Source organism: Streptomyces sp. NPDC087215, from assembly GCF_044744885.1.
In the GTDB taxonomy this organism is placed as follows: domain Bacteria; phylum Actinomycetota; class Actinomycetes; order Streptomycetales; family Streptomycetaceae; genus Streptomyces.
Map to the genome: position 1 here is coordinate 395,843 of NZ_JBIUZD010000002.1, position 110,421 is coordinate 506,263.

The window sequence follows — 110,421 nt, forward strand, 5'->3', positions numbered from 1 at the left end:
TCGCCGCCCCGCCGCAGCAGACGCAGGTGCCCGTCGGGGACGTCCGGCGAGCACCATTCGACCCCGCAGAGGTCCCGTACGGAGAAGGACCGGTCGCCCGCCTTCCACTTCTCGGAGGACGCCCCCGTCCACGACCAGCGGAACGCGACCTCCGCGTTCCCGTCGAAGCTCGCCCTGCCGTCGTACGCCTTGAAGGACAGCGGGCCCCGCGGCGCCGCCACCAGGAACCGGTCGGTGGACGCCACTCCCTCGTCGTACGCGCCGAACGGGTCCAGGGCGCCCGGCGCCGCCGCCTCGACCCGGGCGAGGAGCTCGTCCCGGCAGCGCCCGGCGAGCGCCTCCCGGTCCGCCGGAAGCACCAGGCGGTACGGGTCGCACGCCTCCTTCAGCTGCCCCGCGGCGGCCTCCATCAGCGGATCGGCCCCCGGCCTCGGGACAGCGTGGAGCACGACGGTGCCCCGCTTCCCGGGCGCGAGCGTCACGGACGCCAGCGCCTCGTGCGGTACGCGTCGTTCGCCCAGCGCCTGGAAGAGCTTCGGCGTGCGGATCCCCCGTTCGAAGCGGATGACGAGGGCGTCGCTCTCGAACTCCCAGGTGGCATGAATTCCGGCCAGCACATCACCCATACGCCTCATCGTAAGCGGCGCGTGCCCCTGCGTCGCCCCCTGTGATAGGTCCCGAAATTACGTGATCTACGCGCGTCAGCGGCCTTCCGCACCGGATGAACCCCCGTGGCAAGCGCTGTCGGCACGTGCGCGTACCGGACACGGGGGCATCGGCTCATCCTCCGTGCGCCCGGCCGTCGCCCTCGTCCTGATCGCGCCAGCGGGGGGCGAGGGCAGGGGCGAGCTGGTCGAGGTACTCCCCGGTGAGGGTGCGGATGGCCGCCAGGCTCTGGTCCGGGCCCCGTCCCCACAGCCGGCCGGTCACCCGCATCACCCCGCTGAACGCGGCCACCGCGATCCGGGGGCGGGGGTCCGCGTCCACGTCCACGTCCTCGCGTTCGGCGATGATCCGGGCGATGGTCTCCTCCATCTCCGTGGAGCGGCGCAGATGGACGGCGAGCAGCGCGGGCGTCGACTCGATCATCTGGAAGGTGCGCAGGTACAGCTCGACGGGGACGACCTCGACGATCGCGTCCCCGATGGTGTCCCAGGCGCCGAGCACCGCGTTGCGCATCGCGTCGAGGGGGGCTTCGCCGGGCGGCCGGTGCCGCAGGGTGTGGACGAAACGCTCCTCCACCATGTGCTGCACGGCGAAGGCGACGTCCTCCTTGGAGGCGAAGTACCGGAAGAAGGTCCGCTGGGAGACCTCGACGGCGTCGGCGATCTCGTCGACGGTGGTCCGCTCGTACCCGTGGGTGGTGAACCGTTCGAGAGCCTCCCGGATCAGCGCGTCACGCGTGCGTTGTTTCTTGCGCTCGCGCAGGCCGGGCAATGTCACGTCAGGTCCTCTCTTTTCAGGCATTTCGTCCTGCTCAGCGTACCTGTGAGCTACGTGACAGTTACCGACGCGTGAATCGCTTTGTCAATTGTCAGTGGCTGTCATTATCCTCGCCGCATGACTAGTCAGACCACCGTGGAAAAGGCCCCGCAGGGTCAGGGGGGCGTCCCGGAACCCGTACCGGGACCGGCGAAGGGACTGCGAGGCCACCCATGGCTGACGCTCTTCGGCGTTGCCGTCGGCGTGATGATGGTCGCCCTCGACGGCACCATCGTCGCCATCGCCAACCCGGCCATCAAGACCGACCTCGGCGCCTCCCTCGCCCAGGTCCAGTGGATCACCAACGGCTATCTGCTGGCGCTCGCCGTCGCCCTGGTCACCGCCGGAAAGCTCGGTGACCGCTTCGGCCACCGCCAGACCTTCCTCATAGGCATCGCGGGCTTCGCCGTCGCCTCCGGCGCCATCGGCCTCTCCGACTCCATCGGGGCCGTGATCGCCTTCCGCGTGCTCCAGGGCCTCTTCGGCGCCCTGCTGATGCCCGCCGCGCTCGGCCTGCTGCGCGCCACCTTCCCCGCCGAGAAGCTGAACATGGCGATCGGCATCTGGGGCATGGTCATCGGCGCCTCCACGGCGGGCGGCCCGATCGTCGGCGGACTGCTCGTCGAGCACGTCAGCTGGCAGTCGGTCTTCTTCATCAACGTGCCGGTCGGTGTCCTCGCCCTCGTCCTCGGCCTGGTCATCCTCAAGGACCACCGCGCGGAGAACGCGCCGCGCTCCTTCGACGTCCTCGGCATCCTGCTGCTCTCCGGCGCCATGGCCTCCCTCGTCTGGAGCCTCATCAAGGCCGGCGAGTCCTGGGGCTGGTCGAGCGCCATGACCTGGGGCTGTCTGCTCGGCGCGATGGTGCTCTTCGGGCTCTTCGCGCTCTGGGAGACCAAGGTCAAGGAGCCGCTGATCCCGCTGGCCATGTTCCGTTCCGTGCCGCTCTCGGCCGGTGTGGTGCTGATGGTCCTGATGGCCTTCGCCTTCATGGGCGGCCTGTTCTTCGTGACCTTCTACCTCCAGGGCGTGAAGGGGCTCAGCCCGGTCGACAGCGGTCTGCACCTGCTGCCGCTGACCGCGATGATGATCGTCTCCTCGCCGCTGGCCGGTGCGCTGATCACCAAGTTCGGCCCGCGCGTGCCGCTGGTCGGCGGCATGGTCTGCACGGCCGTCGCCATGTTCGGCATGATCACCCTCTCCTCGGGCACCGGCACCTTCACCATGTCCCTCTGGTTCGCCCTCCTCGGTCTGGGCCTGGCCCCGGTCATGGTCGGCGCCACCGAGGTCATCGTCGGCAACGCGCCGCTGGAGCTCTCCGGTGTCGCGGGCGGTCTCCAGCAGGCCGCGATGCAGGTCGGCGGCGCGCTCGGTACGGCGGTGCTCGGCGCCGTCATGTCCTCCAAGGTCGCCGACTCCTTCGAGGGCAACTGGGCGGCGGCGGGCATCCCGGCCCCGGCCGCCCCGGGGCTGGAGCAGGCCGCCGAGTTCGGCATGGCCCCGGCGGAGCTGGCCCAGGCGCCGGGCATGACCCCGGACATGTTCGAGCAGATCAGCAAGGTCATCCACGACACCTTCCTCGACGGCATGGGCCTCGCCTTCACCGTCGCCGGTGGCGTGGCCGTCGTCGCGGCGCTGGTCGCCACGCTCACCAAGCGCGGCGAGAACGCGGAGGCGGGCGGCATGGGCGGTCACATCTGACGCCCGTCCCCGACGCTCGTCAGGGTTCCCGTAGGGGGCCGTCACCCGTTCGCGTGAACGGGGGCGGCCCCTCTTCCGTCGGCGGCCGACCTCCGCCATGCTCTTGATTACAGAGAGTGACGAAACGGGGGTTGATCTGTATGTTCTGTACGGACACGAGGGTGCGTACGAAGACGGCGCTGACCGCCGCGGCGGTGCTGGGGGCCCTGGCCGCTCTGCTCGCGGCACCGGCGAGCGCGGCATCCGCGAGGACCGCGTCCACGGGATCCGCACCGGCGGGCACCACATCGGCGAGCGGCGCACCGGCCGGCACCGCACCCGCCGGGAGTACGGCCGCCGGGGGCACGGTGCTCGGAGCCTGCGGGCCCGGCCGGCTCTGTCTCTGGCCCAAGCCGGACTTCAAGGGCCGGGTGCGGAGCCATGAGCTGGCCACGACCGACATCGACAGCTGTGTCGCGCTGCCACCGGGCGTCTCGGCCCAGTCCCTGGCCAACCGCACGGGGAGGCCGGTCACCACGTACCAGTCCGCCGAGTGCGCGGAGGAGGGCGAGTTCGAGACCTATCCCGGGCACGGGACCTGGGTGCCGCACACGCCCTACGAGGTCAGGGCGTTCAAGCTCTGGGAGCGGTAGGCGAGGGAAGGCCCGGCGCGGGCGCCCCGTCCTTCACGGGCGCCCCGTCCGGGACCGAGAGCCGGGCCACCTCGGCGCGCAGCTCGCGCACCTCCAGGGTGAGGGCCTCCAGAAGTTCCGTCTGCCGCCGCTCCACCGCGTCGTCGCGTTCGAAGCGGGAGATGAACCAGGCCGCGATATTGGCGGTGACCACACCGAGCAGCGCGATGCCGGAGAGCATCAGACCCACCGCGAGGATCCGGCCGAGGCCGGTGGTCGGGGCGTGGTCGCCGTAGCCGACCGTGGTCATCGTGGTGAAGGACCACCAGACCGCGTCCCCCAGGGTCTTGATGTTGCCGTTCGGGGCGTCCCGTTCGACGTGCAGCACGGCGAGCGAGCCGAACATCATCAGTCCGACGACCGCGCCCGCCACATAGGTGGTGAGCGTTATCTGCGGGGCCATCCGGGCCCGTCGGCCCACCAGGAGGAGCGTGGAGACGACCCGCAGCAGCCGCAGCGGCTGCACCATCGGCAGCAGGACCGCCAGCAGATCGAGGGGGTGGGAGCGGACGAAGGCCCAGCGGGCCGGGGCGAGGGCGAGCCGGACCAGATAGTCCAGGGCGAAAGCCCCCCAGACCACCCACTCGACATGGGTGCACAGCCGGTGCACCCAGGGCTCGGCGCCGGGAGCCACGATCGGCACGGCGTACGCCACGCCGAACGCCACGGCCAGCACCAGCAGCGGCATCTGCGTGCGCTCTTCCCAGCGTTCCCTCATGCGGGAATCGTAGAGAACGCCGAAGGGCGGCGGGACCACGATCCCACCACCCCTCACCAGGCACCGGACACCCCGGCCCCACCGTCCCTCGCCAGGTACGGGGTGGCCTCGGGCCCACCGCCCTTCACCAGGTACGGGGTGGCCTCGGACCCACCGCCCTTCACCAGGTACGGGGTGGCCTCAACCAGGCACCGGGTGGCCTCGGGCCCGCTCTCCTTCGCCAGACGCCAGACGCCAGACGCCAGACGCCAGACGCCAGACGCCAGACGCCAGACGCGAGGCGCGAGGCGCGAGGCGCCAGACGCCAGACGCGAGGCGCGAGGCGCCAGGCGCCAGATGTCAGACGTGAGGCCGCCAGACATCGGGTGTCCGGTCCCTGCGCCCCGCAGCCGGGCGCCAGGCGTCTCGGGCCTCGCGCCCCGCATGAGGTGTCGCGACACGCGACCCCGAGTACCTCGTCAGGCATCGGGACCCATGGCGCCTTCACCCCGCGACTCACCCCGCGACCCGCGACCCGCGACCCTCGCCCCTCGACAGGAGTGAGGGGCGGTGGCCCGGCCCGGAGGACCGGGGCCACCGCCCCTCTCACTGGGAGATCCCTGCCACAGGTCAGGCGTCGCCCCCGGCGGCGCCCGGGGCGGCGGCGGTCACGTCGAGCAGCTGGTAGCGGTCGACGGCCTGCTTCAGGGCCGACCGTTCGACCTTGCCCTCGCGGGCCAGCTCGGTGAGGACCGCGAGCACGATCGACGGGGCGTCGATGTGGAAGTAGCGGCGGGCCGCGCCACGGGTGTCGGCGAAGCCGAAACCGTCCGCGCCGAGCGAGCCGTACGTGCCCGGCACCCAGCGGGAGATCTGGTCCGGCACCGCACGCATCCAGTCCGAGACCGCCACGAACGGGCCCTCGGCCCCCTGGAGCTTCCGCGTCACGTACGGCACGCGCTGCTCCTCGTCGGGGTGGAGCAGATTGTGCTCCTCGACGGCCACGGCCTCGCGCCGCAGCTCCGTCCAGGAGGTCGCGGACCAGACGTCGGCCCGGACGTTCCACTCCTCGGCCAGCATCCGCTGCGCCTCGATCGCCCACGGCACGGCGACGCCGGAGGCCATGATCTGCGCCGGGACGGCCCCCGCCTCGGCGGGCTTCAGCCGGTGGATGCCCTGGAGGATGCCCTCGACGTCCACGCCGTCCGGCTCGGCCGGGTGCTGGATCGGCTCGTTGTAGACGGTCAGGTAGTAGAAGACGTCCTCGGCCTCGGGGCCGTACATGCGGCGCAGACCGTCCTTGACGATGTGCGCGATCTCGAAGCCGTACGCCGGGTCGTAGGCGATGCAGGCGGGGTTGGTCGAGGCGAGGAGGTGGGAGTGGCCGTCCGCGTGCTGAAGGCCCTCGCCGGTGAGCGTCGTCCGGCCCGCGGTGGCGCCGAGCACGAAGCCGCGCGCCAACTGGTCGGCCATCTGCCAGAACTGGTCGCCGGTCCGCTGGAAACCGAACATCGAGTAGAAGACGTACACCGGGATCAGCGGCTCGCCATGGGTGGCGTACGCGGAACCGGCGGCGATCAGCGAGGCGGTACAGCCCGCCTCCGAGATGCCGTCGTGCAGCATCTGACCGGTCGGGGACTCCTTGTAGGCGAGGAGGAGTTCACGGTCCACGGCCTCGTACTGCTGCCCCAGCGGGTTGTAGATCTTGGCGCTCGGGAAGAAGGCGTCCATGCCGAAGGTGCGGTACTCGTCGGGGGCGATCAGCACGAAGCGCTTGCCGATCTCCTTGTCCCGCATGAGGTCCTTCAGGATGCGGACGAAGGCCATCGTGGTGGCGATCGACTGCTGCCCGGAGCCCTTCCTGGCCGCCGCGTAGGTCTTGTCCTCGGGGAGGGCCAGCGGCTTCGCCCGCACGACACGGGTCGGCACGTACCCGCCGAGCGCCTTGCGGCGGTCGTGCATGTACTGGATCTCCTCGGAGTTCCGGCCCGGGTGGTAGTACGGCGGCAGGCCGTCCTCCAACTGCCGGTCGGTCACCGGGATGTGCAGCCGGTCGCGGAAGCGCTTGAGGTCGTCGACCGTCAGCTTCTTCATCTGGTGGGTCGCGTTGCGGCCCTCGAAGTTCGGGCCGAGCGTCCAGCCCTTGACGGTCTGCGCGAGGATCACGGTCGGCTGGCCCGCGTGGGCCTTCGCCGCCGCGTACGCCGCGTAGATCTTCTTGTGGTCGTGGCCGCCGCGGCCCAGGTGCAGCACCTGCTGGTCGCTCATGCCCTCGACCATCGCCCGCAGCCGGTGGTCGCCGCCGAAGAAGTGGTCCCGGATGTAGCCGCCGGTCTCCGTGGCGTACGTCTGGAACTGCCCGTCCGGGGTGGTGTTCAGCTTGTTGACCAGGATGCCGTCGCGGTCCTGCGCGAGCAGCGGGTCCCAGGAGCGGTCCCAGATCAGCTTGATGACGTTCCAGCCGTTGCCCCGGAAGATCGACTCCAGCTCCTGGATGATCTTTCCGTTGCCGCGCACCGGCCCGTCGAGCCGCTGGAGGTTGCAGTTGACGACGAAGGTCAGGTTGTCCAGGCCCTCGCGGGCGGCGATGGAGAGCTGGCCGAGCGACTCGACCTCGTCCATCTCGCCGTCGCCGAGGAACGCCCAGACCCGGGACTTGGAGGTGTCGGCGATGCCGCGCGCCTCCATGTACCGGTTCATCCGCGCCTGGTAGATCGCGCCGAGCGGGCCGAGGCCCATCGACACGGTCGGGAACTCCCAGAAGTCCGGCATCAGCCGGGGGTGCGGGTACGAGGAGAGCCCGTTCGGGTACTTCGACTTCTCCTGGCGGAAGCCGTCCAGCTGGGTGTCGGTCAGCCGGTCCAGGAGGTAGGCGCGGGCGTAGATGCCGGGGGAGGCGTGCCCCTGGAAGAAGATCTGGTCGCCGCCGTCGCCCTCGTCCTTGCCGCGGAAGAAGTGGTTGAAGCCGACGTCGTACAGCGAGGCGGAGGAGGCGAAGGTGGCGATGTGGCCGCCGACGCCGACACCGGGACGCTGGGCGCGCGAGACCATCACGGCCGCGTTCCACCGGGTGGCGTTGAGGACCCTGCGCTCGATCTCCTCGTTGCCGGGGAAGTACGGCTCGTCCTTGGTCGCGATCGTGTTGACGTAGTCCGAGCTGCGCATCTCGGGCACGGCCACGCGCTTCTCGCGGGCCCGCTCGATCAGCCGGAGCATGAGGTAGCGGGCCCGCTCGCGGCCCCGCTCGTCGACGGCGGCATCAAGGGAGTCGAGCCATTCCTGGGTCTCTTCCGGGTCGAAATCCGGGACCTGGCTGGGAAGGCCGCCAATGATGATCGGGTTGCGATCGGATCCGGGAGCCACGCTCTTCCTTCGCTGTTCGATGGTGCCCACGGGGCCACGGAAAGTGGTCGGGATGTTCATCGTGTACCCCGCCGGCGCCGGACGTCACACCTACCCGGGGGTAACCCCCAGGGGTGTCCTCGTGTCTGGGTGTGCTCAAATCGTAACCTTACGCCCAACTCGCACATGCGTTTAGTCCGGGCGTTCGGCAGACTGAAACCTCAGAAGTCCACAAACCGGGATGATCCGTGTGTCCCTGGTCACGGAGCGGAGCCCCTCGGCGCCGGAAGTTGCGGCGAGACGGCCCCAAACGTCACCGTTTCGGCGGTCTCCGCGGCCGGGTACTTGCGCGATCCGCCCCGGCACGTGTGGACTACGGCCAGCGCCGCGCGCCCACGCGTGGCCCAAGCATTTCCCGAATGAGCAGGAGGCAAGCCGTGAGCGCGACCGCGGACCACGCGGAGGAGCGGACCAACCCGGCCGGAAGGCTGGGGTTCGAGCCCGGACAGGTGGTCCAGGAGATCGGCTACGACGACGACGTCGACCATGATCTCCGTGAAGGTATCGAGTCCATCATCGGGGTCGAGCTCGTGGACGAGGAGTACGACGACGTCGCCGACGCCGTCGTGCTCTGGTTCCGTGACGAGGACGGCGACCTCACCGACGCCCTGGTGGACGCCATCGGTCTTCTGGAGGACGGCGGCACCATCTGGCTGCTGACGCCGAAGACCGGCCGCGACGGCTACATCGAGCCGAGCGACATCAACGATGCCGCGCAGACAGCTGGTCTCTCCCAGACCAAGAGCATCAGCGTCGCCAAGGACTGGACGGGCACCCGCCTGACCGCCCCCAAGCGCTGAGCAGAATGCTGCGAGAAGCCCCCGCCGACCCGTCGGCGGGGGCTTTCGTGCACAGGCCGTAGGGTGGGGTTCACCGGTTCGGCCCAAGGTCAGGGCCCCGTCGAAGGGACGCGTACGCGATGGCGATCGAGGTCGGCAGCCAGGCCCCGGACTTCGAGCTGAGGGACAACCACGGGCGGACCGTGCGGCTCGCGGACCTGCGCGGCGAGAAGAACGTGGTGCTGGTCTTCTACCCCTTCGCGTTCACCAGCGTCTGCGCGGGCGAGCTGGGCGAGCTGAGGGACAGCCTCCCGGTGTTCGTCAACGACGACACCCAGCTCCTCGCGGTCTCCAACGACTCCGTCCACACCCTGCGCGTCTTCGCGGAGCAGGAGTCCCTGGAGTACCCGCTGCTCTCCGACTTCTGGCCGCACGGCGAGGCGTCCCGGGCGTACGGGGTGTTCGACGAGGAGAAGGGCTGCGCGGTCCGCGGCACCTTCGTCATCGACAAGGCGGGGACGGTCCGCTGGAGGGTCGTCAACGCCCTGCCGGACGCCCGTGACCTCGGCGGCTACGTGAAGGCGCTCGACGCCCTCTGAGCCGCCCTCGGGGGCCTTCCGGGGCCGACACCCTCGGATTCGCGGGCGAATCGACTGTTTCGGCAGGGAACCCGTCACTAGGATCCAGACGTTGATCCGATGCCAACGCACGACCAGGGGTGTTGCCCCTGGAAACCTATGGAGGGACTCGTGGGAGTCAGCCTCAGCAAGGGCGGCAACGTCTCGCTGACCAAGGAGGCCCCTGGCCTCACCGCCGTGACCGTCGGTCTGGGCTGGGACGTCCGCACCACCACCGGTACGGACTTCGACCTCGACGCCAGCGCCATTCTGGTGAGCGAGGCGGGGAAGGTCCGCAACGACCAGGACTTCGTGTTCTTCAACAACCTGAAGAGCGCCGACGGGTCCGTCGAGCACACCGGCGACAACACGACCGGTGAGGGCGAGGGCGACGACGAGCAGGTCAAGGTCAGCCTGGCCACCGTGCCGGCCGACGTCGCCAAGATCGTCTTCCCGGTCTCGATCTACGACGCCGAGAACCGCCAGCAGTCCTTCGGCCAGGTGCGCAACGCGTTCATCCGCGTGGTGAACCAGGCCGGCGGCGCCGAGATCGCCCGGTACGACCTCTCCGAGGACGCCTCGACGGAGACCGCCATGGTCTTCGGCGAGCTGTACCGCCACGGCGCGGAGTGGAAGTTCCGCGCCGTCGGCCAGGGGTATGCATCGGGTCTGCGCGGCATCGCGCAGGACTTCGGCGTCAACGTCTGAGCCGAACCGTCGAACCGTCCGGCGCCGCACCTCCCGTGCGGCGCCGGACGTGCCTCATCGTCACCGGGGAGGAAACGCATCATGGGCGTCACGCTCGCCAAGGGAGGCAACGTCTCCCTCTCCAAGGCCGCACCCCACCTCACCCAGGTCCTCGTGGGGCTCGGCTGGGACGCGCGCTCCACCACCGGAGCCCCCTTCGACCTCGACGCCAGCGCCCTGCTGTGCCGGGGCGGCCGGGTGCTCGGGGACGACTACTTCGTCTTCTACAACCAGCTGCGCAGCCCCGAGGGCTCCGTCGAACACACCGGCGACAACCTCACCGGCGAGGGTGACGGCGACGACGAGTCCCTGATCGTCGACCTGGCCCGGGTGCCGGCCCACTGCGACAAGATCGTCTTTCCGGTGTCGATCCATGACGCCGACAACCGGGGCCAGAGCTTCGGCCAGGTCGGCAACGCGTTCATCCGGGTGGTGAACCGCGCCGACGGCCAGGAGCTCGCCCGGTACGACCTCTCCGAGGACGCCTCGACGGAGACCGCGATGATCTTCGGCGAGCTCTACCGCCATCAGGGCGAGTGGAAGTTCCGCGCGGTGGGCCAGGGGTACGCGTCCGGCCTCCGGGGCATCGCTCTAGACTTCGGGGTCAACGTTTCGTAAAGGCATGTTCATTTCACAATGGGGTAGCCAGTGATTCTGAAAACCTTCGGCTGGTCGTTCGCGATCACTGTGCTCGGCCTGGTGGTCGCCGTGTGGTACGGAGGCTGGCAGGCCTTCGGGGTCGTCGCGATCCTCTGTGTCCTGGAGATCTCGCTCTCCTTCGACAACGCGGTGGTCAACGCCGGGATCGTGCAGAAGATGAATGTCTTCTGGCAGAAGATCTTCCTCACCATCGGCGTGCTCATCGCCGTCTTCGGTATGCGGCTGGTCTTCCCCGTCGTGATCGTGGCGATCAGCGCGAAGATCGGCCCGATCGAGGCCGTCGACCTCGCGCTGAACGACGCCGACAAGTACCAGGAACTGGTGACCGACGCGCACCCGTCGATCGCCGCCTTCGGTGGCATGTTCCTGCTGATGATCTTCCTCGACTTCATCTTCGAGGACCGTGACATCAAGTGGCTCGCCTGGCTGGAGCGCCCGCTGGCCAAGCTCGGCAAGGTCGACATGCTGTCGGTCTGCATCGCCCTCATCGTCCTGCTGGTCAGCGCGATGACCTTCGCGACCCAGGCCCACCAGCACGGTGGCACCCACATCGACAAGGCGCAGACGGTACTGATCTCCGGCATCGCCGGCCTCATCACGTACCTCGTCGTCGGCGGTCTCTCCGGCTTCTTCGAGAACAAGCTGGAGGAGGACGAGGAGCGCGAGCACGAGGCCGAGGAAGCGGCCAGGCGCAGCGGCAAGAAGGTCGCCCCCGTCAAGCTCGCCGGCAAGGCCGCCTTCTTCATGTTCCTCTACCTGGAGGTCCTCGACGCCTCCTTCTCCTTCGACGGTGTCATCGGCGCCTTCGCCATCACCAACGACATCGTCCTGATGGCGCTCGGCCTCGGCGTCGGCGCGATGTACGTGCGTTCGCTGACGGTCTACCTGGTCCGCCAGGGCACCCTCGACGACTACGTCTACCTGGAGCACGGCGCGCACTACGCGATCGGCGCCCTGGCGGTGATCCTCATGATCAGCATCCGGTACGAGATCCCCGAGGTCGTCACCGGTCTCATCGGCGTCGCCCTGATCGCCTGGTCCTTCTGGTCCTCCGTCCGCCGCAACAAGCGGCTCGCGGCGGCCGGGGGCGGCTCGGGGTCGTCCGAGGACAAGACCGAGGTGCCGTCCGGGGTGTGACGCCCCCGCCGACGAGGAACGCTTCTCTGCGGGGCGGCCGGTGGACCCGGCCGCCCCGCGGGCATGTGCGGGTGGACACGAGCAGTGGGGGTGAAGGCGGGATGGCCTTCTGGGACAACCTGTTTCCGGGGAGGGCGGCGCACTTCGACTCGGGCAGCGCCGCGTCGAACTCGATCGACCTGACGAAACGGCGCCCGACCGTCTCGTTGACCAAGCAGGGAGCGGCCACCGGCAACCTCCGGGTGAACCTCTCCTGGCGGATGCGGACCTCCGACCTGGAAGGGCGGCAGCGCCGCAGCACCGCGCAGCTGCTGCGCAACCCTTCGCAGCTGTTCAAGCCCGAGGTCGTCCAGGCGCACACCCAGGGCATGGTCAACGTCGACCTGGACCTGGGCTGCCTCTACGAGCTGTCCGACGGCAGCAAGGGCGTGGTGCAGCCCCTCGGCGGCTTCTTCGGCGACCTGAACGAGGCCCCGTACGTCAAGCTCAGCGGCGACGACCGCTTCGGCGGCTCCTCCGGGGAGACGATCTACGTCAATCTGGACCACAAGGACGAGATCAAGCGCCTGCTGTTCTTCGCGTACATCTACGACCAGACGCCCGCCTTCGACCGGACGCACGCCAAGATCACGCTCTACCCGAGCAACGGCCCCCGGATCGAGATCGAGCTCGACGAGCGGGCCCCGCAGGCCCGCTCCTGCGCGGTCTTCTCCGTGGAGAACACCAAGGGCCAGCTGATCGTCCGCCGCGAGGTGCGCTTCGTCTACGGCTTCCAGGCCGAACTGGACCGGCTGTACGGCTGGGGCCTGCAGTGGGGCCGCGGCTACAAGACCAAGACGTAGCCGCCGCCCCCGGCCTCAGGGCCGGACGAACTGGGGGCCCATGGGCGGCATCCGGAAGTCCGGCGAGGGCGCCGGTTCCGGGGCGGCGCCGACGGGCTGCGGATAGCCGTACGCGGGCGCCGGGTGGCCGTGGTCCGGCGCCCGGTCGGGCATCGGCGGGGCCGCGGGCCGCGGCGGCACGGGGGAGTGGACCAGGGTCAGGTCGAGGTCGGGCACGGCGGCGCCCGGGGCGTCCCCGGCCGGCCGGGTCTCCCGCGCGTCCTGGACGTCCGGCTCGTCCCCGGCGTCCTGCGCGTCCTCGTCCACCGAGATGCCGAAGTCGGTCGCCAGGCCCACCAGGCCGGTCGGGTAGCCCTGGCCGACCGCGCGGAACTTCCAGCCGTCCCCGCGCCGGTACAGCTCGCCGCAGATGACGGCCGTCTCCTCGCCGGTCTCCGCCGTCACGGGGAACAGGGCCAGCGGCGTCCGCCCGGCCCCCGGCGCCGCGTCGTACAGCAGGATGCGCAGGTCGGAGACGGAGCGGAAGGTACCGCCGTCCGAGGAGGCGGCGATCACCACCCGGTCGACCGAACCCTCCAGACCGCCGAGGTCCGCCTCCACGGTGTCCGTGAGACCCTCGGAGTCACGCTTCTTCGGAAGTCGCCGCACCAGCCCCGAGGGGTGGCGCGGCTGGTTGTAGAAGACGAAGTCGGCGTCGGACCGTACCCGCCCGGAAAGCCCGAGCAGCAGGGCCGACGCGTCCACGTCGGGGACCCCGGGGCCCGGGGTCCAGCGGAGCACGGCCCGTACGGCCGCGGTGTCGAGAGGGACGTTGGAGCCCTTCAGCATCGCGTGCGTCATGACCGCAATCCTGCCCTCCCGTCGCCCCCGCGGACAACGCGGGGGCACCATGGATGCCCCGGCCCGGCGGAGGGAGGCGGTCGGGTTACCTGGATTTCATCAGGGGAGGGAACTAACGACACCCGCACCTACGTACTATTACCGGCCACATGTCGTCAGGGTCGAGAAAGGCAGACGGGGACCCATATGCGTCATTTCAGTCACATCCCGTCCACGACGAGGGCCAGGCTGTTCCACCGGGAGCCCGCCGTCTTCACGGCCGACTCGCCCGCCCGCACCCTCGCCGTGGCCCTCGGAGCCACCCTCTACAGCCCGGCCACCCGCCCCCTGCTCGCCGACGACATCCGCAAACAGGCCGCCCGCGGAGTGGTCTCCATGGTCCTCTGCCTGGAGGACTCCATCAGCGACGCCGACGTCGAGGCGGGCGAGACCAACCTCGTCCGCCAGTTCGCCGACCTCGCCGCCGGGACCGCCACCGACGACGGCACCGGCACGGACCTCCCCCTGCTCTTCATCCGCGTCCGCGAACCGCACCAGATCACCGGACTCGTCGACCGCCTCGGCGACACCGTCCGCCTGCTGTCCGGATTCGTACTCCCCAAGTTCACCGAAAGCCGCGGCGGACCCTTCCTCGACGCCCTCGCCCTCGCCGAGCGCACCTGCGGACGACGCCTCTTCGCCATGCCCGTCCTGGAGTCCCCCGAACTCCTCCACCTGGAGACCCGGGCCGAGACCCTCGCCGGGATCGCCGCGATCACCGAGAAGCACCGCGACCGCGTCCTCGCCCTCCGCCTCGGCGTCACCGACTTCTGCTCCGCCTACGGACTGCGCCGCTCGCCCGACATGACCGCCTACGACGTCAAGATCGTCGCCAACGTCATCGCCGACGTCGTCAACGTCCTCAGCCGCTCCGACGGCACCGGCTTCACCGTCACCGGACCCGTCTGGGAGTACTTCCGCCCCGGCGAGCGCATGTTCAAGCCGCAGCTGCGCCGCAGCCCCTTCCTGGAGGGCCGCGCCGAGGACCTGCGCACCGCCCTCATCGAGCACGACCTCGACGGACTCCTCAGAGAGATCGAACTCGACCGCGCCAACGGCCTCCTCGGCAAGACCTGCATCCACCCCACCCACGTGGTGCCCGTGCACGCCCTCTCCGTGGTCAGCCACGAGGAGTGGAGCGACGCCCAGGACATCCTCAGGCCCGAACGGGGCGGCGGCGGAGTCCTCCGCTCCGCCTACACCAACAAGATGAACGAAGTGAAGCCGCACCGCGCCTGGGCCGAGCGCATCCTGCTGCGCGCCGAGGTCTTCGGCGTCGCCAACGAGGACATCGGCTTCGTGGAACTGCTCACCGCCGGACTGGCCGGCTGACGAAGGGACGTCGACGACGTGGTGTGGACCGGAACGTGGGTCGCGGAGCGACTGGGCGTCGAACTGACCGGCGACGAAGAACTGCCCGGCCTGCTGGGCCTCGCACTGCGCCGCAACCCCAAGCGCGCGCACCTGCTGGTCTCCAGCGTGCTCGGCAAGCACGTGCCGCAGCGCCCCTCCGTCGTCCACGGCGCGGGCCTCGCACTCGGACGGCGCGTCCTGGCCCTCCTCGGCGCCGAGGAGGCCGCCCGCGCCGTCGTCCTCGGCTACGCCGAGACCGCCACCGCCCTCGGCCACTCCGTCGCCGACGGGATCGGCCACGCCCCCTACCTCCACTCCACCCGCCGCCCCGTCGCCGGGGTCGCCGGTGCGGGAGGCTTCGAGGAGTCCCACTCCCACGCCACCTCCCACCTACTGCTCCCCGAAGACCCCGGCCTCCTCACCGGCGACGGACCCCTCGTCCTCGTCGACGACGAGTTCTCCACCGGGAACACCGTCCTCAACACCGTCCGCGCCCTCCACGAGCGCCACCCCCGCGAGCGGTACGTCGTCGTCGCCCTCGTCGACATGCGCTCCGCCGCCGACCTCGGCCGCCTCGACGCCTTCGCCGAGGAGATCGGCGCCCGCGTCGACCTGGTCGCAGGCGCCGCCGGAACCGTACGCCTCCCCGAAGGGGTCCTGGAGAAGGGCCAGGCACTCGTCGCGGCGCACGAGACCGCCCCCGCGGCCGTACCCCCGCCGCCCGAGCCCCGCCCCGCCCCGCTCCGGGTCGACCTCCGCTGGCCCCGCGGACTGCCCGACGGCGGACGCCACGGCTTCACCCCCGCGCACCGCGCCCGTCTGGAAGCCGCGCTCCCCGGCCTCGCCGCCCGCCTCGCCCCCGCCCTCCACGGCGCCCGCCGCGTCCTCGTCCTCGGCTTCGAGGAGCTGATGTACGCGCCGCTGCGCCTCGCCACCGCCCTGGAGGACGCCGGACACGACGTCCACTACTCCACCACCACCCGCTCACCCGTCCTCGCCGTCGACGACCCCGGCTACGCGATACGCACCCGGCTCGTCTTCCCCGCCCACGACGACCCCGCCGACGGCCCCGGCGAGCGGTACGCGTACAACGTGGCGGGCGCGGGCTTCGACGCCGTCGTCGCCGTCGTCGACTCCACCGCCGACACCCCCGGGCTGCACGCCCCGGACGGCCTCCTCGCCCAGCTCGCCGCGCACATCCCCCGCGTCGTCCTCGCCGTCGTGCCCTCGCACACCCCCAGGACCCCCGGTCCCGAAGCTCCCGAAAGGAGCTCCATGCTGCCCGAGCCCCTCCGCGGCCCCGCCTTCTCCTCGTACGCCCCCGAAGAGGTCGGCTGGCTGCTCCAGGACCTCTCGGACGTCGCACTGGAGGCGCCCACCGAGGAACGCGAGGAAGCCGTCCAGAACGGCGGCGCCCACTACGCCGAATCGCTGCCCGTCGAGTACCAGCCGAGCGCCGCCTACCAGGAGCTCTTCCACAGCGCCCTGGAAGCCTCCGCCGCCCGCCTCGCCCACGCCGTCGGCGTCATCACCGAGACCGTCCTCGCCGAGCGCCCCGGCCGCCGCCCCGTCCTCGTCTCGCTCGCCCGCGCGGGCACCCCCGTCGGCATCCTCATGCGCCGCTGGGCACAGGCCCGCCACGGCCTCGAACTGCCCCACTACGCCGTCTCCATCGTGCGCGGCCGGGGCATCGACGCCAACGCCCTGCGCTGGCTCGCCGCCCACCACGACCCCGCCGACGTCGTGTTCGTCGACGGCTGGACCGGCAAGGGCGCCATCGCCCGCGAACTCGCCGAAGCGATAAGGAAGTTCGAGGCCGCCGAGGGCATCACCGGCTTCGACCCGGAGATGACCGTCCTCGCCGACCCCGGCTCCTGCGTCCGCACCTACGGCACCCGCGAGGACTTCCTCATCCCCTCCGCCTGCCTCAACTCCACGGTGTCCGGCCTGATCTCCCGCACGGTCCTGCGCGCCGACCTCGTCGGACCCGACGACTTCCACGGCGCCAAGCACTACCGGGAACTCGCGGACGCCGACCTCTCCGGAGCCTTCCTCGACGCGGTCACCGCCCGCTTCGACGAAGCCGCCGCCACCGTCGGCCACGAGGTGGAGGAACTCCTCTCCGCCGACCGCACCCCCAGCTGGGAGGGCTGGGCCGCCGTCGAGCGGATCAGCGAGGAGTACGGCATCCACGACGTCAACCTCGTCAAGCCCGGCGTCGGCGAGACCACCCGCGTACTGCTCCGCCGCGTCCCCTGGAAGATCCTCGCCCGGCGCGGCGCCGACGCCGACCTCGCGCACGTCCGGCTCCTCGCCGCTCAGCGCGGCGTACCCGTCGAGGAGGTCGACGGCCTCCCGTACAGCTGCGTCGGCCTCATCCACCCCCACTACACCCGAGGGGCCACCGGAGCCGACGGCCGGACGGTGGTGTCCCGATGAGCAGCGCCACCACCCTGGTCGCCAGCGACCTCGACCGCACCCTCATCTACTCGTCCGCCGCACTCGCCCTCGGAATGCCCGACGCACAGGCACCCCGGCTGCTCTGCGTCGAGGTCCACGAGTCCAGGCCGCTCTCCTACATGACGGAGGAGGCGGCCGGTCTCCTCGCCCGCCTCACCGGCGAAGCCGTCTTCGTCCCCACCACCACCCGGACCCGCAAGCAGTACCTGCGCATCCAGCTCCCCGGCACCGCACCCAGGTACGCGATCTGCGCCAACGGCGGACACATCCTCGTCGACGGCGTCTCCGACCCCGACTGGCACGCCTCCGTACTGCGCCGCCTCGCCGAGGAGTGCGCGCCGCTCTCCGAGATCCGCGCCTACCTCACCGCCACCACCGACCTGTCCTGGGTCCGCAAGCACCGGGTCGCCGAGGACCTCTTCGCCTACCTCGTCGTCGAACGCGAACGCCTCCCCGCCGACTGGCTGGCCCGCTTCGGGACCTGGGCGGGGGAACGCGGCTGGACGGTCTCCCTCCAGGGCCGCAAGGTGTACGCGGTGCCGAAGCCGCTCACCAAGGGCGCGGCCGTCCGGGAGGTCGCCCGCCGCACCGGCGCCACGCTCACCCTCGCGGCCGGCGACTCCCTCCTCGACGCCGACCTGCTGCTCGCCGCCGACCGCGCCTGGCGGCCCGGCCACGGCGAACTGGCCGACAGCGACTGGACCGTCCCCCACCTCGACGTCCTCACCGAACGCGGGGTCGCGGCGGGGGAGGAGATCCTGCGCCGCTTCCGCGCCGCCGCCGCGTCCCGGGACTAACCGCAGCAGCCACCGCCGCAGCAGCCGCCCCCACCACCGCCTCCGCCGCCGCCCGGAGCGGGGGCGGCCGAGCCGCCGACCGCCACGGCGGAGAGCAGCTTCACGGTGTCGTCGTGCCCGGCGGGGCAGGCGGCGGGGGCGGCGGACTCGGCCATCGGCCGACTGAGCTCGAAGGTGTCACCACAAGTACGGCAACGGAATTCGTAACGGGGCATGGGAACAGGCTAGAGGCTCGACAGGACCCGGCACAGGAGGACCCCGTCAGGGTCTGCGGGGCCCGGCCCGCGCGGAGCCCGGCGGGGGTGGGGCGTCGGGTGGGTGCGGCCCGGCCGGGCCCTGGCCGGTTCCGGGGCGGTGCGGGGGCGGACGGGTCAGTGGGCCGCCCCGCGCTCCTCCCGGATCCGGCCGACGACCCGCGTCACGGTGGCCCGTACGTCCTCCAGCTCGGTCAGGAAGTGCCAGTAGTCCGGGTGGCGCCCCTCCAGGGTCCCCACCGCCCGGTCGATCCGCGCCACGGCCTCGTCCAGCGGCCCGGCGTGCCGGGGATCGGGCGTGCTCCGGCCCTCCATCGCCAGCCGCTGGGCGTCCCGCACCGCGAACCTGGCCCGGTCGGTCTCCGCCTTCGGGTCCACCGCGACGGCGTCCAGCCGCCGCAGCCGCTCCCCGGCCGCGGACACGGCCTCGTCGGTCGAGTCGAGCAGCGCCCGGACGGTCGAGAGCAGCGAGGTGGCGTCCGGCCAGCGCTGCTCGGCCCGCGCCCGCCCGGCCTCCGCGAGCCGCTCCCCGGCCTGCCCGAGCGAGACGGCGGCCTGGTCGGGCACCTGCTGGAGGTCCTGCCAGCAGGCCGCGGAGAACCGCCGCCGCAGCTCGGAGAGGACCGGTGCGACCCCTTCGGCGCGGGTGGCGAGCGCCTCGGCACGGGTACGGAGGGAGACCAGCCGCCGGTCGATCTCGGCGGCCCGCTCGGGCAGCCGCCCGGCCTCGGCCCGTACCGCCTCGGCGTCCCGGAGCACCCGGTCCGCGCGCTGGAGGGTCTCGGCGACGCCGTGCCGCCCGGCACCCTCGTTGAGCAGCGTCAGCTCGGGCCCGAGGGCCGCGAGCCGGGCCGCGAGGTCATCCGCCCGCAGACCGGCTTCCCGTACGGAGTCCAGGGCGCCGCTCGCGCCCCGCAGGGCCCCCCGGGCGCGCTCCACCGCGGGCGCGAGCCGCGCGAGCTGGGTCTCGGCACGGTCCAGGAGCGGGCCGAGACCCTGCTCGAACCGGTCGAGCTCGGCCTTGGCGCGGTCCAGCTCCTCCTTGGCGCGGGTCAGTTCGGCACGGGCGCGGGAGGCGGTCGCCGCGTCCAGCTCGTCACGGTCCAGGTCATGGGCGTCGACCGCGCCGATGTAGGTGTGGCTGACCTCGTCGATCCGGCGCCCGAGCGCCTCGAAGCCCTCGACGGCGCGGCGGGCCTCGGGGGAGCTGTCCACCGCGGTGATCGTCTCCAGGGAGATCCGCAGGCCGCGCTGGGCGGTGTCGAGCTCGTAGAAGGCCGCGGCGGCGGCGTCCTTGGCGGCCTGGGCCTCGGCGCGCTGGCTCTCGCCGCGTCCGCCGAACCAGCGGCGGGTGCCGCCGCCCGCGAAGGCGCCCGGCAGCAGGACGCCGACGAGCAGGGGCAGGGCGAGGGCCAGCCGGAGACCGGAGGGGCCCGGCGGCGGGCCGCTCTCGGAACGGGTGCCTGCCCGGCGGGGCGCGTCACGATGCCGGACGCCGCCCGCCCCCCTCGCGTCGCTCGCCGCCACGTACCTCTCCCGTGCTGTGTCCGCCGTGCCCGGTCCGGTTCATTGTCCCACCCGGCACGGACGAACACACGGGCCGGTCAGTCCGCGGTGCGGACGGTCACGTCGCCGTTGTCGCTCCGGGCGCTCACGGAGTGCCCGGAGGCGTCCCGGCGGGGGACGTCGATCCGGACCCGGCCGTTGCCGCTGGCGCCCGTCACCTCGTACTCGGCGGTGGGCAGGGCGACGGTGATGTCGCCGTTGTCGGTGACGGCCTCGACCCGGCGGGGCACGGCCCCGAGGGTGATCCGGACGGAGCCGTTGTCGGAGCGGGCGACGATGTCGGGGGCGGTGGCGCCGGGCCCGACGGTGATGTCGCCGTTGTCGCTGCTGAGGTCGAGGGCGGCGGTGGCCCGGCTCACCCGGACGTGGCCGTTGTCGGAACGGATCTTCAGCGGGGTGCCGAAGCCCTCGGCGGTGACGCCGCCGTTGTCGTCCTGGACGGTGACGGCGACACCGCGCGGCACCTCGATCCGGTGGACACCGCCGCAGCTGGAGGCGACGGCGTCGCAGTCGACGCGCAGGGTCAGCCGTCCGTCGGCCAGCTTCCACTCGGGCTTCGGCCCGGACCCCATGAACACCCACCCGTCGATCTGCCGCTCGACCCGGACGTCGTCGATGTCGGCGGGGGTGATGATCAGCTCGGAGTCGTCGGAGTCGACGGTGAGCGCGGTGCCCTCGAAGGCGAAGGTCTTCCGCTCGACGGGAGCGCCCTCGACATCGGGCGACCCGCACCCGCCGAGCCCGAGCACCCCGAGCAGAACGACCCCGGACACGAACAGCACGCGCCCCCCACGACCAGCGACCATGACCCCGAACCCCCAAGAACGCGAACAGTCCCCGAAACGTACGCCCCCCACCCCACCCCCCACGATCCGGCGACCCACCGGACCGGGGGTGGGGGTAACCCCCGGTCGGGGGCGCGGGGCCCGGTGGCGCGCGGCCCGGGGCACGCGCGAGGACCGGGGCCGGGGGCACGGGGACGAGGGGAGTGGGCACGGGCGCGCGTGGCGCCCCCACCCCCGGGAACGGGTTTGCGGCACCCACCCCCGTGCCATGTAGGCTGATGCTTCTTCCACGGGTGCGTAGCTCAGGGGTAGAGCGCTGCTCTTACAAAGCAGATGTCGGCGGTTCGAAACCGTCCGCGCCCACCAGGACGAGGGCCCTCAGTCGATCGCGGCTGGGGGTCCTCGGCGTTCGGCCGGTGCTCGCCGGGCTGGGTCCGGAGCGTGGCGGTGAGGGTGGGCGGGCTCCCTGCGGGCGTCCGAGGAGGCGTCAGGGAGCGGGTTCCCCGCGATGCGTTCGGCGGCCTTCCGGTCGGGGGTGTCCTTGCCGCACAGGGTTCGGTGGCGGGCGAGGTGTCTCGGGTCTATCCGGTGGTCGGGGTGGCGGCGCAGGACGCCGACCTCGCTGTCGTCCATGGTGAGGCGGACGGTGTCGTCGGTGTCCACGTACAGGCCGAGCAGGTCGAACTGCGTGTGGTGGTTCGGGCACAGGACGAGCAGGTTGGACAGGACGTCGGGGCCGTGGTGGGGGCGGCCGAGGCCCCGGATGTGGGCGGCCTCGCTGTAGTCGCCCCGGGGGGTCGGCAGTCGCAGGCCGCACGCCTGGCAACGGTTCTCGTGCAGGCTCTTCACCTTGAGCGTGAGCGCGGAGTCGCGTATCACGCGCGAGTGGGTGGACTCGCGCCGTGCGGCGGGGCCCGCGGCCCCGTCGCCGTCCGCCGGGTCCGTCGTGCCGCTCGCCGTCGTGTAGTCCGCCAGGCCGAGCCGCGTCAGCAGGGCTTGCTGGTCGATGCCGGTGAAGTGGTGTTCGCGCAGGACGGCGATGGCCTTCAGGCGGGCGGAGGCGTCGCCCAGGAGACGCGCGGCCTCCTGGCTCAGGCCCGCCTCGGGATCGAGCTTCTCCAGCATGGCCACCCCGGGGGCGGTGTCCTGCCCGGCGGGCAGGCCCCGGACGTCCCAGATGTCGCTGGTGCCCAGATGCCAGAACGGGTACTGGGGAGTGACGGACGATCCGGGTGTCCGGAACTCCTCCAGCAGTCCCCCCACCTCCTCGCGGAACTCCCGCCAGGGCGCCAGCCGGGGCTTCCCCGCGGAGACCCTGGAGATCGCCCAGGCCAGGGCCAGCGGCTTGTGCCTGCTCGGTACGCCGTTCTTGGTGTGGACCCGGAGACCGCGCAGGCCGTCCAGGAGCCCGGCGAGCGTCTCCTCGGCCGGTGACCGTTCGGGACCGGAACGCATCTGGCCTCCCCCTTCCGTCGTACTGCCCCACCGCCGTCGATCCTGCCAGGCCGGTGGCGGTGCCGGGGTGCGAGGGCGGTGACACGGGGGTGCCCTTCGGCCTTCGTGGCCGAAGGGCACCCTCGTCGTGCGGGCCGGGGCGGTGGTCCTACTTGATGACCTCGACCTTCTTGTCGCCCGCGGTCTTCGCCGTCGTGACCCACTTGACCGTGCCGGTCTCGCGGTCGGACGCGACCGCGGGCTTGACCGTGCCCGTCTGGCGGTCGGACGCCTGGGGCGTGCTCGTCGAGTGGAGCGCCAGGGCCGCGAAGGCGGCGGCCAGGACGCCGAGGGCGATGCCGACCTTGGTCGTGGTCGAGTGAGCGATGTGGGCCTGCGCCACGGGAAGCCTCCCTGAAGTGCCTTTGTCTGAAGGTGGGATGAACGTACCTTGTGGTGGGCTGTGGGGGAATGGGCGAAGAGTTGACGGCCGGGCCGCACGGCCGGTGTACTCCCCGCATGACTGACGTGGGGGACGCGCCCGGATCCGAGGTGCGGAGCGGTGAGATGACGCCGCAGCGCTACATAGAGGGTCGGCTGTCGCAGTACCAGGGCTGGTACGACGTCAAGGCGACCCGTATGAAGGCGATGCATCTGCGGATGCGGACCGTCTCCGTCGTCGGGGGGTCGCTCGTGCCCGTCTTCGTCAATCTGGACGTGGCCTTCGCCCGGGTCACCGCCACCGTCCTGAGCGTGGTCGTCGTCGCCGCGGTGTCCCTGGAGAGCGTCTTCCGGTACCGGGAGCAGTGGAAGAACTACCGCTCCACCGAACAGCTCCTCGGGCATGAGCGCGTCTACTTCGAGACCAAGGTGGGGCCGTACTTCAACCTGCCCCGGCGCGAGGCGTTCTCGACGCTCGTCGCCCGGGTCGAGAAGGCCATCGCCAACGAGAACTCCGCCACCCTGAACGTCATGACGCTCGGCGGGCAGGTCAACTCCGACGTGCAGCAGGGCGTACCCGCCGCCCGTACGCCCGTCGATCCCGACGACGACAAGGGGTCCCGGAGTTCTTCCGGGACCCCCTGACCCGACGGAGGACGTCAGGTGCGGTGCGTCAGCACCACTTGTAGTCGACCCGCGTCGAGTTGTACGAGCAGACGTCGATCCGCGCGCCGTTCGACTTCCGCAGCGTCGCCGTGTCGCGGTCGTTGTTCCAGACGTACGCACCGCGGTTCTGGTAGACGTGCGCGGCGGTGTTCGTGCCCCGGCCCGTGTGGAGCGTCACGGTCTTGCCCTTGCCGAGGACGAAGTTGCCGAAGGCGTACTTGTGGTTCGACGCGTCCGTGAGCGTCCAGCCCCGGAGGTTGACCGCCGCCGAGGTCGTGTTCCGTATCTGTACGTACTCGGCGTTGAGGCTGCCGTTCGACCGGTTGTCGGTGCCCGGACTGTCGTAGTAGACCTTGTACAGGTGGACCGAACCGGCGGCCTGTGCCTGCGTGGGCAGCAGCAGGATGCCGGAGGCGGCGGCCGCGGTCACGGCCGCGAACGTGCGTGCGCGAAGCATGGATGTCCCTCGGTTTCTGCCCGGCTCCCGCCTGTGGGGCCCGGCGAGCACACAGGATACGCACGCTCTTCACCCCGCCCGCACAACTTTCCGGCCTTCGCCGTGACTTCCCTCCCCCTCGACGGGCAGGACCGGGCCGTCGGCGGCGGCACCGCCGCCCCCTCCGGACCGGACTCCTCGACAGCGGCGAACCTCCGCCGCCCCTCCGGGCCTCATCCGTCGAAGTCGTACTCCAGCACGTACGCCGACGAGTCCAGCGTCATCTCGTTCAGCTCCACCGCCACCCCGGGGCCCGTGAACGCCGTCCGGCCGATCAGGATCACCGGCGTCCCCGATCCGAGACCCAGCCGGTCCGACTCCTCCCCCGTCGGCATCCGGCAGCGGATCTCCTCCCGGAACCGCACCGGCCGCTGCCCCAGTTCCGCGAGCCGCGCGTACAGGCCGCCCGGCCCGGTGTCCGGCTCCGCGACCGGCGTCCCGCGCACCAGCTCGGCGGAGAGGTAGGAGACCGAGAGCAGCACCGGCTCGGCGTCCAGGACGAACCGGCGGCTGCGGACGCACACCGGCGCCCCCGGCGGCAGCCCCAGCGTCGCCGCGATCCGCCCGCCCGCCCGCGCCTCGGTCACCTCGACCTGGTCGACCACCAGGTCCCGCTCGTCCCCCACGTCCGCCGTCCAGATGGAACGCCCGTTCCCCCAGAGCCCCTCGGACAGACGGGGGATGCCCCGGCGGCGCAGCGGGCGGAAGGAGCGGACGAACACCCCGGCACCCCTGCGCGCCTCGGTCAGGCCCTCGTCGCGCAGCACGGAGAGCGCCTGGCGGGCCGTCATCCGGGCCACGTCGTACGTCGTCATGAGGTCGTTCTCGCCAGGGAGCCGGTCGCCCGGGGCGAACGCGCCCGAGTGGATCGCGGTTCTCAACTCATCGGCGATACGACGGTACTTGGGGCGACGGGCACTGTCCTGGTCGGTCACGGGTGGGCCACTCCCTTCCTTTCCGCGACACCCTACGGCGCACCCCGCCGCCGACGTCCACGCACACCTGCGTCCCCGCCCTTCGATCCATCCAACGGGGGACATCTCTAGAGATACGTTGACAGGGCGGGCCGGTGGGGCTTCTCTGGTTCTCCCCAAGTGTCGGGAGCGTCTTCAGGAGCGCTTCCGGCACGCTTCAGGAATCGGGAAGGAGGGGATGCGTGCAGCCACTGCCCGAGGTCGGTGACCTCGTACGCGACACCGCCACGGGGCGGGTCGGTTTCTATCTGGAGAGCGTCGCCGGACGCTTTCTGATCCGCGCCGTACACGGCGGCACCCAGTGGGAGGCCGAGCCCTCCGACGTACAGCCCGCCACCCCCCTGCGCGAGCTGCGGGCCCGCGCCGCCGAGATCAACGCACGGACCAGACGGGAGGTCGGCGGGCTGGGGTGACCCGGCGAGGGGGAGGGGCAGGGGGAGGGGGCGGAGAGAGGGGGACAGAGAGAGGGGCAGGGGGAGGAACAGGGGGAGGAACAGGGGGAGGGGAGAACGGGGCGGAGAAGGATGGAGTACGGGGCACGGGTGGACGTGCGGGCACGGATACGGGGTGCCCGGCCGGCGCCCGCGCCCCGGCGTCTGTCAGTGGCACGCGTCACACTGGAGGCATGTGCCGCAGCATCAAGACTCTCCGCCCGCCCGTCCTGCCCGAGGAGGCGACCGAGGACGACATCCGGGCCGCCGCCCTCCAGTACGTCCGCAAGGTCTCCGGCTTCCGGGCGCCCGCCGCCCACAACCGCGAGGTCTTCGAGCGGGCCGTGGACGAGATCGCGCAGGCCACCGCGAGACTCCTCGACGGTCTGGAGGTGCGCGGCGCGCACCCCGGGGCCGCCGCCGTCAGGAAGCGGGTGCCGCAGTCGTGACCGGACGCCGCAGGACACAGGCGGCGAGCCCGCCCGCGAGGAAGAGCGCGAGGGTGGACACCCCCGCGCTGAACCAGGTCGCGCCCAGCCACTGACCGCCGAGCCAGCCGAGCCCCACGCTGTACGAGGCCCAGGTCACGCCCGCGAGCGCCGACCACGGCAGGAACTCCTCCACGCGCCGCTTCGCCGCGCCCGCGCCCAGGGAGACCACGGAGCGTCCCGCAGGGGCGAACCGGGCGAGGACCACGAGCAGGCCGCCGCCCCTGGCCAGGGCGGTGCCGAGGCGTTCCTGCGCCAGGGACAGGCGCTTCGACCGGGCGAGGGCCCGGTCGATCCTGGGCCCGCCCCGGAGCGCCAGCCGGTACGCCAGGAAGTCGCCGAGCACCGATGCGCCTGCCGCGCAGAGGAGCAGGGGGAGGAGCGAGGGGACGTCGGGGGTGGCCGCCGTGGCCGTCGCCGCCGCCGTGGCGGCGGTGATCACCAGGAAACCGCTCGGCAGCACGGGCAGGAAGACGTCGAGCAGGATCGACGCCGCCACCACCGGGTATATCCATGGACCGGCGGTGAGCGACCGCAGCGATCCCAGGCTGTCGAGCAGATTCACAGGGCCAGAGCCTACGCGGAGGCGGTGGGCCGCCTTCCGGGTGGGTGCGGTGCGCCGGGGGTGGCGGACCGGCGGACCGGGGCACGCATCGGGACGGCGTGCGCTCCGCCCGGCCGTGCGCGCCGGGACGTCGTGCGCGCGGCCCCGGTCGGAGCCGCGCGATGCTGTGCGGGTTTGACGGAAAACGCTCGGAGCGAGCGGCTGGTTCCCGGGGGCGCGGGGTTCGGAAAGGGCCGGAAGACGCGCTGTGGATTCCGGCCCTTTCCGCTAGCGGGTGTCAGGCCGTGACCGGTGTGCCCTGTTCCTCGCGGTCGGCGTTCGTGCCGCGATCCGTCGTGTCCGGGCCGACCCGGTCACCGAAGAGCCCGTCGAGAGCCAGCGCTCCGGGCCCGGTGAACACCAAGAGGAGGAAGGCCCAGCAGAACACCGCCGCGATCTCCCCGCCGTTCTGGAGCGGGAAGAGGGACTCCGGCTGGTGGACGGTGAAGTACGCGTACGCCATCGAGCCCGAGGCGAGGAACGCGGCGCTCCGGGTACCGAGACCGGCCAGGACCAGACCACCGGCGCCCAGCTGTATGACGGCGGCGTACCAGCCGGGCCAGGTGCCTGCGGGGACCGTGCCGCCGCCCGCCGAGCCGCCGAGGACGCCGAAGAGGGCGGCGGCGCCGTGGCAGGCGAAGAGCAGACCGACGACGATCCGGAAGACGCCGAGCGCGTACGGCTGCGCCCGGTTCAGACGGTGTGCCGGACCGGCCGGTTCGTGCGGGGCGGTCCGGGTGCTCCGGGCGGGCGGAGTGCTCCCGCCCTTCGTGGCACTCGGGCCGCTCCGGCCGCTCGGGTGGGTCGAGCCGTTCGGGTTGTTCGGGTTGTTCGGGTCGTTCATGGGGGGACTCCTTCGGCCTGGCCCTGTCCGTGGGGTGGACGGGGCGTGGGGACGGAAACCGATGAGGCCCCGCAAGGTTAGGCACCCCTCACTAGTGCTTGCAAGTTCAACATTCGGCCGACGGGAGGTGTGCGGTGCTGTTCGCTTCCCGTCGGCCGAAGGTGACGCCGTCTCAGGTGCGGTCCGGTCAGCAGCCGTTCAGGACGGTCTGGAGCGCGCTCTTCTCGGCGGCGTCCACGCTGAGGTTCCAGTAGTGCTTCACGTCCACCCACGCGCGGACGTACGTGCAGCGGTAGGCGGTCCGCGAGGGCAGCCACTTCGCCGGGTCCAGGTCGCCCTTGGCCTGGTTGACGTTGTCGGTGACGGCGATGAGCTGCGGTCGGGTCAGGTCGTTCGCGAAGGACTGGCGCTGCGCGGTCGTCCACGACGCGGCGCCCGAGCGCCATGCCTCGGCGAGCGGGACCATGTGGTCGATGTCGAGGTCCGACGCGGCGGTCCAGGTGGCGCCGTCGTACTCCGAGTACCAACTGCCGCTGACTGAGGCGCAGGCGGCGTCCGTGACGACGTTCACGCCGTCCCGCTTGAGGACGGTCTCGCGGGTGTTGCAGGTGCCGGACTGGGTGATCCAGTGCGGGAAGAGGCTCCGGCTGTAACCCGAGGTGGAACCTTCCGCCTGCACGGTGAGGGCGGCCAGGTAGGTACGGGCGGTGGCGGCGCTGACCGGGGTCGGCATGGCCGCCTGGGCGGTCGGGGCGGTGGCCAGGGCGCCGGTCAGGGCGAGGGCGGCGGAGGTGGCGAGAACGGCGAGTCGACGCGCGTAGACGGCGTGGAGGGGCATGGGAACTCCCTTGAGTCGGGGGGACCTCGGCTGTCGCCGTCCCCCGGGTGGGGTGCCGGGCGGTGGGCCCGGTCATCGTGGCGGCGCCAGGTTTCCGTGAGGGGTGCGCCAGGTAACAGAGTGGCGACATGGACACATCACATCAAGGGGTGTGACGAGTCCTGACGGAGTGACAGATTCCGCCCGGTGTAAAGGAGGTGGGGAGGCGGGGGCGCCGGGGCGCGCGGCGGAGGGAGTCCGGGGCCGCTGTTCCGCGCGGTGCGGGGGGCGCTTTCGCGCGTGGAGGGGCGGGGTCGTCCCGCGCCCGGGAGGGGGCTGTGCCGGGAGGGGCGCGGGGTGTCCCCGCGCCGGGAGGGGGTCGCGTCAGGAGGGGCGCGGGGTGGGGGCCCCGGCCCCGGGGTGATGCGCGGTACGGGGCGGGGCCGCCCGCCGGGAAGGACCGGGGGCGGCCGGAGCCGTATGCCCGGCAGGGGTTGGGGGTGCGCGTCCTCTGCCGGGGAGTGCGCTCCCGTGCTCGGGAGGGCGAGCTACGGCTGCCGAGGGCCCCGGGCTCGGAGGCCGGGTGCGGTGCGTCGACGGGTCCCGCGCGCGCGAAGGCGCGGGGTGCGTGGGGTGGGGCGGTCCCGGAGGGGCGGGGTGCGCGCAGGACGAGACCCCGGGCCGTTTCCCGGCCCGGGGTCTCGTCGGGGTCGGCACTCGCCGTCCGCCTCGTTCAAGGCCCGGTGTCCGGCGAAGGTGGTACGCCCCCGAGGGCGAGGGCGAGGGCGACTCGGGCGGTCCAGGACCAGGGCTCCACGGGCGGATCCCAGTTCACCTCGACCTCGGTGCCGTGGGAGTCGCGCGCGAGGTCCTTCACCATTGCTCCGGCTGCGGCCCGTGCGTCCTGCGGATCGGTGCTGACCGGCACGTCCAGGCGCCCGCAGAGCATTCCGCCTTCCACGGTGAGCACGGTGATGCGCCAGCCCTCCGGCGTCGCCAGCAGGACGATCCCCTTCGGTACGCCCCAGTCGGGCCGCTTCCTCTCCCTCTTGCGCCTCACCATGCCATTGTCCGATGCCGTCGGGTTCGGGCCAGGCCGGGCCGGGCCGGAAGTCGAGCCCGAACCGCGGTCCGGAGCCGGGCCCTCGGTGGACGCGGGCGCCCGGCCCGAGTCCGTACTGCCGGAGGGCCTGGCCGGGGCGGCGGCCGTTACGGCAGGAACGTCAGGGTGATCGCGCCGTCCGCCGTCGGGTCCACCCGCAGCCGGGTGAGGTCCTCGACGTGCGCGTCCGGTCCGAAGGCCGCCGCGCGCGGGCCCACGCCCACGACCCGCATCCCGGCCGCGCGGCCCGCCGCGATCCCCGCCTCGGAGTCCTCGAAGACGACGCAGTCCTCCGGGGCGAAGCCCAGTTCGGCCGCGCCCTTGAGGAAGCCCTCGGGGTCCGGCTTGCTCGCCCCGACGTGCTCGGCGGTGACCCGGTCGACCGGTATGGGCAGCGCCGCCGTGCCCATCCGCGCCTGCATGAGCGCCTCGTCCGCCGAGGTCACCAGGGCGTGCGGCAGCTCCGCGAGCGCGGCCATGAAGGCGGCGGCACCGGCGATCGGCACGACGCCGTCCATGTCGGCCGTCTCCTCGGCGAGCATGGCCCGGTTGTCGGCGTGGTTCTCCGCCATCGGGCGGTCGGGGAGGAGGAGCGCCATCGTGGCGTACCCCTGGCGGCCGTGCACCACCTTGAGCACGGCGTCCGCGTCGAGGCCCTGCCGGTCCGCCCAGCGCCGCCAGCAGCGCTCGACGACGGCGTCCGAGTTGACGAGGGTGCCGTCCATGTCCAGGAGCAGGGCGCGGGCGGTGAGCGGTGCCGGGGTGATGGCGGGCATCGGGTCTCCAGAAGGGGTGTGCGGAGAACGAAGTGGTCCCGCCCACCGGTCAGGGATTGCGGGCGGGGCCACTTTGTTCTTGCACGATACAAAACGGGAGGCCGTCTTGGCCAACCAGTCCGGTCTCCGGCCCTCCGGCCGCACCCGAGCGGGGCCCGGCGGGAAGGCCCCGCCGGAGGCACCCCGGGGCCGCCCATGACCGGCCCCGGGCCGGAGCGCCGCCCTCCCGGAGCCCCTCCGGAAGCCCCGCCCCGCCCGATCCCGCCCCGCCCGATCCCGGACCTCCCGGACCTCCCGGACCTCCCGGACCTCCCGGCCTCCCGGCCTCCCGGACGCTCAGATGTAGGGGGTGTGCCGTTCGAGCACCGCCCGGGTGTGGGGGCCGTACACGCCGGGGGTGTCGCCCTGGATGTACATGTACGACTGGTACTCCTCCACCGCCTCCCGGAGCTCGTCGTCGTACCGTCCGTCGACGCGCCCGCGGTAGACCATCACGGCGATCAGCCGTCGCTGCAGCTCCCGTACCTCCGGCCCGCTCGAACCGGAGCTCAGGGTCGGGGCCTCCTCGTCCGGTGTGCCGGTGGGCGTCGGCGTCCCCGTGGGCCCTGCCGTCGTCGGCGGGGCGACCGGTGCCTGCGAGGTGGGGGAGGCCGGAGGCGCCCCCGTGCCCGTCGTGGTCGGTGTGGCGCTGGGTGCCGTGGTGGTGCCGCTCGCCGTCGGGGTGGGCGTGGCGGACGGGGAGGCGGAGGTCGGCCGTGCCGTCGGGGCGGTCGTGGAGGGCTCCGGGGTCGTCGAGGAGGGGGCGGGCGCCTCGGAGACGGCGACGTTCAGGGACGCGCTCGTGGTCACCTCGGGGACGGCGGCCCGGTCGTCGGTCCCGTCGTCGCCGAGCACGGCCGCGGCGAGGGCGGCGGTGCCCGCCACGGCGACGGCGGCCACCGCCGCGATCAGCACCCCCCGCTTGCGGCCCCGCCGCTCCACGGGCGCGCGGGACACGTCGCCGACGCCGCGCAGCAGCAGCGGCATGGTCTCGGCCGGGTCGCCCCCGCCCCGCCCGCCGCGCCCACCCCGCTCGTCGAGCCCACGGCTCCCGTCAAGCCCTCCGCGTCCGTCCAGCCCGCCCCGCCCGTCAGGCCCTCCGCTCCCGCCCTGGCCTCCGTGCCCGCCGCCCCCGCCGGGGGCACGCCCGTACGGCGCCGTGGGCGCGCCACCGCCGACGCGGACGGTCGTCAGCTGGGTCGTCGGCGGGTCCTCGGCGGGGAAGGAACCGGTCCCGTACGCGCCTCCCGGACCGTCCGCCGCGGCACCACGGACCGCACCGGCGGCAGCGCCCCCGGTCCGGCCCGGAGCCGCGCCCGCCGGACCGCCCGCGCCACGGGCCCCGTCGGAGGCGGCGCCCCCGCCTCCCGCCCCGTACGCCCCGTCCGTCTCCTCGGGGGAGTCCGGGGACTCCAGGACCACGTACGGCCTGATCCGGAGCGGGTCGAAGTCCTCGGCCGCCGCCATCTCCGCCCGTGCGCAGGCGCAGCCAGGTCTCTGTACACCGCACTCAGGACAGACATGTCCGGTCATGATGGGTCCCCTCCCGATACGACTGCGAGCGATTATGCAGCCCGACCCCTCCCGGCGGGCGAACAGCCGTGCCCTTCCGCAGGCCATAACCGGACATTCGGACCAGGATGAAGGGGTCGTGTGCCGTGAGGTCCGAGGAGAACGCCGGAGGAGACGCCCATGGCCCAGGAAGTACGCCCGTCCCCGCCCGACGGCGGAGCCGCCCCCGTGCCGGGCGAGGGGCAGAGCCACCGCAAGGTGCTCGTCGCGGTCGGCGCGCTGCTGCTCGGCCTGCTGCTCGCCGCCCTCGACCAGACGATCGTGTCCACCGCCCTGCCGACCATCGTCAGCGAGCTGGGCGGTCTGGAGCACCTGTCCTGGGTGGTCACCGCCTATCTGCTCGCCTCCACGGCGGCCACCCCGCTCTGGGGCAAGCTCGGTGACCAGTACGGCCGCAAGAAGCTCTTCCAGGCGGCGATCGTCATCTTCCTGATCGGCTCGGCCCTCTGCGGCATCGCCCAGAACATGTCGCAGCTCATCGGCTTCCGGGCCCTCCAGGGGCTGGGCGGCGGCGGCCTCATCGTGCTGTCCATGGCGATCGTCGGCGACCTCGTCTCCCCCCGGGAGCGGGGCAAGTACCAGGGCCTCTTCGGCGCGGTCTTCGGCGCCACCAGCGTCCTCGGCCCCCTCCTCGGCGGCCTCTTCACCCAGCACCTGTCCTGGCGCTGGGTCTTCTACATCAACCTGCCGATCGGGGTCGTCGCCCTCTTCGTGATCGCGGCCGTGCTCCACATCCCGGTGCGCTCCACCCGGCACACCATCGACTACCTCGGCACCTTCCTCATCGCCTCCGTCGCCACCTGCCTGGTCCTCGTCGCCTCCCTCGGCGGCACCACCTGGCCCTGGGGCTCGGTACAGATCATCGGCACCGCCGTCCTCGGAGCCGTACTCCTGGTGTGGTTCCTGTACGTCGAGACGCGGGCGGCCGAGCCCGTGCTGCCGCTCAGGCTGTTCCGCGTCCGCACCTTCAGCCTGGTCTCGGTCATCAGCTTCGTCATCGGCTTCGCGATGTTCGGCGCCATGACCTATCTGCCGACCTTCCTCCAGGTCGTCCAGGGCGTCACCCCGACCATGTCCGGCGTCCACATGCTGCCGATGGTCGCCGGTCTGCTGATCACCTCGACGGGCTCGGGCCAGATCGTCTCCCGCACCGGCCGCTGGAAGGTCTTCCCCATCGCGGGCACCTTCCTGACCGCCGTGGGACTGCTGCTCCTGCACCGGATGACGGAGTTCAGCTCCACCTGGGAGATGAGCGTCTACTTCTTCGTCTTCGGCGCCGGACTCGGTCTCGTCATGCAGGTCCTCGTCCTGGTCGTGCAGAACGCCGTCGCCTACGAGGACCTCGGCGTCGCCACCTCGGGAGCCACCTTCTTCCGCTCCATCGGAGCCTCCTTCGGCGTCGCCGTCTTCGGCACGATCTTCACCAACCGGCTCACCTCGAAACTGCAGGACGTCTTCGCCCGCGCGGGCGCCGCGCCCCCCGGCACCGGCGCCGGACAGGTCGCCGCCGACCCGCGCGCCGTGGACCGGCTGCCGCCCGCGCTGCGCTCCGAGGTCCTGCACGCGTACGCCACCTCGATCACCGACGTCTTCCTGTACGCGGCGCCCGTCGTCCTGGTGGCCTTCGTCTTCTCCTGGTTCCTCAAGGAGGACAAGCTGCGGGGCTCCGTCACCGCGCCCGACACCAGCCAGACGATCGCCACCAACCCGGTCGAACGCTCCTCGTACGACGAATGCGCCCGCGCCCTGTCGGTCCTCGGCTCCCGCGCGGGCCGCAAGGCGATCTACGAGAGGATCACCGCCCGCGCGGGGCTCGACCTGCTGCCCGCCGCGAGCTGGCTGCTGCTGCGCATCCGCCGTCACGGCACCGTCGAGCCCGCCCGGCTCGCGGATGTCGTGCCCGTCCCGCTGAAGGCGATCACGGACGCCGCCCGGCAGATCGAGGAACGGGGTCTGGCCGGCCGGGAAGGGCTCCAGCTCGTCCTCACCGAGGAGGGCGTGGGGGTGGCGACCAGGCTCGCCGCCGCGCGCGAGGAGTCGCTCGCGGAACTGCTCGGCGACTGGTGGGGCCCGGACCGGCCGACCGACCTGATACGGCTCGTGGAGGAGCTGACGGAGGAACTCTCCGGCTCCGACGCGGAACGCCCCCACACCGACGAACCGCCCCGCGGCCACCGGGCGTGAGGGGCGGCGGCGCCTGTACGGGCCCCGGGCCCCTGTCCGCACGGGCTCCGGGCTCCGGGCTCAGAGGTCCTTCCCGTACCAGATCTCCATGTACGGTCCCGTGGCGTACGCGGGGATCTCCGCGTACCCGTGGCGGACGTAGGCGGCCCGCGCCTCCACCAGGTCGAGGCGGGTGGTGAGGACCGTCCGGCGGGCACCGAGCGCCCGTGCCTCCGCGTCGAGCGCGGCGAACAGGGCCCCGGCCCCGCCGAGCCCCCGGAAGGCGGGCCGCAGGAAGATCCGGGTCAGCTCGGCCCGTTCGCCGTCGAGGAGGAGCAGCCCGCCGCAGCCGGCCGGTTTCCCCTCGTACCGGGCCACCAGGAACTGCCCGGTCGGCGGGGTCAGCAGCTCCGCCCCGTCGTCCGCGAGCCCCTCGTCGATCTCCGCCTCGGTCGCGGGCCGCTTCCAGTACCGCCCGGCGACCTCCCCGTAGTAGTCACGGCGAAGCGCCGAGGCGTCCGGGGCGTGGACGTGCTCGGGGGTGAAAGTCCAGGTCATGCGCGCCATTGTGGGGTGCGCACGCCTCGGCGCGCAGCTGGGTTTCGGTGCGGCTCAGCCCTTCGGCCGCGCCTGCTGGACGACCTCGAAGGACCACAGGGTGGAGCCGGTGGCGGCGGGCTTCGGCCGCTCGCCGCCACCCTCGCCGCCGCCGTGGGCGCCCCGCATGGAACCGTTCATCCAGTTCTGGAAGTCCTCCTCGCTGCGCCAGCGGGTGTAGACCAGGTACTGGTCGGTTCCTTCGAGGGGCCGCAGCAGCTCGAACCACTCGAACCCGTCGGACCCCTCCACGGCCCCGCCCCGAGCGGCGAACCGCTGCTCCAGCACCTCACGCTGTTCGACGGGCACGGTCAGGACGTTGATCTTCACGATGCTCATGAGGGGCAGGATATGTCCCGGGTCGCCCGCCCTCCGCGCGGGCGGGGCGGACCGGGGCCCGGGGGTCAGTCGGTGACGCGGGCCAGCAGCAGGCCGTCGTAGCCCTTGGTGCCGACGGTCTGGACGGCCGTGGCGACCAGGCGCGGTTCGCGGGCGACGAGTTCGAAGAGTTCCCGGGTGCCGGTGATCGCCGGGTCCTGCGGGTCGGGCGCGGTGATCCGCCCGCCGCGTACGACGTTGTCGACGATGATCAGGGTGCCGGGCCGGGACAGCTTCAGGGCCCATTCCACGTAGCGCGGGTTGTTGACCTTGTCGGCGTCGATGAAGACCAGGTCGAAGGGGCCCGTGTCCTCCGCCGCCAGGAGCGGCAGGGCGTCGAGGGCGGCGCCGGTGCGCACCTCGACGAGCGCGTCGAGTCCGGCGCGGGCGATGTTGGCGCGGGCGACGTCCGCGTGCGCCGGGTCGTACTCCAGGGTGACGAGCCGTCCGTCGGCGGGCAGCGCGCGGGCCAGCCAGATCGTGCTGTAGCCGCCGAGGGTGCCGATCTCCAGGATCCTGCGGGCGCCCTGGGTGAGGGCGAGCAGCTGGAGCAGTTTGCCCTGGTTGGGGGCGACGGCGATCTCCGGCAGGCCCGCCGCGACGGAGTCCGCGAGCGTGGCGGTGAGGACGTCGTCGGCGGGGGCGATCGTGTCGGCGAAGTACTGGTCGACCTCGGTCCACCGGGGGTCCGTCCCGGGGGCCGTCTGGGGCTGAGGGTTCGTCATGCGGTCGAACGTACACCTGGGTCCGGGGGCGGCGGGCCGGGCGTCGTTCCCTCCGCTCCGTACGCGTCCTCGTACGGGTGCGGAGGCGACGGCGTCCGGCCCGGTCCTCCTCCTGTCGTCCGTGTCCGTGCCCCGGGGCCGGTCAGGCCCGGGTGCGGACCCGGAGTTCCTTGACGCCGTTGAGCCAGGCGGCGCGCAGTCGGCGCGGTTCCCCGGCGAGCGTGAGGTCGGGCAGGGCGTCCGCGAGCGCGTTGAAGATCAGCTCGATCTCCTTGACGGCGAGGGACTTGCCGAGGCAGAAGTGGGGCCCGCCGCCGCCGAAGCCGAGGTGCGGGTTGGGGTCGCGGGTGATGTCGAAGCGTTCGGGGTCGGTGAAGACCTCGGGGTCGTTGTTGGCGGAGGAGTAGAAGAGGCCGACGCGGTCGCCCTCGGCGATCTTCTGGCCGCCGATCTCGGTGTCCTGGGTCGCGGTCCGCTGGAAGGAGACGACGGGGGTGGCCCAGCGGACGATCTCCTCGGCGGTGGTCGAGGGGCGTTCCCGTTTGAAGAGTTCCCACTGGTCGGGGTGGGTGAGGAAGGCGTGCATCCCGTGGCTGATGGCGTTGCGGGTGGTCTCGTTGCCCGCGACGGCGAGCAGCAGGACGAAGAAGCCGAACTCGTCGGAGGAGAGGTTGCCCTCGCCCTCGGCGGCGACCAGCTGGCTGACGATGTCGGCGGCGGGGCACTCCTTGCGGGCGGCGGCCATGTTCATCGAGTAGCCGATGAGTTCCATGGCGGCTTCGGCGCCGATCTCCTCGGTGATGGCGTACTCGGGGTCGTCGTAGGCGACCATCTTGTTCGACCAGTCGAAGATCCGGGAGCGGTCCTCCTGGGGGACGCCGATGAGTTCGGCGATGGCCTGGAGGGGCAGTTCGACGGCGACCCGGGTGACGAAGTCGAAGGTGCCGTCGGCGTCCGCGCTGTCCCGGGCCTCCTCGACGATGGTGCGGGCCCGGTCGCGCAGCGTGGTCTCCAGGCCCCGGATGGCGCGGGGGGTGAAGCCGCGCTGGACGATCTGGCGGACCCGGGTGTGCTCGGGCGGGTCCATGTTGAGCATGATCAGCTTCTGGACCTCGATCTGGTCCCGGGTGATGTGCTCGTTGAAGCGGATGACGGCCGTGTTCTCGTTCGAGGAGAACAGCTCCGGGTGGGTGGAGACGTACTTGACGTCCGCGTGGCGCGTGACGGCCCAGTACCCGCTGTCCGCGTAGCCGGTGCTGCCGGGCGTCTGGGCGCACCACCAGACGGGCGCGGTCTGCCGCAGCAGGGTGAACTCGGGGAGGGGGACGCGGTCGCGGAGCACATCGGGGTCGGTGGCGTCGAACCCTTCGGGGAGGTGGGGACAGGGCATCGGCAACACTCCACGTCTGAGGGGATCCGGGGATCCGAAGAGATCTGATGGGCCGTCAGGAGTTGTCGGGAATTTAATGACGGGCTCCGCCAAGAGGCAAGGGCCGGAACGGGAACTGTTGCCTCCCGGACCCTTGCGTACCCACGGTGGCAGTCATAAGACTGCAAGCAGAACTAGAACGCGTACTAGTTCCCCCGTGATGCCGACCGACGGGATGCCGGGACGCCCCGTACGGTCGAGGAGAGGACGAGCTCATGGCCGCTGAACCCGTCATCGTCGAAGCCGTACGCACCCCCATCGGCAAGCGCGGAGGCGCGCTCGCCAACCTCCACCCCGCCTACCTCCTGGGTGAGACCTACCGGGAACTGCTCGGCCGCACCGGCATCCCCGCCGACTGCGTCGAACAGATCGTCGGCGGTACCGTCACCCACGCGGGGGAGCAGTCCATGAACCCCGCCCGTACCGCCTGGCTCACCATGGGCCTGCCGTACGAGACCGCCGCCACCACCGTCGACTGTCAGTGCGGCTCCTCCCAGCAGGCCAGCCACATGGTCGCCAACATGGTCGCGGCGGGCGTCATCGACATCGGGATCAGCTGCGGTGTCGAGGCGATGTCACGGGTGCCGCTCGGGTCCGGTTCCAAGCACGGCCCCGGCAAACCCTTCCCCGACGAGTGGAACGTCGACCTCCCCAACCAGTTCGAGGCCGCCGAGCGGATCGCCCGCAGGCGGGGTCTCGGCCGCGAACGCGTCGACTCCCTCGGTCTGCTCTCCCAGGAGCGGGCCGCGCTGGCCTGGGCCGAGGAGCGCTTCAAGCGGGAGACCTTCGCCGTCCAGGTCCCCACCACCGAGGAGGAGCAGACGGCCGGCCAGGGCATGTGGCGGCTCGTCGACCGCGACGAGGGGCTGCGCGACACCACCATGGAGGGCCTGGCACGGCTCAAGCCCGTCATGCCGACCGCCGTGCACACGGCGGGCAACGCCTCGCAGATCTCCGACGGCGCTGCCGCGATCCTGTGGGCGTCCAAGCGGATGGCCCGCGCCCTCAAGCTCCGGCCGCGCGCCCGGATCGTCGCCCAGGCGCTGGTCGGCGCGGACCCGCACTACCACCTCGACGGGCCGGTCGACGCGACCCGCGCGGTCCTCGGCAAGGCCGGGATGTCCCTCCGGGACATCGACCTGGTCGAGATCAACGAGGCCTTCGCCTCCGTGGTGCTCTCCTGGGCGCAGGTCTTCGACCAGGACCTGGAGAAGGTCAACGTCAACGGCGGGGCCATCGCCCTCGGCCACCCGGTCGGCGCCACCGGCGCCCGGCTGATCACCACGGCCCTCCACGAGCTGGAGCGCACCGACAAGGAATTCGCCCTGATCACGATGTGCGCGGGCGGCGCGGTGGCGACCGGCACGATCATCCAGCGACTCTGAGACCGGGCGCCCGCGCCCCCGGTCCCCGGCCCGGTCCACCCCCGGTCCCCGGTCCACCCCTGGTCCCCGGCCCGCTGCCCTGCCCGGTCCGCCCCGGCATCCCCGGTCCCCGGCCCTCGGCCCGGTCCACCCCCGGCATCCCGGTTCGTCCCCGGTGCCCCGGGTCCACCGGCCGTCCTTCCCCGGTCCACCCGCAGCGCCCCGGTCCGTCCCCGGCGCCCCGGGTCCACCACCCGCCCCCTGCCCGGCGGCCCGGATCCGTCCCCGCGCGCCCCCGGAAAACGCCGCAGGCCCCGGTCTCCCTGACGGGAGCGGGGCCTTGCGTGAGCGTGGCTGACGGCGGTGGTGTCTCAGTACCAGCCGTTGGACTGCCAGAACGCCCAGGCGGCGTTCGGGGAGCCGTAGCGCTCGTTCATGTAGTTGAGGCCCCACTTGATCTGGGTGGCGGGGTTGGTCTTCCAGTCGGAGCCGGCCGAGGACATCTTCGAGGCCGGAAGGGCCTGGACCAGGCCGTAGGCGCCGCTGGAGGAGTTGGTCGCCTTGTGGTTCCAGCCGGACTCGTGGGACACGATCTTGCTGAAGGCGGAGTACTGCGAAGCGGGGACGATCTGGCGTGCGAGGTCCTGCGGGCTGGCGGCCGAAGCCGTGCTCGTCGTGCCGAGGACCGCACCGGACGCGGCCAGCAGCACGGCTGCGGAGGCGGCGAAGGTCTGCTTGCGGGCGGCGGCACGAGTGAGGAGCGAGCTGAACAACGTAGTGACCTAACGTCGGGGACAAGGGTCGCGCCGGGCGGTTTCGGCAAGCCGGAACCAGAACCCGGGAGACCCGGGGATCTGGGGGAACCGGCTGTCCGTGGTGCTGCGATGAGCACCGGCTGCCTGGCGACGTCCACCAGAGAAGCAGGGCGGGAAGCCCGGCGCAATGACCCCCTGTACGAGGGAGGTTCGGACCCGGGGGCCGTCCACGAAGCACGATAGTACGAGGGTTTCCGCAGGTCATGACCCGATGTGGGCGGTTTGTGCGAGTGCCGTACGGCTACTATCCCGGCTCGTACGTGACCTAAGTCCTGTGGGGCGCCTCACCCCGGGACGGCTCCCCGGGGGCCTCGAATGTGACCTGGGCCTCGAAGTTCGCCCGCCGCGTCGCCCGCCGCAGGGCCTTGAGGAGCGTCCCGCCGACGGTGAGTGTCAGGACCACGGTGAGCACCGCCCGGCCCAGGTCCCAGCCCAGCGACGTCGCCGTCACATAGGCGAGGAACCGCACCAGGTTCTCGCCGAGCGGCGCACCCGGCTGGAACGAGACCCCGCTGCTCAGGCCCTGGAGCAGCACCCAGCCCTGCAGATTCATGACCGTGCCGTACGCGAACGCCGCCAGGAACCCGTACGCCGAGAGCATCAGCAGCTCGCCCCGCCCCCGCAGCCGCTCCGGGCCCGGCAGCAGCCCCGCGCCCATCGTGAACCAGCCCATCGACAGCATCTGGAACGGCATCCAGGGCCCCACCCCGCCCGTGAGCAGCGCCGACGCGAACATCGTCACCGCGCCCAGGACGAAGCCGAAGCCCGGCCCCAGGACCCGGCCGCTCAGCACCATCAGGAAGAACATCGGCTCCAGGCCCGCCGTGCCCGCGCCCAGCGGACGCAGCGCCGCGCCCACGGCGGCGAGCACCCCCAGCATCGCCACCGCCTTCGCGTCCATCCCGCAGTCCGCGATCGTCGCCACCACCACGGCCACCAGCAGCGGGAGCAGCGCGGCGAACAGCCACGGCGCGTCCCCCGCGTGCGAGGTGACGGCCGAGCCGGGGTCCGCGAAGAGCGGCCAGCAGAACGCGCCGAGGCCGATCAGGGAGACCAGGACGAGCGCCGCCACCGAGCGGGGCCCGAGCCGGATGGGGCGGGCGCTCACGGGGTCTCCTCCGGGGCCGGTCCGTCCCCCGAGAGGGAAGGAGAGGGGGAAAGGGAGGAGGCGGGGGAAGGCGCGGTGCGGGACCCGGCCGCCCGGTCCAGCGCCCGCTCCACCTGCTCGACCGTGAGCCAGTGCTGCGGGGCGAGGACCTTCCCCACCTGCGGCGAGAACGCGGGCGAGGAGACGACGACCTCCGCCGTCGGCCCGTCCGCCACCACCTCGCCGTCCGCGACGATCACCACCCGGTGCGCCAGTTCCGCCGCCAGCTCCACGTCATGGGTGGCGAGCACGATCGCGTGCCCCTCCGCCGCGAGCGAGCGGAGCAGGGCGACCAGCCGTGCCTTGGCCGCGTAGTCCAGGCCCCGGGTCGGCTCGTCGAGCAGCAGCAGCGGCGGGCGGCCGGTCAGGACCACGGCGAGCGCGAGCGCGAGGCGCTGCCCCTCGGACAGGTCCCGGGGGTGTGCGTCGTCGGCCACCCCCGGCAGCAGCTCGGACACCAGACGGCGGCAGGTGCCGGGCGGCGCGCCCGCGTCCGTGTCCGCCGCCGCGCACTCGGCGGCCACCGTGTCGGCGTACAGCAGGTCGCGCGGCTCCTGCGGGACCAGGCCGACCTCGCGGATCAGCTCGCGCGGGTCGGTGGTGTGCGGGACGCGGCCCGCGACGAGGACGGTCCCGGAGGTCGGGGCGATCATGCCGACGAGGGCCGAGAGGAGGGTGGACTTCCCGGCGCCGTTACGGCCCATGAGGGCGACGGTCTCACCGGCCTCGACCCGGAGGCCGATACGGCGCAGGGCCTCGACCCGGCCCCGGCGGACGCCCAGTCCGCTGACGTCCACGAGGGGGGCGGCGGCTGCGGGCGCGGCGGTCCGGCGCCGCCGGAACAGGGCGAGGCCCCCGCCCCGCGCCTTCCCGGAAGCGGGGCGGAGGGCCGCCCCGGCGGCTTCGGAGGTCCCGGCCGCTCCGGAGGTCCCGGGCACCCCACCGGGCGCCCCGGACGCTCCAGGCCCCTCTCCCGCGGGATCCCCGTACGGGAGGGGCCGCTCCAGTCCCGCCAGGCGCTCCTTCAGCGGACCGCTGCGGCGCCGGGCGTCCCGTACGGTCAGCGGCAGTGGTTCCCAGCCCGCGAGGCGGCCGAGCGCCACCACCGGGGGGTGCACCGGGGAGACCGCCATGATCTCCGCGGGCGGGCCCATGAGGGCCTCCGGCAGCAGGATCACCCGGTCCGCGTACTGCACCACCCGCTCAAGGCGGTGCTCGGCGAGCAGGACCGTGGTCCCCAGGTCGTGCACCAGGCGCTGGAGCACCGCGAGGACCTCCTCCGCCGCCGAGGGGTCGAGCGCGGACGTCGGCTCGTCGAGGACCAGGACCTTCGGGTGCGGGGTGAGGACGGAGCCGATGGCCACCCGCTGCCGCTGCCCGCCGGAGAGCGTGGCGATCGGCCGGTCGCGCAGCTCGGCCAGGCCCAGCAGGTCGAGGGTCTCCTCGACGCGCCGCCGCATCACGCCGGGCGCCAGGCCCAGGGACTCCATGCCGTACGCCAGCTCGTCCTCGACGGTGTCGGTGACGAAGTGCGCGGACGGGTCCTGGCCGACCGTGCCGACCACGTCGGCCAGCTCGCGCGGGGGGTGGACGCGGGTGTCGCGGCCGTCGACGGTGACCCGGCCGGTGAGGGTGCCGCCGGTGAAGTGCGGGACGAGCCCGGAGACCGCGCCGAGCAGGGTGGACTTGCCGACCCCGGAGGGGCCGACGAGCAGCACCAGCTCGCCCTCGGGGACGGTGAGGTCCAGGTTCCGCAGGACGGGCCCCGCGTGGTCCTCGTAGGTCACCGAGACGTTCTCGAAGCGGATCACGCGTTCTCCTTGGGAACGGGGGCCACGAACGCGGGCAGCAGGCCCACCAGGACCGAGAGCGCGGGCCACAGCGGCAGCTGCGGCGCGGTCAGGGGCACGACCCCCGGGCGCAGGGCCTCGGGCGCGTAGGCGCCCGCCCGGATCATCAGGACCGCGACCGCCGCCCCCGAGCCCGCGACCAGCCAGGCGCGGGCGTCCCACCGGTCCGGCCGGTACCGGGTGCGGACCGTCCGGCGCCCGCCGAGCCGCAGCCCGGCCATCGCCGCGAGCAGCCCCGCGGCGAGCAGCGGCAGGCCGTACCGGGCGCCCTCGGCGGCGAGCAGCCCGTACGTACCGGCGCAGACGCCGAGCAGCCCGCCCAGGGTGAGCAGGTTGGTGGTGCGCCGTACGGACGCCGGGACGTGCGCGGTCCTTCCGTATCCCCGCGCGTCCATCGACGCGGCGACCGCGACCGAGCGTTCCAGGGCGCCTTCGAGGACCGGCAGGCCGATCTGGAGCACCGCCCGGACCCCGCCGGTGGGGCGTCCGCGCAGCCGCCGGGCGGTCCGCAGCCGGGCCACGTCCGCGACCATGTTCGGCGCGAAGGTCATCGCCACGACGACGGCGACCCCGGCCTCGTACAGGGCGCCCGGCAGCGACTTCAGCAGCCGCGCCGGGTTGGCCAGCGCGTTCGCCGCGCCCACGCAGATCAGCAGGGTCGCCAGTTTGGCGCCGTCGTACAGCGCGAAGAGGAGTTGCTCGGCGGTCACCCGGCCGCCGATCCGGATGCCCTGCGCCCAGTCGGGCAGCGGCACCTCGGGCAGGGTGAACAGCGGGTGGCTGCCGGGCACGGGGGAGCCGAGCAGCAGCGAGAAGACGACCCGCAGGGCGACGACGAACAGGCCGAGCTTGACGAAGGCGCCGTACGAGCGGGCCCAGGGCGCGTCGGTGCGGCGGGCCGCGACGACGTATCCGGCGACGCCGACGATCAGCCCCAGCAGCAGCGGATTGGTGGTGCGGGAGGCGGCGACGGCGAGCCCGAGCGCCCACAGCCACCAGGCCCCGGCGTGCAGGGCGTTGCCCCGGTCGGCCTCGGGGGCGCGCAGCACGGAGGGCGGCCGGGTGCGGGGGCCGTCCTCGGGTGCCGGACGCGTCCGGGCGCGGCCCGCCCCTGCCGGGTTCGTCATGCCGGGATCATCCGCGGTGGCGGGCCTTCCAGATCGCCGCGCCGCCGAGGGCGAGGACGGCCGCGCCTCCGGCGAGCACGCCGAGGGACGGGCCGCCGCCCTCGCCGCCGGAGGAGGCGGCCGGAGCGGCGGTCGCGGTGGCGCCCGGCGTGGCGGACGGGTCGCCCGCCTGTTCGGCGACCTGTTCGCCGCAGCCGCGCGCGGGGTAGCCCGCGATCCCGCAGAGCATGGCGGCGCTGTCGTAGCGGAGGGGGGCGGCGACGGCGGCCAGCGCCTCCGCGGCCGTGGCGTCCCGGCGGACCTCGGCGCAGCCGGTCGTGACCGGCTGCGGGGGCGGGGTCTCGCCGGGCGGGGCGTCCCGGGGGCCGCCGGAGTCGACGACGACCACGACGCGCTTGGCGCCGTCCCCGGCCGCCTTCGCTCCGCAGATCCCGGCGAAGTCGGGGGCGGCGGAGGGCCGCGAGGTGTCGTCGGTGCCGCTGCTGACCGCGAAGCGGAAGCCGATGACGTCGCCGTCGGCGGGGCGGGCGGTGGCGGGGCCCTGGGTGGCGTACGCCCAGGGCTTGCCGCCGTCGCTCTGCCAGAACGACCAGTAGCGGTATCCGGCGGCCTGCGCGGGCGCCGCCGCGACCCCGGCGAGGGTGAGCAGGGCTCCGGCGGTGGCGCCCGCGAGCCGGACGCCCCTTCTCCGGGAGACGGTCACTTCTTGCGGCCGCTGACGAGGAAGCCGATGCCGACGCCGACGACCGTGCCGATGCCGATGATCCACCAGACGTCGAAGCCGGAGTTCTCGTCGTCGCTGGTGGAGGAGGCGGAGGTGTCGGGGGTCTTGGGCGCGGGCCCGGTGGCGTTGAGCTGCTCGACGAGGTCGGTGGTGCCGAACTCGCGGGGGTCGGTGTCGGTGGCGCGGGCGGCGAGGACCAGCTGCGCGTACGCGGCCGGGCCGCCTTCCTTCGCCCAGCCGGCGGAGTTCTTCTCCAGCCATTCCAGGGCGGGCTCGGCCTCCTTGGCGGCGCCGGACGCGGCGAGCGCGACGACGGCGTCGGCGGTGTTGCCGATGTCGGGCCGCTCGGTGGTGTCGGTGGCGCCGGGCATCGGCGGCAGGGTCAGGTGGCCGGTCTTCGCGAGGGCCTTCGCCAGGTAGGAGGCGCCGTTGAGGGCGGCCCGCTCGGCGGTCGGCTTGGTCAGGTCGGTGCAGGTGGGGGGCTGCTCGGGGGAGGCCTTGGTGGCGACGGGGCTCTTGCCGAGTCCGGCGAGGGTGGCGGCCGCGGTGGCGTCGGCGTTCGCGAGCAGCTCGCCGTTCTTGCCGGGCTGGTACGCGAAGGCGCCCGCGCCGTCCTTGTCGGAGCAGGGCAGCGCGAAGGTGAGGAGCGCGTCGTAGGGGGTGCGGCCCTCGGCGGAGGTGTACGAGCCGGGCTTGACGCCGGTCGCGGCGAGGGCGCCGATGACGATCGAGGTGGAGTTGGCGTCGCTGGGGCCGCCCGCTCCGTAGCCCCAGCCGCCGTCCTCGTTCTGGACGGTCCTGAGCCAGCCGGTGCCCGCCTTGACGGCCTCGTCGAGCTTCTTCGGGTCGGCGGCCTGGCGACGGACGGCGTCGAGCGCCTGCACGGCGACGGCGGTGGCGTTGGTGTCCCGCATCGTCTTGGCGTCGCAGGGCTTGCCGGTGTCGGGGCGGTAGGAGGCGAACGAGCCGTCGGCGCACTGCTGGCCGAGCAGCCAGTCCACGGCCCGGTCGGCGGGCTGGTAGCCGGTGGCGCGCTGGGCGAGGAAGGCGAGGGACTGGCGCCAGACACCGTCGTACGTGGGGTCCTTGGTGCCGTACAGACCGGGCGAGGGGGTGGCGGCGGAGGCCGAGGGGGAGGGGGCGGCGGTGGCCGCTCCCGCGGCTGCGGTGCCGAGCAGCACGGCGGCGGTGAGCGCGGCGGCGCCGTTGCGGACGGTGATCATGGGGCCCTCTCCTGCGGCCGGGCACCGGCACGCCTCGGGGGCACCTGGCTCCGGCTCCGTATTCCTCGACGGTGCCGCGGTCACGTCCCGTGCGGGGCATTCCGACTCGCTGTCCGGGGGACAGCTCTACGGCTGCGGGGTCAGTGCCGGATTCGCACCGGCTTCCCCCCGTACGGGCATGATGACGACCGGGTCAGTCTACCGGCCCGTAGGGAGGGTGCCCGGGGGCGCGGGGCGGCCCGCGCGGTGTGCGAGGTGGCTCACACGGCCAGGTAGGTGACCGGGTCGGTGCCGGGGACGGCTTCGGCGCGGCCCTGTTTGACGAGTCTGCGCAGATGGGCCTCGGCCTCGCTGACGGCGATGTTGCGGGAGGCGTGGGGGATGCGGTCCCAGGGGCGGTTCCACTCCATGCGCTCGGCGAGCTGCCAGGGGGTGAGGGGGACGGCGAGGAGCGCGAGGAGTCCGGCGAGCCGTTCCTCGTGGTGGTCGAGGAGGGCGCGGACGCGTCCGGCGGCGTCGGTGAAGGCGTGCTGGTGGGCGGGGAGGACCTCGGCGACGCCGAGGCGGCCGACGCGTTCGAGGGAGTCGAGGTAGTCGCCGAGGGGGTCGGTGGCGGCGGTGGCGCTGTCGGGGTCCTCGTACAGGCCGATGTGCGGGGAGATCCCGGGCAGCAGGTGGTCGCCGGAGAAGAGGCGGCCGTGGCCGGGGAGCCCGGCGGGGTGCTCCTCCTCCAGGTGGAGGCAGACGTGGCCGGGGGTGTGGCCGGGGGTCCAGACGGCGCGGAGCCTGCGTCCGGCGAGGCCGAGGAGTTCGCCGGGGACGATCTCGCGGTCGGGGAGGGCGGCGCGCAGCCCGGGGAGGGTGGTGGCGCGGCCGGAGTCGCGGGCGGCGCGCAGCGGGGCGAGGTGGTCCTCGGGGGCGCCGACGGCGGCGAGCTTGCGGGCGAGGTAGTCGAGCCAGGTGCCGGGCCGGGACTCGCGGGTGCGGCGGACGACGGCGGTGTCGGCGGCGTGCATGGCGATCCAGGCGCCGGACTCCTCGCGGACCCGGCCGGAGAGTCCGTGGTGGTCGGGGTGGTGGTGGGTGATGACGACGCCGTGGACGTCGGCGGGGGCGATGCCGAGGGCGGCGAGTCCGCCGGCGAGTTCGGTCCAGGAGGCGGGGTCGTCCCAGCCGGTGTCGACGAGGACCGGGCCCCGGTCGGTGTCGAGGACGTGGACGAGGGTGTGGCCGAGGGGGTTGTCGGGGATGGGCACCCGGAGGGACCAGACGCCTCCGCCGTGCTCGGTCACCTGGGGCGTGGATTCCTGCATGGGTCCTCGTCTCTCCACGGCGGTGCGGGGGTGCGGGGGGTGCTCGACCGTTGCCCATCATAACTAGAACTGGTATCAGTTCTGAGACATCGTCAGGAATCATCAGGGAATCCCCTCCGGGGTTCACCTCCTCGTGAAGGCGGCGGTCATGACCGAGCTTGTGGAGCACGGAAAGCTGTTCATCGGCGGAGAGTTGACCGATCCGCTCGGCGAGGAGGTCATCGAGGTCGTCTCGCCGCACACCGAGCAGGTCATCGGGCGGGTCCCGCACGCCTCCCGGGGCGATGTGGACCGGGCCGTCGCCGCCGCCCGGAAGGCCTTCGACGAGGGGCCCTGGCCCCGGACGACGCTGGCGGAGCGGATCGAGGTCGTCAGCCGGATCAAGGACGCCTTCGCCGTCCGGTACGAGGAGATCGCCCGGTCCATCAGCGCGCAGAACGGCTCCCCGTACTCGTGGTCCGTGCTCGCCCAGGCGCTGGGCGCGATGATGGTCTGGGACTCGGCGATCGCCGTCGCCCGTGACTTCGTGTTCGAGGAGCGGCGCGGCGGTGTGCTCGGGCCGCTGCTCGTGCGGCGGGAGCCGGTGGGCGTGGTCGCGGCGGTCGTCCCGTGGAACGTGCCGCAGTTCACCGCCGCCGCCAAGCTGGGGCCCGCGCTGCTCGCGGGCTGCGCGGTGGTCCTCAAGCCGTCGCCGGAGACGCCGCTCGACTCGTACCTCCTGGCCGACATCGCGGCGGAGGCGGGACTGCCCGAGGGGGTGCTCAGCATCCTGCCCGCCGACCGGGAGGTGAGCGAGTACCTGGTGGGGCACCCGGGCGTCGACAAGGTGTCCTTCACGGGCTCGGTCGCGGCGGGCCGCCGGGTCATGGAGGTCGCCTCCCGCAACCTCACCCGGGTCACCCTGGAGCTGGGCGGGAAGTCGGCCGCGGTGATCCTGCCGGACGCCGATCTGGACGCGGCGGTCGCCGGGATCGTGCCCGCCGCCTGGATGAACAACGGGCAGGCGTGCGTGGCCCAGACCCGTATCCTCGCCCCCCGCTCCCGGTACGGGGAGGTCGCGGAGGCGCTCGCGGCGGCGGCGGGGGCGCTGGTGGTCGGCGACCCGCTCGACCCGGCGACCCAGGTGGGGCCGCTGGTGGCCGAGCGCCAGCGGAGGCGCTCGCTCGACTACATCCGGATCGGCCAGGAGGAGGGCGCCAAGGTCCTGGCGGGCGGCGGCCGTCCGGCGGGTCTGGAGCGCGGCTGGTACGTGGAGCCGACCCTGTTCGGGGACGTCGACAACTCCATGCGGATCGCCCGCGAGGAGATCTTCGGGCCGGTGATCTGCCTCCTGCCGTACGGGGACGAGGCCGAGGCGCTGCGGCTGGCGAACGACTCCGACTTCGGGCTGAGCGGCAGCGTCTGGACCGGGGACGTGGAGCACGGCATCGACTTCGCGCGGGGCGTGCGCACCGGCACGTTCAACGTGAACACCTTCAGCCTGGACATGCTGGGCCCGTTCGGCGGATACAAGAACTCCGGCGTGGGGCGGGAGTTCGGCCCCGAGGGATTCGGCGAGTACCTGGAGCACAAGATGGTCCACCTGCCGGCGGGCTACGAGGGCGGCGCGTGATGGGCGACCGCTGGCACGTGGAGGTGGACCGGGGCGTCTGCATCGGCTCCGCCATGTGCGTGAACCACGCCCCGGACGGCTTCCGCCTCGACACGGCCCGCCAGTCCCACCCGCTCACCCCGGAGTCGGACGCGGGCGAACGCCTCCTCGCGGCGGCGGAGGGCTGCCCGGTGGAAGCGATCCTGATCACTCTGAGCGGCACGGGGGAGCCGGTGTTCCCACCGGAGGAGTAGGGGTCCGCAGGGCCCGTGGCACACTTCGTCCTTTGCTCACGGGGGTGCACAGAGCCCCGTGGCCTGGGAGGGGACAGTTGTGCGCAAGGAAGGGCGGGCCGTTCTCGCGGCCCTGGCAGTCGTGCTCGGAGCCGTGGGGTGCGGCGCGGAAGGGACCGCCGCGCCGGTGCCGTTGGCGACCGTGGTGCCCCGGCCGCCGGGGACCGGGCCGCTCACGAAGGAGGTGGTGCGGGCGGACCTCGACGGCTCGGCGGCGAACGCCCGCGTCCCGGCGAACTCACGGGGGAGCCTCACCAAGGACGTGGACGATCCGGCCAGTCCGCTGTCGTGCGTCGTCCGCTTCATGGGCTTCCACGAGGAGTCCGCGCCGGTGGACGTCCCCCGGTACGAACGGGTGCTGAGCGAACTGGGCGAGCGCGGCTGGAAGCAGCGGGGAGAGCGGCAGGAGCGCAAGGCCGTGGACGGCTCGGACAGCCAGTTCACCGTGGTCCTCGAACAGCGGGGCTGGAGGCTGAAGACGGAGTACCGCAACATCGGGGACGGGGGCACGGTCAGCCTGGCGGCCTTCGACGAAGCCTGTCTGAAGCGGACCGGGGGCGGCGGGGAAGTCCGGCAGGGCTGACCGGCTGCCACGAAGGCCCCGGCCCCCGCGCGTGGGCTGCGGGGCCCCGCCCCGCCGGAAGCCCGGGGGCCCGGCGACGGCCCACGAGCGGCCCCGGTGCGGGCGGCGCCGCCGCTCCGACGGCCCAGGGGCGGCCCGGCGACGGCCCAGCCACGGCCCAGGGGCGGCCCGGCGACGGCCCGGAGGTGACTCACGTACGGCCAGAAGGTGATCCAGTGGCGGCCCGGAGGCGGCCCGGCGACGGTCCGGAAGCGCGCCGTGCGGCCCGAGCGGGCGCCCCGGTGCGCCCCCGCCGCCCCGGACTCACCGCCCCCGGACCGCCCCCGGGGCCGGGTCCTCCGGGGCCGTCAGGGCGATCAGGCGGCAGACCGTCTCGATGTCGATCTTCACCTGGGCGATCGAGGCGCGGCCCGACAGCCAGGTGATCAGGGCCGAGTGCCAGGTGTGCTCGATCACCCGGACGGCCGACAACTGGGCCGGTGTGGGGTGTTCCGTGCCCATCGCGTCCAGGATGATCGCCGTCGTCAGCCGCGAGACCGTGTCGACCTCCGGGCTCACGCTCCGGTCCGCGAAGGTCAGGGCCCGCACCATCGCGTCGGCGAGCTGCGGTTCGCGCTGGAGCGCCCGGAAGGCCCGCATCAGGGTCTCCGCGACCCGAGTCGCCGGGTCCGCCCCGGCCGGGGGCCGCTTCCGCAGGGTGGTGTGCATGTGCTGGAGCTGGTCCTGCATGGTGGCGACCAGCAGATGGATCTTGGAGGGGAAGTAGCGGTACAGCGTCCCCAGGGCCACCCCGGCGGCCTCGGCGACCTCCCGCATCTGCACGGCGTCGAAGCCGCCCCGCGCCGCGAGCTGCGCGCTGGCGTCGAGGATGCGGCGGCGGCGCGCCTCCTGGCGCTCCGTGAGGGGCGGTGACGCGGGTCTGTGGCCCGCCCTGTGGTCTGCGGTCATGAGGTCCCGTTCCGTGCGGTGGGGAGCGACAGTATGGCGCTGCGGGGGCCGTGGCGCGAATCACCTGTTCCGGCTCTCACCACGGGGCTACCTGCCGGTAGATTCTGTCCTCCTCGAAGGATCGGGAAGTGGGGCGACGACCGGCCCGACGCCCGCACGGACGACTCCGGCGCTCGCGCGAACGGCCAAGTCTGTAACTTGTTCTAGATTAGCGCGAGCGGTTACGCTCCGGCGAAACGTACGCTCGAAGGGGGTCGCGCATGACCGCTGAGGCCATGGAGGCACGCCCCCGACAGGGCGTCACGGCCGCCGGTGACGAACCGCTGCGGATCGCTCTCCTCACGTACAAGGGGAACCCCTTCTGCGGAGGACAGGGCGTCTACGTCCGCCACCTCTCCCGCGAACTCGCCCGCCTCGGCCACAGCGTCGAGGTCATCGGCTCCCAGCCGTACCCCGTCCTCGACGAGGGCGTCCCCCTCACCGAGGTCGCCAGCCTCGACCTCTACCGCTCGCCGGACCCCTTCCGGACCCCGGGGCGCGAGGAGTACCGGGACTGGATCGACGGCCTCGAAGTCGCCACCATGTGGACCGGGGGCTTCCCCGAGCCGCTCACCTTCTCGCTGCGGGCCCGCCGCCTGCTCGCCGCCCGGCGCGGCGACTTCGACGTCGTCCACGACAACCAGACCCTCGGCTACGGGCTCCTCGGCGGCCCCCGCGCCCTCGGCGCCCCGCTGGTCACCACGATCCACCACCCCATCACCGTCGACCGGCGGCTCGACCTCGCCGCCGCCGCCGACTGGAAGCGCCGCGCCTCCGTCCGCCGCTGGTACGGCTTCACCCGGATGCAGAAGCGCGTCGCCCGCAGGCTGCCCTCGGTGCTGACCGTCTCCGGCACCTCCCGGCAGGAGATCGTCGAACACCTCGGCGTCCGCGAGGACCGCGTCCGGGTCGTGCACATCGGCGCCGACACCGACCTCTGGTCGCCCGGTCCGGCCGTCGCCGAGGTCCCCGGCCGGATCGTCACCACCTCCAGCGCCGACGTCCCCCTCAAGGGCCTGGTCCATCTGATCGAGGCGCTCGCCAAGCTCCGCACCGAGCACCCCGACGCGCACCTCGTCGTCGTCGGCAAGCGCGCCGAGGACGGCCCGGTCGCCACCGCGATCGAGCGGTACGGGCTCGACGGCGCCGTGGAGTTCGTCAAGGGCATCAGCGACGCCGAGATGGTCGACCTCTACCGCTCCGCCCAGGTCGCCTGCGTGCCCTCCCTGTACGAGGGCTTCTCGCTGCCCGCCGCCGAGGGCATGGCCACCGGCACCCCGCTGGTCGCCACCACCGGCGGCGCGATCCCCGAGGTCGCGGGCCCGGACGGCGAGAGCTGCCTCGCGGTGCCGCCCGGCGACGCGGGCGCCCTCGCCGCCGCCCTCGGCCGGGTCCTCGGAGACCCGGAGCTGCGCGCCCGGCTCGGCGCGGCGGGCCGGGACCGGGTCCTGGAGCGCTTCACCTGGGCCCGCGCGGCACGCGGCACCGCCGAGCTGTACCGGGAGGCGATCGACGCGCGGCGCGCCCGGACGCGCGGAGGCGCCCGGTGACGCCCCACCCCACCCGCCGGGCACGTACCGCCGGGCCCGTGCCCCGTACCGCCCGGCCCGGAGCGCGGACCGCCGGACACCCCGCGCCCGCCCGCCCCGACCGGTCGGGGAAGACCGCCCCGAGGACCGCCCGCCCCCACCGACTTCCCCACCGCGAAAGCAGGACCTCGTGCTGACCGTCGACTTCACCCGCTTCCCGCTCGCCCCCGGCGACCGCGTGCTCGACCTGGGCTGCGGGGCGGGACGGCACGCCTTCGAGTGCTACCGGCGCGGCGCCCGGGTCGTGGCCCTGGACCGGAACCCCGAGGAGATCCGCGAGGTCGCCAAGTGGTTCGCCGCCATGAAGGAGGCGGGGGAGGCGCCCGCCGGGGCGACCGCCACCGCGATGGAGGGCGACGCCCTCAACCTGCCGTTCCCCGACGGGTCCTTCGACGTCGTGATCATCTCCGAGGTCATGGAGCACATCCCGGACGACAAGGGCGTGCTCGCCGAGATGGTCCGCGTCCTCAAGCCGGGCGGCCGGATCGCGGTCACCGTGCCCCGCTACGGCCCGGAGAAGGTCTGCTGGACGCTCTCCGACGCGTACCACGAGGTCGAGGGCGGCCACATCCGCATCTACAAGGCCGACGAACTCCTCGGCAAGATCCGCCAGGCCGGTCTGAAGCCGTACGGCACCCACCACGCGCACGCGCTGCACTCCCCGTACTGGTGGCTGAAGTGCGCCTTCGGCGTCGACAACGACAAGGCCCTGCCGGTCCGCGCCTACCACAAGCTCCTGGTCTGGGACATCATGAAGAAGCCCGCCGTGACCCGGGTCGCCGAGCAGCTGCTCAACCCGGTCGTCGGCAAGAGCTTCGTGGCGTACGCGACCAAGCCCCACCTGCCCGAGGCCGACACCCAGTGACCTCTCCCGAGCGGATCGCGGAGCACCTCGTGCTGCCCGGGGTGCTCACCGCCGAGCAGGCCGCGCAGACCGTCGCCGGGATACTCGCCGTACAGCGCGAGGACGGCGCCATCCCCTGGTTCCGGGGCCACCACCTCGACCCCTGGGACCACACCGAGGCCGCGATGGCGCTGGACACGGCCGGCGAGCACGAGGCCGCCGCCCGCGCCTACGACTGGCTGGTACGGCACCAGAACGGCGACGGCTCCTGGTACGCGGCCTACCGGGACGGCGCCGCCGACGACGTCACCGACCACGGCCGGGAGGCCAACTTCACCGCCTACCTCGCGGTCGGCGTCTGGCACCACTACCTGACCACCGGCGACGACGTCTTCCTCGACCGGATGTGGCCCGCCGTCTACGCGGCCGTCGAGTTCGTCCTCGGGCTCCAGCAGCCCGGCGGCCAGATCGGCTGGAAGCGCGAGCCCGACGGCACACCGGTGAACGACGCCCTCCTGACCGGCAGTTCGTCGATCCACCAGGCGCTGCGCTGCGCCCTGGCCATCGCGGAGGCCCGCGAGGAGCCGCAGCCCGACTGGGAGCTGGCGGCGGGCGCCCTCGGGCACGCGATCCGGCACCACCCGGAACGGTTCCTCGACAAGTCCCGCTACTCGATGGACTGGTACTACCCGGTTCTCGGCGGCGCGGTCACCGGGGCCGACGCGAAGGCCCGGATCGACGCCTCCTGGGACGCCTTCGTGGTCCCGGGCCTCGGGGTGCGCTGCGTCGTCCCGAACCCGTGGGTGACCGGCGGCGAGAGCTGTGAACTGGCCCTCGCGCTCTGGATGACGGGCGAGTCGGACCGGGCGCTCACGATCCTCCAGGACATCCAGCACCTGCGCGCCGGGAACGGCATGTACTGGACGGGGTACGTCTTCGAGGGCGACGAGGGGAGCGCCCCGGCGATGTGGCCGGAGGAGCAGACCAGCTGGACGGCGGGCTCCCTGCTGCTCGCGGTCTCGGCCCTCGGCGGCGAGCAGGCCACGGTCGCGGTCTTCGGCGGCGAGCACCTGCCGACGGGTCTCGAACCGGACTGCTGTGCGGATTAGTTCGATTCGAACGGAGTCGTTCCGGCGGGATGCCGCGATGACGTGCGCCGATGGTCCGCTCGCTCGAACAAGTGCCGACTCGCGGATCGAGGTTCACTCTTGTGTGATCTTGCCATTCTGATGCTCATGTGACTTTCTGGAACCGACCGACGACCACCCGTAGCGGGTGCCGAGCGAACGGTGAAGGGACGACGATGAGCAATGCCCAGGCGGCAGCGACCGGGGGCGAGGACTCACCCCCTTCGATCAGCACGGTCGCGGGTGCGGGGGGTGCGGGGTCCACGGGGGACGAAGGCCCCGCCGCCTTGGCGCAGTTGAACCGCCCGTACGGGATCGCGGTGGACGGTGCGGGCACCCTCTACCTGTCCGACTACAACAACCACCGGATCCGGAAGGTCACGACCGACGGGAAGATCACCACGGTCGCGGGGACCGGAGCGGCGGGCTTCAAGGGCGACAACGGCCCTGCCGCCGCAGCCCAGTTGAACGCCCCGCGCGAGGTGGCGACGGACGCCGCGGGCAATCTCTACGTCTCCGACTCCGGCAACCACCGGATCCGGCGGATCGCGCCGGACGGGACGATCACCACGGTCGCCGGTGCGGGCGTCGCGGGGTTCAGCGGTGACGGGGGCCCCGCCACCGTCGCCCGGTTGAACCTCCCCACGGGCGTGGCGGTGGACGGCGCGGGCAATCTCTACGTCTCCGACTACAGCAACCACCGGATCCGGAAGATCGCGGCGGACGGGAAGATCGCCACGGTCGCGGGGATCGGCACGGGGGGCTTCAGGGGTGACAACGGACCTGCCGCCGCAGCCCAGTTGAACGCCCCGCACGGACTCGCGGTGGACGGCGCGGGCAATCTCTACGTCTCCGACTCCAACAACCACCGGATCCGGAAGGTGACGCCGGACGGGACGATCACCACGGTCGTCGGTACGGGTGTCGCGGGCTTCGGCGGTGACGGCGGCCCGGCCGCCTCGGCCCAGCTCAACCTTCCCGTGGCGTTGGTGGTGGACAGCACGGGCGCCCTGCTCCTCTCCGACTACCGCAACAACCGGGTCCGGAAGGTGACGCCGGACGGGACGATCGCCACGGTCGCGGGCACGGGTGTCGCGGGCTTCGGCGGTGACGGTGCCCCGGCCGCCTCGGCCCAGCTGAACAATCCCTTCGGGCTCGCCGTCGACTGCGTCGACACCCTCTACATCGCCGACCACGTCAACAACCGGGTCCGGAGGATCGCGTCGCCGAGGATGGCCGGAATGCCCGATTCGGGCACCGTGGTCTCCTGGGCCAACGTCCGCAGCGGGCTGCGGATGGGGGTCCTGCGCGAGTCCCTCAAGGACGGGGCCGAGGTCCAGCAGACCCTCGCCGCGCCCAGGGACCACCAGCGGTGGCGGCTCCTCGTGGCGGGGCAGGACGACGGGGACGTCCTGTACACGATCGAGAACCTGCGCAGCGGCAAGGTCCTGGAGGTCGTCGAGGCGTGGGAGGAGGCCGGGGCGCCGGTCGCGCAGCGCGCCTCCGAGGGGGCCGGCGCACGTCACCAGCAGTGGAGGCTGATCCCGGTGGGTTCCGCGCCGGACGGGCCGAAGGTGTACGAGATCGCGAACCGGAAGAGCGGTCTGCTGCTGCGGGTCGACACCAACGCCCGCGCGACGGTCAGGCAGCACGGGGCGGAAGGCGACCACCGGGATCGGCAGTGGCGACTGCTGCCCGTGTGACGCACGAGGAGGGGGCGGGGGCCGAGCGCCCCTGCCCCCTCCGGGGACCCTGGTCCTACTTCCCGGAGCCGGACGGCTTCTCGGCGGTCGGTGTGGGCGCCTTGGGGGCCGGGGGCGTCTTGGGCGGCTGGGTGAAGTCGCTCTTCCTCGGCCGGTCCTCCAGGTCCGGGTCCCTCTGGAGACCGCTGTCCCCGGTCACCGTCGTGCTGGACTCCCGCATACCGGAGGACGCCGCCCCGGACACCGAGCCGGGGTCCCGGGCGTACTGGGCCTGGGCTCCGGCCGACTCCTGGGTGGTCCGGATCAGGCCGCCGAGGAAGCCCAGGACCGCGCGGGCCTCGGGCGAGTCCTCCCGCACGATCTTCGCGCGGGAGGAGGCTCCGTGGAGCGCGCTGGTGAACAGGCTCGTACTCGTGTCGTCGTACGTGTTCTCGTCGGAGTCCTCGAAGTCGACGTCCGCCCCCGGCTCGGGTCTGGTGCCGTCGGTGGTCACCGAGAAGAGGCCCGCGCCCTTGCCCGCGAAGCCGAAGATGTTGTCGAACACCATGGTCGTTACCCCTGGTCGTCGTCGTGGGACGGTACGGCCCGCCCGGTCACGGCTGCTTGTGCAGCGTCTGCTGGTTGTTGATCAGGCTCTCGTCGTCGAACATCGTGTGGTGGACCTCCAGGGCGGAGACCACCTCGGCCAGCCCCTTCATGCGGAAGCCGCCGGGAGTCAGGCCGAGGTCGCCGATGTCGCGGGCGACGAGCTGGTCGAGACCGGGATGGTCCCCGGACTGCGGGGGAGACAGCACCGTCACCGGCACGGCGTACTTCACCGCGATCAGTCCGGAGAAGGTCACCGGGATCTCGTAGGTGTACTGCTTGCGGGTGCGTCGCTGCGAGGCGAGGGTCCTCACGCGGGAGCCCGCCGGGACCTGGCCGGAGATCTGCGACCTGGAGGTCCAGCTGGTGTTCAGGGAGCCGCCGGTGGAGGCCACGATGCCCAGCGCGAGCTGGGCGTTGAGCGACGCGTTGCCGGTGGCGCTGCCCGTGGTCGTGAATCCCACGGAGTTCGTCACCCCGGTCGTGGCGGAGTTCGTCACCGCGTTCCTCATGGCCGACTCGGTGGCGGTCGCGGCGTCCGTCCCGATGTTGTCCTTGCTGTTCTTCTTGGTGACGGTCTCCGAGTTCCTGTTCGACATCTCGTTCTGGGCCTGGGCCTGGAGCTGCGTCTGGAGGTCCAGCCGGAGCTGGTTCTGCAGCTGTAGCTGGAGCGAGGCGCCGACGGTGCCGCCGAACGTGAGCCTGGCGTCGCCCTGGAGCGACCACGTGGCCCCGTTCGACACGGCGAAGTCGACCGAGTCGGTGAAGGTCATCGGGGTCGTCTGGCTGCGGTTGACGTAGGTGCGCGAGGAGAACGTGTCCGGCGGGGGCTGCTGGATGTCGCTCCGCTCCTCGATGAGCGGCTCCCCGAGGTTCATGTAGGCGAGCCAGCCCAGTTGGTAAGCGGTCCCGGAGAATGCACCGAAACTCGACTTGTTCAGGGAGAAACCCACGGGTTTGTGCCGCACGCCGTAGTCGTCGGAGTAGACCAGACCGGGGTGGTCCAGGATGGACCGCCAGCTCTGCTCGATACCGAGTTCCCGCAGGTTCTTCTTTGTCAGTGGCTGGCGCTTGGCCTGTTCCAGGTTGTACGCGTTGGAAGGCATTCCCTGTCCTCGACTGGTCCGGCCGAACCGCGCCCGGATAAATGGAAACAGAAAACTGCGCACGTTCGGAAAACCGAAGCTAGCACGGACATCAATGTGGTGGAGCCCTTCTTCGGGCATCGGGCTCAATCGAGTGATCACGGCTCGAAAGTGGCCCTTAGCTGCCCTTTTGCGAGAGCTTCGAAACTCTGGCCGATCATCGGTTGTTCGATCGAACGCTTTTCGACAATTATCTTCCCAAGGTCGTCTTGACTTTGTGGATTGCCGTGTTTGAGGTCATTTGGCGCGGTGCTGCATTCGCTTTCAGAGTTGTTTTCGCCGAGAGTGGCTGGCCGTCGGCAATTCCGCGTGATAGACCACTCAACCGAGTGTCCGATCCGTTGTGTTGTCCTTGTTCAGAAGAATCACGAAGAAGGTGGGGTTTCCGCGATGTACACCCAGGAACGCACGGCGATGGCGAATCTGGTGGTCGGCGGTCCGGTGGCGGTGAACAGCTACGACAACGCGATCGTGGCGGCGCTGCTGGAGAACCGGCCGGTCATGCTCGTCCATGCCTTCAACGGCGGCTTTCTGCGGCCCGCGGAGCTGAAGGAGGAGAGCCACGACAAGGGCGTCCAGCTGGCCACCGCGCTCGACCCGGCGACCAAGGACGCCCGGGGCCACCTCTGGTACGTCACCCCCGGCGGGTTCTTCGGGCAGCGGCCTCTCTACTACCTGGAGAGCGCCGCCGGCCAGGTGACGCCCAAGCCCCCGGCCGCCGGAACCACCGGGGGGCGCGGCGACGACGGCACGCCGAAGCCGCTGCGCAGGCGCGTCACCGTCCACCAGGACGCCCCCAAGAGCACGGCCGACACCGTCCAGGTCGGCCTCCCCGACAAGGTCGGGGACAAGTGGCGCGGGCGGAACGGCGCGACCGAGGACACTCAGCTCTGGGTCGTCACGGTGACGCCGTGGGGCGGGATCACCTTCGTGCCGATCACCCACCCCGACGCCATCCTCGGGTTCAAGGACCACGCGGTGACGGCCAGCAGCGAGGCGCGCCTCACCTACAACTGGGGCGGCGACTTCACCGGGACGGTGATCAACACGTTCTATCCGAGGCTGCCCAGCGAGTGGGACGTGCCCTACCACCACGTCTTCACGTGAGCCGTGGTCACCGCCGTACCGAACCCGTCCCGAGCCACCGCCCGTACCGCCTGGAAGAGGCACCACGATGTCCGTGCCCACGGAAGAACTGAAACTGGAGATCGTCAACGCCGCCACGGGGAGGACCCTCGGCGGGGCCGCGCCGGGCGCCGACGGGGTCCTCGTCGTCCGTGACCTCCCCGAGGACGGTCCGGGCCCCGAGCGGTGGCGGATCGTCCCCGTGCCGGGCGGGAAGGCGCAGGACGACCCCGCGTACGTGATCCGCGACGCGGGCGGCGACAAGGTCCTCGACCTTCCCGCGGCCACGGGCGGCGGCGTCCGCCGGGGGAACGCGGTCGACGGCAGGAAGGGCCAGCGGTGGCGGGTCGTTCCCGTCGAGGGCGAGGCCGGTCTCCACTTCATCGAGAGCGTGGCCGACGGCACCGTTCTCGACCTCGACCTCCCTCCCGACCCCGACGAGCCCCACGAGGGCGACGCCCTGGTCGTCCTGCGCGCGTACGACGAGGCCGTGCCGAGCCAGCGGTGGCGGCTCGTCCCGGCCGGGCCCGAACGCGTCAGCGACCTCGTGCTGCGCTGGACGCCGTCGAGCCACTGGAACGGCCGCCGGTCCTGGCGGCTGGCCCCTTCGGCCGCGCTCCGGCCGGTTCCCGGCGCGGCCCCTTCCTTCAGTGACCCGCTGCTGGTCCTCGAACGGTTCGGCAGCGACGAGGCCGCGGGCGGGTGGAAGAGCGAGGAGGGCGACCGCCCGCCCGGCGGGGGGACGGGCTGGTGGGCCGGGGTCGGCGCGCGGTTCCTCGCCGACACCGCCGGGGAGGGGCGGGACAGCGTCGTGGGCCTGAAGCCCGCGAAGGGGGCCGTGACGGCCGCCGGGAGGAGCGACGCGACGTTCGCGGACGAGGAGCGCGTCCTGCACGGCCCCGGGACCTCCCCGAGCCGCGAGGACCTGTGGACCCTGGCGGACCTGACGGGCGGCGGGGGAGCGCCCGTCGTCGTCGTGCTCGCCGCAGACGGCGTCCGGGTCTCCCCCCGGGGCGCGGACGGGACGTTCCAGCCCTCGGGCGGCGAGCTGGTGCTCAAGGCGTTCGGTCACGGCCCGAAGGCGGGCGGATGGCTGGCCGGCAGGCATCCCCGTTTCCTCGTGGACACCACGGGCGACGGCAGGCTCGACGTCGTCGGCTGCCACGACGACGGCGTCCGGATCTCGCTCCAGGACGAGCAGGGGAAGTTCGCCACGCCCGGCGACGAGCCGGTCCTCAAGGCGTTCGGGCATGGCCCGGAGGCGGGCGGATGGCTGGTGGGCAGGCATCCCCGTTTCCTCGTGGACACCACGGGCGACGGCAGGCCCGACGTCGTCGGCTGCCACGACGACGGCGTCTGGGTGTCGCTCCAGGACGAGGAGGGGAGGTTCGCCGAACCCCTCTACGTCCTGGACGACTTCGGGAGGAACCAGGGGTGGAGGTCGGTCCGGGAACACCCGAGGTTCGTGACCGGGCCCACCGCGGGCGGACCACGGGACCTCGTCGGGTTCGGCCCGGAGGGCGTCGTCGTCTCGCGCGGGCGTGGCGACGGCACGTTCGAGCCCTCGAAGCTCGTCCTGAACGACTTCGGGACCGCCCAGGGATGGACGGGCGCGAAGCACCTGCGGTTCCTCTCCGACGTCACCGGCGACGGCTGCCCGGACGTCGTCGGCTTCGGTGACGAGGGTGTCTGGGTGTCGCACGGCCGGGGCGACGGGACGTTCGAACGGGCCCAGCTGGTGTGCCGGGGGTTCGGCCACGACGAGGACGCGGGCGGGTGGCGGGTCGACCGCCACCCCCGCTTCCTCGCGGACGTCACCGGCGAGGGACGCCCGGACATCGTCGGCTTCGGCGGTCCCGGGGTGTACGTGGCCCGGAACCTCTTCCGCCGCTTCAGGACCCGGTAGCCGGGCGGCCGGGCGGCCCGCCGCTCCGGTGGCCGGGCGGCCGGGTGGTCCGGGCCCCCGGCCTCTCCTCTTCGGGTCAGTTGCTGGTGGGCACGTACGGGTAGCAGGCCGCGTAGTTCCCGTACTGGTACCGCATGATCAGGTCCCCCGTCCTCGGCCCGACGACCCCGTCGGCCTCCGAGGCGCCCAGCAGCCGGTACTGCACGTACCGGACGGCCTCGTCGGTCTCGGGGCCGAAGGAGCCGTCGACGCCGATCAGGTCGTGCTGGGTGGCGAAGCGGTCCGAGACGATCGAGTTGATCCCCTGCTGGACGCACCGCACGGCGGCGGACGAGTTGCCCCGGCCGGAGCCGATGTAGGCGGCGCCGGGCTGGGCCTGGGCCGGTCCCGGGGCGGCGAGGGCGGCGAGGACGGCGGCCCCGAGGGCGGCACCGGCACGGGAGGCGGTCTTCATGGGGGCTCCTGGGTGAGGCGGGTTCCGGGAGGGCGGTCCGGCGGCGGGCGGCCGGACGGCCCGATGCTAGGGCGGGCCCCTTCCGTCCGGGTGTCCCGGCCGTCTCCGGGACGTCCCGGAAGGGTGCCGGACGAGGGGGCGACCCGCCCGGCCGGACCCCGTACCCGTTCGGAGTCGTCCCGGTGGCGGTGGCCCGGCACCCGGGCGAGGCTGGCGGGACCGTCGTCAGGAGGATGTGCCGTGCCCAGAACCGTGTCCCGTGGGGTGGTGGCGCTGCCGTTGTGCTGCGCCCTGCTGCTGACCGTCTCCGCCTGCGGCGGGAACGACTCCCAGAGCGTGGGGGCGGCCGCGGTCCCTGCGGCGGCGTCCCCGTCGGTCTCGGCGAGCTTCGAGCAGCAGAAGCTGGCGAAGACCCGGTTCGTGGCCAACGCGGGTCTCGCGGCGGGCGCCGCCTACCAGTGGATCGTGAAGCCGTACCGGGCGGGCAAGTTCACCAAGGGCGCGGACGGCCGGACGTTCGCCCTGGTGAAGGCGGGTCTGGCGGGCGCGTTCACCTACAACCGGCTGAAGGCGGCGGTGCACAACGCCCAGGGCGATCCGCTGCTGGCGAAGGCGGTCGCCCCGCTCTCCGCCGGGATCGATTCGCTGAAGGACCTGGGGACGAAGCTCCGCAAGGGCGACGCGGGCGCGGGGGACGTCAACTCCTTCGAGAGCGTCATCAACAGCGTGAAGGACGCGGGGAAGAGCGCGGGCGCCGAGGTCGTCGACAAGGTGCCCACCACCTCGCAGTTGACCGGCGGTTCCTAGACCGTCCCTCCCGGGTCCGGCCCGCCCCACGGGGGACGGCCCGGCACCGCGTCCCTCCGACGTCACGTCGGAGGGACGCGGTGCCGGGCCGCTCCGACGTCCGGCCGTTACGATGTTGCGGGCCGTCACGGCGTCCACGACGCCATGGCATTTACGACGTCACGAAGGGCGCGTCAGGCCCCAGGTCTGGAGGACGTAGGGGCGGCCCTTCTCCTCCCCCTCGATCAGCGGTACGTCGAGCAGGTGGAAGCCGGACGCGACGGCCACGGCGACGCTCGGGGCGTTCTCGGCCTCCAGCTCCAGGATCACCTGCTCCACGCCCAGTTCCCCGAAGGCGTGGGCGGCCATCACCCGTACCGCCCGCGCGGCCAGCGCCTGGCCCCGGTGCGCCGGGCCGACCGCGTAGCCGAGCTCCGTGCCCTCGGGGGCCCGCCGCAGCATCGCCTCGCCGAGCGGGGCGCCGCCGTCGACGGTGATGGCGAGGACGACGGCCGTGCCCTCCGCCCGCAGCCGCCGGGCCCGGTCGAGCCGCGCGCGGGCGGCCTCCTCGTCGAAGGGGGAGGCGATCGGTGTCCAGTACGCGATGTCGGGGTGGTCGAAGAGGTCCGGCATCGCGGCCAGGTCGCTCTCCGTCCAGTCCCGCAGGACGAGCCCCTCACCGCTGAGCTCGATCCGGTCGGGAAAGGGCGGGTTCGTGCTGCTCATGGGGTGGGTCCTCCCTGGTCCGTGGGACAAGGAGCCTATCCGGGCGGACCGGGGGCCGGTCCGCCGCACCTGGTCCACCGCACGTGGGCACCGCACCCGGTCCACCGCACGTGGGCCACGGGCCGGTCCGCCGCACCCGGTCCGGAGGACCCTACGCGTTGAGTTCGGCGAGGAGCCGGAGCGTGGCCGGGTCCGGGGAGGTGACGAGGAGGTCGGTCACCGGGCCCCGCCGCCAGGATTCCAGCCGGGCGGCGATCCGCTTCCGGGGGCCGGTCAGCGAGATCTCGTCCGCGAAGGCGTCGGGCACGGCGAGGACGGCTTCCTCGCGCCGCCCGGCGGCGAACAGTTCCTGGACGCGCCGGGCCTCCTTCTCGTATCCCATCCGCCCCATCAGGTCGGCGTGGAAGTTGCGGGTCGCGTGGCCCATGCCGCCGATGTAGAAGCCGAGCATGGCCTTGACCGGGAGCAGTCCGGCCGCCACGTCCTCGCAGAGGTGGGCCCGGACCATGGGGGCGACGAGGAAGCCCTCGGGGAGCCGCTCGGGGAGCGCGTACACCTCGGCCCAGCGGTCGGGGGTCCAGTAGAGCGGCAGCCAGCCGTCGGCGACGGCGAGCGTCTGCGCGATGTTCCTGGGTCCTTCGGCGCCGAGGAGGACCGGCAGGTCGGCCCGGAGCGGGTGGGTGATCGGCTTGAGGGGCTTGCCGAGCCCGGTGCCGTCGGGGCCGGTGTACGGGTGGGAGTGGTGGCGCCCGTCGAGCCGTACGGGGCCCTCGCGGCGGAGCACCTGCCGGACGACGTCCACGTACTCGCGGGTGGCGGTGAGCGGGGAGCGCGGGAAGGGGCGCCCGTACCAGCCCTCGACGACCTGCGGTCCGGAGAGGCCGAGGCCGAGCAGGACGCGCCCGCCCGAGAGGTGGTCGAGGGTGAGGGCGTGCATGGCGGTGGTGGTGGGGGAGCGGGCGGCCATCTGGGCGACGGCGGTGCCGAGCCGGATGCGGCTGGTGTGGGCGGCGATCCAGGTCAGGGCGGTGAAGGCGTCGGAGCCCCAGGCTTCGGCGGTCCACACGGAGTCGTAGCCGAGCTGTTCGGCCTCGCGGGCGAGGTCGAGGTGGGCGGGGGAGGGGCCGCGGCCCCAGTAGCCGAGGGCGAGTCCGAGCCGCATGTCCCGCATCCTTTCTGACGTACCGTCAGGTATGGCGGGACTGTACGCCAACGGCCCCCCGCCCGGAAGGGATTCCGGTGCGGAGGGCCGTGGAGGGACCGGCGGGGGCGGGGTCAGCCGCGCTGGATGCCCGTGGTGTCCTGGAGGACTCCCCGGCGTCCGTCCTGCGTCTGCGCGACCAGGGCCGCACCGCGCTGCTCGACCGCCAGGTACCAGGTGCCGGGGGCCAGCTCCGCGATCTGCGCGGACGAACCGTCCTCCGCGTACAGCGGGCGGGCCACCGGGACGGCGAACCAGAACGGCGAGAAGTCCGGCGAGGGCTGCGCCGCCGGGGCCTGCGGCTCCGGCTGGTGCGCCTGCGGGGCGCCGCCCTGCGCGCCGAACGGCTGCCCGGCACCCTGCGGGGGCTGGCCGTACTGTGCGCCCGGGTAGCCGTAGCCACCGCCCGGGATGCCCTGCTGGCCGGGCTGCCCCGGCTGCGTCCCGTACGGCTGCGGGGTCTGCGGCGCGGGCGCGCCCAGGAGCGGCGCCTTGAGCGCGGGGACCAGCGGACCGGCGACGGCGGCGGCGGCCAGGACGAGGGCGGCGATCACGCCGAGGATCAGACCGGCGCCCGCGTTCACGGCCTCGAAGATCCACATGAGCAGGGTCCACGCGCAGGCGATGGTGAACGCGGCGCCGACCTGTCCCGGCTCCAGGCCCGCGATCTTGCGCTGCTGCGGCAGGCCGTGGGAGAGGACGACGAGCGCGGCGCCCACGATGCCGAGCAGGAAGGTGCCCCAGCCGAGCTGTGAGAGCTCCCACGAGTTGGGGTTGTAGGCCCGGTCGCACACGGCTGCGGAGGCGTCACAGCCGGAGATGCCGAGGAACGAGGCGATGAACAGCACCACCGCCGCGCCGATCAGCACGCCATCGCCTCGGGTGAGGGAGCGGATATTCACGTAAGAGTCCTTCGTCGGGTCGTCGTCGCGTCGGAGTGGCGCTCGAGGTCGCGGCACGGGGAGCCATCGTACGGAGCGAATCTATCGCTCGTCCGTCCTACCCCTTGAGGTAGGTGGAGATGCCGTCCGAGATGCCCTGTGCCGCCTTCTGCCGCCACGCGGCCGAGGCGAGCAGCCGCGCGTCCTCGGGATCACGCATATTGCCGCATTCGACGAAGACTTTGGGGACGGTCGACAGATTGAGCCCGCCGAGATCGCTCCGGACGTCCAACCCGGTACCGGAACCGAGGTAGTTGGCGGGTGAGGTGCCGGTCGCGCGGCGGAAGCGGTCGGCGATCCGCTCGCCGAGCGCGCGGGACGGCCCGACGATCGCCGTGGTGTCGGCGGAGCCGCCGCGCACCCGGGCGGGCAGGATCACGTGGTAGCCGCGGTGGCCGACGGCCGAGCCGTCCGCGTGGACGGAGACGACGGCGTCGGCGCGGGCCGCGTTCCCGATCCGGGCGCGTTCGTCGATGCAGGGGCCCCAGGGGCGGTCGGCGTCGTGGGTGAGGACGACCTTCGCCCCGCGCGCGGTGAGCAGGTCGCGCAGCCGGTGGGAGACGTCGAGGGTGAAGGACGCCTCGGTGTATCCGGCGTTCGTGGAGGTCCCGGTGGTGTCGCACTCCTTGCGGGTCGTCCCGATGTCCACCTTCTGGTTGATCTCGCGGGAGTGGCGGAAGTTCCCGGAGTTGTGGCCGGGGTCGATGACGACGGTCTTCCCGGAGAGCGGGAGACGTCCCCGGGAGGTCGGCGGGGCCGAACCGGGGGGCCGGCCGTCGGCGACGGGCGGCCGGGGCGCGGCGGCGCTCTCCTGCCGGGTCGCCGGGGACGTTCCGCTCGACGGCGCGGCCTGGGAGGCGGCGCCGCATCCGGCGAGCACGGCGCAGCAGCCGGTGACGGCGAGCGCGAGGGCGGGGCGGCGGGTCTTCCGGTGGTCGTACGGCACCCGGCGACTCTAGCCCCGCCGTCCGCCGGGCGCGGGGAACGCGCCTGGAGCGCCGGGCGGCGCCCGGGGCCTCGGACGGCGGCCGGACGCCCCGCCTCGACGGCGTCGTCCCACGACTCGGGCGGCGGCCCGAGGATCTTGCGCGCCGACCCGGCCCGACCCGGCCGGACGGCGCCGCTCTCCGCGCGCACGGGGGCGACGCGTCGCTTTCCGCGCGGGGCCGCTCCGGGGCGGCCCCCGTCGCTCCCGGGCGGGCCGCTTACCCTCCGGACGGCGCCCGCGTGTCCGACTGGCCGGATCAACTCCATTACTCTCAAGGCAAGTTGTCACCGGACCTAGGTGCGGGACGTCCTATAGGTCCCGTACGGCGGTGAATGCGGCGGCACTCAGGTCGCAGCTTTGTCACCGGCTTCCCGGATCGGTGGACGCGTGTCCTGGGACCGTGAAGGGTAGATGTCGAGAGGCGACGGTGGGGTGCCACCGCGCATGGACCCACGAGGGGGAACCACGGTGGGCGAAGACCCGAACGACGCACGTCCCGAGCCGTCCGACAGACCGCCGGGCGGCGCCGGATTAGAGCAGAACCCCACGGGGGCGCCGGGCGCCGGGGCCCCCGGCACTCCCGTGTCCGCGCACCACCCGCCGGGGGGCCCGCCGCCCGGTGGAGCCTCCGGGCAGCCTCCCGCTCCCTGGGAAGCCCCGGCCCCGCCCGCCGCGTCGGCCCCACCGGCCCCGCCCGCCGCCTCCGCGTCCGGCTTCGGCCCCCCGGGGACGCCTCCCGGGCAGGGACACACCGCCGGGCACGCGGCCGGGCAGCCGCCCGTCCTCGCCATGGCCGCAGCGGGCGGAGGAACCCCTCCTCCGCCGCCCGCACCGCCCGGCTACGGCCCGCCCCCCGGCTACGGCCCGCCGCCCGCCGCCCCGCGCGGCCCGGCGAACCCGGCGCAGGCCGTCGCCGTCGGTCTCCTCAACCTCTCCTGCCTGGGCCTCGGTTACGTCCTCCTGCGCAACTGGCTGGGCGCCGCCCTCTGCTGGATCGCCACCGCCGCCCTCCTGGTGGCCGCGCTCCCCGCCGACGTCGACGGCGTCCCGGTCGGGCTCCTCGTCGGATACGGCGTCCTGCTGCTCGCCTTCGCCGCCGACGGCGCCCGGCGCGGGGCGTACGCGACCCTCAGCGTCAGCGACGGGCTGCGCCGTCTCGCCCTCCCGCTCGCCCTGGTGCTGCTCGTGGTGCCCGCCGGCGGCTCCCTGGCGTACGGGGCGGCCCGCGACGAGGCGAAGGAGCAGGCCCTGCTCGACCACCTCGCCGCCGTCGACTGGAAGGTGAAGTCCGCCGACGGCCTCACCTTCGACCGTGCCGAGCCGATCTACCGCACGGCGCTCACCGGCTACCAGGATCTGGCGCTGCGCCACGCGGCCTCCCGGGCGGGAAAGCTCGTCCCCGCGCGCCTGGACGCGTACTTCGAGAAGATCTCCGCTCCGTACGCCAAGAAGTCGTACTGCGAGGCGGTCAAGCCGCTCACGTTCCTGCGCGGGCTGCCCGACGCCTTCGACAAGGACCTCCTCGGCACCCGGCCCGCGAAGACCGACGAGCCGCTGGCGGATTCGCTGTACGAGTGCGGGATCGGCGCGCTCGGCGTCCGGGAGGCGGAGCCGTCCGCCGGTGAGAGCCTGAACGCCCTGTACGAGACCTTCCCGAAGTCCGCGCAGGCGACGAAGGTCGGACCGGCCGTCAAGGCGGCGGTCAAGGCCAAGGAGTCCGCGCTGGGCGCCGCCGCCTGTGCCACCGTGGAGGAACTGCGCGTGCTCCGCGCCTCCCTCGTCCTCATGAAGGACCCGGCCGTCGAGCCCGACGCGGACAACGCCACCGCCGCCGTCCAGCGCGGCGACTTCGCCTGCGGCACCACGCAGTTCAGGAACAAGGACTTCGACGACGCCGTCAAGACGATGACGCAGTACGCGAAGGACTACGCGGGCACCCCGGAGGCCGCCCACGCCCGCTCGATCGCCATCGCCGCCGAGATCGCCGAGGAGGAGCCCGAGGCGGGCAAGAAGCTGCCGCCCGCCGACGCGCCCGGCGGCGGGCGGATGGTGATGGTCATCAGCAACGACGGCCCCGGCTCCGTCGAGGTGCTCTACACCGGCCCGATCAGCGGCCGGGTCACCATCAACGCGTGCGGGACCTGCACCAAGTACTACGACGGGATCTTCATCCCGCGCGGCGGCAAGGTGAAGGCGTGCTCGGGCCCGTCCTCGAAGTACCCGAAGGCGACCCTGCTGCTCCCCGCGGGCAACTACCAGTTCCTCCAGAAGCGTGCCCCCTCGGGCACGTCCTCGACCGGCGACACGAAGTCGAGCAAGACGAAGATCGAGCCGGGGTACAGCTACACCAACTGCCTGTACGTGACGTCCACGTTCTGACCGTGTCCACGTTCTGGGCACGCCCATCCGTGGCGGTGCCGCGCCGGGTCACACCCGGCGCAGCACCCGCAGGGATTCGGTGACGGAGACCTCGTCGAAGTCACCGGACTCCAGCGCCCGCAGATAGATCCGGTACGGCGCCTGACCGCCGTCCGCCGGGTCCGGGAAGACGTCGTGGATGACGAGCAGGCCCCCGGGGGCGACCTTGGGGGCCCAGCCCTCGTAGTCGTTCCCGGCGTGCTCGTCGGTGTGCCCGCCGTCGACGAACACCAGGCCCAGCTCCCCGGCCCACACCTTCGCGACCTGCGGCGACCGCCCGACCACCGCGATCACATGCTCCTCAAGACCCGCCTTGCGCAGGGTCCGCCGGAACGTCGGCAGCGTGTCCATCAGCCCCACCTCGGGGTCCACCACCGTCTCGTCGTGGTACTCCCACCCCGGCTGCTGCTCCTCGCTGCCCCGGTGGTGGTCCACCGTGACCGCGACCGTGCCCGCCCGCCGCGCCGCGTCCGCCAGCAGGACCGTGGACCGCCCGCAGTACGTGCCGACCTCCAGGAGCGGCAGCCCGAGCTTCGCCGCCTCGCAGGCCGCCGCGTACAGCGCCAGCCCCTCTCCCACGGGCATGAAGCCCTTCGCACCCTCGAAGGCGGCAAGGATCTCGGGCTCGGGCACGGACATACGGGTCTCCTACCGGCGGGTACGGGTTACGGGCGCCCATCGTGCCCTACGCGTCGCACTCGAACCACACCGTCTTCCCGTCCGCCCGCTCCTCCGTCCCCCAGCGGTCCGTCACCGCCGCCACCAGGAACAGCCCCCGCCCGCCCTCGTCCAGCGGCCCGGCCACCTTCGCCGGTACGGCCCCGGGCACGTCGTCGGCCACCTCGACGCGGAGCCCGTACGGCTCGCGCAGGATCAGGATCGCGCACCGCCGGTCCGGTACGTGCCGGACGACGTTCGCCACCAGTTCCGTCAGGGCCAGTGCGGCGGAGTCGTACACCTGGCCGATCTCCCAACGCGTGAGGAACAAGCGCAGGATGCGACGCATGTGACGGGCCGAGTGCTCACCGACCGTGAACCTCATCCGGTAGCTCGTGCCAAGCTCCGCAGGGTAGAGGTCTGTTGCGTGATTCATGCCACCAGAGTGGAGGCGTTTCATTACGCTCGGCTACGGAAAGAACGCAACGCCTCACCGCGTCAGCTTGGGGGTGACCTCGGCATGGTCAACATCCGCAGCCTCGATCCCAGCGCCTCGCCGCTGGACTTCTACGGGTCGGAACTCCGCCGACTGAGAGAGGAAGCAGGTCTCAGCCAGCAGCAGCTCGGGGACGTCGTGTACTGCACGGGTTCCCTGATCGGACAGATCGAGACGGCCAAGAAGGTCCCGACGAGACGCTTCTCGGAGCAGCTCGACGCGGCACTGATGACGGGCGGCCTCTTCACCCGCATGATCGGCCTGGTCCTCAAGAGCCAGTTACCGACGTGGTTCCAGCCGTACGCGGACATGGAGGCACGGGCCACGTACATCTCCACGTACCAGTCGCAGCTGGTCTACGGGCTGCTCCAGACGGTGGAGTACGCCGGTGCGGTGCTGAGCGTAGAGAACCCGGCGCGGCTTGAGGAAATGGTCGCGGCTCGAATGGAGCGCCAGCGCGTCCTGGAGCGGGAGCATCCGCCTGTGCTATGTGTCGTGCTCGATGAGGCGGTGCTGTACCGCCAGATCGGCGGCCCCGAGGTCATGAGGCGGCAACTGGAGCACTTGTTGACCTTCAGGGACCACCCGTGGGTGCAGGTGCAGATTCTTCCATTTGAGGCGGGCCAACACTCAGCAATGATGGGCTCGTTCACCGTGCTGCGCTTCGAGGATGACCCAGACCTCTTTTACGCGCCGGTCTATGGTGGCGGGCACATGACTGCCGATCCACAAGTGATCAGGGAGCGCTCCGTCAGCTACGCTCGATTGCAGGCTACGGCCCTCTCGCGGGAGGACTCGGCCGCACTGATCGAACGGGTGATGGAGGAGCGGTATGGGCACCAGCCAGGACCTGAGGTGGCGTAAGTCTTCGTACAGCGGCTCCGACGGCGGCGAGTGCATCGAGTGCGCCCCGCTCGGCGCCGCCGCATGGCAGAAGTCGACCTACAGCGGTTCCGACGGCGGCGACTGCGTGGAGGTCGCCGACCTCACCGCGCACATCGCGGTGCGGGACTCCAAGAATCCGGAAGGCCCGGCCTTCCTGGCTTCACCGGTGGCGTTCACGGCGTTCGTGAGTGCCGCCGCAGAGGGGCGCGTCGGTCGCTGAGACCGTGGCGACCCTCGTAGGGACCGTGATCCTCGCACTCGCCCTCCCGGCGTGGGCGGGGATCACTTTCGTGGGGCTGCTCCGGTCCCGCAGGGAGGGCGGGGGACTGCCAGGGCCACCCCGCCGTCGCTGGTCGCCCGCGCGGAAGTGCGCGTGGCTGGGGGTGTCGGCGTTCGTGGCGGGCGGGGCGCTGCACCTGTACGGCATGTCGTACCTGCCGTTCCTCTTCCCGGAGGACGCGTGCTGGTTCGGGGCGGGAGTGAAGGCGTATCCGGACTCCAGTGGGACGCTCCCGGTGAGCCTGGTGTGCCGGGGCAGGGAGATCGTCCCGTGGTGGGTGAACCCGGGACTGCTGGCGCTCGCGGTGACGGGCACGACGGCGGCCGTCGCGTCCGTCACCCTGGCGGTACGGGCCCGAGGTCAGAAGACGGTGCCAGGTACGTAGTCGTAGGAGGAGGAGTAGACCTTGCCCCGGGGCTGGAAGGGGACCTTCCAGTTGCCGGTGCCCCGGTAGAGGAAGGGCTTTTTGCCCTCGGAGGTGACGCCCACGAGGTCGGGTCGGCCGTCGTGGTCGGCGTCGCCGAAGCCCAGGATGTCGGCGTAGACGTTCCAGCCGCGGCCGATCAGGGCCCGCTGGGCGAAGGTGCCGTCACCCTTGCCCAGGTAGAGCCAGAGGACCCCGGCCTTGTCGCGGGCGACGAGGTCACCGGCGGGGCCGCCGCCGACGTTCCCGACGGAGGTGATCTCGTTGTAGATGTTCCAGCCGTGACCGGTCCTGACGCGGGGGGCGAAGGGTGCGGAGACGTTGCCCGTGCCCCGGTACGTCCAGAGGACGCCGGACCTGTCGGTGGCGACCAGGTCGGGGCGTCCGTCGCCGGTCAGGTCGCTGCCCCCGGTGAGCTGCGCGTAGACCTGCCAGCCGCCGCCGACCCTCACGCGGGGCGCGAAGGCGGTCCCGGTGCCCGGGTGCAGCCAGAGGACGCCGGACCGGTCCCGGGTGACGACGTCGCCGCGCCGGTCGCCCGTGACGTCGCCGGGGGCCAGGAGCTCGTCGTACACGCCCCAGCCCTCGGCGATCGGATCCCCGACGACCCGGGGCCACGAGCCCAGGGGGATGCTCGTGTGGAGGCGGTACAGCTCGCCGAAGTCCGACCGCGCCAGGAGGTCCGGGGCGCCGTCGTCGTCGAAGTCGTGCGGCTCGGGGTCGCGGACGACAGTGAAGGCACCGGTCTTCTCCACGGCGGGACCGATGCCGTCGTGGGGCTGCGCGGTGATGCGCCAGGTGTACGCGCCGTTGGGTGCGGGGACGCCGTCGCTGTAGTTGCCCGGCCGGTTCCAGAACTTGGCGTACACGCCGTCCCAGGGGAAGCCGACGACGGCCCCCTCGAAGTGGCCCACTTCGGCCTTCCACGTCTTCTGCGACGCGGTGTGCACCAGCTCGACGCGCGTGCGCGTCGTGTACTTGCTGAACTTCCATCTCAGCATGATCGGTTCGGTCGGGCGGCTGAGGTCGATCGTGTCGGGGACGTCGTGGCCCTTCAGCTCCAGCGCGGTGGGCTGGCCGGTGGAGGCGACGAGGGCCACGGTCGGCCGGGCGCCGTCGGCGCCGGGGGAGATCCGGTAGAGGCCCTCGCCGTGTTCGAGCGTCCCGCCCCGGACCACCTGGGTACCGCCGGGCGCGATGGCCGCGTTCACCGTGTGCTCCAGGAGCTTGACCGTCTCGCCGGTGGCCAGGGACCGCGCGTACAGCGCGTACTCGGGGCGTGCGGACCAGGTCGTCACGGGCCTGGACTGCCGATGGGTCCACCAGTCGCCGATGAGGTCGGGGACGACGGGCTCCTTGGTCCCCATGTCGTGGCGCACGGTCGCGCCGGAGCCCCGCCGGGTCAGGGCGATCTTCGTCGTGACGCCCTCGCGCTTCTCGGACCAGGCGATGTGGGTCGCCGACAGGGCGGGGTGCCCGGCGCCCTCGGCGGTCTCGTACTCCTCGACGACCTTGTGGGCCGCCAGGTCCACGACGGCCGCGCGGTACCGCTTGACCCCGTCGACGGTGGTCGAGAACAGGACCAGGGCGGTGCCGGGCGAGTCCACCTTGACCTGGATCAGGAAGGCGTCGTCGGGCAGACCCGTGACCGTGTGGTCGAACGGGACGCCCTCCCGCTCGCCGACGACGTGGAGGACCGTGCCGCCGGTCGGGCCGGGCTCCTGGACGAGGAGGCCGGTCGTGGTGAATCCGACGACGGTACGGCCGCTGCCGGGTGGGACGCCGACGATCTCCACCGGGTCGGCGCCGGTCCCCATGTCGTACAGCTTGTGGACACCGCTGCCGTCGTTGTTCGCCACGATGTCCGTGCGTCCGGCGCTCCGGTACGACTTCTCGGGCAGCACCGTCGTGGCGCCGTCCGCGAACCGGGTCCACCGCCAGGTGAGTTGCGGGCCCGACTGGGAGCTCAGGAAGCCGGTCGGGCCGACACCGACGACCGTGCCGTCGACGGGGAAGGGGACGTTCTGCGGGGGCACGGGGGAGGCCGCCCGCACGGCCGCGTGCGCGGACGCTTGTACGGAGGCGGCCGGGACCCCGGTGGCGGGACCGGCCGTGAGGGTCCCGGCCGTCACCGCGAGCGCGGCGGTGGCGGCGAGAGCGAGCCGACGACGGGAGACGCGGACACGGATCAAAACGGTGGAACCTCCCGGACGGCGGGCGTGACGGGACCCGCCACACCCCCAAGACACCCGGACCCGCCGAAGGGTTGTACGCCATCGGCCCACGAATTCAGCCGAGTTGACGCCTGGCGGCGGGCGCGGCGCGAGAGTCGTCCATGCCCAGCCGATCTCCGTACCCGGCCGCCGCGCTCGATCATGGAGTTCGAGGCCGCCGGATCGGAGCGTGTGAGCCGGTCACCCGTCAGGAGGGCTTCGTCAGCGGGGTCGCGGTACTCGCCCCACCGCTCCCACGGCGTCAGCCGCATCTAGCCGGGGCGCGACAAGAAGGCTCAGCTCGCCCAGGACGGCGGCGACCGGCTCCAGATGCCCGCTGTCGTCGCCGAAGCGCGCCCACGCCGACGGCCGGAACAGGGACGCGAGTGCGGAGCTGGTGCCGTTCTCCACCTCGGATCGGGACCGGGCGGCTCCTGGAAAAGGCTGAAGTGTTGTGTCGCCGGACGCTCTCCAGGATCTCGCGCAGCCAGGGGGCGCGGACGGCCGGGAGTCGTACCGGGGCGTGCTCGAACGCCCCCGCGTCGGACCGGAACAGACGGTACGCGACTGGCGGCGCCGGTTCATCGTGTCCCGGCGGACTGCCGCGACCGCCATGTCCTGATCGATGTATGTGCGACCAAAGCGATGAGGGAGGCCACCGCGACTCCACGGACGACACCCCAGGTCGCGCCCATCACAGGTGCTTCGAGTGGGGCCTCGACGCGGATTCGTACTGTCATCTCCACGAAGGCTGTCACCGGGATCAGTGATCTGAAGGGAAGCCCGCGCACTCCCTTTTCCCTGGCAAGGTTGCCCGCGAACCCCAGGAGGGGGCCAAAAAGGAAGGCCGCTGATCCCCAGGCGACCAATGATCCGTAATCGAACGGATCTGATATCACCCTGCCCGAGGGGTCTCCCAGGGCGGATACGTCGATTCCGCCGTATGTCGCCTTTGTGGAATAGTAGGCTGCCACTGCTGTCAGCAGCGACATCGTGGCGAGAGCCATGGATTCGGTGCGCGAACGCCGGGCGAAGCCAAAGGAGAATGCGAGTGCCGCCCAGGGCCAGCCGCCGGAGAGAATGATGTGCGCCGAATTCCCGATGGAGTTGCTGGTGTGGGCCAGGAGCGGAGGGGTGATCCCCAGGGCCACACCACACAGCAAGGCGATCAGGGACGCCAGGACGATGGATGACCTCGTGGGCGACTTGACGTTCATTTTGCGTGATCCCGTACAGGTAGTGACATGCAGCCGCGGATTCCGTGTGGAGAGCGCTGCTTGCTGTGCGGGAGGAACCAGTGTCGCCCCCTCGCGGCAAGCAGCCGAAGTGGTGCCGTCAGAGGTTGGACCAGAACGCAGAGCAGTTGTAGATGTGGCCAGCTATTTTCGAGGCGTTGCTCGTCTGGTTGGCCTCTACGACATGGACGACGTAGTCGCCCGCGAAGACGATTGACGACTGGTGCTTCTTCGTGAAGTGATAGTAATTCGAGTAGCAGCGCTTGTATCCGTCGCTGGTCATATAGGTTCCGTAGGACCATGTGCCACCGCCGACCTCGACAATGGTCTGCGTGCTCATCGTTGACGACGGATCGACCTCGATGGTGACCATGCCCCACTCTCTTGCCTGCCCTGTCGGCCCGCCTGAGGCGCTGGCGGGCGAAGCTAACGCTCCAGCAGTAAGACTGACGGCGGCAGCGCCGACCGCGACTATTCTTCCCGTGATCTTCATTCTGTGCACCCCTGGTCTCGATCTGAAAACTTCTTGAGAGGATCTTGTGGCGTGTGGTCATCCGATGTGAAGAGATTCTCTCGGTATGGCTGAAAGTCGGGTGGTCGAGCCTGAAGCGTGCGCAGGGCTTTTCCGGGTGTGAACGGCTTCGGGGTGCGGAAACGTGGTCGCTGAGCCCATTTCGACCTGGTCCCGGTGCTGGGTATCGGCGGGCCTGGGAGGGGCTCCGGCCGCCTCTCCCCGACCCGTTCGGCCGCCTGGTGCCGACATCACCGCCCTTGCCGCAGCCGGACACGGCCCGCCCCCGCCCGCGGCCAGGGGGTCATCGAGCGTAAGGCCCCTTCTCCGGGTCGTGGAGCCAGACCGTCTGTGTGGTCGGGGTGACCGTCATGCCGAAGTCCCAGAGTTCCGGGGAGCCCTGGGCGGTCCAGTGGTCCCAGCCGGTCAGGACGTCCGCCCAGACGTCCCCCGGCCCGCCGCCCGTCACCCGGAGGAGTCCGTCCGTCCCCGGCCGGGCGACCGCCCAGGAGGAGACGCCGTCGTGCACGGCGACCGTGGAGCCGTCCGCGAAGACCCGGAGGGCGGGATGGCTCACCCGCAGGGCGAAGAGCAGGTGCCCGTCCGCGAGCGGCGCCGGATCGCGCCGTACCGTGCTCTCCCGAGTGACCGGGGCGGACGCCCGTACCGCGTCCAGCGAGAGCCCTTGGCCGACGCCCCGGGCGGGCATGAAGGTCGCCAGGCCCTGGACCCAGCCCTCGGCCCTGCGCCCGTCGTCCGCGACGGTCAGCGCCACATGGCCGAGCCGCCCCCAGGGGGTGACGATCCGCCCGCCGGGCCGGGTCTGCGCCACCCACGCCCAGGGGACCCGCTCGACGGCGTACGTGGCGATCACCCGGTCGTAGGGAGCGCGGTCGGGGGCACCGGAGGCCGCGTCCCCCGTCCGTACGTCGGCGTCGAGCCCCGCCGCCTTCAGCCGGGCCCCGGCGGCGGAGGCCAGACCGGGGTCGATCTCGACGCTGACCACCCGTCCGGGCCCGGCCCGCAGCGCGAGGAGCCCGGCGTTCCAGCCCGCCCCCGTACCCAACTCCAGTACGCGTTGGTCTTTTTCCAGGACGAGCGAGTCGAGCATGTCGGCGACGACCGTGACGCAGGAGACGCTGGAGGACGGCAGCCCGTCCGCGCCGATCTGCGTGACCGTGCCGTCGAACGGGCTGTCCGGATGGACCGCCCGCGCCCACCCGTCCGGGTCGGTGCCACGGTCGACGGGCACGTAGGCGGAGTCCCCGTCCCACACGAACAGCCGGTCCGGGCAGAAGGCGTCGCGCGGCAGCCCGGTGACGGCGTCACGGACCCAGGCGGCGTCGGGCTCCTGCGGCCACAGCTTCCGCTCGTCCATCACGGCCGCGCCCGCCGCGCGCCGCTCCTCCAGCGTCCCCACGGCGGCTACCGGCGCCGCTTGCCGCTCGGCGGCGGTGACGCCGGGACCTTCCCGTCGGAGTTCCCCGGGGGCGGTGTGCCCTGGGGAAGCGGGGGATCGGGCTTCCGGCGCTCGCCGCTGCCGTCCCCGCCGGGCGTACCCTTGTCCGCCATGCTCGACCTCCTTGATGGCTCCGTCGAGCCGGGTGTGCCCGAAAGGGGCGATGAGGTAACGCATTGTCCCGCCCGAGGGCCCGGAACGGCCGGGACCTCGCGGTTGGTCGGCCGGGATGGTTCCGTCGGCCGGTTCCGCAGGTCGGGGGCGCCGCCGGGCGCGCGACCGGCGCGCGGGGCGCTCGCGGGGCCCGGCGCGGGCCGGTCACGGGCGGTCACGTCACCGGTGGCGGAGTGCATGGTGGCTGACGGGTGTGGCGTCGGTGCTGTTGTGTTGTCGGGGAGGCAGTCGTGTTGTTCGGGTCGCGGGCCGGGTCCGGTCTGGAGTTCCACGTCGAACGGGACCCGCAGTTGCTGTGTGTCGACGTCTTCCTCGGCGGTCTCCATGTGAACACGTGGGACAACGCCTTCTATCCGCCCCTGCTGGTGAGGAAGCTCGGCGACGAGCTCGGCCGCCTGCGCGCGCCGACCGCTCCGCCGGTGGCGTTCGCCTCGCCGTCCGCGTTCTTCCGCCTCGCCGAGAGGCGGATGCGCGACGACGCCGGTGCGGGGATCGCGCCCGAGGTCCGGGCGGCGCTCGCGCGGTACGAGTTCCTGGACTGGGGGGAGTGCACCAACGAGGTGAAGGCGTTCGCGTTCCCCGAGGGGGACCATGTGCACCTCGCCTGTCGGATGTACGAGGGAAGCGGTGTCGCCGGGGGAGCCGAGGACCCGCGTGAGCCGACGATGGTGTCGGTGAGCCGCGCGGTGTTCGTCGAGATGCTGGAGCGGAGCCTCGTCGTCGCCGAACGCGAGTGGTCCGCCCGGCTCGCCGTCCTCACTGCCCGCAGGGACGCCCGCGACGGCGGGGACGCGTCCGGTCGGCCCGCGAACGGCGAGAGGTGAGCCCCGGGGCGGGGAGCCGACCCGCCCCGGAGCCCCGGAACGCCGCCCGCCGGGGGAGCGCTACCGGGGTGCCCCGCCCGTGGACTGATCGGGGACCAGGCGGAAGAGGTCGCACGTCGGGTGCACGTCGACCGGGACGCGCGTCCCGACTTCGACGATCTCCTCGCCGGGGACGAGGTGGCTCGTGGTGAACGGCGGTCGGCCCGGCACGGTGACCAGCATCCGGACCCTGGTGCAGCGCTCGTCCTCGCCGCACCACACGCGCCGCGCGGACGTCACCTCGCCCATGACGCGCACTCCGGCCGTGTCCAGGTCGCGCCACACGCGCCGGTCCCGCACGGTGCCGACGACGGCCAGGACCAGGACGACCACGGTGAGAGGGGTCCAGACGAGGCCGGTCACGACGATGCCGAACCTGTCGTCGTCGGGGACGTACCCGCTGACACCGGCCAGCAGGATCACCGGACCGGCACAGATGACCAGGAGCCCCAGCGCCGTCCAGAACGGCTGCTCGAAGAAGCCCGGCGGACGGTCCACCGGACCCTCGGCCTCGGGTGTCCCGCCGCTCGTCACGGTGCGGCCCCGAGCCGTATGCCGTGCGTCGCCGTCTCTCGCGCCACGCCCCCATGCTGGCAGACACGCCGAACTCCCGGGAACGGCAAGGCCGGAGAGAAAGGACGCGTCCCCGGGGCCGTGCCGGGAAGTCATGGCCCGTGGCGTCGTCGTCGTGCTCGGGCGTCTTGTCCCCGGAGGCGAACGACAGGACGATGAACCCATGGTGGACACCGGAATGCCCGGATACGTGCGTCTGGCCCGTGCTCTGTTCCTCTGGGGACTGGCCCTGCTCCTCTCCGGCCTGGGGGCCCTGTGGTACGCGAACCGGGACGCGGCGGTCCTGTGGGAGTGCGAGGCGACGACCTGCTGGACCGTCCCCAGCGCGCTGTGGCAGACGGTGGGGAACGTCGGCCTCGGGCTGATCGTGATCGGCCTCGCCCTGGCGTGCGGCGGCTACCTGCTGTACAAGCTGAGGCGGCGCTAGCCGGTGACCTGTCCGGCGGACCCGGCCGCCATCGGGTCGCCGCCCGGCCGTGGGCCGGAGGCCCCAGCCCCCGGCCCCCGGCCCCGGCCCGAGGGGTCAGTTCCCCGCCAGCACCCCCCGCAGCTTCAGGACGCCCGCCTTCCACGCCTCGCCGTCCGACTCCTCCCACAGTTCGAGCAGTTCGGACTCGCCGGTGAGGACTCTGTCCAGCGCGGCGACGGCCTGCGGGCGCAGGTCCGCCGGGAGGGGCGGCAGCGGCTCCTTCGGGCCGTACGAGGTGACCGGGGTGCCGCCGGGGCACTGCGCGGCGAGCAGGGCGGCCGAGGCGATGGCCTCCACGGCGAGGTCCGAGTCCAGGAAGCCGTCGCCCGTCTCCACGACCTCGCGGAACGCCGTCCGCAGCACCTCCGCCTTCTTCTCCTCCGGAGCCTCGTCCACCCGGTAGGAGAAGTCCGCCGCCGTGTCGTTGTCGAAGGGGCCGATGTCCCAAGTACCCATGGTGCTTCCACGCTTTCCGTCGTTCCCGAACCTGTCTCCACATCGTGGCAGCCGCCACTGACAACGGCCCCGGCTGTCGGGGCCGTGTGCTTGCGTCCCGTCATGACGACGAACGACGACCCGCGCCCCGCCGAGGGCTCTGCCGCGCTGTGGATCGGTGCCGTGCCCTCGCTCGACCCCGCCGGGCGCGAGGTGCTCCTGGGCCTCGGCCCGGACGCCGGCGACCCCGGGACCCGGCTCGTGCGCCGCCTCCTCGACCGGGGGCACGAGGGCGAGGAAGGGGTGTTCCACCTGCTCCCGGAAGACCTGTCCGCCCGCTACGAGCGGGCTCCCGGCCTGCTCGCGGTGACGCTCCTCGCCCGCCGGGACGTCCTCGCCCATGTCCTCCTCGCGGCCCCCGAGGAGGAGCGCGCACTGTCCGACGCGCTCCCGGCCGACCCGCCGGACGACAACCGGGTGATCCTGCTCCGCCGCGAACTGGCCACCGCCTTCACCCCCGCCGAACAGGACGGGACCCCCGGCCGGTCCTCCTGATCGACCACGCCGGTGGCCCGGAGGCCGGGCCCGGGGAGCTGACCGCCCTGTTCGAGGCGGGCGAGGCGGGCATCGCGGTGATCTGCGTGGAGCCGTCTCCGGACGCGGGCTGAGGGTGGGGTTGAAGGGTGGGGGGTGAGGGCCGGGGGTTGGGGGCTGGTGGCGGTGGCTCGGTGCGCGCTCGGGTCCGGCCGGGGGGCGGTCCGGTGGCCGGAGGAGTGCTGACCGGGGAAGATGACCCACAAGGGATGAGTACGTGTACTCAAGCGGGGCGAACGGTGTCGGCCGGAGACTCCACCCATGACGCAAAACCGTTTCTCCGTAAAGGTGTTCGCCCGCCACCGTCACGGCCTCGCCGCCGTCTCTCTCGCCGCTCTCGCCTCCCTGGCGCTCACCGGCTGCGGAAGCGAGGTGGCAGGCGGTGCCCCGCAGGGGACGTCGGCCAAGAGTGTCGGGCCCGGGACGAGCGGCCCCGAGCAGCCGTCCCCCGAGCGGCCGTCCTCCGGGCAGAAGGCGTTCGCGGCGATGCTCGCCACCCAGGTGCGGACGTGCCCTCAGCCCGGAGGGGACCCGTCGGTACCGTCCGGGGCATCGACCGGCACGAAGCCGGTGCGGAGTCAGGCCCCCAGGGACACGCCCCCGACCGAACCGATCAGGCCCGCCTCGCCCCACGTCCCTGAGCCGGTGCGGAGCCTGGCCCCCGGGGAGGCGCCCCCGACCGACCCGATCGAACCCGCCCCTCCCACCGGACCCGCGGCGGAGTTGAACCGCCGCGACTGGTGCGCGAGCGTCCAGCACGAATACCGCATCGTGGAGGCGCTCCAGAAGGTCGCGGAGCCCACCCCCGCCAAGGTCCGCAAGACCCTGAACGGCCTCGGCTACATCGACGAGCACATCCACGGTCTCCAGCAGGACGGCAGGACCACCCGCTTCTACCTCGACCTGCGCGAGAACGGCGGCCGACTGTGCGAGGCGGGCCTGGCGGCGGGCGAGGCGACGGACGTCAACCCGTGTGTGGCCCGCGCCACCGGACCGTTCACCGTCACGTCGGAGAGCCGACTGTGACGCCGTGACTGTGGCGCCGTGACCGTGGCCCGCTCCGTGGGCGGCGACACCTGCGGCGTTGTCCCCCGTCCTCGCCGCCACCGCGCCGGGTGGTGCGCCCGGAACGGTCTCGCGCTTCGACACTTCGATGTTGTCGTTGACATCATTGTTGACATTGCCTACATTTGATCCATGCCCAAGCCGGGATTTCCGGCATATCCGAGAGGAAAAAGGACATGGCGAAGACGGAACCGCAGACGATCTCGTTCGCTGACACGGCCCCGTACCAGGTCAGCGCCTCGCACGTGTGTCCGGCGCCCGCGAGTGCCGTGTTCGCGGTGCTCAAGGACAACCCCACGGCGGCGGACTGGCTGGGCTGGTACGTGACCTCCGTGAAGTCGACCTCGCACCCCGAGGAGGGCGTCGGGTCCACCCGGAAGGTGGTCTGGCTCTACGGGCTGGGCAAGCTGGAGGAGCGTTTCATCGGCTGGGAGGACTCCGCGCTGTGGTCGTTCACCACCACCGACTTCCGGCCCGGCATCATCTCCAAGTTCGTCGAGCGCGTCCGCCTCGAACCCCTCGACGGCGACAGCTGCCGGATCGTGTACCGGGCGGCGTACGACCTGACCGGGCCCGGCAAGCTGATCGCCCGGCCCCTGGCGGCGTTCCTCGACCGGGCCATCGGGCCGACGCTCGCGCGGATGAGCGACGCGGCCGTCCGGCAGTGGGCGGGCGCGCGGGGGTGACCCTTTTCGGTGTGGTCGGTGTGGTCGGTGTGGTCGGTGTGGTCGGTGTGGTCGGTGGGGGCGGCCCGTCTGTGTGCCCGCGCGTCGCGCGGATGCCCTGAGGTCCTGAGTTCCGCCCTCCGGCGGCCTCCGCCCCGTGTCGAAATCGTTCGGCCGGAGCCGAACCGTCCCCTCGGTAGCGTGCCGAACCGGCGCGGGAGACTCCCCGCCTCCGGCCCCGGAGGGGACCCATGCACGAGACAGACCCGAAGCCGCGCCTCGCCCGCCTGTTCCGCGAGGTCAACGGCGACCATCCGATGACCGGCGCCGACGACACGTACGTCAGCACGCAGTTCGTCGTCCTGGACGACCTGTGCGCCGACCGCGCCCGCGACGGCGACGAAGTCCGCCGGCTGATGCTGGAAGGCCGCCTCCCCCTCCCCGGCTACCTGCGCTCCGACGGCGCCGAGATGGTCCCGGCCGACCTGTTCGCCCTCGCCGACGAAGCGGGGGGCGTGGACCTGCTCCCGGCGTGGTTCACCGGCCACTGGGCCGACCCGGACGCCGGGAAGGCGGAGTGGGACGCGTACCTCAGCGGCCAGTACGTGTGCCTCCGCTCGGTCACCCCGGCCACCATCCGGCGCAAGGACCACCTGACGGCGGCGATCGGCGCGGCGGAGGACGAGCCGGACGCCGGGTCCGTCGCCTGGCTCCGGCGACTGCACGCGAGGATCGACGAACTCGACCTGCTGGAGCCCGCGTTCACGGCGTACGACCGGCTCAGGTTCGGCGGGCCCACCTCCCGCGACACCTGCGTCACCGCGATGCGCGCCCGCTTCCCCCTCCACCCCGAACGGACTTGACCCGGTCGGGACGAACGCCCCCGCTCTGCCCGACCCGCTCCGACCCGCTCCGACCCGACCCGAGCGGACCTGGTGGGAACCCGGCCCGGCCCCCGCCCGCCCCGTCCTCCCCTCCCGGCCCCCACCCGCCCGGGACGGCCGCCGTCCCGCATCCGGCCCGTATCTGACCTTCCGTCAGAATGGAACGTGTTCTAGTCTGCGGCCCATGGGCATCGCCATCACGCACGAACAGCGGGAGCTCGCCCGATCCGTCCGGGGCTGGCTCACCCGCGCCGTACCCCCCGAAGAGGTCCGCAAGCACCTCGACGTCCCCGGCACCGCCACCGGCCGCCCCGCCCACTGGGACGCCGCCGCCGAACAGGGTCTCCTCGGGGTCCACCTCCCCGAGGAGCACGGGGGAGGCGGCGGCGGCCTCGGGGACCTCGCCGTCGTCGTCGAGGAGGCCGCGCGGGCACTGCTGCCGGGACCGTACCTGCCCTCCGTCCTCGCCGCCGAACTCCTCCACCGGGCCGGACACGACGACCTCGCCGCCGCCCTCGCCCGTGGCGAGCGCATCGGGGCGGTCGCCTTCGCCGGTACGGGCACGGACACCGGCACGGACCCGGGTGCGGACCCGGGCAGCGGTACGGGTACCCGTACGGACACGGACGCGGACGGCGCCCGACCGGACGGCGCCCGGACCCCCGCCGCCCCCCTCACCGCCGTCCGTACGACCGGCGGGCACCTCCTCGACGGCACCGCGCCCCCCGTCCTCGGCGGCGCCCAGGCCGATCTGATCGTCCTGCGGGCCGCCACCGCGGACGGCGGCGTCTGGCTCGCCGTCGACGCCGAAGGGCTCGCCGTCCGGCCCCACGAGAGCGCCGATCCCACCCGGCCCACCGCGGAGGTCACCGCCCGCGCCCTGTACGTCCCCGCCGCCCGGGAACTCGCCCTCGACACCCCCCTCGTCCACGACCTCACCGCCGTCCTCCTCGCCGCCGACGCCTGCGGCACCGCCGCCCGCGCCGTCGAGACCGCCGCCGAACACGCCCGCACCCGCGAACAGTTCGGCCGCCCCATCGGGCAGTTCCAGGGCGTCAAGCACCTCTGCGCCGACATGCTCGTACGCCTCGAACAGGCCCGCGCCCTCACCTGGGACGCGGCCCGCGCGGCCACCGCGCCCGAGAAGGCACCGGACGGCACCGGCCCCGACCGCGCCACCGGACGCGAAGGCTCCGGACCCGCCGCCACCGGACCCGACAGCGTCCGCTCCCTCACCGCCGCCCTCGCCGCCGCCACCGCCCTGGACGCCGCCTACAGCTGCGCCAAGGACTGCATCCAGATCCTCGGCGGCACCGGCTTCACCTGGGAACACGACGCCCACCTGCTGCTCCGGCGGGCCGTCGTCGCCCGCCAGCTCCTCGGCACCGGCGACCGGCACCGCCTCGCCGCCCTCCGGCACGCCGCCACCGGCACCCGGCGCGGCCTCCGCCTCGACCTGCCGCCCGAGGCCGACCCGTACCGCGCCGCCGCCCGCGCCGCCGTCGCCCCCGCCGCCGGACTCGACCCGGCCGCCGCCCGGCGCGCCCTCGCCCCCACCGGCTACGCGGCCCCGCACCTCCCGGAGCCGTACGGACTCGGCGCCGGACCCCTCCAACAGCTCGCCGTCCAGCGGGAACTGGACGACGCGGGCATCCGCGTCGCCGGACTCGGCATCGCCACCTGGGTCGTCCCCTCCCTGCTCGCCCACGGCACCCCCGCCCAGCAGGCCGAACACCTCGGCCCGACCCTGCGCGGCGAACGCCTCTGGTGCCAGCTCTTCTCCGAGCCCGGCGCCGGGTCCGACCTCGCCTCCCTGCGCACCCGCGCCGAACGCACCGAGGACGGCCGCTGGCGGATCAACGGCCAGAAGGTGTGGACGAGCGCCGCCCAGTGGGCCCACCACGGCATCCTGCTCGCCCGCACCGACCCGGCCGCCCCCAAGCACCGGGGCCTCACCTACTTCCTGGTCGACATGCGGAACACCCCCGGGATCGACATCCGGCCCCTCAAGGAGATCACCGGCGACTCCCTCTTCAACGAGGTCTGGTTCGACGACGTCCTCCTCCCCGCCGACGCCGTCGTCGGCGAGGTCGACGACGGCTGGCGGGTCGCCCGCAACACCCTCGGCAACGAACGCGTCCACATGGCCGACCAGGTCGCCTTCGACACCGGCCTCGAAGCGCTCATCGCCCGCGCCGGAACCGTCGACGGCTCCGTCCGCGTACGGATCGGAGCGCTCCTCGCCGAGGCGCACGCGCTCGCGTGCATCGGCCTGCGCACCACCCTCCTCCAGGTGTCCGGTCTCGAACCGGGCGCGGGCGCCAGCGTCCGCAAGCTCGTCCAGACCCTCCACCAGCAGAGACTCGCCGAGATCGGCCTCGAACTCCTCGGCCCCGAAGGCGCCGTGCGCGAGGGCCCCGGCGAACGGGCCGTCCACGGACTGCTCATGTCCCGCTGCCTCACCATCGCGGGCGGCACCACCCAGGTACAGCTCAATGTCGTCGCCGAGCGCTTGCTCGGCCTCCCCAGGGACTGAGAGGCACGCGATGAAGGCGTACGTCGTCGGCGTCGGAACGACCAGGTTCGAGAAGCCGGAGACCCGGGACTGGCAGTACTGGGACATGGCGAAGGAGGCGGGCACCGCCGCCCTCGCCGACGCGGGCGTCCCCTACGGGCGCGTGGAACAGGCCGTCGTCGGCTACTGCTTCCAGGCCTCCACCGCCGGGCAGCGGGCCGTCTACGAACTCGGCCTCACCGGCATCCCCGTCTACAACCTCAACAACAACTGCGCCACCGGCGCCACCGCCCTCATGACCGCCCGCCAGTTCGTCGAGGGCGGCATCGCGGACTGCGTGCTCGCCGTCGGCTTCGAGAAGATGAGCCGGGGCTCGCTCGGCGGCGGCGCGGGCGCGGGAGACTTCGCCACCTCACCCGTCGCCCGGCACTACGGGATCATGGCCAAGAGCCACGGCTTCGAGGCCGCCCCGCCCACCGCGCAGATCTTCGGCAACGCCGCCCGCGAGCACATGGAGCGGTACGGCACCACCGAGGCACAGCTCGCCGCCGTCGGCGCCAAGAACCACCGGCACTCGGCGGACAACCCCGACGCCCAGTTCCGGGACGTCTACACCGTCGAGGAGATCCTCGCCGCGAAGACCGTCCACCGGCCCCTCACCAAACTCCAGTGCTCGCCCACCTCCGACGGGGGCGCCGCCGTCCTCGTCGTGTCGGAACGGTTCGTCGACGAGCACGGGCTGCGCGGCCGGGCCGTGGAGATCGCCGGACAGGCCATGACCACCGACACCGGGGACTCCTTCGCCTCCGGTTCCTGCATCGACGTCGTCGGCCGCCCGATGTCCCGGGCCGCCGCCCGCCAGGCGTACGAACGCTCCGGACTCGGCATCGAGGACGTCGACGTGATCGAACTCCACGACTGCTTCTCCGTCAACGAACTCCTCACCTACGAGGCGCTCGGCATGTGCGAGGACGGCGCCTCCGGGAAACTGGTCGAGTCCGGCGCCACCACCTACGGCGGGCGCTGGGTCGTCAACCCCTCCGGCGGCCTCATCTCCAAGGGTCATCCGCTCGGCGCGACCGGCCTCGCGCAGGCCGCCGAACTCGTCCGGCAGCTCCGCGGCGAGGCCGGACCCCGGCAGGTCGCGGGAGCCCGCGTCGGCCTCGCGCACAACATCGGCCTCGGTGGCGCCGCCGTGGTCACGCTGCTGCGCAGGCCGTAGGGCCGCCCCCCCCGGATAGGGGGGCCGTACCGGCGGGGGCCGTAGGACCGAATCCCCATGTACGGGGCGGAAGCGGTCTGCGACCATGACGACCATGCCGCAGACCGACTCCGTCACGCGTACGTCCCCCACCCCCTCCGCGATACGCCCGGCCCGCTCGTGGGCGGTCGTCGCGATCGCCTGCGCGGGCCAGTTCCTCGTCGTCCTCGACGTCTCCGTCGTGAACGTGGCGCTGCCGTCGATGCGCACCGACCTCGGTCTCTCCGCCGTAGGGCTCCAGTGGGTGCTGAACGCCTACGCCATCGCCTTCGCCGGATTCATGCTGCTCGGCGGACGGGCCGCCGACCTCTACGGGCGGAAGGCGATGTTCCTCCTGGGGCTCGGCCTGTTCACCGCGGCCTCCGCCGTCGGCGGACTGGCCCCGGAGGGCGCCCATCTGATCGGCGCCCGCGCCGTGCAGGGCCTCGGGGCCGCCGTCCTCGCCCCCGCCACCCTCACCCTCGTCACCGACGCCGTCCCCGCCGGAGCCGCCCGCACCCGGGCCATCGGCACCTGGACGGCGGTCGGCGCGGCCGGCGGCGCGGCGGGCGGCTTCGTCGGCGGGCTCCTCGTCGACCTGCTCTCCTGGCGCTGGGTCCTCCTCATCAACATCCCGGTCGGCGTCCTCGTCCTGGTGGGCGGGCTGCTCTGGCTGCGCACCACCGGCACCGGCGCCGGACGCCGCCGCCTCGACCTGCCCGGCGCCGTCCTCGTCACCGCCGGTCTCGCCACCCTCGCGTACGGCATCGTCCAGACCGAACAGGAGGGCTGGGCCGCCCCCGCGACCCTGGTCCCGCTGCTCGGCGGACTGTTCCTGCTCGCCGTCTTCCTGCTGGTGGAGGCCCGTACGGCGGCCCCGCTGATGCCGCTGAAGATCTTCCGCACGCGCGCGGTGGCGGCGGCCAACGTGGCGATCCTGCTGTGCGGCTCCACCTCCTTCGGCATGTGGTTCTTCATGACCACGTACGCGCAGAACGTCCTCGGCTACACCCCGCTCCAGGCGGGCCTTGCGCTGGTCCCCAGCTCCCTCGCCGTCGTCCTCGGCTCCAAGGCGGCGCCCCTGCTGATGCCGAGGACCGGCGCGCGGAACCTCGCCGTCGCGGGCGCGCTCCTCGCCGCGGCGGGCTTCGCCTGGCAGTCCACGCTCACCGCCGACGGCACCTTCCTCGGTACGATCCTGGGCCCCGGCATCCTGATGATGGCGGGCCTCGGCCTGGCCACCACCCCGCTGGCCACCCTCGCCACCTCCAGCGCCTCCCCCTCCGACGCGGGCCTCGTCTCGGGCCTCGTCAACACCTCCCGCACCATGGGCGGCGCCCTGGGCCTGGCGGTCCTCTCCACGGTCGCGGCGGCGGCCACCCCCCACCGGGGCACCCTGGTGCCGGGCTACGCGACGGCCTTCCACGTCTCGACGGCGATCCTGCTGGCCGCCGCCGTCCTCATGTACTTCTGGCTCCCGAACAGGAGGAACGAGGGCGGCCGACCGGGGTGATCCCTACAGCCACCCCTGCTGCCGGGCCGCCCGGACCGCTTCCACGCGGTTGCGGGTGCCCGTCTTGCCGATGGCCGACGACAGGTGGTCGCGGACCGTCGGCTCCGACAGGTGGAGCGCCGCCGCGACGTCCGCGACCGTGGCGCCGTCCACCGAGGCGGCCAGCGCGTCCCGTTCGCGGGCCGTCAGGGGGTTCGGGCCCGCGCCGGGGGCCGCCGCCGCGAGCGCCGGGTCGATGACCGTCTCGCCGCGCAGGGCCTTGCGCACCGCCTCGGCCAGTTCCTCCACCGGGCCGTCCTTCACCAGGAAGCCCACCGCCCCCGCCTCCATGGCCCGGCGCAGACGGCCGGGGCGGCCGAAGGTCGTCAGGATCAGGACCCGGCAGTCCGGGGCCTCCGTCCGCAGGTCCGCCGCCGCGTCCAGACCCGAGCGGCCCGGCAGTTCGATGTCCAGGAGGGCCACGTCGGGCCGGGCCTCCAGGGCCGCCGCCACGATCTCGTCGCCCCGCCCCACCTGGGCGACGACCTCCATGTCGTGCTCCATGCCGAGCAGCAGGGCCAGCGCCCCGCGCATCACGCCCCGGTCCTCGGCGAGGAGGACTCTGATCATTCCCTCGGCTCCCCTCGTGCGGGTCGGTGGTCTCCACGGGCAGTTCCGCGACGACCCGGAAACCGCCGCGCGGCGCCGGTCCCGAGTCCAGGGTGCCGCCTGCCGCCGCTGGCCGCTCGCCGCAGCCTTGCGGTCCGCTGCCCGGCGCGCAGCCTTGCGGTCCGCTGCCCGGCGGCGGGAGCCGCCGCCGGGCCGTACCGCGTTCGTCGGGGACTCCCGCGTCACCCGGCTCGGCAGGGCTTCCGCGGCGGGCTCAAGGAACGGCCCCGAACGGCGTACGACCGGCTCCGGGCCCGCCGTGGCGCGGGCGGGGTCCCGCGCCTGCTCCGGCTCGGTTGCGAGGCCCTCGCGGTGCCAGGCCGAGGCCGTCCACGGCGCGGACCGTGCCGAAGGTCCTGGTCGCGGCCCGGAACGAGACCGCCGGTGCGTGCGCGAGGTCCGTCTTCACGTGCGTGCGGTCCGTCTCCATGGGTACGACGCTACGAATCCGGCGCGCCGCCGGGCAGGCGCGCGCGTACGGACCTGGCGGTGACAAATGTCCCGGGACACGTCAACTGACGTATCGTCAGGTGTGGTGCGCGGGGAGGGTTCCCAACTCTCCCGGGCTGGGCTATACATGGGATCCACCGACCTAGAACGCGTTCTAGAACGGCCGCGTACGGGACGGTCCCCGCACGGCCTCGGTGCGGCCGACGGTGCGGACGGCCGTGCCGAGGTCTTCCCCGCCACGAGGAGCAGCAGCCCGATGCCGATCGACCCCGCCCAGGCCGTCGCCGCCGAACCCCGCAGCGCCGAGATCACCTGGGACCACAAGGACGTCCAGCTCTACCACCTCGGCCTCGGCGCCGGAGCGCACCAGGGCAAGCCGGACCCGGCCACCGACCCCGACGAACTCCGCTACACCCTGGAGTCCCGCCTCCACGTCCTGCCCAGCTTCGCCACCGTCGCGGGCGCGGGCATGGGGGTCGTCGGCGGCCTCTCCGCACCCGGCATCGACATCGACCTCACCGCCGTCCTGCACGGCGGCCAGTCGATCACCCTCCACCGCCCCGTCCCCGTCTCCGGCCGCGCCGTCTCCACCTCCCGCGTCGCCGCCGTGTACGACAAGGGCAAGGCCGCCGTCCTCGTCCTGCGCTCAGAAGTGGCCGACGAACAGGGGCCGTTGTGGACCAGCGACGCCCAGATCTTCGTCCGGGGCGAGGGCGGCTGGGGCGGCGACCGGGGCCCCTCCGTACGCCTCGCGGTCCCCGAGCGCGCCCCCGACGCCACCGCCGAACGGCCCGTCCGCGAGGAACAGGCCCTGCTCTACCGGCTCTCCGGCGACTGGAACCCGCTCCACGCCGACCCCGAGTTCGCCAAGCTCGCCGGTTTCGACCGGCCCATCCTGCACGGGCTCTGCTCCTACGGCATGACCCTCAAGGCGATCGTGGACACCCTCCTCGACGGCGACGTCGGCCGGGTCCGCGCCTACCGCACCCGCTTCGCCGGGATCGTCTTCCCCGGCGAGACCCTGCGCATCCGGATGTGGGCCGACGAGGGCCGCGTCCAGGCCACCGTCACCGCCGTGGAGCGCGAGGACGCGCCCGTACTCGCCGACACGGTCGTCGAACACGCCTGAACCGGACACCGCCTCCGGACACCCGGCCCCCCGGACACCCGGCCCCCCGGACACCCGGCCCCCCGGGCATCGGGACTCCCGGATGCCCGCACTCCCGCTCCACCACCCCCGCACCCGCCCCGCCACCACCTCGACCGAGGGGAGCAGCGCCATGCGCGCAGCCGTACTGCACGAGATCGGCCAGGACAAACTGGAAGTCCTCGACGACGTCGAGGCGGTGGGCTTCGGCCCCGGCAAGGTCCGGATCAGGGTCCGGGCCACCGGCCTGTGCCACTCCGACGTCTCCGCGATGAGCGGGGTCCTCCCGCAGCCCGCCCCCTTCATCCCCGGCCACGAGGGCGCGGGCGAGATCCTCGACGTCGGCGACGGCGTCACCGGGCTCACCCCCGGCCAGCGCGTACTGCTCTGCTGGCTGCCCTCCTGCGGGCACTGTCCCGCCTGCAGGCGCGGCCAGACCCAGCTGTGCCTGGCCGGATTCATGAACGCGGGCACCCCCAACTTCCGGCGCCCCGGCGGCGACGTCTTCGGATTCGCCGGGACCGGCACCTTCACCGAGGAGGTCGTCGTCGACGCGGGCTGCGCCGTCCCCATCCCCGACGACGTGCCCTTCGACATCGCCGCCCTCATCGGCTGCGGCGTCACCACCGGACTCGGCGCCGCCATCAACACCGCCAAGGTGGAGGCCGGTTCCTCCGTCGCCGTCATCGGCTGCGGAGGCGTCGGCATCTCCGCGATCCAGGGCGCCAAGCTCCAGGGCGCCGCCCAGATCGTCGCCGTCGACCCGGTCGAGTCCCGCCGCGAGGCGGCCCTCCGCTTCGGCGCCACCGAGGCCGTCGCCCCCGACGCCCTCGCCGACGCCAAGCAGCGGATCACCGGCGGCGAGGGCTTCGACTACGTCTTCGAGGTCGTCGGCAGGTCCGCCACCGCCCGCACCGCGTACGAGACCACCCGGCGCGGCGGCACCCTCTGCGTCGTCGGCGCCGGAGCCCTCGACGACTTCCTCCAGCTCAGCATGTTCGAGCTGTTCTTCGACGAGAAGCGCGTCCTGCCCTCCATGTACGGCGGCGGGGACGTGCTCCGCTCGTACGAACGGAGCATCGCGCTCTGGCGCGCCGGACGCATCGACCTGGAGTCGCTCATCACCCACCGCGTCCCGCTCTCCGGCGTCAACGAGGCCCTGGAGCAGATGCGCACCGGGGTCGCGCTCCGCACCTGCATCGAGATCTGAGGGAGACCCGGATGACCACCCTTCCGCTGGCAGGACTCAGCGCGATCGTCACCGGCGCGGGCCGGGGACTCGGCCGCGCCGAAGCACTGGAACTCGCCCGGCTCGGCGCGTCCGTCGTCGTCAACGACTACGGACAGCCCGGCCGCGACGGCTCGGGCGCCGCCTCCGCCGCGCCCGCCGAGGAGGTCGCCGCCGAGATCCGCGCGGCGGGCGGCCGGGCGGTCGCGCACCTCGGCGACGTCGCCGACTTCGAGACCGCGCGGACCCTGGTCGGCCTGGCCGTCGCCGAGTTCGGCCGACTGGACGTCCTCGTCAACAACGCGGGCATCCTGCGGGACCGGATGGTCTTCTCGATGACCGAGGACGAGTGGGACTCGGTGATCCGCGTCCACCTCAAGGGCCACTTCAACACCACCCACTTCGCCGCCGCGCACTGGCGGGGCCGGGTCAAGGCGGGGGAGAGCGGCGTCTACGGCCGGATCGTCAACACCTCCTCCGAGGCGTTCCTCGCGGGCTCGGCCGGACAGCCCAACTACGCGGCGGCCAAGGGCGGCATCGTCGGCCTCACCACCTCCTCGGCGTCCGCCCTCGCCCGCTACGGGGTGACCGTCAACGCGATCTGCCCCCGGGCCAGGACCCGGATGACCGAGGACGTCTTCGCGGGCTTCGGCGAACCGGAGGCGGGCGGGCTCGACCCGCTGTCGCCGGAACACGTGGCCCCGCTGGTCGGCTATCTGGCCTCCCCGGCGGCGGCGGGCGTCAACGGACAGCTCCTCGTCGTGCACGGCGGGATGGTGGCGCTCGTCGACCGGCCGCGCGTGTCGGCCAAGTTCGACACGGCCAAGGAGGCGTTCACGTACGAGGAACTGGACGGCCTGCTGACCCCGCACTACGCGTCCCGCCCGGCGAACGAGACCTTCGCCGCGACCGAGGTGCTCGGTCTGAAGAAGGACTGAGGCGCTGGCGCCGGGCGGCGCGGGGAAGGGACGCCCCGTGTCGCCCGGTGCCGCCGGGACCGACGAAGGACCCCGCACCCCCGCCATCGGGCGCCGCCGGGACGGACGAAGGGCCCCGGGGGAGACCCGGGGCCCTTCGCCCCACCGCGCTCGCGGCGGCCGGTGGAACGCGGTCAGTGGGACTGCGGTTCGGGCTCGCGGCGGTGACGGCCGTGCGGGGAGGACGCGGAGTCCTCCGGCGGCGCGGCGTCCCCGCGGTGCTTGCCCGAGCCGTTCGGCTCCTGACCTTCCTTGCTGTTCTGCGACATGCTCGAACTCACCCCGTATGACATCGGTCGTGCTGGTGCAGCCCGCGATTCTAGCCAGCCGGTCTGCGGTCCGTGAGCGGTGCCTGCTGGAGCGGCACCGGACGGCACACCCGGGGCCCCTCCGTCGCCGTCCCCGCCGCCCCGCCCGCCTGCCCCGACCCGGCACCGGCCGGGGGTTCCGGCGGTGCCTCCACGTCCACGAGACCGCACGAGGTCCCCGGCGTGGCGTACGGCAGCCGCAGCACGCCCTCCGGCGTCCACAGGCCCGTACCGGCCAGCCAGCCCACGGGGGCGGCCAGTTGCCCCATCCGCCGGGACGCGGGCTGCCAGGTCCCCACCCAGCTCCCGCCCGCCCCGTCGATCCGCAGCGCCACCCCGCAGCTCTCCGGCACCAGCGCCTGCCCCGGCTGCACCGCGAACGGCGTCACCACCGCGTCGTCCATCCGCAGGCACTCCGGGAAGCGCACCGGCAGCAGGCTCCCGAGCACTCCCCAGCCGAGCCGGTCCCGGCCGGGCGAAGGCGCGTCGGAACGGATCAGGAGCAGCCCGCTGTCCGGGTCCGCGAGGAGCAGCCGGTCGTCGCTCCCCTCGGTGATCTGGAGCAGCGGCGTCACCTCGCCGCCCCGCTCCAGATCCACCACGACCGTCTTCACCGGACCGCCGTCGAGCCGCCGGTCGAGCGCCAGTATCCGGCCCGTACGGTCCAGCCACACCCCGCCCGAGCACCGCCCCGGGATCTCCGCCACCCGCTCGGGCCCGAAGGTGCCGCCCGTGACCAGCCACAGCGCGGTCGTCTCCGGGCCGACGCACATCGCGTACGCGCGGACGCCGTCCGGCGCGGGCGGCAGCAGCGCCAGCCGTTCGGAACCGGGCGCGTCGACCGAGCCGAGCCGCAGCTCACCGGTGGCGGGGCCGGTGGGGTAGAGCAGCGAGAACGTGTTCCGCCGTCCGTCCACCCGGCGGGCGACCAGCACCCGCCCGTCCGCGAGCGGCAGTACCGGGGTACCCGGCTCCTCCGGCTGCGCGAGGGGCAGCGGCACGGCGTACGGCTCCGGGCCGTCGAGCGTCCACCGCTCCGCGTACAGGGCGTTCCCGGCGCTCGCGAGCCTGGCCGCGTACGCGCCGTTCGCCGTGATCGTGAACCCCGTCGGCCGGCCGGCGTCCCCGGGACGTACCCCGTGGTGGTCGCCGTTCTGGACCGCAGTCTCGATGGCACACGCTGTCATCGACTCGTCACCTCCGGCGACGAAGCTAGTTTTCGCACTCCCAGCCGAACAACACAAGACGGGTCACTTCACACATAAGGGTGGCATCGGGGCGGTTCGGCTGAGCCGAGGGGGGTGCTTGTGCTGGAGTGGGCCACGGTGAGTAAGGTAAGGCGAACCTAAACGGAGTCTGCGGCTCCGCCCGGTCCGTCCGCGCCGGGGTCCGCCGACTGCCACGAGGTCGCGCCCGCATCCCCGCCAGGACCCGTAACAGGAGCCTCATCATGTCCTTCCGCCGCCGAGGCACCGCCACCGTCGTAGCCCTCGCCGCCGCGCTCTCCCTCGCGGCCTGCGGAGGGGGTGACGGGGGCGACGCCGCCGCCGAGAAGCCCGACACGGCCAAGAAGAAGGACGTCGCCACCGGCGGCAAGGACTTCGGCGACGCCGCCGCGAAGACCGCCGCCATGGGCACCGACGCGTCGGCCGGGCAGTTCCCGCGCACCCTCACCCACGCCCTCGGCAGGACCGAGCTGAAGGCCGCCCCCAAGCGGGTCGTCGTCCTCGACGTCGGCGAGTTCGACAACGTGGTCTCCCTCGGCGTCCAGCCCGTCGGCTACGCCCCCGCCGAGGGCGACGAGGGCGTCCCCGGCTACCTCGCGGAGAACGCGGGCAGCCCGAAGTCCGTCGGCACCATCAACAACCTCAACCTGGAGGCCATCGCCAACCTCCAGCCCGACCTCATCCTCGGCAGCCAGCTCCGCGCCGCCGACAAGTACGACGAACTGTCGAAGATCGCGCCGACCGTGTTCTCCATCCGTCCGGGCTTCACCTGGAAGGAGAACTACCTGCTCAACGCCGCCGCGCTGGACAAGACCGCCGAGGCGAAGGGCAAGCTCGCCGCGTACGAGACCAAGGCGAAGCAGCTGGGCACCGACATCGGCCCGAACAAGCCGACCGTCTCGATGGTCCGCTACCTCCCCGGCAAGATCCGCCTCTACGCGAAGGCGTCCTTCATCGGCACGATCCTGGAGGACACCGGCCTGCCCCGGCCCGCGAACCAGCGGATCGACGAGCTGGCGGCCGAGATCAGCCCGGAGAAGATCGACGAGGCCGACGCCGACTGGATCTTCACCGGTGTCTACGGCGACGCCAAGGCCACCAAGAAGGACACCGCCCAGACCAACCCGCTCTGGAAGAACCTCAAGGCCGTGAAGGCGGGCCAGGCCAAGGACGTCCCGGACGAGACCTGGTACCTGGGTCTCGGCGTGACCGCCGCGAACAGCGTCCTGGACGACCTGCGCGCGGACCTGGTGAAGAAGTAGGAGACCCGGGGCCCGAGCCCCTGAGCCGCCGGGGCGGGGCCCCTGCCCCTTCCCGGGAGACGGTCTCGGGTACGCGGCCCGGCCCGGTCCCGGCCCGGCTCCGTCATGGTGCGGCGCGGTGCCGGGGTCTCCCGTGCGAGAGCCTCCCGGGGCCGTGCGGCATCAGGGACCGCTTGCGGATCGGGGCCTCCGGGGCCGCCGGGGCCGCCGGGCAGGCCGAACCCTTACGGGTCCCGCCCCTTACGGGTCCCGACCGGTCCCGCCCCTTACGGGAGGCCCGTTCCGGACCCCCAGGGGTTCAAGGGCCCACTCCGGGAGACCCGTACCGCCCCCTACGGGATTCCACGCCCCGCCGGGAGACCCGTACCAGGACTCCTCGGGGTTCCGGGCCCCCACGGGACCCCCGTACCGGCGCCAGGGGCGTCTCCGGCGGCGGCTCCGGGCCCCGCGAGGGGCCGTCCGGCCCCGGGGCCCGCCCCGACCGGCGCGGGCCCCGGAGGACCCCCGCCGCCCGGCGGGGACCCGCACCGGTGCGGGCGGAAAGAGGAGACAGGTAGCCTTTCCCCGTGCCCCGTCTGTCTGAAGTCATCGCCGCGCTCGACGCCCTCTGGCCGCCCGAGCGGGCCGAATCGTGGGACGCCGTCGGCACCGTCTGCGGCGACCCCGACGCCGAGGTCACCCGTGTCCTCTTCGCCGTGGACCCCGTCCAGGAGATCGCCGACGAGGCGATCGCCCTCGGCGCCGACCTGCTCGTCACCCACCACCCGCTCTACCTGCGCGGTACGACGACGGTCGCGGCCGGCCACTTCAAGGGCCGGGTCGTGCACACCCTGATCAAGCACGACATCGCCCTGCACGTCGCCCACACCAACGCCGACACCGCCGACCCCGGCGTCTCCGACGCCCTCGCCGGAGCGCTCGACCTGCGGGTCACCGGCCCGCTCGTCCCCGAGAACAACCTCGGCCGGATCTGCGAGCTCGACCACCCCGAGACCCTCGCCGAGTTCGCCGCCCGCGCGGCGAAGCGGCTGCCCGCCACCGCGCAGGGCGTCCGGGTCGCGGGCGACCCCGCCATGACCGTGCGCCGGGTCGCCGTCAGCGGCGGTTCCGGCGACAGCCTCTTCGACGCCGTACGGGCCGCGGGCGTGGACGCCTTCCTCACCGCGGACCTGCGCCACCACCCCGTCTCCGAGGCCACCCAGCGCTCTCCGCTGGGGCTGGTCGACGCCGCCCACTGGGCCACCGAATGGCCCTGGTGCGAGCAGGCCGCCGCCCAGCTCGACGAGATCTCCGACCGCCACGGCTGGGACCTCCGCGTGCACGTCTCGAAGACGGTCACCGACCCCTGGTCCTCCCACCACACCTCCCCTGGAGCCCCCAACTGAATGCCGCGCCCGCCGACCAGATCCGCCTCCTCGACGTCCAGGCCCTGGACGTCCGCCTCCAGCAGCTCGCCCACAAGCGCCGCTCGCTGCCCGAGCACGCCGAGATCGAGTCGCTGACCAAGGACCTCACCCAGCTGCGCGACCTGCTCGTCGCCGCGCAGACCCAGGAGAGCGACTGCGGCCGCGAGCAGACCAAGGCCGAGCAGGACGTCGACCAGGTCCGTCAGCGCGCCGCCCGCGACCAGCAGCGACTGGACTCCGGCGCCGTGTCCTCCCCGAAGGACCTGGAGAGCCTCCAGCGCGAGATCGTGTCGCTCGCCAAGCGCCAGGGCGACCTGGAGGAGATCGTCCTCGAGGTCATGGAGCGCCGCGAGTCCGTCCAGGAGCGCATCACCGAGCTGACCGACCGGGTCTCCGCCGTCCAGGCGAAGACCGACGACGCCACCGCCCGGCGCGACGCCGCCCAGAACCAGCTGGACACCGAGGCCGAGGGCGTCACCAAGGAGCGCGGGGTCGTCGCGGGCGCCGTCCCCGCCGACCTCATCAAGCTGTACGAGAAGCTGCGCGAGCAGCAGGGCGGCGTCGGCGCGGCCCGGCTCTACCAGCGCAAGTGCGAGGGCTGCCACATCGAGCTCAACATCACCGAGGTGAACGAGGTCCGCGCCGCCGCCAAGGACACCGTCCTGCGCTGCGAGAACTGCCGCCGCATCCTCGTCCGCACCTCGGAGTCCGGCCTGTAATGCGCGCGCTCGTGGTCGAGGCGGACGGCGGCTCCCGGGGCAATCCCGGGCCCGCCGGTTACGGGGCCGTCGTCCTCGACCCGGCCACGGGCGAGACGCTCGCGGAGACGGCCGAGCACATCGGCGTGGCGACGAACAACGTCGCCGAGTACAAGGGCCTGATCGCGGGCCTGAAGGCGGCCAGGGAACTGTTCCCGGACGCCGACGTGCACGTCCGGATGGACTCCAAGCTGGTCGTCGAGCAGATGTCCGGCCGCTGGAAGATCAAGCACCCGGACATGAAGCCGCTGGCCGCCGAGGCGGGCCGGATCTTCCCGGCGGGCCGGGTCCGCTACGAGTGGATCCCCCGCGAACGCAACAAGCACGCGGACCGGCTCGCGAACGAGGCGATGGACGCGGCCAAGCGCGGCGAGCGGTGGACCCCGTCGTCCAGCGACGCCCAGGCCGCCCGCAACGCCGCCGCCCCGCCCCCGTCGGGCCCGCCCGGCGACCAGGCGGCGGGCGCGGCCCGCGCCCGAGCGGCCCTGACGGGCACGACACCGGGATCGGGGTCAGGATCAGGGCCGGGGTCAGGACCGGGATCGGCATCGCGTACGGACACCTCGTCGGCCCCGGGTACGGGCGTCAGGCCCGTCCCCGCCTCCCGTACGGGTACGGGCGTCTGGCCCTCCACCACTCCGGACGACGGCCTGTTCGCCCCCGACGCGCTGCTCCCGGACTCGGGCGACTTCGAGGCGGCGGCGGGAGCGGCGGCCCGAACGGGCGCCGCGGCCCGAGCCCACGAGACGCCTGAGCCGGGCGGGCTCACCGAGTCGGATGGGCTCACCGCGTCGGATGGGCTCACCGAGTCGGATGGGGCTTCTCTGTCCAGCCGGGCCCCCGCACCGGCCTCGTCGTTCGTGCCCGGCTCCGTACCGGCATCGGCCCGCGCGCACGGGGACGACTCCGCACGGGATCTGACCGCACTGGACGCGTCGGCGCCGGATGCCTCCGCCTCCTTCGCCGCCCCCGGCCCCGCCGCCACCTCCGGCCCCTCCGCTCAGGACCCCTCCGCCCCGGGCCACGGCCCCGTGGCCGAGGCCCCGGCCCCGTCCACCCTGGCCGACGCCCCGGCCGTGACCGCGCCCCGGCAGGGCTGGTCCGGTGGGCCCGACATGGGGGCTCCCGCCACCTTCGTGCTGCTGCGGCACGGTGAGACCGCGCTCACGCCCGAGAAGCGGTTCTCGGGCAGCGGCGGCACCGATCCGGAACTGTCGGCGGCCGGACTCCGGCAGGCCGAGGCCGTCGCGTCGGCCCTCGCCGCGCGCGGCACCGTCCAGGAGATCGTCAGCTCGCCGCTCACCCGCTGCCGCCAGACCGCCGCCGCCGTCGCAGCCCGGCTAGGGCTCGACGTCCGCGTCGAGCAGGGCCTGCGCGAGACCGACTTCGGCGCCTGGGAGGGGCTCACGTTCGGCGAGGTCCGCGAGCGGTACCCGGAGGACTTCGACGCCTGGCTGGCCTCCCCGAAGGCCGCCCCGACCGGCGGCGGCGAGAGTTTCGCGACCGTCGCCCGCCGGGTCGCCGCGACCCGGGACCGGCTGACCGCCGCCCACGCGGGCCGCACGGTCCTCCTCGTCACCCATGTGACGCCGATCAAGACCCTGGTCAGGCTCGCGCTCGGCGCCCCGCCCGAGTCGCTGTTCCGGATGGAACTGTCGGCCGCCTCGATCTCCGCCGTGGCCTACTACGGCGACGGCAACGCCTCCGTCCGCCTCCTCAACGACACCTCCCATCTGAGATAGCCCCCGCGGAGGGGTGGCGCGGCGCCCCGTCCCCGTACCACCGTCGCTGTTCATGACCCGGCACTTCACCGAGGACCCGGCCGTGTTCCGCGCCGCCGCCGGGCCGCTCCTCGCGGCCGAGCCCGCCCGCAACACACCGTGCTCACCCTGATGGACCGCGCCGTCCGGCTCGGCTGGTGGGCCGAGCCGGACGGGCGGGTCACCGGGACGGTCGCGTGGCCCCGCCGTGCGTGCCCCTCCTCGGGGCGGTGACCGTGGCGGCGGCGCACGCCCTCGCGTCCGTACTGCCGTACGGCCCGGGGGAGACGCCGACGGAGGTACGGGGCGAGCCGGGCCCGTCGAGGCGTTCGCGGGCGCCTTCGCCGGAGCCACCGGCCGGTCCTGGGCGCCGGGTCTCCGGCTGCGCCTCTTCCGGCTCGGGACGCTCGCCCCGCCGGACCCCGCGCGCGTGGGACGCGCGCGCGTGGCCGGGCCCGGGGACGTACCCCTGGCCACCGGCCGTCTCCCGCACCCTGGAGGGCCAGGCACGTGTCCACCTGGTCCACACCCCGCCCGCCGAACGCGGCCGGGGGTACGCGGCGGGCGTGCCACGACGGTCACCCGGACCGCCCTCGCCACGGGCATCGCCACGGGCACCGAACAGGTCCTGCCCTTCACCGACCTCGCCGACCCCACCAGCGACGGGCTCCACCGGCGCCTCGGCCACCGCCCGGTGACGGACCACCTGAGCGCGGTCCTCACCGCCCCCTAAGGGCCGACGGGCGGCGTCCGCAGCGCCGCCGCCCCGCGGGCCAGCGACTCCACCCGGGCCCAGTCGCGGGCGGCGAGGGCATCGGGCGGCAGCATCCACGTACCGCCGACGCAGCCGACGTTCGGCAGGGCCAGATAGCCGGGGGCGGAGGCGGCGGAGATGCCGCCGGTGGGACAGAACCGGGCCTGGGGCAGCGGTCCCGCGAGGGACTTCAGGTACGGGACGCCGCCCGCCGCCTCCGCGGGGAAGAACTTCATCCCCTCCACGCCCTCCTCAAGGAGCGCGACGACCTCGGAGACCGTCGACACGCCCGGCAGGAACGGCACCCCGGACTCCCGCAGGGCGCCGAGCAGCCGCCCGGTCCACCCGGGGGTGACCAGGAAGCGGGCCCCGGCGCGCACCGCGTCCGCGACCCCGGCGGCCGAGACGACCGTGCCCGCGCCGACGACCGCGTCCGGCACCTCGGCGGCGATGGCCCGTACGGCGTCGAGCGCGGCCGGGGTGCGCAGGGTGACCTCGACGAGCGGCAGGCCGCCCGCGACCAGGGCGCGGGCGAGGGGCACGGCGTCGGCGGCGTCCTCGATCACGACCACGGGGACGACGGGGGCTTCCGGGGCAAGGTCGAACACACTCGTCATGCCCTCATCCTGCCCACCCCGAGCGCCACCCGCAACGGACGTTGCGTTCTGTGCAACGAATGTGAGGGCGGGTCGGTTGCCGGGCGGGTCCGCCATCGGGTGGGCCGGTCGCCACGGCGAACCGTTCGTCAGTGGATCTCGTCCACCAGGACGTCCAGCGCCCCCGGCTTCCCGCCGTCCTCGACCACGTACCCCAGCTCCCGCAGGGTCCCCGCCAGTTCCCCGGGCGACGCGGGCTCCGCCCCGGCCTCCAGGAGGCTCCGCACGATCCGCCCCTTCGTCGCCTTGTTGAAGTGGCTGACGACCTTCCGGGTCGGCGCGTGCAGCACCCGCACCGTCGCCGTCCGCCCGGCCACCTCGCCCTTCGGCTTCCACGCCGAGGCGTACGCGGCCGACCGCAGGTCCAGGACGAGGCCCGTACCGGCCGCCTCGGGGAGCACGGACGCCATCGCCGTCCGCCAGTGCCCGGACAGCGCGCCGAGCCCCGGCAGCTTGACCCCCATCGAACAGCGGTACGACGGAATCCTGTCGGTCACCCGCACCGCGCCCCACAGCCCCGAGAACACCAGCAGGGACCGCCCGGCCCGCTTCCGGGCCGCCGTGTCCAGGGTCGCCAGACCCAGCGCGTCGTACAGCACGCCGGTGTAGACCTCCCCGGCGGGCCGCGCGCCCGCCGTCCGCAGCTCCACGTTCTTGGCGACCTCGCCGCGCAGGCCCTCGCTCAGCCCGAGCACCTGGCGCGCCTTCTCCTCGTCGGCCGCGCACAGCTCGACCAGCTCGTCCAGGACGGCGGCCCGTGCCTCCGCGAGCCCCGGCAGGGACAGCGACTCCGGCTTGAGCGGCGCCCCGCGCCCCGAGGAGGCCTTGCCCTCGGAGGGCGGCAACAGCACGAGCACGGTGGTTCTCCTTCGTCGGTACGGGGATGGGGGTGCGGCCCCGGAAGCCAGCGTACGAGGTACGGGACGCCCGCCCGAACGTGCCGGGCCCACCCCCTACAGGACCGGCCCCCCGCTTCTTCCCCTAAGGGTTCGACTCCTGCCCCTTCCCTTACGGGGCCGACCACCACCACACCCTTCCCCTACGGGATCGCCGCCCCCGCTCCTTCCCCTACGGGTTCGGCTCCCGCCCCTTCCCTTACGGGATCGCCGCCCCGCTCCCTTCCCCTGCTGGGCCGCCCCGGCTCTTCCCCTGCGGGATCGCCCCCCGACCTTCCCCGTAAGGGATCAGCCCCCTGGGCCCATCCCTTACGGGGAAGAGCCCGGCGCCGCCCGGGTCGGCCCTCGCGTCGCACCCACGCGACGCGACCCCCGGGTCGCGGCTCCGCCCCAGCCGCCCCCGGCCCCGTCCGGCCCCGCAGATTTCTCGGTACGCATGTGCGGGGACGTCCAGGACGATCGTCTCCGAGGCGCCTCCAGGAACGGCGGCACCTCGGAGAGCCGGTCCCTCGGGGACGGGCGTCCCGGGAACGGGCCCGCTCAGGAGCACGCCGTTGGTTGCCGGGGGCACCTCGCCCCCCCCGGCGACCAACCCGCCCCCCCGGGCCCAGCCCCTGGCACCGCCCCCACCCCCTGACATCCGGCACAGGCATCCCCCCCCCGAGGGGGCAAGGTCCCCCACGGGATGCCCCCCGTCCCCCCTCCCCATACGCTCGGTCCATGCCCCGCCGCCACATCCACGTGACCGGCGCAGCCGAGGCTCCGCTGCGGGCCGCCCTGCGCGCACTCCGTACCGAGCTGGGGATCCCCGAGGGTTTCCCGCCCGCCGTCCTCGCCGAGGCCGAAGCCGCGGCGAAGGCACCCGGACTGCCCGCGCACGACGCCACAGACCTGCCGTTCTTCACCGTCGACCCACCGTCCTCCACCGACCTCGACCAGGCCGTCCACCTGGCCCGACGGGCGGACGGCGGCTACCGCGTCCACTACGCCATCGCCGACGTCGCCGCGTTCGTCGCCCCCGGCTCGGCCCTGGACGCCGAGGCCCACCGCCGCGTCCTCACCCTCTACTTCCCCGACGACAAGGTCCCCCTCCACCCCACCGTCCTCTCCGAGGGTGCCGCGAGCCTCCTCCCCGGCGAACCCCGCCCGGCCCTGCTCTGGCGGATCGACCTCGACGCCGAGGGCCGCCGCGTCGCCACCGACGTCCGCCGCGCCCTCGTCCGCAGCCGCGCCCGGCTCGACTACGCGGAGGTGCAGCGCCGGATCGACACCGGCACCGCCGAGGAACCCGTAGCACTGCTCCGTGACATCGGCCGCCTCCGCGAGGCACTCGAAGTCGAACGCGGCGGGATCTCCCTCAACGTCCCCGAGCAGGAGATCGTCGAACGGGACCACACCTACACCCTCGCCTACCGTGCCCCGCTCCCCGCCGACGGCTGGAACGCGCAGATCTCCCTGCTCACCGGCATGGCCGCCGCCGACCTCATGACCGCCGCGGGGACCGGCATCCTGCGCACCCTCCCCACCGCCCCCGACGGCGCCGTCGCCCGGCTGCGCCGCTCCGCGCGGGCCCTCGGCGTCGACTGGCCGCACCACGTCCCGTACGCCGAGGTCGTCCGCGCGGCCGACCCCACCGACCCCCGGCAGGCCGCCTTCCTCCAGGAGTGCACCACGCTGCTGCGCGGCGCCGGATACACCGTCTTCACCGACGGCCGCGTCCCCACCCCCGCCGTGCACGCCGCCGTCGCCGACGAGTACACCCACTGCACCGCGCCGCTGCGCAGGCTCGTCGACCGGTACGCGGGCGAGCTGTGCGTCGCCGCCGTCGCGGGCGACGAACCGCCCGAGTGGGTACGGGCCGCGCTGCCCGCCCTCCCCGGCGAGATGGCCACCGGGGCCCGCCGCGCCAACGCCGTCGAGCGGGAGAGCGTCGACATCGTCGAGGCGGCACTGCTCCGGGAGCGGGTCGGCGAGATCTTCGACGCGTACGTGATCGACGTGAAGGAACGCGAACCGGCCGTCGGCACCGTCCATCTGGACGATCCGGCGGTCGTCGCCCGCATCGAGGGCGGTACGGCCGGCCTGCCGCTGGGGGAGTGGCTGCGGGTCAGGCTCGCGGAGGCGGACCCGGGGACGGCGAAGGTACTGTTCGCGCCCGCGTGAGCGCCCCTGAGAGCGCCCCGTAGAGGGCGCGCGGGTCGTCGGCGTGCACCCTGAGGACCCGTACGGGCCGGGGCGCGCCGAACAGCCGGGGCGCGTCCACCGGTTCGGTCAGCTCGACGGTGACGGAGGTCTGCGAGCCGACGGCGAGGTTCAGCTCGCCGTCGGCCTTCTCGTGCGAGAACAGCGGCTCGCGGCGGACGGAGGCGATCCGGTCCAGCGGGACGCACACGTCGACGTGGGCGGCCTGCCGCAGCCGCAGCACGTCACCGGTCAGGGTGTGCGGCCGGGTCGCGGAGGCGGCGTGCAGCCCGAGGACGAAGAGCACGGTGTAGACGTCCAGGACGAGGACGACGGTGTGGACGAGGGGCCAGCGGGCGAGCAGGAACGACATGCCGACGGTCTCGACGACGCACACGAACGCGAAGCCGTACATGAGGGCGGCCTGGTCCCGCGCGTACGGGAACACCCCGTCCGCCCCGGCCGTCCCGTGCGGCCTGCGGGCCACCCAGCGTCCGAGCGAGGCGGCGAGGCGCAGCTCGTGCGCCACGAGCCGCAGCACCGGTTCGGGCACCAGCTCGGCGAGGGCCTCCCGCCGTCCGAGCCCGCGCCGCCGCAGCCGCAGCCACGAGAGGAGCTCGGCGAGCAGCAGCGCGACGACGAGCAGCTCGGCCCCGAGGAGAAGGGGGCGGGGCACGGGGACGCCCGCGACGACACAGCCGACGAGGAGGACCTCGCAGGGAAGCAGGGCGTACGCGAAGGGCCGCAGGAACCGGCCGGAACGGGCCCGGGGCCCCCGGCCGGTCACCGGCGCCGCTCCCGGCGCTCGGCGACCAGCCGGACGGCGAGCCGCACGGCGGCGGACTGGGCGGGGGCGAGGTCGTCGAAGAGCGCGTCGGCGAAGGAGCTGCCGGGCGACCCGTAGGGGTCGGAGGTGCCGGGGGCCCCGGGGTGCTCGGGGATCTCCATCCCCAGTTCGTCGGGGAGGCAGGCGGCGAGGACCCGGGCCGCCTCCGCGACCCGGGGGTCGTCGGGGTCGGCGTCGGCGAGGGCGTCGAGCAGCGGGTACACCTCACGGGCCTGCTCGGCGGCGCCCGCCATGAGGGCCATCAGCCGGGCCCGCTCGTCCTCGGGGACGACGGCGTCGAGGAGGACCAGGATCTCGCGGTCCTTCGCGGCCATGGGGGAGTCGGGCAGCTCGCCGGCGTGGGCGAGCAGGGCGGCGAGCTCGGGCGACAGGGGCCCGTCGGCGGGCAGCCGCCCGGCGCGGGCCTCGTCGAGGAGGACGCCGAGGCGCTCGCGGCGGCGGCGGATGACGGTCTCCTGCCGGGCGAGGTCGTCGGCGAGCCCCTGGAGCACGTCGACGAGCCCGCGTCCCTCGTCGTCGGCGAGGACCGCCCGGACCTCGTCGAGGCCGAGGCCCAGTTCGGTCAGCCGCCGGACGCGGGCGAGCAGGACGGCGTCGCGGACGCCGTAGTCCCGGTAGCCGTTGGCCCGCCGGGCGGGCTCGGGGAGCAGCCCGGACTGGTGGTAGTGCCGCACGGCCCTGGGGGTGACCCCGACCAGCGCGGCGATCTCGCCGATGCGCATGGCCCCAGTAGAAACCCTGACGCTGCGGCAGGGTCAAGCGAGGCCGGTGTGCCGGGTAGCATGGTCGGCACGGCAGACGAGCCGGGCGGGCGGCCGCGTGGAGATCCCAGGATCTCCCCGAGGAACGTCCGGGCTCCACAGAGCAGAGTGGTGGCTAACGGCCACCCGGGGTGACCCGCGGGACAGTGCCACAGAAAACAGACCGCCGGGGGCTTCGGCCCCAGGTAAGGGTGAAACGGTGGTGTAAGAGACCACCAGCGCCTGAGGTGACTCAGGCGGCTAGGTAAACCCCACTCGGAGCAAGGTCAAGAGGGGACACTCCGGTGTCCCTGCGCGGATGTCCGAGGGCTGCTCGCCCGAGTCCGCGGGTAGACCGCAGGAGGCCGACGGCAACGTCGGCCCTAGATGGATGGCCGTCACCCCGACGACCGCGAGGTCCCGGGGAACAGAACCCGGCGTACAGCCCGACTCGTCTGCCTCTGAGGCCTCTGACCTGTGATATTGCAGGTCAGAGGCCTTTTCTCGTGGAATCGTGGGAGTCGCCTCGCCCCGTTCCGCACCGGTTCAAACCGGACCTCGCGGCTACGAAGGTAGCCACACTGGGCGGCTTGGTGCGGTGTCGGCTGAGCCGGGGAGGCCCCGGCCTCGCGCCCGCCTGCCACTCTTCGACGGTGGGGCGGGGCGGGCTGACGATCCACTCGTCAAGGCGCTCGTCGAAGTGCTCGCTTCCGTTGCGGACTTCGCGGGCCTTCAGCGGGGACGAGTCCTCCACCTCAAGGATCTTTCGTAGAAACGGTCCTCGCTTCGTCCGCCACTTCCAGCCTTCTTCGGTCCCGTACGGATTCTTTCCGGCAGGCCACAGGGTCCGGGAGACCTTTCCGAGGAAGAAAAGGAAGTCCTCGAAGCAGACCCAGGCGGCTGGTGGGACCGGAGCGGACCGGAGTGGTCTGCGCCTAGCCGATCAGGGCGTCCAGGGCTGCCAGAACGTAGCGAGTATCGCGGGCCAGCCACGTCAGATACACCCGCTGCGCCCATGGGCTATCGGATATGTCGTTGCTCACGGGCGCCAGTGTGCCGCGGGTGGTCTACCGGGTGGGGGCCGTTTTCAGAGGCCTGGCATGGGCTGGGACTCCAGCAGAGTCATGCGGGCGTCGGAGGCTTCCGATGTCTTCCGGTCCCGGTGCCGAGCTTCGGTGTTGCCGCAGGGGCAGGGGCAGGGGCAGCCTCGGGATGAGGAAAGAGGATGAGCCTTGCTTCCGCGAGGTTCGCCGCGAAGCCGTGCGCCTCCCACAGATGGCCGTTCCACCGCTGGATCGCACGGGGCGCATCTGGGTTCAGATGCGATGCCCTCGGGCCGTCGCCGGTCACGAGGGGTACGGCGCGGAGCTGGCCGATCCTCGCGTCGCGACGCTCGGCCCACTGGGAGAGCGGTTCCTCGTCCATGTCCGGAGCGTAGTGGGTCAGGCGATCCGGTGCTCCCAGCGTAGGGAGGGGGCCTGGTCGATCCGGTACCGGTGGGACGCGGGCGTCACGCGGAGTCGTACGGAGTCGATCTCCGGCGCCCCGGCGTCCTGCCAGGCGACGAGGGAACGTTCCACGTCGTCCCACAGGGCCACCGGGCCGCCTTGGCGGACGGTCCAGTTCTCCCCGTCGGCGGCGAACTCGGCGAACGACTCGCGCTCGGGATCGAACAGGTATCGCAAGGACGACCCGTCACCGTCCGTCGCGCGGACGAACTGCGCGCCGGGCGCCGCCAACTGCGCAAGGAAGGCGGGCATCCACTCCTCCAGAACGAGAGGAGACACCGGAGTGCGCCGCTCACTGTCCGCGTACGCGGTCCGGGCGGAGAGGCCGCCCGCCACGGGGGCCACCGCCTGGGCCCGCGCCTGCATGAAGGAGGAGCGCCCGATGATCGCGCCCTCGGCGGTGCCGTCGTCTCCGACGGTCAGTTTCGCGAGGCCGGTTCCCCAGGGCCAGGAGCCGACCGTGCCGAGGACGATGCCTCCCGGCTTCGTCTGCCTGATCCAGGCGTACGGAATGCGGCGGACCGCGCAGGTGGCGATGACACGGTCGTACGGTGCCCGGTACGGGTGGCCGAGAAGGCCGTCGCCCGTCACGGTCCACGTCGAGAAGCCGACGGCTTCGAGAGCGGCATCGGCTCGTGCGGCCACCTGTGGGTCGACCTCGACGGTGGTGACGTCGTCCCCGCCCAGGAAATGGCACATCAGGGCGGTCGAGTAGCCGGTGCCCGTGCCGATCTCCAGGACACGGTGCTCGGCCGTGAGGTCCAGGGCCTCGATCATGCCGACGACGGTGGCCGGGTCGGTCGAGGAGGACGTGGGCACACCCACGACGGGTTCGGCGGCCTGGTCGGCGGTGAGGTGGCCGTCGAGCTGGGTGGTGAGGGTGTCGACGCTGTAGGCGATCTTCAGCCACTCGTCCGGGTCGGTGTCGGCGGCTGCGACGGGCCGCCAGGTCCGCCCCTCGTCCAGGAACACTCCCGGGTGCAGGAACCGCTCGCGGGAGACGGTCTCGACGGCCGCACGCAGCCAGGGGGACTTCAGGACGCCTTCGTCCACGAGCGAGGCCGCCATGCGGCGTCGCTCGGATGCCGGGCCGGTCATCGGCTCTCTCCTTGTGCGAGCAGATCGGCGAAGGCGGCGGACATGGGGAGACCGGTCTCGGTCTCCAGCCACCCCCACTGGCCATTGGGATTCAGTTCCAGCCACCAGTGGTCCCCCGCCCGGTCGACCGCGAGGTCGAAGCTTCCCGACACCAGGCCCAGCCGGTCCAGGTAGGTGTGCAGTGCCCTGTCCACCCGGTCGGGAAGGTGCTCCACGGTGTAGGTCAGGGCGCTGTAGTCCCTGCGCCAGTCCAGGAGGCCGGAGTCGATGCGCACGGCGAACGTGTGGCGCCCCACGAGGAGTACGCGAACGTCGGCGGCCTTGTCCACGCGGGCCTGGAACAGATGGGGCGCGGCCCGGACGCTGTCGTCGATCTCGTCGGGCGTGACGGGGGCGGCCCATCCCGTCACCGGCACGCCGTCACGCGTGCAGGGGGTCCACCGCAGCGTCTTGAAGATCGCCTCACCCTGAGCGAGGACGAACTCACGCGCGTCGTGGGGATCGTTGGTGACGAGGGTGGGCGGGACGGTGAAGCCGAGTTGCTGGGCGAGAACGAGCTGCGCGGGCTTGTAGTCGGCTGCGGCAACGCGCAGGGGGTGGTCGACCCAGAGCGGACCGCCCAGGGCGTAGAGGGTGCCACCGAGTCCGTAGCGGACCTGTGCCGCCGCGAACCGGGAGTCGTCGGCGGACAGACGGGGAAACGTGGGCCACCCCGGGCGGCGCCAGTACACCGACCGGACCCGGGTCACGTCAGCGGTTCTCGACGGGGTGCGCACCTGCCCGACCACCGGGGCCTGGCAGGTGCCGAACCGAGCCGAGACCGTGAGGTCCTCGCCGATGTCTGCGAGGTCGAACCGGACCACGGGCACAAGGCGCCGGTTGAGTTCGGTGATCACCATGTCGGCGGTGATGTCATCCGCCTCGGTGGCCACCAGAACCGGCCTCTCCTCGGTCATGGTCATCAGTCCTGGTTGCTGTCCTGGTCGTGGCCCTGGTCGTTCTTGGAGTCCGAGTTCGTCGTCGTGGAGGTCTCGGTGCCGGAGCTGGTGCCGTGCTTGCCCATCTCGACCACCTGCCCGACGCGGTCGCGGAACACCCCGAGCTGCGTCGTGGGGTCGATGGTGACCGTGGCGTGGGGTCGCCGGATGACCGTCGGGTAGGGCGCGAGCCGCCCGGCGCCCCACGGCCGTGTCGGGGAGGGGAGTGCGGCAGAGGTGGTCATGAGACTCCTTGGGTGGAGGGTGTGGTGCGGGAAACCGCCTGCGTCAGGGGACGGGGACGGCCTGTGGGCGGCGGCTCAGGGGCGAGTGGCCTGGATGTCGTCGGCCGCGGTCGTCCATTCGACTCCGGACGCGGGCCGGATGTGCGCGATGCGGACCGTGCCGTAGCTGTGGAGCTCGTGCGTGACGGCGACGAGCACACCCTCCCCACGCGAGGCGATGTCACGGACAAGCGTGTCCAGGAGCGGGTGGTGCTCGTAGCCGTCGGAACCGACCGGGTTCACTCCTCCGGCTCCTGCCGGGTCTCGACGCGGCGCATGAACCTCTCCCAGCCGCCGGCCGCTCGCACCCGAAGAGCCCTGCTCGGCGCACCCGGCCGGGGCGCCGGCGGCGTGTACGTACGGCCACTGGCGCCAGGGTTCCTGCGGGGCAGTCCGGAGGATGTCACTCGGTCCCTCCTCTCCGTGGGGGGCCGCCCGGAGGCCCTTCGGCCTCCGAGCGGCGTGTGACCAGTCAACGACGATCCGTTACCTTCTCCCAGAGCGGACCTCGCGCAATACCTGGGCGTTTTCCAGGCGTTGGCGCGTGGCGGGTATGAGTGCGTGAAAGGGTTCTCGTGAGGGGAGGCCTATGACGTCGAGGCGAAGGCGCTTTGCGGAACAGCGCGCGGCCCGCGGCTACTCTCAGGAGGAATTCGCAGAAGCGCTCTCGGTGGCCGCGTCCACCGTGGTCCGTTGGGAAAGTGGTCGTGCCACCCCGCGTCCCCATCAACGGCCGAAGATCGCAGGGCTGTTGGGAGTGACCCTCCCCGGGCTGGAAGCCCTCCTCTCCGACGAACAGCCGGCCGAGACAGCCGGGCTCTCTGCTGCTCCACCCCTCCTCCCTGGTGATGATGACGACATGAAGCGCCGCGAAGTCCTGGGTCTGCTCGCCGTTACGGGTGCGCTGGTCGTACTTCCCGATCCCGGTGATGCCGCCCGAGGGCGCGCAGCGGCGACGCTCTTGGAGGCGGGGGGCGCCCTGCACCACAGCCTCTGGCAGGTCTACGTACTGTCGGACTCCAAGCAGGTCGTCTTCCCTGCGGTCCGCGCACGGCTCGACGTGATGGCGAAGGGGCTGACCGAGACCCGCACCGCTGCGGAGCGGTCCCTGCTGTGTCGGATGACGGCCGACCTCTACCAGCTCGTCGGTGAGCTGTTCTTCGATGCCAACCGGTACACCGATGCCGCCCAGTGCTACACGCTGGCCGCCAACGCGGCCCACGCCGGTGGCGACCACGACCTGTGGGCCTGTGCCATGACCCGCCACGCGTACGTCGAGCTGTACGCGCGCCGCGCGCACGCTGCCCAGCCCCTGCTCGCGGCAGCTTTCCGCATCGCCCGGAGGGGCGACGACACGCTCTCCACCCGTCACTGGGTCGCGGCCGTCCAGGCGCAGGCGTACGCGGCCGTGGGTGATCTCGACGCGTGCAACGGGGCTCTGGACGAAGCCGAGAAAGTGCACGCCCTCGACGGCGCACACTCCCACAACGGCGGCTGGCTGCGCTTCGACGGCTCCCGCCTGGCAGAGGAGCGAGGAGCCTGCTACCTCCAACTGGGCCGCACTGATCTCGCGGAGGAAGCGCTCACCGCAGCCCTTGCCCAGCCTCTGTCCCTGCGTCGCCGGGCTGCTGTTCTGAGCGACCTCGCCGTGCTCGGGGCGCACAGGCGGGACATCGACCAGGTCGTGCACTACGCGGAGCAAGCCCTCGGACTGGCCGACCGGTCGAATTCGGGATTCATCGGCAAGAAGCTGGACGGGCTTCGGGGGCGTCTTGCCCCGCTCATGCCCGATGACCGAGTCTCGACTCTTGATCACCGAATCGCGGCGCTTCCGCGCACCGCATGACGAGAGGGACACGCGTATGAGTGACGGCCGGATCTTCCGCGAGGCGTGGATCGACGGTGTGAACAAGCATTACCCCGGCGATCCCAAGCCCGGCTACGTCACGCCGTGGGACGACACGCCCGAGTGGGAGCGCGAAGCGGCTACCGCCGTGTACGGGCAGGTGCGCGACTTCATCGAGGTCAGCGGCGGGCACGCGGCCCGACTCACCCGCGAGCAGAAGGGCCGGTTCGTCGCGATCTGCTGGACCGCCCAGATGTTCAGGCACTTCGAAGACCCGAAGCCCGGATACGTTGCCGACTGGTCCGACCTGCCGGTCTGGCAGCGGGAGACGGACGCGGACATTTTCGAACGCATCGAGGGGACTGTCTGATCTCGGGAGCGACGACGTCCCCGTTCGGACCGATCCGGGCGGGGGCGTCCTGTTACGTAGCCATCGAAGTAGCCACGGAAACACCCTTCTTGTGCATTTGTGCAGTTCGTGGCGTTGCGGTGACTGTCCCCGGCGCGCAGCCCGACTCGTCTGCCAGTCAGGCCCCTGACCAGTGGATACACCGGTCAGGGGGCTTTCTTCATGGATTCGGGGTTCGGCTCGGCTCCGGTTCGTGCCGGTCCATGCCGGGGCGTGCCCTCCCTGGTGTAGCCATGGAAGCAGCCATGGAACCGTGTCAGCCGATGCTCTCGTAGGGGTTGCGGATCGTGTGGCGTGCGGCGGCCGTGGCCAGAACGTTCTGCGGGTAGCGGGGGCCAGGCACGTAGTGGCGCCCCTTGGTGTTGCCGACCGGGGCCAGCAGGTCCCTGCGCATCAGGTGTTGCATATCGCGCTGGGCCTGTTGCTCGCTGATTCCTTCCGCCCTCTCGTAGCGGGATCGGCGCACCCGGCCGGTTACGGCGACCTCGTGCAAGGCGGTGATCTGGCGTTCGGTGACGCCGAGCGTCTCGCGCTGCTCGTCGAGC

General features: G+C 72.9%; 108 protein-coding genes, 1 tRNA gene, 1 other RNA gene, 1 pseudogene and 1 riboswitch (2 of these 112 only partly in view). Of the genes and pseudogenes, 52 read left to right on the forward strand and 59 right to left on the reverse strand.

What is annotated here, in order from left to right:
- On the reverse strand, positions 1-635 hold the 5' portion of the coding sequence (locus ACIO92_RS06360; protein WP_401240010.1) for a DUF4429 domain-containing protein. It extends 256 nt beyond the left edge of the window; only the first 635 of its 891 coding nucleotides appear in the window; the start codon lies at positions 633-635; its stop codon lies beyond the left edge, outside the window.
- Between the two features lie 145 nt (positions 636-780).
- Complete coding sequence (locus tag ACIO92_RS06365) at positions 781-1,443, reverse strand: TetR family transcriptional regulator (RefSeq protein ID WP_366440418.1); 663 nt, start codon at positions 1,441-1,443, stop codon at positions 781-783.
- Positions 1,444-1,689: 246 nt separating this feature from the next.
- Here ACIO92_RS06365 and ACIO92_RS06370 point away from each other — a divergent pair, with 246 nt between their 5' ends.
- Complete coding sequence (locus tag ACIO92_RS06370) at positions 1,690-3,183, forward strand: MFS transporter (RefSeq protein WP_402279826.1); 1,494 nt, start codon at positions 1,690-1,692, stop codon at positions 3,181-3,183.
- Between the two features lie 161 nt (positions 3,184-3,344).
- The gene (locus tag ACIO92_RS06375) at positions 3,345-3,815 is read left to right on the forward strand and encodes a peptidase inhibitor family I36 protein (protein ID WP_401240007.1); all 471 of its coding nucleotides are present in this window, start codon (positions 3,345-3,347) and stop codon (positions 3,813-3,815) included.
- On the opposite strand, the gene ACIO92_RS06380 is transcribed toward ACIO92_RS06375, so the two are convergent.
- The gene (locus ACIO92_RS06380) at positions 3,796-4,572 is read right to left on the reverse strand and encodes a potassium channel family protein (RefSeq protein WP_366440415.1); all 777 of its coding nucleotides are present in this window, start codon (positions 4,570-4,572) and stop codon (positions 3,796-3,798) included. The genes ACIO92_RS06375 and ACIO92_RS06380 overlap by 20 nt on opposite strands.
- 609 nt (positions 4,573-5,181) lie before the next feature.
- Positions 5,182-7,914, reverse strand: a complete 2,733-nt coding sequence (gene aceE / locus ACIO92_RS06385) for a pyruvate dehydrogenase (acetyl-transferring), homodimeric type (RefSeq protein ID WP_366440414.1) — start codon at positions 7,912-7,914, stop codon at positions 5,182-5,184.
- 416 nt (positions 7,915-8,330) lie between these two features.
- On the opposite strand from aceE, the gene ACIO92_RS06390 reads away from it, so the two are divergent.
- The 6 genes from ACIO92_RS06390 (at position 8,331) to ACIO92_RS06415 (ending at position 12,735) form a co-directional block, all read left to right on the forward strand.
- Positions 8,331-8,753, forward strand: a complete 423-nt coding sequence (locus ACIO92_RS06390; protein WP_366440413.1) for a DUF3052 domain-containing protein — start codon at positions 8,331-8,333, stop codon at positions 8,751-8,753.
- A gap of 119 nt (positions 8,754-8,872) precedes the next feature.
- Entirely contained in the window at positions 8,873-9,331 is a 459-nt protein-coding gene (locus ACIO92_RS06395) for a peroxiredoxin (protein ID WP_366440412.1), read from the forward strand.
- Positions 9,332-9,481: 150 nt separating this feature from the next.
- The gene (locus ACIO92_RS06400) at positions 9,482-10,057 is read left to right on the forward strand and encodes a TerD family protein (RefSeq protein ID WP_351786311.1); all 576 of its coding nucleotides are present in this window, start codon (positions 9,482-9,484) and stop codon (positions 10,055-10,057) included.
- An 81-nt stretch (positions 10,058-10,138) separates the two neighbouring features.
- Positions 10,139-10,714: a TerD family protein gene (locus ACIO92_RS06405; RefSeq protein ID WP_402279727.1), complete on the forward strand. Its 576-nt coding sequence runs from the start codon at positions 10,139-10,141 to the stop codon at positions 10,712-10,714.
- Between the two features lie 30 nt (positions 10,715-10,744).
- The gene (locus ACIO92_RS06410; RefSeq protein WP_366440410.1) at positions 10,745-11,893 is read left to right on the forward strand and encodes a DUF475 domain-containing protein; all 1,149 of its coding nucleotides are present in this window, start codon (positions 10,745-10,747) and stop codon (positions 11,891-11,893) included.
- 101 nt (positions 11,894-11,994) lie between these two features.
- Complete coding sequence (locus tag ACIO92_RS06415) at positions 11,995-12,735, forward strand: Tellurium resistance (protein WP_366440409.1); 741 nt, start codon at positions 11,995-11,997, stop codon at positions 12,733-12,735.
- A 15-nt stretch (positions 12,736-12,750) separates the two neighbouring features.
- Here the strand turns inward: ACIO92_RS06415 and ACIO92_RS06420 are convergent, their stop codons facing one another.
- A complete protein-coding gene (locus tag ACIO92_RS06420; protein ID WP_366440408.1) occupies positions 12,751-13,575 on the reverse strand; it encodes a TerD family protein in 825 nt (274 codons plus the stop codon).
- Positions 13,576-13,761: 186 nt separating this feature from the next.
- Between ACIO92_RS06420 and ACIO92_RS06425 the strand changes: the two genes are divergently transcribed.
- The 3 genes from ACIO92_RS06425 to ACIO92_RS06435 are packed head-to-tail and all read left to right on the forward strand — an operon-like array spanning position 13,762 to position 18,224.
- Positions 13,762-14,946: an HpcH/HpaI aldolase/citrate lyase family protein gene (locus tag ACIO92_RS06425; protein ID WP_366440407.1), complete on the forward strand. Its 1,185-nt coding sequence runs from the start codon at positions 13,762-13,764 to the stop codon at positions 14,944-14,946.
- 18 nt (positions 14,947-14,964) lie between these two features.
- Positions 14,965-17,406, forward strand: a complete 2,442-nt coding sequence (locus tag ACIO92_RS06430) for a phosphoribosyltransferase (RefSeq protein ID WP_402055417.1) — start codon at positions 14,965-14,967, stop codon at positions 17,404-17,406.
- Positions 17,403-18,224 carry an HAD family hydrolase gene (locus tag ACIO92_RS06435; protein ID WP_366440405.1) on the forward strand — a complete coding sequence of 274 codons (822 nt, stop codon included), beginning with the start codon at positions 17,403-17,405 and terminating at the stop codon, positions 18,222-18,224. Before ACIO92_RS06430 ends, ACIO92_RS06435 begins: the two co-directional genes overlap by 4 nt.
- Here the strand turns inward: ACIO92_RS06435 and ACIO92_RS06440 are convergent.
- From ACIO92_RS06440 to ACIO92_RS06450, 3 genes are all read right to left on the reverse strand, one after another.
- A complete protein-coding gene (locus ACIO92_RS06440; RefSeq protein WP_366440404.1) occupies positions 18,221-18,439 on the reverse strand; it encodes a zinc ribbon domain-containing protein in 219 nt (72 codons plus the stop codon). The genes ACIO92_RS06435 and ACIO92_RS06440 overlap by 4 nt on opposite strands.
- Before the next feature lie 156 nt (positions 18,440-18,595).
- A complete protein-coding gene (locus ACIO92_RS06445; RefSeq protein WP_366440403.1) occupies positions 18,596-20,005 on the reverse strand; it encodes a hypothetical protein in 1,410 nt (469 codons plus the stop codon).
- Positions 20,006-20,082: 77 nt separating this feature from the next.
- Complete coding sequence (locus ACIO92_RS06450; RefSeq protein WP_401239988.1) at positions 20,083-20,826, reverse strand: DUF4097 family beta strand repeat-containing protein; 744 nt, start codon at positions 20,824-20,826, stop codon at positions 20,083-20,085.
- Positions 20,827-21,120: 294 nt separating this feature from the next.
- Between ACIO92_RS06450 and ACIO92_RS06455 the strand changes: the two genes are divergently transcribed.
- Positions 21,121-21,195, forward strand: a tRNA-Val gene (locus ACIO92_RS06455).
- 12 nt (positions 21,196-21,207) lie between these two features.
- On the opposite strand, the gene ACIO92_RS06460 is transcribed toward ACIO92_RS06455, so the two are convergent.
- Together ACIO92_RS06460 and ACIO92_RS06465 are read right to left on the reverse strand one after the other, a co-directional pair.
- Positions 21,208-22,284, reverse strand: a complete 1,077-nt coding sequence (locus ACIO92_RS06460) for an HNH endonuclease (RefSeq protein WP_401239986.1) — start codon at positions 22,282-22,284, stop codon at positions 21,208-21,210.
- A gap of 148 nt (positions 22,285-22,432) precedes the next feature.
- The gene (locus tag ACIO92_RS06465; RefSeq protein ID WP_366440400.1) at positions 22,433-22,666 is read right to left on the reverse strand and encodes a hypothetical protein; all 234 of its coding nucleotides are present in this window, start codon (positions 22,664-22,666) and stop codon (positions 22,433-22,435) included.
- A 116-nt stretch (positions 22,667-22,782) separates the two neighbouring features.
- On the opposite strand from ACIO92_RS06465, the gene ACIO92_RS06470 reads away from it, so the two are divergent.
- Positions 22,783-23,349, forward strand: a complete 567-nt coding sequence (locus tag ACIO92_RS06470; RefSeq protein WP_402279718.1) for a DUF4231 domain-containing protein — start codon at positions 22,783-22,785, stop codon at positions 23,347-23,349.
- Positions 23,350-23,377: 28 nt separating this feature from the next.
- Here ACIO92_RS06470 and ACIO92_RS06475 read toward each other — a convergent pair whose 3' ends face one another.
- On the reverse strand, positions 23,378-23,827 hold the full coding sequence (locus ACIO92_RS06475; RefSeq protein ID WP_366440398.1) for a lamin tail domain-containing protein: 450 nt from the start codon (positions 23,825-23,827) through the stop codon (positions 23,378-23,380).
- Between the two features lie 212 nt (positions 23,828-24,039).
- Complete coding sequence (locus ACIO92_RS06480) at positions 24,040-24,801, reverse strand: GntR family transcriptional regulator (protein ID WP_366440397.1); 762 nt, start codon at positions 24,799-24,801, stop codon at positions 24,040-24,042.
- Between the two features lie 221 nt (positions 24,802-25,022).
- Here ACIO92_RS06480 and ACIO92_RS06485 point away from each other — a divergent pair, with 221 nt between their 5' ends.
- Both ACIO92_RS06485 and ACIO92_RS06490 read left to right on the forward strand, forming a co-directional pair.
- A complete protein-coding gene (locus tag ACIO92_RS06485) occupies positions 25,023-25,253 on the forward strand; it encodes a hypothetical protein (RefSeq protein ID WP_366440396.1) in 231 nt (76 codons plus the stop codon).
- Between the two features lie 212 nt (positions 25,254-25,465).
- Positions 25,466-25,720, forward strand: coding sequence for a DUF2277 domain-containing protein (locus tag ACIO92_RS06490; protein ID WP_366440395.1), 255 nt, complete (start codon positions 25,466-25,468; stop codon positions 25,718-25,720).
- Here ACIO92_RS06490 and ACIO92_RS06495 read toward each other — a convergent pair.
- The 6 genes from ACIO92_RS06495 to ACIO92_RS06520 form a co-directional block, all read right to left on the reverse strand.
- The gene (locus ACIO92_RS06495) at positions 25,695-26,324 is read right to left on the reverse strand and encodes a DedA family protein (RefSeq protein WP_401239976.1); all 630 of its coding nucleotides are present in this window, start codon (positions 26,322-26,324) and stop codon (positions 25,695-25,697) included. The genes ACIO92_RS06490 and ACIO92_RS06495 overlap by 26 nt on opposite strands.
- A gap of 277 nt (positions 26,325-26,601) precedes the next feature.
- A complete protein-coding gene (locus ACIO92_RS06500; protein WP_366440664.1) occupies positions 26,602-27,060 on the reverse strand; it encodes a DoxX family protein in 459 nt (152 codons plus the stop codon).
- Between the two features lie 334 nt (positions 27,061-27,394).
- Positions 27,395-28,045, reverse strand: a complete 651-nt coding sequence (locus ACIO92_RS06505; protein ID WP_366440394.1) for an HNH endonuclease family protein — start codon at positions 28,043-28,045, stop codon at positions 27,395-27,397.
- A gap of 712 nt (positions 28,046-28,757) precedes the next feature.
- The gene (locus ACIO92_RS06510) at positions 28,758-29,084 is read right to left on the reverse strand and encodes a hypothetical protein (protein WP_402279712.1); all 327 of its coding nucleotides are present in this window, start codon (positions 29,082-29,084) and stop codon (positions 28,758-28,760) included.
- A gap of 149 nt (positions 29,085-29,233) precedes the next feature.
- Entirely contained in the window at positions 29,234-29,902 is a 669-nt protein-coding gene (locus ACIO92_RS06515; RefSeq protein WP_402279709.1) for an HAD-IA family hydrolase, read from the reverse strand.
- A 336-nt stretch (positions 29,903-30,238) separates the two neighbouring features.
- Positions 30,239-31,408, reverse strand: coding sequence for a peptidoglycan-binding protein (locus ACIO92_RS06520; RefSeq protein WP_402596699.1), 1,170 nt, complete (start codon positions 31,406-31,408; stop codon positions 30,239-30,241).
- Between the two features lie 225 nt (positions 31,409-31,633).
- Between ACIO92_RS06520 and ACIO92_RS06525 the strand changes: the two genes are divergently transcribed.
- Entirely contained in the window at positions 31,634-33,697 is a 2,064-nt protein-coding gene (locus tag ACIO92_RS06525) for an MFS transporter (protein ID WP_366440390.1), read from the forward strand.
- 60 nt (positions 33,698-33,757) lie between these two features.
- Here ACIO92_RS06525 and ACIO92_RS06530 read toward each other — a convergent pair whose 3' ends face one another.
- The 4 genes from ACIO92_RS06530 to ACIO92_RS06545 form a co-directional block, all read right to left on the reverse strand.
- Positions 33,758-34,243: a GNAT family N-acetyltransferase gene (locus ACIO92_RS06530; protein ID WP_401239967.1), complete on the reverse strand. Its 486-nt coding sequence runs from the start codon at positions 34,241-34,243 to the stop codon at positions 33,758-33,760.
- Between the two features lie 45 nt (positions 34,244-34,288).
- Positions 34,289-34,612, reverse strand: coding sequence for an antibiotic biosynthesis monooxygenase (locus ACIO92_RS06535; RefSeq protein WP_366440388.1), 324 nt, complete (start codon positions 34,610-34,612; stop codon positions 34,289-34,291).
- Between the two features lie 65 nt (positions 34,613-34,677).
- On the reverse strand, positions 34,678-35,376 hold the full coding sequence (locus ACIO92_RS06540; protein ID WP_401239962.1) for an O-methyltransferase: 699 nt from the start codon (positions 35,374-35,376) through the stop codon (positions 34,678-34,680).
- Between the two features lie 142 nt (positions 35,377-35,518).
- The gene (locus tag ACIO92_RS06545; protein ID WP_366440386.1) at positions 35,519-36,766 is read right to left on the reverse strand and encodes a cytochrome P450; all 1,248 of its coding nucleotides are present in this window, start codon (positions 36,764-36,766) and stop codon (positions 35,519-35,521) included.
- 254 nt (positions 36,767-37,020) lie between these two features.
- Between ACIO92_RS06545 and ACIO92_RS06550 the strand changes: the two genes are divergently transcribed.
- Entirely contained in the window at positions 37,021-38,190 is a 1,170-nt protein-coding gene (locus ACIO92_RS06550) for a steroid 3-ketoacyl-CoA thiolase (RefSeq protein ID WP_402279699.1), read from the forward strand.
- A 350-nt stretch (positions 38,191-38,540) separates the two neighbouring features.
- Here ACIO92_RS06550 and ACIO92_RS06555 read toward each other — a convergent pair whose 3' ends face one another.
- From ACIO92_RS06555 to ACIO92_RS06585, 7 genes are all read right to left on the reverse strand, one after another.
- Positions 38,541-38,942, reverse strand: coding sequence for a transglycosylase SLT domain-containing protein (locus ACIO92_RS06555; protein WP_351786382.1), 402 nt, complete (start codon positions 38,940-38,942; stop codon positions 38,541-38,543).
- Positions 38,943-39,249: 307 nt separating this feature from the next.
- On the reverse strand, positions 39,250-40,092 hold the full coding sequence (locus tag ACIO92_RS06560) for an ECF transporter S component (RefSeq protein WP_402279696.1): 843 nt from the start codon (positions 40,090-40,092) through the stop codon (positions 39,250-39,252).
- Positions 40,089-41,942 carry an ABC transporter ATP-binding protein gene (locus ACIO92_RS06565; RefSeq protein WP_402055444.1) on the reverse strand — a complete coding sequence of 618 codons (1,854 nt, stop codon included), beginning with the start codon at positions 41,940-41,942 and terminating at the stop codon, positions 40,089-40,091. The genes ACIO92_RS06560 and ACIO92_RS06565 overlap by 4 nt, the downstream gene beginning before the upstream one ends.
- On the reverse strand, positions 41,939-43,108 hold the full coding sequence (locus ACIO92_RS06570) for an energy-coupling factor transporter transmembrane protein EcfT (RefSeq protein ID WP_366440382.1): 1,170 nt from the start codon (positions 43,106-43,108) through the stop codon (positions 41,939-41,941). Before ACIO92_RS06570 ends, ACIO92_RS06565 begins: the two co-directional genes overlap by 4 nt.
- A gap of 7 nt (positions 43,109-43,115) precedes the next feature.
- A complete protein-coding gene (locus ACIO92_RS06575) occupies positions 43,116-43,811 on the reverse strand; it encodes an SCO2322 family protein (RefSeq protein WP_401239950.1) in 696 nt (231 codons plus the stop codon).
- Positions 43,808-45,055 carry a prenyltransferase/squalene oxidase repeat-containing protein gene (locus ACIO92_RS06580; protein WP_366440380.1) on the reverse strand — a complete coding sequence of 416 codons (1,248 nt, stop codon included), beginning with the start codon at positions 45,053-45,055 and terminating at the stop codon, positions 43,808-43,810. The genes ACIO92_RS06575 and ACIO92_RS06580 overlap by 4 nt, the downstream gene beginning before the upstream one ends.
- A 73-nt stretch (positions 45,056-45,128) precedes the next feature.
- Positions 45,129-45,251: riboswitch (cobalamin riboswitch) on the reverse strand.
- A gap of 64 nt (positions 45,252-45,315) precedes the next feature.
- A complete protein-coding gene (locus ACIO92_RS06585) occupies positions 45,316-46,368 on the reverse strand; it encodes an MBL fold metallo-hydrolase (protein WP_366440379.1) in 1,053 nt (350 codons plus the stop codon).
- Positions 46,369-46,516: 148 nt separating this feature from the next.
- On the opposite strand from ACIO92_RS06585, the gene ACIO92_RS06590 reads away from it, so the two are divergent.
- The 3 genes from ACIO92_RS06590 (at position 46,517) to ACIO92_RS06600 (ending at position 48,835) form a co-directional block, all read left to right on the forward strand.
- Positions 46,517-47,980, forward strand: a complete 1,464-nt coding sequence (locus tag ACIO92_RS06590) for an aldehyde dehydrogenase (RefSeq protein WP_366440378.1) — start codon at positions 46,517-46,519, stop codon at positions 47,978-47,980.
- The gene (locus ACIO92_RS06595; RefSeq protein WP_366440663.1) at positions 47,980-48,213 is read left to right on the forward strand and encodes a ferredoxin; all 234 of its coding nucleotides are present in this window, start codon (positions 47,980-47,982) and stop codon (positions 48,211-48,213) included. Before ACIO92_RS06590 ends, ACIO92_RS06595 begins: the two co-directional genes overlap by 1 nt.
- 79 nt (positions 48,214-48,292) lie before the next feature.
- A complete protein-coding gene (locus ACIO92_RS06600) occupies positions 48,293-48,835 on the forward strand; it encodes a hypothetical protein (RefSeq protein WP_402279691.1) in 543 nt (180 codons plus the stop codon).
- Positions 48,836-49,138: 303 nt separating this feature from the next.
- On the opposite strand, the gene ACIO92_RS06605 is transcribed toward ACIO92_RS06600, so the two are convergent.
- Positions 49,139-49,783, reverse strand: a complete 645-nt coding sequence (locus ACIO92_RS06605) for a TetR family transcriptional regulator (RefSeq protein WP_366440376.1) — start codon at positions 49,781-49,783, stop codon at positions 49,139-49,141.
- Positions 49,784-50,043: 260 nt separating this feature from the next.
- Between ACIO92_RS06605 and ACIO92_RS06610 the strand changes: the two genes are divergently transcribed.
- From ACIO92_RS06610 to ACIO92_RS06625, 4 genes are all read left to right on the forward strand, one after another.
- The gene (locus tag ACIO92_RS06610) at positions 50,044-51,372 is read left to right on the forward strand and encodes a glycosyltransferase family 4 protein (RefSeq protein ID WP_366440375.1); all 1,329 of its coding nucleotides are present in this window, start codon (positions 50,044-50,046) and stop codon (positions 51,370-51,372) included.
- Between the two features lie 169 nt (positions 51,373-51,541).
- Positions 51,542-52,276: a class I SAM-dependent methyltransferase gene (locus ACIO92_RS06615; protein ID WP_366440374.1), complete on the forward strand. Its 735-nt coding sequence runs from the start codon at positions 51,542-51,544 to the stop codon at positions 52,274-52,276.
- Positions 52,273-53,364, forward strand: a complete 1,092-nt coding sequence (locus ACIO92_RS06620) for a prenyltransferase (protein ID WP_366440373.1) — start codon at positions 52,273-52,275, stop codon at positions 53,362-53,364. Before ACIO92_RS06615 ends, ACIO92_RS06620 begins: the two co-directional genes overlap by 4 nt.
- A 194-nt stretch (positions 53,365-53,558) precedes the next feature.
- On the forward strand, positions 53,559-55,085 hold the full coding sequence (locus ACIO92_RS06625; RefSeq protein ID WP_366440372.1) for an RICIN domain-containing protein: 1,527 nt from the start codon (positions 53,559-53,561) through the stop codon (positions 55,083-55,085).
- A 55-nt stretch (positions 55,086-55,140) separates the two neighbouring features.
- On the opposite strand, the gene ACIO92_RS06630 is transcribed toward ACIO92_RS06625, so the two are convergent.
- Together ACIO92_RS06630 and ACIO92_RS06635 are read right to left on the reverse strand one after the other, a co-directional pair.
- Positions 55,141-55,632: a hypothetical protein gene (locus ACIO92_RS06630; RefSeq protein ID WP_366440371.1), complete on the reverse strand. Its 492-nt coding sequence runs from the start codon at positions 55,630-55,632 to the stop codon at positions 55,141-55,143.
- A 46-nt stretch (positions 55,633-55,678) separates the two neighbouring features.
- Positions 55,679-56,776 (reverse strand): hypothetical protein, encoded by a 1,098-nt coding sequence (locus ACIO92_RS06635; protein WP_366440370.1) that lies wholly within the window; start codon positions 56,774-56,776, stop codon positions 55,679-55,681.
- 429 nt (positions 56,777-57,205) lie between these two features.
- On the opposite strand from ACIO92_RS06635, the gene ACIO92_RS06640 reads away from it, so the two are divergent.
- Both ACIO92_RS06640 and ACIO92_RS06645 read left to right on the forward strand, forming a co-directional pair.
- The gene (locus ACIO92_RS06640) at positions 57,206-57,922 is read left to right on the forward strand and encodes a hypothetical protein (RefSeq protein ID WP_402055461.1); all 717 of its coding nucleotides are present in this window, start codon (positions 57,206-57,208) and stop codon (positions 57,920-57,922) included.
- A gap of 67 nt (positions 57,923-57,989) precedes the next feature.
- Positions 57,990-59,846: an FG-GAP-like repeat-containing protein gene (locus ACIO92_RS06645; protein ID WP_366440368.1), complete on the forward strand. Its 1,857-nt coding sequence runs from the start codon at positions 57,990-57,992 to the stop codon at positions 59,844-59,846.
- A gap of 76 nt (positions 59,847-59,922) precedes the next feature.
- On the opposite strand, the gene ACIO92_RS06650 is transcribed toward ACIO92_RS06645, so the two are convergent.
- Positions 59,923-60,300, reverse strand: coding sequence for a peptidoglycan-binding protein (locus tag ACIO92_RS06650; RefSeq protein WP_402279684.1), 378 nt, complete (start codon positions 60,298-60,300; stop codon positions 59,923-59,925).
- A 240-nt stretch (positions 60,301-60,540) separates the two neighbouring features.
- On the opposite strand from ACIO92_RS06650, the gene ACIO92_RS06655 reads away from it, so the two are divergent.
- Entirely contained in the window at positions 60,541-61,107 is a 567-nt protein-coding gene (locus tag ACIO92_RS06655; protein ID WP_401239928.1) for a hypothetical protein, read from the forward strand.
- Positions 61,108-61,266: 159 nt separating this feature from the next.
- Here the strand turns inward: ACIO92_RS06655 and ACIO92_RS06660 are convergent, their stop codons facing one another.
- From ACIO92_RS06660 to ACIO92_RS06675, 4 genes are all read right to left on the reverse strand, one after another.
- On the reverse strand, positions 61,267-61,812 hold the full coding sequence (locus ACIO92_RS06660) for a GNAT family N-acetyltransferase (RefSeq protein ID WP_366440365.1): 546 nt from the start codon (positions 61,810-61,812) through the stop codon (positions 61,267-61,269).
- A 151-nt stretch (positions 61,813-61,963) separates the two neighbouring features.
- On the reverse strand, positions 61,964-62,974 hold the full coding sequence (locus tag ACIO92_RS06665) for an LLM class F420-dependent oxidoreductase (RefSeq protein WP_402279680.1): 1,011 nt from the start codon (positions 62,972-62,974) through the stop codon (positions 61,964-61,966).
- A gap of 113 nt (positions 62,975-63,087) precedes the next feature.
- Positions 63,088-63,915, reverse strand: coding sequence for a hypothetical protein (locus tag ACIO92_RS06670; protein WP_402055469.1), 828 nt, complete (start codon positions 63,913-63,915; stop codon positions 63,088-63,090).
- Positions 63,916-64,012: 97 nt separating this feature from the next.
- Positions 64,013-64,900 carry an N-acetylmuramoyl-L-alanine amidase gene (locus ACIO92_RS06675; protein WP_366440362.1) on the reverse strand — a complete coding sequence of 296 codons (888 nt, stop codon included), beginning with the start codon at positions 64,898-64,900 and terminating at the stop codon, positions 64,013-64,015.
- Between the two features lie 831 nt (positions 64,901-65,731).
- Here ACIO92_RS06675 and ACIO92_RS06680 point away from each other — a divergent pair.
- Complete coding sequence (locus tag ACIO92_RS06680; RefSeq protein ID WP_402055472.1) at positions 65,732-67,321, forward strand: hypothetical protein; 1,590 nt, start codon at positions 65,732-65,734, stop codon at positions 67,319-67,321.
- Between the two features lie 48 nt (positions 67,322-67,369).
- On the opposite strand, the gene ACIO92_RS06685 is transcribed toward ACIO92_RS06680, so the two are convergent.
- Together ACIO92_RS06685 and ACIO92_RS06690 are read right to left on the reverse strand one after the other, a co-directional pair.
- Positions 67,370-67,999 (reverse strand): class I SAM-dependent methyltransferase, encoded by a 630-nt coding sequence (locus ACIO92_RS06685; protein WP_402055475.1) that lies wholly within the window; start codon positions 67,997-67,999, stop codon positions 67,370-67,372.
- 46 nt (positions 68,000-68,045) lie between these two features.
- The gene (locus tag ACIO92_RS06690; protein ID WP_366440359.1) at positions 68,046-68,453 is read right to left on the reverse strand and encodes an ATP-binding protein; all 408 of its coding nucleotides are present in this window, start codon (positions 68,451-68,453) and stop codon (positions 68,046-68,048) included.
- A gap of 84 nt (positions 68,454-68,537) precedes the next feature.
- Between ACIO92_RS06690 and ACIO92_RS06695 the strand changes: the two genes are divergently transcribed.
- The 3 genes from ACIO92_RS06695 to ACIO92_RS06705 are packed head-to-tail and all read left to right on the forward strand — an operon-like array spanning position 68,538 to position 70,063.
- The gene (locus ACIO92_RS06695; RefSeq protein ID WP_402055481.1) at positions 68,538-69,377 is read left to right on the forward strand and encodes a Scr1 family TA system antitoxin-like transcriptional regulator; all 840 of its coding nucleotides are present in this window, start codon (positions 68,538-68,540) and stop codon (positions 69,375-69,377) included.
- Entirely contained in the window at positions 69,346-69,618 is a 273-nt protein-coding gene (locus tag ACIO92_RS06700; protein ID WP_402279675.1) for a DUF397 domain-containing protein, read from the forward strand. The genes ACIO92_RS06695 and ACIO92_RS06700 overlap by 32 nt, the downstream gene beginning before the upstream one ends.
- 4 nt (positions 69,619-69,622) lie before the next feature.
- A complete protein-coding gene (locus tag ACIO92_RS06705) occupies positions 69,623-70,063 on the forward strand; it encodes a hypothetical protein (protein ID WP_402279672.1) in 441 nt (146 codons plus the stop codon).
- Here ACIO92_RS06705 and ACIO92_RS06710 read toward each other — a convergent pair.
- The 5 genes from ACIO92_RS06710 to ACIO92_RS06730 form a co-directional block, all read right to left on the reverse strand.
- On the reverse strand, positions 70,039-72,294 hold the full coding sequence (locus ACIO92_RS06710) for an FG-GAP repeat domain-containing protein (RefSeq protein ID WP_402279669.1): 2,256 nt from the start codon (positions 72,292-72,294) through the stop codon (positions 70,039-70,041). The genes ACIO92_RS06705 and ACIO92_RS06710 overlap by 25 nt on opposite strands.
- Before the next feature lie 602 nt (positions 72,295-72,896).
- Positions 72,897-73,532: a DUF6518 family protein gene (locus tag ACIO92_RS06715; protein WP_366440354.1), complete on the reverse strand. Its 636-nt coding sequence runs from the start codon at positions 73,530-73,532 to the stop codon at positions 72,897-72,899.
- Between the two features lie 118 nt (positions 73,533-73,650).
- Positions 73,651-74,043 (reverse strand): lactococcin 972 family bacteriocin, encoded by a 393-nt coding sequence (locus ACIO92_RS06720; RefSeq protein WP_402279666.1) that lies wholly within the window; start codon positions 74,041-74,043, stop codon positions 73,651-73,653.
- A 322-nt stretch (positions 74,044-74,365) separates the two neighbouring features.
- Positions 74,366-75,481, reverse strand: a complete 1,116-nt coding sequence (locus ACIO92_RS06725; RefSeq protein ID WP_402279663.1) for a methyltransferase domain-containing protein — start codon at positions 75,479-75,481, stop codon at positions 74,366-74,368.
- A gap of 5 nt (positions 75,482-75,486) precedes the next feature.
- Positions 75,487-75,633, reverse strand: coding sequence for a hypothetical protein (locus tag ACIO92_RS06730; protein WP_402279660.1), 147 nt, complete (start codon positions 75,631-75,633; stop codon positions 75,487-75,489).
- A 291-nt stretch (positions 75,634-75,924) separates the two neighbouring features.
- On the opposite strand from ACIO92_RS06730, the gene ACIO92_RS06735 reads away from it, so the two are divergent.
- Positions 75,925-76,518 (forward strand): hypothetical protein, encoded by a 594-nt coding sequence (locus ACIO92_RS06735; protein WP_402279657.1) that lies wholly within the window; start codon positions 75,925-75,927, stop codon positions 76,516-76,518.
- Between the two features lie 60 nt (positions 76,519-76,578).
- Here ACIO92_RS06735 and ACIO92_RS06740 read toward each other — a convergent pair whose 3' ends face one another.
- Positions 76,579-77,091 carry a hypothetical protein gene (locus ACIO92_RS06740; RefSeq protein ID WP_402279654.1) on the reverse strand — a complete coding sequence of 171 codons (513 nt, stop codon included), beginning with the start codon at positions 77,089-77,091 and terminating at the stop codon, positions 76,579-76,581.
- 202 nt (positions 77,092-77,293) lie between these two features.
- Between ACIO92_RS06740 and ACIO92_RS06745 the strand changes: the two genes are divergently transcribed.
- Positions 77,294-77,557, forward strand: coding sequence for a hypothetical protein (locus ACIO92_RS06745; RefSeq protein WP_366440348.1), 264 nt, complete (start codon positions 77,294-77,296; stop codon positions 77,555-77,557).
- A gap of 96 nt (positions 77,558-77,653) precedes the next feature.
- Here the strand turns inward: ACIO92_RS06745 and ACIO92_RS06750 are convergent, their stop codons facing one another.
- A complete protein-coding gene (locus ACIO92_RS06750) occupies positions 77,654-78,055 on the reverse strand; it encodes a DUF4259 domain-containing protein (RefSeq protein ID WP_366440347.1) in 402 nt (133 codons plus the stop codon).
- Positions 78,056-78,157: 102 nt separating this feature from the next.
- On the opposite strand from ACIO92_RS06750, the gene ACIO92_RS06755 reads away from it, so the two are divergent.
- From ACIO92_RS06755 to ACIO92_RS06785, 7 genes are all read left to right on the forward strand, one after another.
- Positions 78,158-78,589 carry a hypothetical protein gene (locus ACIO92_RS06755; RefSeq protein ID WP_402279649.1) on the forward strand — a complete coding sequence of 144 codons (432 nt, stop codon included), beginning with the start codon at positions 78,158-78,160 and terminating at the stop codon, positions 78,587-78,589.
- A 300-nt stretch (positions 78,590-78,889) separates the two neighbouring features.
- Entirely contained in the window at positions 78,890-79,654 is a 765-nt protein-coding gene (locus ACIO92_RS06760) for a hypothetical protein (protein ID WP_402279647.1), read from the forward strand.
- A 215-nt stretch (positions 79,655-79,869) separates the two neighbouring features.
- Entirely contained in the window at positions 79,870-80,379 is a 510-nt protein-coding gene (locus tag ACIO92_RS06765) for an SRPBCC family protein (protein WP_402055505.1), read from the forward strand.
- Positions 80,380-80,609: 230 nt separating this feature from the next.
- Complete coding sequence (locus ACIO92_RS06770) at positions 80,610-81,221, forward strand: DUF6058 family natural product biosynthesis protein (protein WP_366440343.1); 612 nt, start codon at positions 80,610-80,612, stop codon at positions 81,219-81,221.
- A gap of 205 nt (positions 81,222-81,426) precedes the next feature.
- Positions 81,427-83,778 (forward strand): acyl-CoA dehydrogenase, encoded by a 2,352-nt coding sequence (locus ACIO92_RS06775; RefSeq protein ID WP_402055508.1) that lies wholly within the window; start codon positions 81,427-81,429, stop codon positions 83,776-83,778.
- 10 nt (positions 83,779-83,788) lie between these two features.
- Complete coding sequence (locus ACIO92_RS06780) at positions 83,789-84,979, forward strand: lipid-transfer protein (RefSeq protein WP_402279643.1); 1,191 nt, start codon at positions 83,789-83,791, stop codon at positions 84,977-84,979.
- A gap of 85 nt (positions 84,980-85,064) precedes the next feature.
- The gene (locus tag ACIO92_RS06785) at positions 85,065-86,510 is read left to right on the forward strand and encodes an MFS transporter (protein ID WP_401239872.1); all 1,446 of its coding nucleotides are present in this window, start codon (positions 85,065-85,067) and stop codon (positions 86,508-86,510) included.
- 3 nt (positions 86,511-86,513) lie between these two features.
- Here the strand turns inward: ACIO92_RS06785 and ACIO92_RS06790 are convergent, their stop codons facing one another.
- Positions 86,514-87,119 (reverse strand): response regulator transcription factor, encoded by a 606-nt coding sequence (locus ACIO92_RS06790; RefSeq protein ID WP_366440339.1) that lies wholly within the window; start codon positions 87,117-87,119, stop codon positions 86,514-86,516.
- Positions 87,120-87,864: 745 nt separating this feature from the next.
- On the opposite strand from ACIO92_RS06790, the gene ACIO92_RS06795 reads away from it, so the two are divergent.
- From ACIO92_RS06795 to ACIO92_RS06805, 3 genes are all read left to right on the forward strand, one after another.
- A complete protein-coding gene (locus ACIO92_RS06795; RefSeq protein ID WP_366440338.1) occupies positions 87,865-88,737 on the forward strand; it encodes a MaoC/PaaZ C-terminal domain-containing protein in 873 nt (290 codons plus the stop codon).
- A 151-nt stretch (positions 88,738-88,888) separates the two neighbouring features.
- Positions 88,889-89,965, forward strand: a complete 1,077-nt coding sequence (locus ACIO92_RS06800) for a Zn-dependent alcohol dehydrogenase (RefSeq protein ID WP_366440662.1) — start codon at positions 88,889-88,891, stop codon at positions 89,963-89,965.
- Between the two features lie 11 nt (positions 89,966-89,976).
- Entirely contained in the window at positions 89,977-90,921 is a 945-nt protein-coding gene (locus ACIO92_RS06805) for a 3-oxoacyl-ACP reductase (RefSeq protein ID WP_366440337.1), read from the forward strand.
- Positions 90,922-91,094: 173 nt separating this feature from the next.
- On the opposite strand, the gene ACIO92_RS06810 is transcribed toward ACIO92_RS06805, so the two are convergent.
- Both ACIO92_RS06810 and ACIO92_RS06815 read right to left on the reverse strand, forming a co-directional pair.
- A complete protein-coding gene (locus tag ACIO92_RS06810; RefSeq protein WP_366440336.1) occupies positions 91,095-91,229 on the reverse strand; it encodes a hypothetical protein in 135 nt (44 codons plus the stop codon).
- 50 nt (positions 91,230-91,279) lie between these two features.
- Positions 91,280-92,455 carry a hypothetical protein gene (locus ACIO92_RS06815; protein ID WP_402279637.1) on the reverse strand — a complete coding sequence of 392 codons (1,176 nt, stop codon included), beginning with the start codon at positions 92,453-92,455 and terminating at the stop codon, positions 91,280-91,282.
- A 263-nt stretch (positions 92,456-92,718) separates the two neighbouring features.
- Between ACIO92_RS06815 and ACIO92_RS06820 the strand changes: the two genes are divergently transcribed.
- From ACIO92_RS06820 to ACIO92_RS06835, 4 genes are all read left to right on the forward strand, one after another.
- Positions 92,719-93,756, forward strand: coding sequence for an iron-siderophore ABC transporter substrate-binding protein (locus tag ACIO92_RS06820; protein WP_366440334.1), 1,038 nt, complete (start codon positions 92,719-92,721; stop codon positions 93,754-93,756).
- A gap of 566 nt (positions 93,757-94,322) precedes the next feature.
- Positions 94,323-95,141, forward strand: a complete 819-nt coding sequence (locus ACIO92_RS06825) for a Nif3-like dinuclear metal center hexameric protein (RefSeq protein WP_366440333.1) — start codon at positions 94,323-94,325, stop codon at positions 95,139-95,141.
- A complete protein-coding gene (locus ACIO92_RS06830) occupies positions 95,138-95,881 on the forward strand; it encodes a C4-type zinc ribbon domain-containing protein (protein WP_366440661.1) in 744 nt (247 codons plus the stop codon). The genes ACIO92_RS06825 and ACIO92_RS06830 overlap by 4 nt, the downstream gene beginning before the upstream one ends.
- A complete protein-coding gene (locus tag ACIO92_RS06835) occupies positions 95,881-97,662 on the forward strand; it encodes a bifunctional RNase H/acid phosphatase (RefSeq protein ID WP_402279633.1) in 1,782 nt (593 codons plus the stop codon). The genes ACIO92_RS06830 and ACIO92_RS06835 overlap by 1 nt, the downstream gene beginning before the upstream one ends.
- A 747-nt stretch (positions 97,663-98,409) precedes the next feature.
- On the opposite strand, the gene eda is transcribed toward ACIO92_RS06835, so the two are convergent.
- Together eda and yaaA are read right to left on the reverse strand one after the other, a co-directional pair.
- Entirely contained in the window at positions 98,410-99,051 is a 642-nt protein-coding gene (gene eda / locus ACIO92_RS06840) for a bifunctional 4-hydroxy-2-oxoglutarate aldolase/2-dehydro-3-deoxy-phosphogluconate aldolase (protein ID WP_366440331.1), read from the reverse strand.
- A gap of 128 nt (positions 99,052-99,179) precedes the next feature.
- Positions 99,180-99,947, reverse strand: a complete 768-nt coding sequence (gene yaaA / locus ACIO92_RS06845; protein WP_366440330.1) for a peroxide stress protein YaaA — start codon at positions 99,945-99,947, stop codon at positions 99,180-99,182.
- Between the two features lie 759 nt (positions 99,948-100,706).
- Between yaaA and ACIO92_RS06850 the strand changes: the two genes are divergently transcribed.
- Positions 100,707-102,149 carry an RNB domain-containing ribonuclease gene (locus ACIO92_RS06850; RefSeq protein WP_402279629.1) on the forward strand — a complete coding sequence of 481 codons (1,443 nt, stop codon included), beginning with the start codon at positions 100,707-100,709 and terminating at the stop codon, positions 102,147-102,149.
- On the opposite strand, the gene ACIO92_RS06855 is transcribed toward ACIO92_RS06850, so the two are convergent.
- Positions 102,094-102,954 carry a hypothetical protein gene (locus ACIO92_RS06855; RefSeq protein WP_366440328.1) on the reverse strand — a complete coding sequence of 287 codons (861 nt, stop codon included), beginning with the start codon at positions 102,952-102,954 and terminating at the stop codon, positions 102,094-102,096. The two genes, ACIO92_RS06850 and ACIO92_RS06855, sit on opposite strands and share 56 nt — an antisense overlap.
- Entirely contained in the window at positions 102,951-103,736 is a 786-nt protein-coding gene (locus tag ACIO92_RS06860; protein ID WP_402279626.1) for a MerR family transcriptional regulator, read from the reverse strand. Before ACIO92_RS06860 ends, ACIO92_RS06855 begins: the two co-directional genes overlap by 4 nt.
- 77 nt (positions 103,737-103,813) lie before the next feature.
- On the opposite strand from ACIO92_RS06860, the gene rnpB reads away from it, so the two are divergent.
- An RNA gene (rnpB, locus tag ACIO92_RS06865) (RNase P RNA component class A) lies at positions 103,814-104,212 on the forward strand.
- A 664-nt stretch (positions 104,213-104,876) separates the two neighbouring features.
- On the opposite strand, the gene ACIO92_RS06870 is transcribed toward rnpB, so the two are convergent.
- The 5 genes from ACIO92_RS06870 to ACIO92_RS06890 form a co-directional block, all read right to left on the reverse strand.
- Positions 104,877-105,179 carry a DUF6087 family protein gene (locus ACIO92_RS06870; RefSeq protein WP_402279623.1) on the reverse strand — a complete coding sequence of 101 codons (303 nt, stop codon included), beginning with the start codon at positions 105,177-105,179 and terminating at the stop codon, positions 104,877-104,879.
- 17 nt (positions 105,180-105,196) lie between these two features.
- Complete coding sequence (gene tgmC / locus ACIO92_RS06875; RefSeq protein ID WP_402279620.1) at positions 105,197-106,360, reverse strand: ATP-grasp peptide maturase system methyltransferase; 1,164 nt, start codon at positions 106,358-106,360, stop codon at positions 105,197-105,199.
- A complete protein-coding gene (tgmB, locus tag ACIO92_RS06880; RefSeq protein ID WP_402279617.1) occupies positions 106,357-107,316 on the reverse strand; it encodes an ATP-grasp ribosomal peptide maturase in 960 nt (319 codons plus the stop codon). Before tgmB ends, tgmC begins: the two co-directional genes overlap by 4 nt.
- Positions 107,317-107,321: 5 nt before the next feature.
- Entirely contained in the window at positions 107,322-107,582 is a 261-nt protein-coding gene (gene tgmA / locus ACIO92_RS06885) for a putative ATP-grasp-modified RiPP (RefSeq protein WP_401235931.1), read from the reverse strand.
- Positions 107,583-107,657: 75 nt separating this feature from the next.
- Complete coding sequence (locus tag ACIO92_RS06890; protein WP_402279614.1) at positions 107,658-107,864, reverse strand: hypothetical protein; 207 nt, start codon at positions 107,862-107,864, stop codon at positions 107,658-107,660.
- A gap of 346 nt (positions 107,865-108,210) precedes the next feature.
- On the opposite strand from ACIO92_RS06890, the pseudogene ACIO92_RS06895 reads away from it, so the two are divergent.
- The 3 genes and pseudogenes from ACIO92_RS06895 to ACIO92_RS06905 form a co-directional block, all read left to right on the forward strand.
- Positions 108,211-108,339, forward strand: a pseudogene (locus tag ACIO92_RS06895) (helix-turn-helix transcriptional regulator); the annotation flags it as partial.
- A 141-nt stretch (positions 108,340-108,480) separates the two neighbouring features.
- The gene (locus tag ACIO92_RS06900) at positions 108,481-109,467 is read left to right on the forward strand and encodes a transcriptional regulator (protein WP_366441669.1); all 987 of its coding nucleotides are present in this window, start codon (positions 108,481-108,483) and stop codon (positions 109,465-109,467) included.
- Positions 109,468-109,483: 16 nt separating this feature from the next.
- Positions 109,484-109,837 carry a hypothetical protein gene (locus tag ACIO92_RS06905; protein ID WP_366441439.1) on the forward strand — a complete coding sequence of 118 codons (354 nt, stop codon included), beginning with the start codon at positions 109,484-109,486 and terminating at the stop codon, positions 109,835-109,837.
- Positions 109,838-110,132: 295 nt separating this feature from the next.
- Here the strand turns inward: ACIO92_RS06905 and ACIO92_RS06910 are convergent, their stop codons facing one another.
- Positions 110,133-110,421, reverse strand: partial view of a hypothetical protein gene (locus ACIO92_RS06910; RefSeq protein WP_366441440.1) — the 3' portion only. It continues 29 nt past the right edge of the window; only the last 289 of its 318 coding nucleotides appear in the window; the start codon falls outside the window, past its right edge; it ends in the stop codon at positions 110,133-110,135.

What these genes read in the sequence shown, in the direction of transcription:
- ACIO92_RS06520 (WP_402596699.1), bottom strand. Translation starts at nt 31,408, where the DNA reads ATGGCGGCGGCCGAGGACTTCGACCCGCTCCGGATCAGGCCGTACGTG.
- ACIO92_RS06635 (WP_366440370.1), bottom strand. Translation starts at nt 56,776, where the DNA reads ATGCCTTCCAACGCGTACAACCTGGAACAGGCCAAGCGCCAGCCACTG.
- ACIO92_RS06660 (WP_366440365.1), bottom strand. Translation starts at nt 61,812, where the DNA reads ATGAGCAGCACGAACCCGCCCTTTCCCGACCGGATCGAGCTCAGCGGT.
- ACIO92_RS06535 (WP_366440388.1), bottom strand. Translation starts at nt 34,612, where the DNA reads ATGAGCATCGTGAAGATCAACGTCCTGACCGTGCCCGTCGAACAGCGT.
- ACIO92_RS06860 (WP_402279626.1), bottom strand. Translation starts at nt 103,736, where the DNA reads ATGCGCATCGGCGAGATCGCCGCGCTGGTCGGGGTCACCCCCAGGGCC.
- ACIO92_RS06550 (WP_402279699.1), top strand. Translation starts at nt 37,021, where the DNA reads ATGGCCGCTGAACCCGTCATCGTCGAAGCCGTACGCACCCCCATCGGC.
- ACIO92_RS06545 (WP_366440386.1), bottom strand. Translation starts at nt 36,766, where the DNA reads ATGCCCTGTCCCCACCTCCCCGAAGGGTTCGACGCCACCGACCCCGAT.
- ACIO92_RS06745 (WP_366440348.1), top strand. Translation starts at nt 77,294, where the DNA reads ATGGTGGACACCGGAATGCCCGGATACGTGCGTCTGGCCCGTGCTCTG.
- ACIO92_RS06525 (WP_366440390.1), top strand. Translation starts at nt 31,634, where the DNA reads ATGGCCCAGGAAGTACGCCCGTCCCCGCCCGACGGCGGAGCCGCCCCC.
- ACIO92_RS06595 (WP_366440663.1), top strand. Translation starts at nt 47,980, where the DNA reads ATGGGCGACCGCTGGCACGTGGAGGTGGACCGGGGCGTCTGCATCGGC.
- ACIO92_RS06540 (WP_401239962.1), bottom strand. Translation starts at nt 35,376, where the DNA reads ATGACGAACCCTCAGCCCCAGACGGCCCCCGGGACGGACCCCCGGTGG.
- ACIO92_RS06700 (WP_402279675.1), top strand. Translation starts at nt 69,346, where the DNA reads ATGGGCACCAGCCAGGACCTGAGGTGGCGTAAGTCTTCGTACAGCGGC.
- ACIO92_RS06425 (WP_366440407.1), top strand. Translation starts at nt 13,762, where the DNA reads ATGCGTCATTTCAGTCACATCCCGTCCACGACGAGGGCCAGGCTGTTC.
- ACIO92_RS06790 (WP_366440339.1), bottom strand. Translation starts at nt 87,119, where the DNA reads ATGATCAGAGTCCTCCTCGCCGAGGACCGGGGCGTGATGCGCGGGGCG.
- ACIO92_RS06380 (WP_366440415.1), bottom strand. Translation starts at nt 4,572, where the DNA reads ATGAGGGAACGCTGGGAAGAGCGCACGCAGATGCCGCTGCTGGTGCTG.
- ACIO92_RS06630 (WP_366440371.1), bottom strand. Translation starts at nt 55,632, where the DNA reads ATGGTGTTCGACAACATCTTCGGCTTCGCGGGCAAGGGCGCGGGCCTC.
- ACIO92_RS06645 (WP_366440368.1), top strand. Translation starts at nt 57,990, where the DNA reads ATGTCCGTGCCCACGGAAGAACTGAAACTGGAGATCGTCAACGCCGCC.
- ACIO92_RS06585 (WP_366440379.1), bottom strand. Translation starts at nt 46,368, where the DNA reads ATGCAGGAATCCACGCCCCAGGTGACCGAGCACGGCGGAGGCGTCTGG.
- tgmC (WP_402279620.1), bottom strand. Translation starts at nt 106,360, where the DNA reads ATGACCGGCCCGGCATCCGAGCGACGCCGCATGGCGGCCTCGCTCGTG.
- ACIO92_RS06785 (WP_401239872.1), top strand. Translation starts at nt 85,065, where the DNA reads ATGACGACCATGCCGCAGACCGACTCCGTCACGCGTACGTCCCCCACC.
- ACIO92_RS06395 (WP_366440412.1), top strand. Translation starts at nt 8,873, where the DNA reads ATGGCGATCGAGGTCGGCAGCCAGGCCCCGGACTTCGAGCTGAGGGAC.
- ACIO92_RS06475 (WP_366440398.1), bottom strand. Translation starts at nt 23,827, where the DNA reads ATGCTTCGCGCACGCACGTTCGCGGCCGTGACCGCGGCCGCCGCCTCC.
- ACIO92_RS06625 (WP_366440372.1), top strand. Translation starts at nt 53,559, where the DNA reads ATGAGCAATGCCCAGGCGGCAGCGACCGGGGGCGAGGACTCACCCCCT.
- tgmA (WP_401235931.1), bottom strand. Translation starts at nt 107,582, where the DNA reads ATGACCACCTCTGCCGCACTCCCCTCCCCGACACGGCCGTGGGGCGCC.
- ACIO92_RS06515 (WP_402279709.1), bottom strand. Translation starts at nt 29,902, where the DNA reads ATGCCCGCCATCACCCCGGCACCGCTCACCGCCCGCGCCCTGCTCCTG.
- ACIO92_RS06570 (WP_366440382.1), bottom strand. Translation starts at nt 43,108, where the DNA reads ATGACGAACCCGGCAGGGGCGGGCCGCGCCCGGACGCGTCCGGCACCC.
- ACIO92_RS06695 (WP_402055481.1), top strand. Translation starts at nt 68,538, where the DNA reads ATGGTCAACATCCGCAGCCTCGATCCCAGCGCCTCGCCGCTGGACTTC.
- ACIO92_RS06405 (WP_402279727.1), top strand. Translation starts at nt 10,139, where the DNA reads ATGGGCGTCACGCTCGCCAAGGGAGGCAACGTCTCCCTCTCCAAGGCC.
- tgmB (WP_402279617.1), bottom strand. Translation starts at nt 107,316, where the DNA reads ATGACCGAGGAGAGGCCGGTTCTGGTGGCCACCGAGGCGGATGACATC.
- ACIO92_RS06900 (WP_366441669.1), top strand. Translation starts at nt 108,481, where the DNA reads ATGAAGCGCCGCGAAGTCCTGGGTCTGCTCGCCGTTACGGGTGCGCTG.
- ACIO92_RS06665 (WP_402279680.1), bottom strand. Translation starts at nt 62,974, where the DNA reads ATGCGGCTCGGACTCGCCCTCGGCTACTGGGGCCGCGGCCCCTCCCCC.
- ACIO92_RS06775 (WP_402055508.1), top strand. Translation starts at nt 81,427, where the DNA reads ATGGGCATCGCCATCACGCACGAACAGCGGGAGCTCGCCCGATCCGTC.
- ACIO92_RS06650 (WP_402279684.1), bottom strand. Translation starts at nt 60,300, where the DNA reads ATGAAGACCGCCTCCCGTGCCGGTGCCGCCCTCGGGGCCGCCGTCCTC.
- ACIO92_RS06420 (WP_366440408.1), bottom strand. Translation starts at nt 13,575, where the DNA reads ATGACGCACGCGATGCTGAAGGGCTCCAACGTCCCTCTCGACACCGCG.
- ACIO92_RS06440 (WP_366440404.1), bottom strand. Translation starts at nt 18,439, where the DNA reads ATGCCCCGTTACGAATTCCGTTGCCGTACTTGTGGTGACACCTTCGAG.
- ACIO92_RS06640 (WP_402055461.1), top strand. Translation starts at nt 57,206, where the DNA reads ATGTACACCCAGGAACGCACGGCGATGGCGAATCTGGTGGTCGGCGGT.
- ACIO92_RS06760 (WP_402279647.1), top strand. Translation starts at nt 78,890, where the DNA reads ATGACGCAAAACCGTTTCTCCGTAAAGGTGTTCGCCCGCCACCGTCAC.
- ACIO92_RS06530 (WP_401239967.1), bottom strand. Translation starts at nt 34,243, where the DNA reads ATGGCGCGCATGACCTGGACTTTCACCCCCGAGCACGTCCACGCCCCG.
- ACIO92_RS06770 (WP_366440343.1), top strand. Translation starts at nt 80,610, where the DNA reads ATGCACGAGACAGACCCGAAGCCGCGCCTCGCCCGCCTGTTCCGCGAG.
- ACIO92_RS06810 (WP_366440336.1), bottom strand. Translation starts at nt 91,229, where the DNA reads ATGTCGCAGAACAGCAAGGAAGGTCAGGAGCCGAACGGCTCGGGCAAG.
- ACIO92_RS06815 (WP_402279637.1), bottom strand. Translation starts at nt 92,455, where the DNA reads ATGACAGCGTGTGCCATCGAGACTGCGGTCCAGAACGGCGACCACCAC.
- ACIO92_RS06905 (WP_366441439.1), top strand. Translation starts at nt 109,484, where the DNA reads ATGAGTGACGGCCGGATCTTCCGCGAGGCGTGGATCGACGGTGTGAAC.
- ACIO92_RS06805 (WP_366440337.1), top strand. Translation starts at nt 89,977, where the DNA reads ATGACCACCCTTCCGCTGGCAGGACTCAGCGCGATCGTCACCGGCGCG.
- ACIO92_RS06370 (WP_402279826.1), top strand. Translation starts at nt 1,690, where the DNA reads ATGATGGTCGCCCTCGACGGCACCATCGTCGCCATCGCCAACCCGGCC.
- ACIO92_RS06590 (WP_366440378.1), top strand. Translation starts at nt 46,517, where the DNA reads ATGACCGAGCTTGTGGAGCACGGAAAGCTGTTCATCGGCGGAGAGTTG.
- ACIO92_RS06800 (WP_366440662.1), top strand. Translation starts at nt 88,889, where the DNA reads ATGCGCGCAGCCGTACTGCACGAGATCGGCCAGGACAAACTGGAAGTC.
- ACIO92_RS06850 (WP_402279629.1), top strand. Translation starts at nt 100,707, where the DNA reads ATGCCCCGCCGCCACATCCACGTGACCGGCGCAGCCGAGGCTCCGCTG.
- ACIO92_RS06755 (WP_402279649.1), top strand. Translation starts at nt 78,158, where the DNA reads ATGACGACGAACGACGACCCGCGCCCCGCCGAGGGCTCTGCCGCGCTG.
- ACIO92_RS06690 (WP_366440359.1), bottom strand. Translation starts at nt 68,453, where the DNA reads ATGAATCACGCAACAGACCTCTACCCTGCGGAGCTTGGCACGAGCTAC.
- ACIO92_RS06820 (WP_366440334.1), top strand. Translation starts at nt 92,719, where the DNA reads ATGTCCTTCCGCCGCCGAGGCACCGCCACCGTCGTAGCCCTCGCCGCC.
- ACIO92_RS06415 (WP_366440409.1), top strand. Translation starts at nt 11,995, where the DNA reads ATGGCCTTCTGGGACAACCTGTTTCCGGGGAGGGCGGCGCACTTCGAC.
- ACIO92_RS06490 (WP_366440395.1), top strand. Translation starts at nt 25,466, where the DNA reads ATGTGCCGCAGCATCAAGACTCTCCGCCCGCCCGTCCTGCCCGAGGAG.
- ACIO92_RS06605 (WP_366440376.1), bottom strand. Translation starts at nt 49,783, where the DNA reads ATGACCGCAGACCACAGGGCGGGCCACAGACCCGCGTCACCGCCCCTC.
- ACIO92_RS06750 (WP_366440347.1), bottom strand. Translation starts at nt 78,055, where the DNA reads ATGGGTACTTGGGACATCGGCCCCTTCGACAACGACACGGCGGCGGAC.
- ACIO92_RS06835 (WP_402279633.1), top strand. Translation starts at nt 95,881, where the DNA reads ATGCGCGCGCTCGTGGTCGAGGCGGACGGCGGCTCCCGGGGCAATCCC.
- eda (WP_366440331.1), bottom strand. Translation starts at nt 99,051, where the DNA reads ATGACGAGTGTGTTCGACCTTGCCCCGGAAGCCCCCGTCGTCCCCGTG.
- ACIO92_RS06435 (WP_366440405.1), top strand. Translation starts at nt 17,403, where the DNA reads ATGAGCAGCGCCACCACCCTGGTCGCCAGCGACCTCGACCGCACCCTC.
- ACIO92_RS06765 (WP_402055505.1), top strand. Translation starts at nt 79,870, where the DNA reads ATGGCGAAGACGGAACCGCAGACGATCTCGTTCGCTGACACGGCCCCG.
- ACIO92_RS06685 (WP_402055475.1), bottom strand. Translation starts at nt 67,999, where the DNA reads ATGTCCGTGCCCGAGCCCGAGATCCTTGCCGCCTTCGAGGGTGCGAAG.
- ACIO92_RS06470 (WP_402279718.1), top strand. Translation starts at nt 22,783, where the DNA reads ATGACTGACGTGGGGGACGCGCCCGGATCCGAGGTGCGGAGCGGTGAG.
- ACIO92_RS06505 (WP_366440394.1), bottom strand. Translation starts at nt 28,045, where the DNA reads ATGCCCCTCCACGCCGTCTACGCGCGTCGACTCGCCGTTCTCGCCACC.
- ACIO92_RS06720 (WP_402279666.1), bottom strand. Translation starts at nt 74,043, where the DNA reads ATGAAGATCACGGGAAGAATAGTCGCGGTCGGCGCTGCCGCCGTCAGT.
- ACIO92_RS06460 (WP_401239986.1), bottom strand. Translation starts at nt 22,284, where the DNA reads ATGCGTTCCGGTCCCGAACGGTCACCGGCCGAGGAGACGCTCGCCGGG.
- ACIO92_RS06580 (WP_366440380.1), bottom strand. Translation starts at nt 45,055, where the DNA reads ATGATCACCGTCCGCAACGGCGCCGCCGCGCTCACCGCCGCCGTGCTG.
- ACIO92_RS06610 (WP_366440375.1), top strand. Translation starts at nt 50,044, where the DNA reads ATGACCGCTGAGGCCATGGAGGCACGCCCCCGACAGGGCGTCACGGCC.
- ACIO92_RS06730 (WP_402279660.1), bottom strand. Translation starts at nt 75,633, where the DNA reads ATGGCGGACAAGGGTACGCCCGGCGGGGACGGCAGCGGCGAGCGCCGG.
- ACIO92_RS06715 (WP_366440354.1), bottom strand. Translation starts at nt 73,532, where the DNA reads ATGAACGTCAAGTCGCCCACGAGGTCATCCATCGTCCTGGCGTCCCTG.
- ACIO92_RS06870 (WP_402279623.1), bottom strand. Translation starts at nt 105,179, where the DNA reads ATGGACGAGGAACCGCTCTCCCAGTGGGCCGAGCGTCGCGACGCGAGG.
- ACIO92_RS06780 (WP_402279643.1), top strand. Translation starts at nt 83,789, where the DNA reads ATGAAGGCGTACGTCGTCGGCGTCGGAACGACCAGGTTCGAGAAGCCG.
- ACIO92_RS06680 (WP_402055472.1), top strand. Translation starts at nt 65,732, where the DNA reads ATGGCCGCAGCGGGCGGAGGAACCCCTCCTCCGCCGCCCGCACCGCCC.
- ACIO92_RS06795 (WP_366440338.1), top strand. Translation starts at nt 87,865, where the DNA reads ATGCCGATCGACCCCGCCCAGGCCGTCGCCGCCGAACCCCGCAGCGCC.